The organism is Candidatus Hydrogenedentota bacterium (assembly GCA_035416745.1).
In the GTDB taxonomy this organism is placed as follows: Bacteria; Hydrogenedentota; Hydrogenedentia; order Hydrogenedentales; family SLHB01; genus UBA2224.
On the sequence record DAOLNV010000001.1, the window covers coordinates 1 to 115,343 of the forward strand.

Sequence of the window (115,343 nt, forward strand, 5' to 3'; positions counted from 1 at the left end):
AGATGAATCTCCTGAAACTCGCCGCGCTCGATAATGACAGCCAGACTTAAGGTTCTGTTCTCCGCGAGGGCGGTGCGCGCCGCACCGAGGAAATCCTTGAGCTGGCGCCGGTTCTCAATCGCTCTATCGTTCACGCGCAAGATGTGATCCCCAACGGCGATCCCGGCGGCTTCATATATGCGCGCTCCCTGTGGCCCGTTCTCCGGAGGCGCCCACAAACCGTTGAAGACCTCCCGCGAAGGAACCGGTTCGCCCAGGCGGGCATTCATGTCCTGGTTAACCTGAAGCAGTTGCTCGATGCCTACCAGCAACACCCCGGCAAGGTATTCGACGCCCTCGCGAGCCGTCTCGCGGGGCAGGGTCACGGTACGCTCCGCAACAATCCGCGGATGAAACGCGAAGCGCACCTGGATAGGACTGCCTTCCCGCACGATCTCAAACTCCAACTGTGGCGATATGGTTTGGTTCTCGAGATACTCAGCCAACACCGCGCGCGCGGAAGGCGGCCCGTCGATAGAGTTACCGTTGATGCTTGTCACCCGGTCGCCGGCCAATAGACACAGCCGTTTCATCGCGTCGGCCATCGGGCCCTCGGCAATTGCCAGGCCCGCCTGGGACGATGGAGCGGGTTCGGGCTGGCCGAGCAGGCCAACCAGGCGTTCAAGGCGCTCTCGCGCGCGTTCCCCGGTCGTATGCACGATCGCGGCCCGCATTGCCAGGCGCTCTTGCTGCGGCCATCGCTCCCCGAGCCGCGAGGCTTTCGCGGCGGCGTAACGTTCCCGCAGCGTGCTTCCCGGGGTTGCGTTCAACTGTTCCATGCGCCATGGTCCCGCGAAATGGGCGGTCACGCGGCCGTCCCAACCCGCGGCCAGCATGCTTCGCGAATCCTGCAGGAATTGCGCGTCAAGAAACGGATGATCGCCGCTCGCCAAGGTCACCAACTCATCGCCCGTGCCCGTTTCCCATATGCGTACCGTCTCATCATACGATGCGGTCAGAATGCGGGCGCCATCAGGGCTGAACCGTGCCGATATCACTTCGTCACCATGACCAACGAGTTGATACGACGGTTCGCCACTCTCGACATCCCAGCATACTACCGAGCCGTCGTTAGACGCGGACAGCAGATGCGAGCCATCCCCATCGAACGCCACGTCGTTTACGCAGCCCGCGTGTTTGGCCAGGACATGAAGCTCGGCGCCGGTTTTCGCGTCCCACAGACGAACCGTATTGTCGTTGGCTCCCGTGGCGAGCAAGGTTCCATCGGGCGAGAACGCCACGCAGAGCAGCCGGTCCGTGTGGCCACGAAGCACCCATTGCTCCTTGCCCGAGCGCGCTTCCCAAACGCGCGCTGTCCCATCTCGCCCTCCTGTAACGATGGTGTCGCCGGTGGGGCTGAATGCGATTGCCAGAACGCGTCCGCGGTGCCCGAAATAATGCGAGACTGTTTCGCCGGCGCCTGTATCAAGCACGAATACGCTGAATTCGTCCAAGGGAGCGGCGAGGAGAGAGCCGTCAGCGTTGAAGGCCGCCGATGCCGGCCCGAAGTGCGAAAAACATCGATGGGAAATCTGCGGGACCAGCTCGCGGCCATCATACAGGGCGAGGCCGCAGTCTTGGGTCGCAATAGCGATACGATTTCCGTCTCCGCTGACGACAACCTTGTGGACTGGCCCCGTTTGCTCGAGCAGAATACGCTGCGTGAGCGATCTCCGGGCATCCCATACTCGAGCGGTATTGTCTCTCGCGGCCGTGATTATGCGCTGGCTATCCGGGCTGAACGCCGCGGCCGCCACCCCCGCTTCATGCCCCGTAAAAGACGTGACCAGCGTAGCCCTGGCAATATCCCATACCGTCACCAGGCCCGCGTCGGATAGCAGAAGAACCATGCTTTGGTCCGGGCTGAATGCTCCGTTCTTGACTTCTTCCCCGTGGTTGAAAGAATTCACGAGACTTCCCGTTGCAACGTCATACAGGCGGCCGACGGCATCCGTTGCGGCTGCCAGCAGCAGCTGGTCATCGGGCGAAAAACACGTCCGCACAACATCGGCACTGCCCGGCTTGGTTCGGAATATCTCTTTGCCCGCCGAGATATCCCAAACGACCGCCGCGCCGTTGTCTACATAGCAGACACGAGACCCCGCCGCGCTGTAGACAGGAAATGCGCCCCGCATAATCTGCACCGGGGTGCGGCTGGCGGCGGGAGTCCACAGGTACAGTTGGCCCTTCTGGGTGGCGCTGATCAGCGTCGTGCCATCCGGGCTCGGGTGTACGCTCACGACTTCGCTGTCGTGACCTTCGAGGATGTCCAGTTGTGCTCCTGAACGGGCGTCCCAAATCCTCACGGTGCCGTCGTTCGAGCCCGTGACCAGGCGGTTGCCGCCAGCTTCGAACTGTGCCGACCTGACGGAAGCCGAGTGCCCTTTGAACACGACCTTCTCTTGCGCCGTGGCCGCGTCGAAAAGGCGCGCCGTCCCATCCCAGAGTTCCAGCACGATCGAGGATTCATCGGGGCTGAACCGGCCTCCATTTATGAGTGCGTAGGGCGTCTTGATCACCGTCAGGGGCGCGCCATCGGCAGCGTTCCAGATGCGCGCGGTTTTGTCTCCCGCGAGGGTCAGGATACGCGTTCCCGGTTTGTCGAACGTGGCCTGAAACACGATGCCCTCGTGTCCCCGGAGCGTGAACAGGTCCTGATTGCATTGTTCGAGAAGATTGCCCCACTCCCAGTCACGGCGCTGCTCCGAGATGGACCAGACAAGCTTGTTCGCGCCCGCGAAATTCCGCTGCCGCACGTAGGCCTGAAGAAGCCGTATCTGGGCCACATACGCGGTGTGTTCGGCTTCTTCTCTGGCTTTCTCTGCCCGGTCTTCCGCCACGATGGCCTTATCCCGTGCGTCCTCGGCGAGCATGCGTTGGATGCGTTCGCGGTTTCGCGCCTGGTAGATCTGGATGTAGGAGAACACGGCAAGAAAGAGAATGATGCCCGCCGCCGCTGCAACCACGTGCAGCACCGTCCGGTGTCTTGCGTAGTAGCGGCGCGCCAGTTCCCGGAGGCTGTACCGGTAAGTACGCACCAACGCCCCCGTCTGGAACCGTTTCACCTCCTCCGCAAGCGCCACCACGGATTCATAACGGTCGGAAGGCTTCTTTTGCAGGGCTTTCTCGCAGATGCTTACAAGCTCGGGGGGAGCATCGCGTTCTTTTTCGAGGACGGGCGGGACTTCTTGAAGGATAACCCTCCGCATGGTTTCGCTGGCGGTATCGGCTCGAAAAGGCGTGGTGCCCGTGAGAAGTTCATATAACACTACTCCCAGCGAGTACAGGTCGGACCGTTCGTCAATCTGCTCTACCAGTCCCTGAGCCTGCTCCGGAGGCATATACTCCGGCGTCCCCATGGCCTGCCCCGCCTTCGTCTCCGGAAGGGGAGTCTCCTTGCCCGCAAGCCGCTGGGGCATATCGCGAATCTGTTGTTCGAGGGGATCTTCCGGCTGCGACTTTACCTTGGCGAGTCCCCAGTCAAGCACCACCGTTTCGCCAAACTCACCGATCATGATATTCGACGGTTTGATGTCGCGATGCAGCACTCCCCGGCTGTGGGCATAGGCGACGGCTTCGCACAGGTCGACGAAATGGGGGAGAAGGGCCAGGCGTTCGTCCAGCGTACTGCATGCGCGTAAGGCCCGGGCAAGCGAGCGGCCCCGCACGAGCTTCATCGTGTAATACAAATTGCCATTCGGGCGCCGCCCGATTTCGTATACGGGCACGATCGAAGGGTGCTCGAGCCCGGCGGTAACGCGCCCCTCTTGCAGAAAGCGCGCCGCAACCGCGGCCATGTACCGCACGGGGGTCTTCTCGGGCAGTATCATGCTTGTCTCGCTCGTGGGCAGAAGCTCCTTGAGCGCAACATCCCGCCCCATTTTCAAATCGTGGGCCAGCAAGATACGCCCCATCCCTCCCCGGCCATACTCGGACGTCTTCGTATAACGCCCCGGGATTTCTTCTATGGGCTCCATTTCGCCCCACAGCGAGAACGAAAAAGGGGCATCCTTCATCGGGGTGGTGGTGCGGCCGCGCGGGGTAGAAAGCGTTCGGGCAGGGTCCAGGGACCTCCATAGGGCCTCCTCGCCCCCGAGCGAGTCGAGTGCGGCGCCAGCATCGCCGCCGTGGGCCTGCGCAGCCGCCTCGGCCATGCGCCGAATGAGTTCGGCCTCTTCCGCGGACACCGCGCCCGCATCAGCCAGTCTCGCGGGCAGCGAGACCGAACTGTCCTCCGAAGCGCCTCCCAATGCCTCAAGCAGGTCCGCCCGTGAAAGACGCTTGAGGTGCAAAGCGAGGAGGGCGCAAAGTGCATTCCAGGCCCCAGCCATGATACCCCTCCCTATCCGAGCCCCGCGCGCTGACCCTAATCTACCCTACTACCTCTACAAACGCAACAAGAAGTTGGCCTGTCTCCATGCGCGGCCGGCCCGCTCACCTTTAACTTATTGAAATAAAAGCACTTAGGCTACATCGCCCATGTTTCGCGCAGAAAAGTCTATTCATCTAGTTCGCGTTCGGCGTTCTCAGCGCTGCGCCGCTGGTGGCGTTGAAACAGGTTCGAGGCACAGCAGAAAAAGAGTGATGAGGGCATCTCCGGGCGCTGATACTCGACGGGCTGCAGAAATCCCGGTCGGGCAGCAGCGAGTAATCCGGAAACGGGATCGCGTTGGTGTTTTACAAAAGACCAAGCGCGATCGGGCTGGTTCTTATTTCACCGAAATCGTGAGACCCAATGACGGCGCTGTCCATCTCAACGGGCGCGTGAATCAGGATGACCGCTCGCTTCATCGTCAAAGCCTCCACGCCCTTAGCGGGTCCCGGCATCCTCAGTAAAAGAAGCTCAGTCGGCTCTCAAAGAACAGAAACCGTGTTGCCTCCGCCTTTTCACTCTATACCGCATCCCCTCTTTCGTACACAGCGGCACGGACAACGATCGAATGGGGCCATCCCTGCGCTGGTGCGTGGACGGCGCATGTTACCTGGCGGAATCCGCCCCATCCGCGTCGAGTCCCAGTGCCTGGGCAAGCTTGGGTAACGTCTCCCCGGCTCGCCCCTGCAGGAAGACGTCGGTAATGGTCTCTGTAAAACTGGTATGTTCGATATTCGCCTCGATGATACGGGCGCCGTGACGTTTCGCGATGTAGGGCAGGTCCGCCGCAGGATACACCTGGGCCGAAGTACCGACAATCAGCACTGCGTTGCACTTCTCGCCCCATTCCGCAGACGCGCGCAAGGCATCCCCGGGGATCAATTCGCCAAACATGACGATGTCGGGTTTCATGAGTCCGTAACACACATGGCAACGCGGGGGAGCTGCGCCCGCCGCCAGCATATCAAGAGGACGCGTGTTGCCGCAGTCCATGCAGAACAGGTTCCGGGCGCTCCCATGATACTCGATAACCGTCTTGCTGCCAGCCGCCTGGTGGAGAGCGTCGATGTTCTGGGTAACGATTGCCTTCAGAAACCCGTGCTGTTCGAGGGCCGCCAAGGCAAAATGCGCGCGGTTGGGCTTGCACCCCGCAAAATCGCGGGCGAGTTCCTGCCAGAAACGCCACACTTTGGCCGGATTCTTGAGGTACGCTTCGATCGTGGCGTATTGCTCGGGAGGGTACTTGGCCCAGATCCCCCCGGGACTGCGGAAGTCAGGGATCCCGCTCTCGACCGATATGCCCGCGCCTGTTACTGCAATGGAGCATTCGGATTCTGACAGAATGGCCGCGGCTTTTTCGTAAGGCACTTCCATGGCCGCCTCGCGTGTTGTGTTCTTGCGCAAATCAGGATATGGGAACGATGCGCTCCAGGCCGCCCATATAGCGGCGCAGAACCTCCGGCACAACCACCGTGCCGTCCGCCTGCTGGTAGTTCTCGAGAACCGCGATAAGGGTGCGTCCGACCGCCAGGCCCGAGCCGTTCAACGTGTGCACGAATTCGGGCTTCTTGCCGCGCCGTACGCGTATGTTCGCACGACGCGCCTGGAAATCGGTGCAGTTGGAGCACGAGCTGATCTCACGATAGCAGTTCTGCCCCGGCAGCCAGACCTCGAGATCGTAGGTTTTCGCCGAACAGAAGCCCATGTCGCCCGTGGACAGCGTCACCACCTGATACGGCAGGCCCAAACGCTGCAGGATGCTCTCCGCGTGGCCGGTCAGCTTTTCCAGTTCATCCCACGACGTCTCGGGCGCCGTGAACTTGTACAACTCGACCTTGTCGAACTGGTGCTGGCGCAACATCCCCCGCGTATCCTTGCCATAGGAACCCGCCTCGCTGCGAAAACAGGGCGTGTACGCAACACAGTTGACGGGCAGGACGGCCTCCTCGAGGATCTCGTCGCGGTACATGTTCGTCAGAGGCACTTCCGCCGTCGGGACGAGCCAGAGGTCGCGGCCCTCAACCGTAAAAGCCTCCTCCGCGAACTTCGGCAGTTGACCGGACCCTTCCATGGTCTCCCCGGATACGAGAAACGGCGGAAGGTATTCCGTATACCCATGCTCCTGCGTGTGGGTGTCCATCATGAAGTTGATGAGCGCTCGTTCGAGTTGCGACCCGGCCCCCCGCAAGAGCGAAAAGCGGGCGCCCGAGATCTTGCCGGCCCGCTCGAGATCGAGAATGCCGAGCGCCGTGCCCAGTTCGACATGATCTTTCGCCGCGAAACCGAATTGCGCCGGCTGGCCCCACCTCCGTTCGACGCGGTTCGCCGATTCGTCAGGCCCTGCCGGCACGCTCTCATGAGGCACGTTAGGAATCACCAGCAAGTGCCGGCGAACGGCCTCGTCCGCTTCGCGAGCCTTCTCCTGGAGGATCTTGGCCTTCCGGCTGACTTCGCGCATGGCCGCAATGGCTTCCGACGCATCTTCCTTCGTCTTTTTCTTCTTCGCGATTTCATCCGAGGCCCTGTTTTGCTCGGCCCGCAGCTGTTCGGCCTCGTAAATCAGTTCCCGGCGCGCCGCATCGGCCTCGAGCACAGCGTCCAGATCAATGCCCGCGTTGCGATTCGCCAACGCGGTCTTCAGCAGCGCCGTGTCCTCGCGTATGAACTTTATGTCAAGCATCTCGGAATCCTCTTTTCTGGAATACGTGTCTATACCGGAAAAATGCAGACGTGCACCACGGTTCGCCGCCTACCGGATACTTCGGATCAATCCCAGGAGCCGATCGAGTTCGTCCAGGTTGAAATACTCGATCTCGATCTTGCCCTTGGTATCGCCGCTGGCCCTCAGAGCGACCTTCGTGCCCAGTTTGCGGCGCAGCTCGTCTTCGATGGCCGCCACATTGGGGTCTTTCGGAGCCTTGGGCTTCGGAGCCGCCCCCTCATGCGACGCCATCTTCTCGACTTGGCGCACCGAAAGGCCCTGGCCCACGATCTTCCGGCAGGCTGCGATCTGTTTCTGCGGCGATTCAATCGCAAGCAGCGCCCGGGCATGGCCCATGGCGATACCGCCGTCGGCAACGCGCGCCTGCACCACCTCGGGAAGGTTAAGCAACCGCAGCGTATTCGTCACCGTTGCCCGTTTCTTGCCCACCTGGTCCGCCAGTTCTTCCTGCGTCCAGTGAAATTCCTCGATAAGCTGCTTGTATCCCCGCGCCAGCTCGATCGGATTGAGGTCCTCGCGCTGGATGTTCTCAATCAACCCCAGCTTGAGCATGTCGGCGTCCGACACCTCACGGCACACCGCGGGAATAGTCTCGAGATCCGCCATCACGGCCGCGCGCACGCGCCGCTCGCCGCTCACCAGCTCGTAGGCGTCTCCCGCCTTGCGGACGATTACCGGCTCTTGCATGCCGTCGCGCCGGAGCGAGACGCTCAACTCCTCCAAAGACTCCTCATCGAAACGCATGCGGGGTTGTTTCGGGTTGGGCTTCAGCTCTCGAGGGTCCAGCATAAGAAGCCGCGGACCGGCCCCGTCGTCCGGATGCATATCGAGCGCCGACGAGGGGAAGCCGCCTCCCGAATTGCTCGAAATCAGGGCGCCCAGCCCCCTGCCCAGGCCTTTCTTCTTTCTAGCCACGCGATACCACCTCTCGTGCCAGGGCCAGATAGGCCCGCGCGCCCACGGATTTCAAATCGTAAAAGATCACGGGTTTGCCGAAGCTCGGCGCCTCGCTCAACGTCACATTTCGCGGGATCACCGTCTGATATACCCGGTCGCCCAAATGCGCGCGCACGTCTTCGACCACCTGATTGGACAGATTCGTATGTTGGTACATGGTAAGCAACACGCCGTGCAGCTTCAATCGCGGGTTGAGATTGTCCCGGATGAGCTTTACGGTCTGAAGCAGTTCGCTCAGACCCTCGAGAGCGTAGTATTCGCACTGCAACGTAATGAGAACGCTGTCCGCTGCGCTGAGACCGTTCACCGTCAACAAGCTCAACGACGGCGGGCAGTCCACGAATACGTATTCGTATTCGTCTCGAATGGGCTGTAAAACGTTTCGCAGGCGATATTCGCGCTGCTCCGCGCCGACCAATTCCACTTCCGCCCCCACCAGTTCCTTGTTGGCGGGTATCAGGTGCAGATTGTCCATCAAGGTCTTCTGGCGAAGGTCCCGCACGAATTCGCCGTTGACCATCGCGTCATAGATAGTGCCGTTGAGCGTGCTCTTGTCAATGCCAAGGCCGCTGGTCGCGTTTCCCTGCGGATCGAGATCGATAAGGAGCACTTTCTTGCCTGCCGCGGCCATGCAGGCGGAGAGATTGATGGCCGTGGTGGTCTTGCCCACGCCGCCCTTTTGATTCGCAATGGCGATTATTCGAGCCATGCGGCCCTGCTCCACGTTACGGTCCTCTTATCCATCCAATCCCTGCCCGGGGTGCGTTCGTCGGCGGATGCCCGCGTCTGCAACCAAAGACCGCGGGCCAGTGCCACGCGCCAACATAGCGCCGCCTTCCCGCGCTATCTATTTGCACCCGAATGGCTTATGACAACGCAGCCGCGCCGGAACACGCCCCCCAAGGAACCGTATGATACGGGCGGGCCCTGCCGTAAGTCAATTTGGACCGCGATAGAACGCGAGTTTCACACGCCAAACTGGCGAAGGTGGTGTTCGAAATGGACTACGTGGAGGCGCGCCCAGTCGTCCACGCCCAATTCGCCAAAATAGGTGTCAGGATACGGTTCCAGTTCGTCAGCCTGTACCAGATTAAGATATTCTTCGAGCACGGCGTGGAGGGTCTCGAGGTCGCCGTTCGGCATCTCGCCACGTCCGGGTGCCGTGATGTTTTTGGGGATGCGCAACCATCCGTGCAGGATCAGCGGCCCAATGATATTGCGTGAAACCCACGTGCTCTGGTTCACGGGCGGGCCCCCCCGGCCCATCGAATAGCGCAGAGAATCGGTCAAATGCGCGAACAGCTGGTCCCGTGTCAGGCGCCCCCATCGGGGTTTGGCCTCGCGAGAAATACTTCCCAGACGCTCGAGAATCTCATCGGCGAAATCATGATCGAATGGACGCATACCATCCCTCGCCCCCTTTCAGGAGCTCATCGTCTTCCGCGGCCGGGTCTTGAGGCGCGCCGGCTCGATGCCTATCGCCCCGCGGCCTGCGGCGCGCCTGCGCGGCGCTGGGCCGGCGCCGCAAGTTTGATCACCAGAAGTTCAAGGGCCAACGCGCGATCCACATGGGTGCTGCGAAGCAGAATCTCGGCGTCCATGCACAGGTTGAAGGCATCCCGCACCTTTTCCGGGCCGAGCTTCCGTGCGAGAGGGCCGACTTTGCGCGCAACGTACGAGCTCATGCGGGCAAGACCCGGGGTTTGCGAGGCTACCGCATGTGCGCTCTTCAACAACCAGTTCAACGAACCCATGATCTGGAATTCGTTCATCCCCAGGTCAAGCAGTTCCCGCAACGCCCGCACGGCCTCATGGGTGTCCGACGCCGCAATCGCATCTGTCAACGTCCAGATTTGCTCTTCGGCTACGTCCGAACACGCGGTTTCCACGTCCCCGGCTTGAATGACAGGGTTCGCGCCGACGTAGTCGCAGACTACGTGAAGCGCGTTGTACACATCTCCCAGCCGTGTGCCTGCGCGGTCGATCAACGCATCGACCGCCTCCGGCGAAAGACGCTTCTGCCGGGTCCTGGCTTCTTCGTTGATCCAGATACCCACATCGTTCCTGCTCAGTTTCGGACACGACACAACACCCCCCGCCGCATCACAGGCCCTGTAGAACTTCGAACGCCTGTCCATCGTGTCCGCAACAAGCAACAGCAGCGTTGATGGGCACGGATTTCCAAGATATGCCAGAAGCGGGCCACTGGTGGATTCGGAAAGATGGTAACGTTCCGCACGGCGGACAACGACGATTCGGCGTTCTGACAGGAAGGGCAACGTTTCTGCCACCGAAACAATCTCGGCAGGGTCGGCCTCATCCGCGAAATACGCGTTATAGGCCATGTCTTTCAGGCTCGGATCAACATACAACGCAACCACGCGCTCGATGGCGCGCTCAGCCAGCAGCGGTTCGTAAGAGGCTTCACGGGCGCCTTGCGCCTTATGTGGGCAGAACAACGTCACTGGCCCCGGCGGCGCGCTCTCGATACGGCGAAGGAATTCCTGGACGTCCACGGCTCACCACGGCTCGATGGTGCGCAGGAAGATGTCGGAAGCCAGCTGTTCCAACGCTTCGGCCACACCGCGGTTCTCTTCTTCCGAAGGAAACGAACGCACCGTCGGGAGAAAAAACTCCGCATTGCCCCGGAGACGGTCCGAAGACTGTCCCGCCGCTCGAGTGTAAAACGTTGTTTCTCCGACCAGCTGGCCGTCTTCCCAAAGGACCTCGCCCGTCTTGGAGTCCGTCAGACGGGCGCCTGCCGTGACAAAACACAGGAACTGAGTCACTTCGTCGTCGCGGTCGTAGGTGAGCCCTTTCCGGCTGTAATCCAGAATGACGCCCTCGAGAATGAGGTCGGCCCTGTCGAGCGAGGTAACCTCGAGCCGCGAGTCCGCCATGAACTTGCGGATAACGGCATTCGTAAGCGGCGCCTGAAGGTCGTATTCCTTGCTGAGGTTCTTGAACGCGGGCACGGCGATCGTCTGATACCGCTCGTCAAGCGTGCTTCGGGTCGAGTAGCCGCATCCTGCCGCGCAGCCCGCCACAATAATGCATGCCAATACTCCCGTCTTGGCGCTCATTGCTGCGCTGCCGGTTCGCCTTGAACCGTCTTGTCAAGCCAATCCTTGGCATCAGTTGCTGCCGCCGTATCGGGAAACTGCTCGACGACAGCCTCGTAGTAGATGCGGGCCGCATCAAACCGGCGGCGTTTCTCATAGAACCGCGCGGTGAGGAGACGCTGCCGGGCTATCTTCTCGCGCATTTCCTCCCGCTTCTCATCCAGCCCCTGGGTACGTTCATCCTCGGGGAAGCGCGACTTGAATTCGTCAATCGCTTCGATAGCCAGGCGGCTGCGCGTTTGATCATAGGCAGGAGACAGGCTGGCCTCGTAGTAGCACATCGCCAGCCCGTAGCTGGCGTCGTCCACCCAATCGGAACCCGCATAGTCCTCGAGCACGCGCTGATATTCGTAAGCCGCTTCCACATATTCATCGCGGGTAAAATGGCACAGTCCAACCTTGTATTGCGCTTCTGCCGCGGCTTCCTGGAACGGCTGATTGTCGATCACCATCGAATAGATCTGAATGGCTTTCTTGAACGGGCGGCTTCGGAAGAGCGTCCATCGTTTACCCATTCGCTTCTCGCCCAATGCATAGAACTTGTCACCAATCTCGTACTGCTTCTTGATAACCGTATCGTACAGGTCGGTGTCCGGGTAATTCGTGATCACCTGCTGAAACTCGTTGGCGGCATCCAGATAATCGCCTTGCCGCATGTTGATCTCGCCCCGCAAGAACTGATTGTCGTCCGCCCATTCCGAATCCAGATAGTACTTGTCAAACTTGTTGGTTTCGCGAATGGCGCGCTTGTATTCGCCCTGTTCCATCAGCGAACGGGCCGCTTCGACCTGAAGCTGTGCCGTAGGTTGCGGGAGATTCTTCTCGTTGATCCACCGTCCTGTGGCCGGATTCCACACCCACGCATCCGAGGCGCCCGCCGCCAGGAATAGGGCGGCTGCAACAAGCACACCGCATCTCCGGATCAAAACATCGCTCACGTTAAGTCCTCCGCGACCGTCCGATCGTTCTCAAAACGAAAACTCAGCGCCCCAACATCTCAGGCCCGGCCGAATACCCATACCCTCACCCAAATATCTTACCAATCACTTGCAAATACTACCAATCGGGGTGCCCGAACGCAAGGAATCATATTGCCACAATATTCCTGTAATCCGGCGCGTTCCCTCCCCGAATAGCCGGGTGCGCACTGCCAAGACCGGTTATAGCGCCGCGCGGCTCGTGTGACCCGATGCCTGGTCTTCTTCAGCGCCAACGGCGCCCCACATGCCAGCCGCGCCCGAAGGGCCGGGAAGACGGCTGAAGGGAGGGCCGAAGGCTTGAACGGGCACGTTTCACGCCTTTGGCCCGGTAACGCATCACGTACGCGCCGGTCTTATCCCACCCGATGGGTGTCTCGAGATCCCGGCTTGAACCCCGAATGCCACCGCACTCAGGATGTTCATGCGTTTGCCGCGTGCCTGTGCCTCGTTGCGGCCCCGCTTTCCGCATGTTATAGTTCCCCCGTCTCCGTGATTTCGCAGGGCGCGCTAACGGGGCTTTTCGGTGCGGCGCCTCGCGCGAATGCCGCATTTTCAACGGTTCTTACGCTGCGGGCGGTCCGTCTCGAGTACTGGCGTGCCCGCATGGGAAACGCAATTGAGCGACCAGCCACAATCTGCAAACGATCCAATCGGTGCCGCATGGGATATCCAGATGCATGCTGCTCGCATGGGATTCGACTGGCCCGAAATCAGCCCGGTATTCGAGAAAATCCACGAGGAAATCGGAGAGATAAAGGCCGCCCTTTCCGAACAAAGACCAGACCATGCACGGCGCGAACTGGGCGATCTGCTCTTTGCCGTGGTGAATCTCTCGAGGTTCCTCAATGCCGACCCAGGCCGCGAACTGACTCACGCCAGCCAGCGGTTTCTCGAGCGCTTCGCAAAAATGAAAAAAGAACTCGAACGTGCTGGCCGTGCAATCGAGGACTGTTCTCTCGAAGAAATGGACCAAGCGTGGAATCGCGTGAAGGCCGCCGAATAAGGCGCTTTATTTCACGCTTGACTTTTGCCGCGATTTGTTGCAAACTCGGAGACTCATCGATCGCATTTTGGCCTTTATTTATGGGGCTGTGGAGCGATTGTGGAAAACTTGTGGATAACATCGAAATGAGTGGGTTGAGACTGCGTGTCGGCTAAACCAAACGCCTCGCCTAAGTCCGGCTGCGGACTCATTTTCGATGTTGAAGTTGTAGATCCTATACTCCGAAATTGGGGCAAGACCAACTGCGCGGGAGGAGCCTCTGGGGACGTCCGGCACAGACTGCCAGCAATGTCTTGTCCTGGGTGAAGCCGCGTGCACGCCAGTATCCCGTACGGGATGCGCAAGGGGGTAAAGGGAATGATTGTTTGTAATCCAGGAGGGGTAATGGCGCCGCAGGAATCGAATCCATGGGAACTCGCTCAGGAACGTCTCAAGAAAATCCTTGATGATCACAGCTACAAGAATTGGTTCTCACAGACACAATTCGAGTCCTGCGATGAGGGTTGCATTGTCGTGGGCGTCCCCAGCCAGTTCTTTGCAGACTGGTTGAAAGACCACTACATGGACGCCATCAGCAATACCCTGCGGGCGCTCATGCCTGACTTTGCGGAAGTGCGGTTCGTCTCCATGTCGGAGACGCCGCGAGACTCCGTCGAGCAATCCGCGTCTCCTCCCAAGCGAGAGGGCGGCGCGCGCCCGGATCCGGTTGAAACGCCTGGGCGGCCTGCTCCGCGCGCCGGAGCGTTCAATCCCCGCTACACCTTCGAACGGTTCGTCGTGGGAGCGGACAACCGATTTGCCCACGCCGCGGCCAAAGCGGTCGCCGAACGCCCGGCACGGGCCTATAACCCCCTGTTCCTGTATGGCGGCACCGGTTTGGGCAAGACCCATCTGATGCAAGCCATCGGGCACGAGCTTCTCAAGCGCGACCCGCGGACTTTAGTAACCTTCATTTCTTCCGAGGATTTTACGAACCAGCTTATCGAGAGTATCGCAAAGAAATCGACCGTTCGATTCAGGGCTAAATACCGCAAGGCCGATGTGCTCCTTATCGACGATATCCACTTCATCGCGCGCAAAGAAGCTACCCAGGAAGAGTTCTTCCACACGTTCAACGCTCTGTACGACATGCACAAGCAGATCGTCATATCGAGCGACCGCCCGCCCAAGGAAATCCCCGGACTCGAGGAACGCCTTGTCTCACGGTTTGAATGGGGCCTTGTCACCGATATCCAGCCGCCCGATCTCGAGACACGCGTGGCAATTCTTCAAAACAAGGCCGCGGAAGAAAAGTCCACGGTCGCCCCGGATGTGCTCCGCTATATCGCGACATGCGTTACCTCGAATATCCGGGAACTCGAAGGCGCACTCATTACCGTATTGGCGTATAGCCGTCTGACCGAACAGCCTATTTCACTTCCTATCACCGAAGAGGTCCTCCGCGATCTTATCGGGCGGGACAAGATCCAGCCCATTACCGTTGAAGCCGTTCAACGCGCCGTGGCCGAATACTTCGATGTGCGCATCGCGGATTTGCGCGGCCGCAGCCGGCAACGTAAGGTGGCGTATCCGCGGCAAGTCGCTATGTACATGTGCAAAGAACTCATACCCAGCCTTTCCCTGAACGAGGTGGGCGAGGATTTCGGAGGAAAAGACCACACCACAGTCCTGTACGCATGCCAGAAACTCGCGGAAGAGAAGAATACCAATAAAGACACACGGGACCTGCTCTTGAGGCTCGAAAAACGGGTCCGCTCAATGACCTCCTGATACACAACGCCTTACCGCATCCGCGTTTGACCGCCTGCTCGTTCGGAGAAGGCGGTTCTTTTCTGTCTCTCACCGCTGTTTCGCGTTCCTCATGACGCCCCACATGCGCAATGAATGTTCGCGCGCCAGGTCTTCGGAGATGTCCTGCGGTTCTGCCATGATTTGACGAGCGATGATGGCGCCCGATTCCTCAATCAGCGGCAACACATCGGCATTGATGGCATCATCCGTTTCGCCGGGCTGGCACTTGAAAAGGAACCAGCGCTCTGTATGGCACGCGGTGCCCCCGTTCGCCGCAAGCGCCACAAGCGGGCCCAGGCTCTCGATTTCCAACATGCCCTTAGCTGTGTACGCCTCAAAATTGCACCCGAAATCCGGGTACTCTTTGTCTGCATCCAGCGGGAACCGCTTCATGAATAGCTCACCGTTCAGGCTGTAGGCCGCCCATCCCGGCGCGTTCTTTACCCCGATCTTCTGCGAGCCTTCGACCGCATCGTCCTGCCGCAACTGGATATACCGCTTGCCCCAGGTCCAGCGCGGGTCGCTCATGTCCGTGTAATGCCACAGCACCACCGGCCGCGCAGGCAAGAGCTTTTCCTCGTGGGAAATGTAAGGCTCTTGCGGCACAATCAGCCGGCCGCCCGGCGCCATCACAGTCAGCGCCCACGGCGCAAACGTCACATCCCACGGATTCTCATTCTTCAGCGTGTGTACAATCGTCACGGCATTGGCATCCGGTTCCATGGAGATGGCAAGTGATTTCTGAATGCCCGTTGTCTCTTCCACGGGCTGCACCAGCGTCAGAATGCCTCCTGTCACAGCCGCTGCCACGGGACCATTGTCCGGGGCATATGTTCGAGGTTTCTCCTCGGGCGCATGCCACAAGCGGTGACCGCCGTAGATGCGCCATTCCTCGCCGCCGGTCTTCCCAAGCTGGTCCTCATATTCCTTCAACAGGTTCTGGCCTTCGACGAATCCAAAGCGCATGATTCGCGGGCCCACATCCGTTGTCACAACCGCTTCAATCTCACCATTGGTGATTCGGTAACAGTTCTGCCATCCACCGTAGACGGTCTTCTCGATAAACACTTCCGCCGCGTGCGACATCCCGCAGGCCAGCAGCGACAACCCTGACAGCACGAATAGCGCGCGATTCATGAGGCGTCTCCTTTCACGAAAATCCGGCCCCAAACCTTCAAGTTCCTCCGCATCCTGATTTTAGTTCCCTTCACACTCACTGTCGAATATACTCCTGCAACGGAAAACCATGGGGGAGAGGGATGACTGCCCGCGCTTCGGGATTCCAGACACGGCTCATGCCCATTGACGCGATACCCGACTGGGAGACGCGCATCGCCCGGCAGGACGCCTGCTGGGAACGCGAAATCCTTGACCGGCCTGTTGTTATCATGACTGTGCCGAAGAGCCCGGCGGAATGTTGTCCCCTTGCCGAACACAGCTACTCTTCGTTGCGCGACCGCTGGCTTGACACAGACCGGCTCGTGGAATCGGCCGTCGCAACTGTCCGAAATACCGAGTACCTGGGCGATGCGCTTCCCCTGGCATGGCCCAACCTGGGTCCGGAGGTCTTCAGCGCATTCTTCGGCTGCGAGATGGAATTTGGCGAGACCACAACGTGGGCCATTCCCTGCATTCACGACTGGGCAGAGGCCCCGACTTTCAGGTTCTCGCGAGAGAATGCATACTGGCGGAAACTCGAAGAGATGACCGGCGCGTTGCTTGATGCCGGCCAAGGGCTTTTCTATACCGGCCTTTCGGATATCCACACCGGCGGCGACGCCATCGCCGCTTTTCGCGACCCACAGCAACTCAATATCGATCTCCTTTTCCATCCGCAGGAAGTCCGCGAACTTCTGGCATACGTCAACCGCGTCTTTTTCGAGGTGCTCGACTCTTATTTCGCCAAGCTCACGGCCCGGTGCCAGCCCATTACCTCATGGCCGGGGATCGTATCATCAAAACGCTGGATGGTACCGTCGAACGATTTCTCGTGCATGATCTCGAAAGAGATGTTCGACGAATTCTTCCTTCCGGGCATCCGGGAAGAATGCCGTCACCTCGAAGCCTCTGTGTACCACCTCGACGGACCCGCTGCGCTCCGCCACCTTGACAGCTTGCTCGAAATCCCCGAACTCGACATGCTCCAATGGGTTTACGGGGCCGGCAACGGCCGGGCAAGCGACTGGGTCCCCGTGTACCAGCGATGCCAGGCGGCCAAGAAGGGCATCCAGCTGTTTATCGAGCCCGACGAGCTGCCCGTCATCATCGAGAACCTTCGCCCTTACGGTGTTTGGATGGGCGTGAGCGTCCCCGACCGCGATGCCGCCGAGGTCGTCCTCAAGACCGTCGAGAAATGGCGGTAACCCCGATTCCGGAGTTCAGGGACAAGCTTGCGGCGTGAATCAATGAAGCCAAAAACCGGGACTGGCCAGAATGGCGCCAACCCGGGCCATCAACGGAGGACAGGTCTTCTTGCCCGCCCATAAGAGCACCACGGACGGACACGCCCGCGCTCCCTTGCATTATTTGCCGCCAGGCTCGGTCTCCTGTGCATGCGCCCGCATGTACGCCTGCAATTCTTCCTTGTTCTCCCGCCCGTCGATGTAGTCGCCTTCCCAGAACAGAATCTGCCGTGCGCCCACCTGCTGTGCCACGCCGAAGTTCTGTTTGAAGTCCTCGACGTTGTCGGGGACCCATTCATACAGCCACACGTCCACCTTATTCCCGGTCTCCGCCTGCAGGGCCTTGTAGGCCAACTCCGCCGAGCCTCCCTCGAGGTAATAACCGGCCGCCACCGCTGCGTCGATCAGGCCTTCGCGCGCCCACGTTTCCACGTCCAGCAGCATCCCCCGCAGATTGCCGTCGATCTTATCCTGGAAACCCCGGTACCCCCACGGCTGCATCACCATGACGGCAATCGGGATGCTCGGCCGTTTGGCGGTCACGAGAGTCCTGACTCCGCGCATGAATTCGGTGTGCGGAAGAGCTCGATAACGCACCCAGCGTTCGTCGCTGTTAGGGATTTCGTGCGGGTCAATGCCGTACCGCTTCTTGAATCCCTCCACCAGCGGGGTTTCATATCCCCGGTCGGCCACGCCCTCCGCGTCATTCTGGGGGTTGTCGCGCACATCCCCCGTGCGGATCCAATCGAGGAAAACGCCGTCAACGCCGTAATTGGCGATAATCTCTTCCACGACGGCCAATTTGTATTGCATGACCTCGGGGTAGGCGAAGCTGTGCTGGCTGCGGTACAGCGTACCGTCCCGTTTGCGCCAGCGCGTGTCCGGGTGCTCTTTGCTGAAGCGGCTCTGAATCCCCCAGCCGTGGTCGTCCTCGTTGATCGATATCCAGGCATGGATCTCGAGGCCAATCTCGTGCCCGTAACGCACAGCTTCGGCCAGCGTGTCGAACGTGCCGTAGTCGTACCGTTCCAGCTTGGCCAGCAATGCTGCGCGGTCGGCTTCGCTCATTCCGCCCGTATACTTCGCATGCATTGCCTTGTCCTCTGCCGAAACGGGATGCCAGAAATTGTCTTCATCCCATTTGCCCTGCGCATTCAATAAAGCGCTCTTGTAAAGCGACCGGCCGCCATCCAACACCCGCCAGTAAACGCGATTCCACCCCGACGCTTTGCACATGTCGAGCATGTGGCGTACGCCGTCCGGTCCCCATGCAACTCCATCCCGCAACATCCAGTCGGAATGGGTCACCGGCGCGCTCAGGATGAGTTTTTCCGAGGGTTCGGCCGGCGATTCTCCGGCGCCCGCACCGGGCCAGGCAATTGCCGTGAGCAGAAGCAGTGCCACGATAGAACACACAGGCGATGTTTTCATCACGATCCCCCATTCTTGAATGTCGCGACCTGCTGGTTTCCAAACGAAACAGCCCTTTCCACCAACTGCACCAGCATAGCGTTGGTCCCCAGCCACGTCAAAACTCGAGATTTGTATGCAGGCTATCCATCCATTCGGCCGGCGTTCGGGGCGGCCGCATGCACACATGCCCACAGGGCGTTTTGAAATAGAAAAAGAACAGTGATATAAAATGATAAATAGTGTTATGTATAGAGATAGATATACTAAAATAGCAACACTTTTCTCTCTCCTGCCGGTCATGGTCTTGTCCGGGCTTTGGGTGGGCGCCTGTCTTGCATCACACCGCTGCGCCAGGCAGGAACAGGCCGAGATCGACGCCAAGCGCGCTGAAATGGAAAAGCGAATGCGGCTGCGGGATGAGGCCTACGCGGCGTATGGCCAACTGAAGACCCTTGACGAGATGACCACGGAGGATTGGGAGAACCTGCTGCGGACCCTGGCCCCCGCCGCAACCTGCGAGCAGCTCGACGCCATCGGTCATATGTGATTGGCAACTTCCTCCGTACGTAGCGGCGGATGCGTGCGCTTCTACCGTCTCTGCACCGCCCGAGGGCAGTATTTGGGAGTTCGCCAACGACCATCTTGCACCCCACTAGACGGCAACTACCTGTCAGGCAATGAGTTAAGACAAGACCCACCGCTTCCGTCCTGGTGGCAGGATGCCTGCGTATTCCGAACCTTCCGTGTAAGATAGTGTCATAATCAGCAGGAACAAGATCGGTAGGGTTTCTGTAACCGTGAATCCCAACAAAGGGGTACGAAGGAGGGTCCGATGAGGAAGTCACTGTTGCTCGCCGCCGCGCTTACTTTGGTTGCAAGCTCTTTCGCCCAGGAGCCGGCCATGCAGGCGGCACAAACCGACGTGAACCAGCAAACGGACATCGCGGTGACCGCCTACAACAGCGGGATCGCTCTTGTGCGCGACGTCCGCAAACTCGACCTGCCTCAAGGCGAGGTCGAACTCAAGTTCATGGATGTGGCCCAACAGATCCGGCCCGAGACCGTGGGCCTGCGTTCGCTTGCCCAGGCCGGCTCGGTCGTCATCCTCGAACAGAATTACGAATACGACCTGATCAGCCCCCAGAAGCTTATGGAAAAGTATGTCGGCAAAGAGGTCAAACTCATCAATTTCAGCACCGAAATCGGGTTCTACGAGAAGGCCGCTGAACTTCTGAGCATCAACGAGGGTCCGGTCTTCCGCATCGAGGACCAGATATTCCTCGGCCATCCCGGCAACGTCGTCGTGCCTGAGATCCCCGACAATCTCATCGCGAAGCCGTCCCTCATTTGGCAAGTCAGAAACAATCTCGGCGCGCAGGAGCTGGAAGCCACTTATATCACGGGCGGCATCTCCTGGAAGGCCGACTACGTGCTGACCCTCGCGAAAACCGACAAGTCCCTCGATATCTCGGGTTGGGTCACCATGGACAACCAGTCCGGCGCAACCTACGAGAACGCCCGCCTTAAGCTCGTCGCCGGCGACGTCAACATTGCCCCGCCGCGGGTCGCGGCGAAAGGAATGATTGTGGAAGCGGCCGTCATGTCGGCGCCAGCGCCCATGCCCCGGGAAGAGTCCTTTGCCGAGTACCACCTCTACACCATCCCCCGGCGCACCACCATCAAGCAGAACCAGTCCAAGCAGGTCGCCTTACTGAGCGGCTCGGGCGTGCAGTGCGAGAAAATATATGAGTTCCGCGGCATGGTTGACTTCTATAGCAACCGGTTCCCGCCCATGAAGGACCAGCACGTCGACGTCTTCCTCAAGTTCCAGAACAAGGAAGAGAACAGCCTCGGCATTCCCATCCCCGCGGGCATCATGCGGATTTACCAGGAGGACAGCGAAGGCATGCTCCAGTTCGCAGGCGAGGACCGCGTCGACCACACGCCCAAAGACGAAGAAATCCGCCTGCGCATGGGGAAGGCGTTCGACGTCGTCGCCGACCGTATCCAGAAGGATTACAGTGTTATTTCCGATAACGTCCACGAGGCCGAATTCGAGATCGTCGTCCGCAACCACAAAGAACAGGACGTGGTGGTCGATATCGTCGAGCCTATGCCCGCCGACTGGAATATCTTAAGCAAATCCCATGAGTTCGTGAAGAAAGACGCGCATACCGCCGTGTTCGGCGTTCCCGTGCCCAAAGACGGCGAGGCTACCGTGACCTATCGCGTACGGGTACGCTACTGAAAACCAGGGCGCCCTTGAAGGAGCACGATGATGAAGAAAACCCTTGTCAGCTTGGCGATCCTGCTCGCAGCGGCCGGCTCAGGCTACAGCGCTGGGATGCAGGCTGTCCAAACCGGCGTAAACCAGCAGACTGACATCGCGGTCACCGCGTACAACAACGGCATCGCACTGGTGCGCGACGTCCGCGAACTCGACCTGCCCCAGGGCGAAGTCGAACTCCGGTTCATGGACGTGGCCCAGCAGATTCGCCCTGAGACCGTGGGCCTGCGTTCGCTCGCGCAATCCGGCTCAGTGGTCATTCTCGAGCAGAACTATGAATATGACCTCATCAGCCCCCAGAAACTCATGGAAAAGTACGTCGGCAAAGAGGTCAAACTCATCAATTTCAGCAACGAGCTTGGATTTGACGAAAAGAGCGCCGAACTCCTCAGCATGAACGAGGGGCCGGTCTACCGAATCGAAGGCCAGATATTTCTGGGACACCCCGGCAACGTCGTCGTGCCGGAAATCCCTGACAATCTCATTGCGAAGCCGTCACTCATCTGGCAGTTGAAGAACGACCTCGGCGCGCAGCAGTTGGAGGCCACGTATATCACCAACGGCATCTCGTGGAGGGCCGATTACGTGCTTACCCTCGCGAAGAACGACAAGTCGCTCGATGTCTCCGGGTGGGTCACGATGGATAACCAGTCCGGCGCGGCATACAACAACGCCCGCCTGAAACTGGTCGCCGGCGACATTAACGTTGTGCAAGCACGGCTCAGCCGCAGGGAGAGAAGCGCCGGTGGCCGGGTCCTGGCCGAAGGCGCCGAAGAGATGCCCCGGGAAGAGGCCTTCGCGGAGTACCATCTCTACACTATCCCCCGGCGCACCACCATCAAGCAGAACCAGTCCAAACAGGTCGCCTTGCTCAGCGGCTCGGGAGTCGAATGCCAGAAAATCTACGAATTCCGCGGCATGGTCGAGTTCTACAGCAACCGGTTCCCTGCCATGAAGGACCAGCACGTCGACGTGTTCCTCAAGTTCAAGAACGAGGAGGCCAATGGGCTCGGAATCCCTATTCCGGCGGGTATCATGCGAATCTACCAGGAGGACAGCGAGGGCATGCTCCAGTTCGCGGGCGAGGATCGTATCGACCACACGCCCAAGGACGAAGAAATCCGCCTGCGCATGGGGAAAGCCTTTGATGTAGTCGCCGACCGCATCCAGAAGGATTACAAGAAGGTCTCCGATCGCGTTCACGAGGCCGAATTCGAGATCATCGTCCGCAACCACAAGGAACAGGACGTCGTAGTCGATATCGTCGAGCCTATGCCCGCCGACTGGAGCGTCTTGTCCAAATCCCACGATTTCGTGAAGAAAGACGCGCATACGGCCGTGTTCAGCGTTCCCGTGCCCAAAGACGGCGAGGCGACCGTGACCTATCGTGTCCGGGTGCAATACTGACGAGCAGAGAAACCGCGGCCGGGGCGCTCCGTGCAGTGCCCTTGCCGCGGTTTTACGTCCGAAAGCCTTACCATTTCTCCAAGGGCGCCACTACTGGCGCGCCGTCCGGGGCCTCGCCCGATTTCACAAAGACCGCCAGGGTTTCGGTTGAGGCCGCGCCAACTTCACACTTAAACCCGATCATTCGGGTATTCGGGTTCTTGGCGTCGTAGTCATGAGGCGGGTTTTCTGTCTCGTAAATCTCGAGTTTGGCGCTTTCCGGAGACAACACTCGCAGCGACAGGGTGCGTCCGTCCTGCTCGAGAATCGCCGTGGCGTTATCCGAAATCGTCGCTTTTGCTCCAGTGACCATGCCCCAGCGGATGGAAGCGCTCTTTTCGAGCGAACGCACTTCGTCTTGTACCAGGACCGATTTTCCGATGAGCCGCACGCCGCGCCTGGCTTCGGCAAGCTGCCCTTCGTACGCAGGAGTCATGTCGACGATGGTATGCGGCGCATTCCCGTCGTCCGAAAATGCGATGATGGGCGCATAGCTTTTGACCAACTGCGGCTGGCCGTCAACGACAAGCGTGTTGTGGCTGAGATTGTTCAGCCGGAACACCGTCCACCGCTCACTGTTCTGGTTCATGTTCCAGAGATTGATTCCTATGGATTCCAGGCCGTGATAGTCCTGGCCACCCAAATCGAGGGCCCACCGTACGCCGTCCATGTCCAGCACGAACGAACCGGTATCCATGTGCCCGTGGTTGGTGCTGGGCGAACCGCCTTTGATGGCTACGTACGTGGCGGTCTCTTCCCAGGCGTTGCGGTGCATGGCTACGGGTGTAGGACCATCGCCATGCCAATGAAGCTGCCGGGGTGCGTGCAGCTCTCCAATGGCCTGAGCCCATATCAACAGAAAAGGCAGCATCCTTTCTCCGGATCCATCGGCATGGGGCGTCATGTTCGAGAAATCCTGTAATTCTCTCTTTTCTCGCCACAACATGTCCGGCTCCCGCCGCCGTTGCGCGAGCCAATGCATTGCCGGGGCGATGCCGCCCCGTGGGCCGCAATCCGAGAAATTGAAAAAGAGCCCTGTGGGTCCGGTCGCGTGAAGATAGAACTCGGGCGTTTTCAGGAAACCGGAAGCCGATGCCAGACCGAAATCGGTGTCCAACACCGATTCCAGCGCCGAAATCAGAATGATGTTGTACGTGGTGCCGTATTCCCAGTAGCTCGGCCCTTCGGGATACACGCCGTCCGGTTCGTACTCGTGCATGGCGAACGGCACGTTGACCACCGCACGTGCGATCACCTGGCGCGCCAGGTCCGGCTCGTCCTTGAGCACGGCCAGTGCCCCCGTCACCAGCCCCCCGTGGCATACCTGGTTCCAGTTGTTGGTGGTCTTGATCCACCCCCCGCTGCCTTTCATCGACGTGTTTAGTCCTTTGTCGACAATAGCAGTCTTTATGGCTGTTCGCGCGCCGGGCGCCAGACCGTTGTACAGCCAGTCGTAGCCGATGGCCAACGCGGCGGTCATCTCGGCCACATCAAGGAAATGGCCCGGATTCCAGTCCTCGAACGCCGCGGCCGCCAGCATCTCCTCCTCGGCGCGCCGAAGATAGGCCTCGTTTTTTGTCATTCGATAGGCAAAGGCCAGGTATGAAACGCGCTGCAGGCATGTGCGGGACACACCCAGCAGACGCCGGCCGACTACCTCTCGTTTCACGGGTGGCGCCGCCAGAATTGCATCCGCGCTGCCCTGCAGATAGCCATACGCCGCGTCGAGCAACGGGTCGGACTCGATCTTGGCCCTCAACCCTGCTTCCTCGGCCTCGGTGAAGAACAACCGCGGGTGCCTTGGTGCGGCGATTTCTACGAGCTTGTGCAACTCCTCCTCCATGGATGCCGACGGCGCCTGCGCCGCCGCCACGGAGCACAGGACCGCCAGTCCAGTGGTCAAGCAGCTTGTACGGCCCCAGAGACTGTTCATGATGAAATCCACCTATGTCGCGATTACGATTGGTTTCGGCACGCCCGCGCCCATCTGATGCGCGTCATTCAGGATTCTATAGGGCATATGCCCGTGGGGCAAGCCCGCCCACCGGCGCGTGCCAGGAGCCACGCCGGTGTCGTGCAGCGCGCGTGCCCCGGCCGGTTCGGGAGAATCGGTCCGGCCTGCCGCCCTTGCCTCGCAGGCGCTGTCCCCGGATGGTCCGCGCCGCCTCCTCCCGCTATAATGCCGTTGCCAGAACGACAAGGGGGTACCATGAGCCAGGCGCCGGAGTACACGATTCAACGCGCATCCGCCAAACCTGCGTTCGACGGAGCGTGGGACGGTCCGCTATGGGGCGGCGTGCCGGCGGTATCCATTGCCCGGTTTCATCCCGTGAGCAGCGCTCATCGCCCGGTGACCCATGCCAAGGTGCTGTATGATGCCGCCGCGCTGTACGCCATGTTCCGCGTCGACGATCGCTACGTTCGGGCGACACGCGAGGACCTGAACGCGCGGGTGTGTAACGACGCCTGCGTCGAGTTCTTCTTTGAACCAAAGCCCGGCGCCGGCTATTTCAATTTCGAGATGAACTGTCTGGGCACGTTGTACGCCAGTTACGTCGAGGATCCCACGCGCACGCCCGAAGGCCTGGGAAAGGCAACGAAACTCCTCAACCGCCAAGCGGGCATGATGCAGGTCTATCACTCAGTGCCCGGGGTTATCTTTCCCGAACGCCGGGAACCGTTGACCTGGGCCGTCGAGTACTCCATTCCCCTGGCGGTACTCGAAGAGTTTGTCGGCGCCATCGGCGACCCGGCCGGCCAGACGTGGCGCGGGAACTTCTACAAGTGCGCCGAAGACAATTCGCATCCCCACTGGGCGTCATGGGCACCCATCGGCGAAAAGCTCAATTTTCACGTGCCCGAGTCCTTCGCGCTGCTTCACTTCGCGGGGCAGGCCTGATATCCCTCGCGCGTGGTCAGAAATGAAACGCCCGCGAATGCGGTCGCGGGCGTGTCGAAAGGGGGATTTATACTGAACCGCACCCTCCTTGGTGCGTCATGCCGCATCAGCACGAAGGGGTTGCCCCGAGCCTGTTGAAGAGGTCCAGCGCCGTGCACACACCATTGATACTGGCGCGCTCGTTGAACATCGCAACGTTCGTCTCGAGCAAGCATTCAGGACAATAGCCGTGAGTCACCGGACCCTTAACCGCGGCAGGTTGCGGCAGCCAACGCCCGCTCATTCGAACGCGGTTGCATTTACAGCATTGAACCGTCATGCTATGCCTCCTTGTATGCCGTCTATCGGCCGATTAAGCCGCAAACTTCATCAGGTATTTCGAGATTAAGGAAGGAATTCCAAGCGCTATGTATCCCCACTGGCGGAAAAGGCCCGAGACCGAGAACGACTGGTTTGAAGCCCTCGTCAATCTCGCCCGGCATTTGCGCGGTCCGGACGGGTGCCCCTGGGACCGCGAACATACGGCTGCCCAGTTTTCGGCGGACGCGACCGAGGAAGCGGGTGAGCTTCTTGATGCCTTTGCAAACGGCGAGAACGCCGAGGTCGAAGAGGAGTGGGGGGACGTATTCTTCGTGCTTCTCGCCGCTGCTGCCGCCGCCGAGGCCGAGGGACGCTTCACCTTGCGTGAGGCGATGGAAAAAGCACACAACAAGATGATCCGCCGTCATGAACACGTCTTTGGCGACACGAAGGCCTCCAGTCCCGAAGACGCCGTCAACCGCTGGAACCAGATAAAAGCCCGCGAGCGCAACGGCGAGTAGTGCTCGACGACGCAAGCCGGCGCTTCTTGCTGTCTCTCCCGTTGGGAATAACCCCCTGAGCGTTGTTGCGGAAGGCAATGGATTGGGATAGACTCAGCTGCACGCGGTCAGCAAACCAGCACACAGAGCAAGAACTGAAATCACAAAGGAGCATTTCATGTCACTGGAAAAAGCGACGCAAGGTCGAAATCGGGGTTTTGCTTCCTGGCACGGCATACCGCTGCTTATCGCCGCGCTCGCGCTTGCCGCCGCTTCGGGTGCGTGGGCAGGAGAAGCGGATTCCAGACCGTCCGACATGAGTCCCGCCGTCATTGCTCCGGACCTGCCGATGGGCGAGCCGCTGCGCGACGACCTCGACCAATACGGCGGCTGGCTGGGCCTCAAAGGAGAACGCACGGGGTTTTTTCATGTGCAGAAACTGGGGAACCGCTGGTGGTTCATCACCCCGGAAGGCAATGCCTACTTTATGCTCCAAATGGGATGGACCGGCATCGAGGACGTGCCGCGCATCAAATCCTGGGGGTTTAACGCCGCCGAAGAAGATAACGGCATGCCCTACGCCAAGAACCTCGACTTCTTCCGCATGGACACACCGCCGTATCCCGTGGCGAAGTTGCCCGGGCTTCCGCCGTGGGTGACCTTTCCCGACGTATTCCACCCCGACTGGCCAAAACAGTGCGCCGAACGGGCCGAGCAAGTGCTTGGTCCCATCAAAGACGATCCCTTGCTGCTCGGATACTACATGGTCAATGAAATGTGCCTGGACGGATGGTACGAGGCCGTCACGCACACCGAGAAAGACGCTCCCTCGCGCGCAGCGTTCATCGAAGTCGCGCGCGCATACTACGCGGATAAGCCCGATGACCTCGCGAAAGATTGGCAGGCCTACGGGGTCACCTCGATCGATGACCTCGCGAATGTCGAGGGAGAGCCCCCGTCCGTGCCGGGTCTCAAAGACGCATGGGTCGCCGCGCTTGCGGAGCGGGCCTTCTCGGTGGCGGCCAACGCGGCCCGCGCCGTCGACCCAAACCATCTCAACCTCGGCATCCGGATGATCAATGCGCCGTTGCCCGAGCCGGGTATTCTGGCGGCCATGAGCAAATACTGCGATGTGATCAGCATGAACCTGTACAGCATGTTCTCGGACCGGCTGCCTGTACAGTTGTTTACCCTCGTACCAGCGATTCACGCCTTCACGGGCCGTCCCACCATGACCACCGAATTCTCGTTTCGCGCGGGCGACACGCTCCACCCCAATACCATGGGGGCGCTGCCGGCCGTAAAGACCCAGGCCGACCGCGCTGTCGGGTATCTGTCCTACGTTGCGGCCACGGCATCGATCCCGAGCCATATTGGTGTGTCCTGGTACAAGTATCCGGATGACGGCCTCGAGAAACCCTGGAACCAATATGCCGAAGACTGCAATTTCGGCGTTATAGACCCGGCACGGCGGCCCTATGCGGTGCTTACCGAGACCATGCGCGCGGTCAATGCCGTAATTTACGAGCTTGCGGCGGACCCCGTGCGCAACGAAAAGCTCCCCCTGTTCTGGCGCACGGAACTGATGCGCTGGGACCTGGCGGTGGACGAAGTGGTGCTCGGCCGCCTCGCGCGCACCGGTAAGCCGTTCGAGGATCCCATGGCGCAGCAGCTTCTCGAACCGCGCCGCTATCACCAGGACTACTGGGTGCACCACGAGAGCCCCAGCCTGACCGTTAACGACGGCCGTTTCGTCGGCTGGTGCCAGGCGAACATGATTAGGAAAGACGATGAGGCAACGACGCTGACTTTGCTCAACGTGCTGGCCTACACGACCTTTCCGCGCGAATTGTGGCTCGGCGCCGCCTGCGCCAGCCCCGAGGAGGCCATCGTCCTCGAGTCGAACGCGCAGTTCCTGTCGCGCCGTGTCACGCCCGACGGACGGGTGCTGCGCCTCACCATGGCCGACGGGAGTTACATCCGCACCGACTACGATCGGTCTGAGCTGCGCGTAGACCGCCGCGTCCCGTATCTTGACCTTCGTTTCGATTACGCTGTCCGGGAGGTGACGATAACGGTACGCGGCAGCGCCACCCGCCTGGGCGTAGCCGGAGCGGAGGGCTGGAACGCCACCTGTAACGGCAAGTCCCTGGCGGCGGAAAACATATCCACCGACGGACCGCTGACCGTGTTCAGCCTGACGCCCTGACAACCCCGGGGCTTCCGGACTGTGTTCCGCGGACGTCAGGGATTCAGATCAGCCCCGCGGCTGCCAAGGCCTTGGCGAACTCGCGCTTCTCTTTCGGCGAGAGTTCGCGCTGGGGCATGCGCACATAGCCGGCGTCGAATCCGCGCAGGCGAACGCCCTCTTTATAGTAAGCGACCATTGCGCCGTACCGGAGGAGCTTTGCCGCAGCGCTCAGCTTCTGCTGGTGCTTCCACGCGCTTGCGAGGTCGCCCTTCTTCACGTTCTTGATAATCGCCAGGAACAGCTCAGGCACGACATTCGCCGCGCTGGCAACACACCCCTGGGCGCCGGTCACCAACGCCTGATAGCTGTAGTTATCAACGCCGTTGATCACCACGAAGCCTTTCGGGGCGTGGGCAAGCAGCTCGCCCATATGCACGAAATCGCCGCTGCTATCCTTGACACCGCGCAGGTTCTCGACCTTCTGGGCAAGGTCGACGATGAATCCCGCGGAAAGCGCGTTACGCGCGCAGGCAGGCAGGTTATAGAACATGATGGGGAACCCCTTGGCCGCCTGCGCCACCGCTTTGTAATGCATTGCCAGAGAAAGGTTGTCGTAGCCATAGAACCCCGGCGCGACAATGCCTGCGGCCTTCGCCCCCGCCTGCGCCGCATGGCAGGTCAGCTCGATGGTGCTCGCGGTATCCAGACAGCCGGTGTGCGCGATCACGTCCACCCGCTTGCCGACCGCCTTCACGACCAACTCGAGCAGTTTCTTGCGTTCATCGAGCGTCATCAGCATCCCTTCGCCCGTCGTTCCCGCGACGAAGAGCCCGTTTACGCCTCTGTCGGCCAAAAAACCGGCCAGGCCGGCCGCCTTGTCATAATCTACCTGCTTCCCGCCCTTCGTGAACGGGGTCAACAACGCGGGAATAACGCCACCTTGAATAAACGGCATAGCCGCCTCCTGTTTCCCGGCCGGGCTCAATCTACCAGCCGTATCGTTCGGGTCCCCAAGATTTCAATACATGTTCCTGTTTGGGCAGCAACAGCGTCCGCTCGGGCACGTCCTCGTACACGATGGCGCCAGCGCCCACACATGAGTAATACCCCACCTTCACGCCGGGCATGAACATCACGTTGACCCCCGTCCGCGAGTAGTCGCCGATGATGGTCATATCTCCGAATCGCGGGTCGGGCACTTCCTTGTGCCCCTTGTTTATCTGCTCTTTCGTGCCGTTGTCGAAGCGCAACGTGCCGCATACAGTGGCGGCGCCGATGTCGACGTTGTTGCCCAGAAGCGCCGTGATGCAGCAGTAGTGATAAAGATATACCACGTCAAACATCACGCCCTCGAACTCCGCATCGTGTTTCACCAGCGATTTCGAGCCGATCACGGCGTAATCGTTGACCACGCAATAGTCGCGAATAAACGTGCCATTGCCAACGCAGACCCCGCTGCCCACGATGGCGCCGTTGACGACCTGCGTGTTGTCGCCCAGAATCACCGAACCGCCGATGTGACAACCCTTTCCAATGCGCGACCCGTCACCGAGGATGAACTTCGCATCGTTCGGAATCTCCGCGCTGTCGTCGATATACGCGCCCTTGCCCAGAACCGTGTTCTCGATGGCATCCGTCGCATGCTTCGCCGCGGCGCGATTGGCCTGCGCAATCTGCCACGCGCGGTCAACGTCGATCACAAAGTCGCGCGCCTCGCACGCATGCACCTCGATGCCGTCTTGAACCATCAGGCCGAAACTGTGCGCCACGTCGCCCTCGGGAGGCGGCATCGCGCCGATCTCGACACTCGTCATCATGCCCGGGTTGCGCAGGAGATATGTCTTCAGCGTCTCCGTGCGCGCGGCCGCAATCCCGCCGAACCGGGGATGCGCGCGGTCGCCATGACCGGTCACTTCTTCCACAAGGCCGTCTTTGCCCGTGCGGACCGTTATCCAGTGCGGAACTTCCGGGGGACAGGGCGTAACCAGCAGCATCGCGCGGGCTTTCCGCTTCCGGTACTCGTCCAGGAACCGCTGCAGCGTTTCCCGCGTCGTCACAATGTCGCCGTAACAGACCAGCGTGTCCTCGCCCGTCAGGTTGTCGATGCCGCACAGGGCGGCATCCGCCGGACCTTTCTGGGCGCGCTGTTCCGCGAACCGCACCTGAGGCAGGTCGCCCAGGCATGCGCGAACGGCCTCTGCGCGGTTACCGATTACCACAACGACCTCCCGCAGGTCAAGAGCGAGCAGGTCAAGGACCAGCCGCCGCACCATCGGAACGTTGATAACCGGCACCGTGCACTTCTGCCGAATCCCGCAGAATGGCCACGCGCCCTTGCCCTCGCCCGCCGCCACGACCAGCGCAGATCTCATATCGGTTTCTCCTCCCTGGAAGGCTTGCGTTCCGAGCAGTATACTAGCCTGCGGCAGGGCTGGCAACGCAAGAACAGGAAGGAAGTTGTCATGAAACACAAAAAGACGACATTCGCGCTCTTTTTTGGGAATCGGGGCTTTTTCCCGGCCGAACTCATGAGACAGGCGCGCATGGAACTCCCGCGCGTACTCACCGGGCTGGGTTACGATTACCTCATGATGGACGAGAGCGCCACGCCGCACGGGGCGGTCACGACAGCCCGGGAAGGCGAGATCTACGCTGAGTTTCTCAACGAGAACCGCGGCAAGTACCAGGGAGTCATCCTGTCTCTGCCCAATTTCGGAGACGAAACCGGCGCCGTCGCATCGCTCCGCAAAGCCGATGTGCCGATCCTGATACAGGCGTATCCGGACGACCTCGATAAGATGGCCCCCGCCGTACGGAGGGATTCCTTCTGCGGAAAGTTCTCCGTCATGGACGTGTTTTACCAGTACGGCGTCAAATTCACGGCGCTGAAGCCGCACACAGTGAATCCCGCCAGCAAACGCTTCAAGCAAAACCTGGACTATTTCGCCGCCTTGTGCCGCGTGGTATCCGGCCTGCGCGGGATGACGGTCGGCGCCATCGGAGCGCGTACCACGGCGTTCAAGACCGTCCGCATCGACGAGGTGGCCCTCCAACGCTACGGCATTACCATGGAGACCATCGATCTCAGTCACGTCTTCTTCCGGATGAAGGGCATCAAGAAGGACGCCGCCTACAAGGAAACACTGAACCGCCTGGAAGGGTTGACCTCGTGGAAAGGGATTTCCGACGAGGTGAAAGACAACATCGTCCGGCTGGGACTTGTCATTGACCAGTTGGTCGAGGAGTACGCGCTGGACGCCTTCGCGTTGCGCTGCTGGATCGAGCTTCAGGAACAGCTTGGCATCTCTCCGTGCATCCTGATGGGCGACTTCAACCAGCGGGGCATCCCCGCGGCGTGCGAGGTCGACGTCGGCAACGCGGTCGCAATGTATGCGCTGCAATCAGCTTCACAAGCGCCGGCCATGTGTCTGGACTGGAACAACAACTACGGCGACGATGACGATAGATGCATCCTCTTTCACTGCGGGCCCGTTCCACCGTCGCTGATGAAAGGCAAGGGGAGAATCTGCGACCACGCCATCCTCGCCAATTCCGTCGGCAAAGGGCGCGGCTATGGCTGTAACGCGGGCCTGATCGCCCCCGGAAAGTTCACCTTCGCCAGCATGATGACCCACGAAGGGAAGCCGCGCTTCTACCTCGGGCAGGGTGAGTTTACCAAGGACCCCATTCCCAAGGATTACTTCGGATGCGCCGGTGTCGCCCGAATTGACAAGCTGCAGGACGTCTTGCTTCACGTGGGCAAGAACGGCCACCGCCACCACCTGAGCGCCACTCCCGGCCGGTTCGCCGCTCCCGTCGCCGAAGCCCTCGAATACTATCTGGGCATGAGCGCAGCCCTCCCGCAGGGAGCATGTGAATGAGCGATACCGCGGCAATCGTCCGGCGCGCCTTCGAACAGGGGCTGGTTGTCCCCGCCTTCAATGTTCCGTATTTGCCGATGGTCGAGCCGGTGGTGCGGGCCGTGGCCGACTGCGAGAGTTTCGGCCTCATCGAAACCGCCCGCCTCGAGTGGTACAAGTTCGAAGGGAAAGGCCTCGGGCCGGTCAAACACGAATACGACAAATGGGCCCGGCCCGAAGTGCGCCTCCACCTCGATCACGTCCCTGTTATCGATGAAGATGACCAACGCGTGGACTACCGCGCCATCATCGGGGAAGCCCTCTCGTTGGGATATGAGTCGGTCATGGTCGATGGTTCACGCCTCTCCCTCGACGAGAATATCGAGGTGACGCGTGAGGCCGCCCGGCTCGCGCACGCCGTGGCCGTGCCCTGCGAAGCCGAATTGGGCGCGGTGCTCGGGCACGAAGCCGGGCCGCCCCCGCCGTACGAGGAGGTCTTTGCCTCAGGACGCGGATTCACTGACGTGGAAGAGGCCCGGGGCTTCGTCCGCGAATCCGGCTGCGATTGGCTCTCGGTCGCCGTGGGCAACGTGCACGGCGCCATCTCGGGCGTGCTGCGCGACCGGAAAAAGGTCGAAGCCCGCCTGAACCTCGAACATCTGGACGCCCTGCGCGAGGCCACAAACGTTCCCCTGGTGTTGCACGGCGGGTCCGGCGTGCTCCGCGAATACGTCCTCGAGGGCATCAAACGCGGCATAGCCAAGGTCAATATCGGCACCGAGATTCGCCAGGCTTACGAACAGGCATGGCGCGAACACAACAGCATCCAGGCTGGTCAGGAAGCAACCTACAAGCGTACGTGCTGGATTATTCGCGACTATTTCGGCATTCAGGGAACACGCCACAAGCTCCTCTGACCGCCCCGCGAAACCAAGCTGAGACGAAGGGGGGAGAACCCGTGAGTTTTCTGGGTATCGACGTCGGTACGACCGGATGTAAGACCTGCGCTTTCAGCCAGGACGGGACGCTGCTCGCTTCGGCCTACCGCGAGTACGATTACAGCGTCCCCCGACCGGGATGGGCCGAGTTGGACGCACGGGCGGTCTGGCACGAGATCAAAGACTGCATCGCCCAGGTCAGCGCTGCCTGTGCCCGAGATCCGATCTCGGCGCTTGCTGTCTCTTCCCTGGGTGAGGCCACGGTGCCCGTGTCGCGCGAGCGCGAAATCCTGGGACCCTCCCTCCTGAATTTCGACGAGCGCGGCGCGGAATTCCTCGACGAACTCGCAGCCCGTCTGGACGACGGCCGCCTGTACCGTATCAACGGAAACACCCTCGGAAACCATTATGGCCTGACCAAGCTGTTGTGGCGCCAGGCGCATCAACCCGAGCTATGGAATCGCACCCACAAGTTTCTTCTTTGGGGCGGATTCGTTTCCTATATGCTTGGGGCCGAGGCCTTCACCGACTACTCGCTGGCAAACCGTACGCTCCTATTCGATGTGAACGCGCAGGCCTGGTCGGACGAACTCCTCGCGTGGGCAGGCATCGACCCATCGAAACTGCCCGATACCGTCCCCTCTGGCACAGTGATTGGCCGCGTATCGGCGTCTATTGGCCATGAGCTTGGGCTGTCCCCCAGCGTGGCAATCGTTACGGGCGCCCACGACCAATGCAGCAACGCGGTTGGGGCGGGCGTCCTCGGCCCGGGAGACGCCCTGTTGGGCATGGGCACGTTCTTGTGCGCGGCTCCCGTCTTCGAACGGCGCCGTGAACCGGAGGCTATGCTTCCCCACGGCCTGAATACGGAGCATCACGCCGTTCCCGGCCGTTTCATAACCTTTATTTACAACCAGGGCGGCAGCCTTTTGAAATGGTACCGCGACACCTTTGCTGCTCCCGAGCACCGCGCCGCCCAGGAAGCCGGCGAGAGCGTATATCCGCGCCTCCTGGCGGAGATGCCCGACGGTCCTGCCAACGTGACCGTGTTGCCCCACTTCACAACGACAGGCCCGCCCGAGTTCGTCTCCGGCTCGAGCGGCGTCATGGCCGGGCTGCGCCTCGAAACCAAACGCGGCGAGATCCTGCGGGGAATCCTCGAGGGAACCGTCTTCTATCTCCGGGAGTGTCTCGAACGCGCCCACAGTGCGGGCATCGATGTGACGCGGTTCTCCGCGGTCGGCGGCGGAAGCAAATCCGAGACATGGCTGCAGATGACGGCGGATATCCTCAAGACTCCGCTCGTGCGGCCCAAACAGACCGAAGCGGGAGCCCTTGGCGCGGCCATGCTCGCCGCTGTCGGCACAAGTGCTTTTGCGTCGCTCGAGGAGGCCGTCGAGGCCATGGTTACACCCGGCCGGGCCTTCGAACCTCTACCCGAAGTCTCGGAACGATACGAGAGCCATTTTGAACGGTACAAGATGCTGTGGCCGCTCATGAGGGAGTATCTCCAAGGACGGCCTTGAACCCCGCTATCCCTGCCGCCGTCGCGCACGGCGGGACGAGTGTTTACGGCGCCTCGTTTGCGCGTCGGACCTCGTCCGCCGCCTCCAGAAGAGGCGCCGCGGCTTCAGCGATGCGTTCTGCCATGACCGCGTAGCCCTGGTCGTTGGGGTGGATCTGGTCGGACATCAGACGCGGCTTTCCAAAGATACCCTTCAGGATCTCGGGCACAAACACCGCTCCGTGACGTTCCGCAACAGCCTCGAAGCCATCATAGTAAGGGTCCGAGAGCACTCCCGCTTTGAGATGTATCAGTATGACCATGGACCGTGCCGCAACGCACTGCGCCACAATGCGCTCCACGTTCTCGACCGTCTTTTCCCGGGGTATCTGTTGCAGGAAGTCGTTTCCGCCCACGAGAACGATGACCAGACGCGGGGACCGCGACAAGACATCCTCCTTCAACCGCGCCAAAGCATCCCCGCTCGTGTCGCCCTCGATGCCCGCATTCACTACGCGCTCTCCCAGGAGCCGGGACAAGTGTTCCGGATAGCTGTTTCCGGGCGTGGCCCCGTAACCGCTGGTAAGGCTGTCCCCCAGACATACAATACCCTGATTCGGGGTGTCCAGGTTCGCCGCGTGCTTGTAAGAACTCCCGCACCCGCAAACCAGCGCCGACACACCCAGTGCGATCGCCTTGACCAATCCAGATGTCCTGAACCTGCGCATGTCCCATATCCGACAGAGTTGTCTTTTGGGCAGTATATTACTAAGATGAAGGGTATGAGGGAATCATGCCCGAAGGCGCCGGCGCCGCCATGCAAGCCGCGGGCGTTTTCGGGGTACAAACGGACGGGCACGGGTTATGTCAAGAGTGACTCACGCCAAACAGGAACGTATCGTTGAGGCTGTGCGGCTCGGGCTCGAAGGGGATGCCGCCGTCGAATTTGTACGCGAAAGCGGTTTCGCCATGACATCCGCGGGGATAGCGCGCCATCTGCGCAGCATGGGAGGGCGCGGACACGTTCAGGAGCTCATCGAGAATGACCTGAGCAATATCGAGATCCTGCAGCACTGTTTTCCCCAGGAAGACTTGGGCCACCTTCATGAGGCGCCCCCCAGCCAGCCCGAACTGTTCGACGCCGACGAACACACCCCGGCAGTCCCGCCGCCCGATCTCATGACTCCGGCCGGCATGTTCGAAACGCGCAAGATCGCTCTCCGGCTGCCGTCCGACCTCTATGAAGCCATCCGGCTCGCGGCTCGCGCTGAAAACACCAGCAAGAATCAGCTCATCGTCGATATCCTGAGCTCGGCACTCGCGCAAATGCCGAAACTACCCCCCGAGACGGACGAACAACAGACTTCCTAGCCGTTATCCCGCTCGTTGCGGCGCGCGATGCGAGCGTTGCGCCTCAAGCCCGCGAGTTTCGCACGCATGATCGGAGTGCCCGCGAATTCCTCTCGAAACCCCTCCTCATCCATCTCCTCGAACAGTTCCAATGGCGGACAAGCATGGCCCTGCCGGGGATGAAAATCCGTCTCGCTCGTTGCCGGAACGCCTCCGTTCCAGGGGCAGGCCTCCTGGCAGATGTCGCATCCGAACACCCAATCGCCGAAATGACGCTGCAACTCCTTGGGGACCTCGCCGTGATTTTCGATCGTGTGATAGGAAATGCACCGGCGCGAGTCCACTACATGCGGCGCCACGATGGCGCCCGTGGGGCAGGCGTCGATACAGCGCGTGCACGTGCCGCACAAGTCTTGCGCCGGTGCGTCGGCCGCCGCTTCGAGCGTGGTCAGGATGACCCCCAGGAAGAACCACGACCCTAAATCCTGCCGCAACACGAGGCTGTTCTTGCCAAGCCAGCCCAGACCCGCCCGCGCCGCCCAGAATTTCTCGAGCACGGGGCCGCTGTCAATGCAACAGTACGTATCCACATGCTCGTCCAGGGATTCGATGTGGGCGGCCAGCGCGCGCAGGGGCCTTCTCAGCACGCGGTGGTAGTCGCGGCCCCAGGCGTAGCGCGATATCCGGCCCGTCCCGGGTTCCGCGAGGGGACGGGGCGAATTGTAGTTGCGCGCCACCACGACTACCGAACGCGACCCCGGGAGCCTCTTCAGCACGTCCTGGCGAATGGCCTTCGTGCGGACCATCCAATCCATGTCCGCGTGGAACCCTTGTGCGAGCCACCGGCCGAGCAGGTCCTCGGGATCGATAGTTGTCACGGCCGCTACCGCGCACGCATCAAAACCCAATTCAGCGGCGCGCGTCTTGATCGAGGCGCTGTGGCGTCTGGTGTTCAAGATGCCCCCCGTATACCTATCGAAGGTTGACGCGGTCGCCGTACTGTTCAATAAGCCTCGCGTTCCACTCGTCGCCCCCCGGAAGATTGGCCGTCTTGAAAACAGGCGGCTCTTTGCCCGCGTTCGCGTACGCGCAGCACACGAGGTAAACGATTTGTTCCATTATGGCGATGCCCACAAGACTCGATGTCGCCGCCGTCATCAGCTCCAAGCCGGGAACCTGCAACGCCGCGTCGCCCGCCGTGCCGCAATTGTCGATGACCACGTCGCAGACCTCGTACAGCTTCTTGCTCTGGCCCGCGCCCAGCTTTGCCGCCTTGGATTGGTTCAGCGACGTGATGGCCACGGTCTTCAATCCCTTCTCTCTGGCATAGAGCGCCATTTCTACCGGAACCGCGTTCTTACCGCTGTTGGACACGATGGCCAGCACTTCTCCGGAACGCGTATCCGCCTTGTCGAGCACGACCCGTGCGAGACCGGGCATGCGCTCGAGCCTGGTGCTGGTCGCCGGCCCTTCGTGCTGCATCAGCGCCGGAAACAGGATCGCGTTAACCGGCGCCAACCCTCCCGCGCGGTAATACACTTCTTCTCCGAGGAAATGAGAGTGCCCTGTCCCAAAAACGTGCCAGACCCCTCCATTCATAAGACTCTCAGCAACCATGCCCGCGGCCTTCCGGATGGATTCCGCTTGCGTCTGCTCCACTTTGTCGAGCAATTCGCGGCCTACCTGAAAAAACTCGAGCATAAGACCTCCTCCCTTCGCAGACGGCGCCTGTCCCGGGCTATTGTCCCACGTTGTCCGGCTCGAAAGGCACGGGCAACGCGGCAATGCGTTTCAGCCATGCCCGGTACTCCGATAACGTGAATGGGGGCGCCCCCGAAATATAGTGATTTCCAAACGCCTGGCCGCCGCTTTCCCAACGGATAAGATACAACCGCCGGTCGCTCGCGTACGTGCGCAGGCGGCCCACCTGCCAGTTCTGCGAAGCGGGCACCGTCATTTCGCCCGCGCACAGGGCCTCCCCCTCGGCGCTGGACACCTCAAACCGCACAACGGCGTCCTGCAAGGTGTCGTTTGCCGCAATGACGGGCAGGTACTTGTCGTTGCCGGGTTCGCCCATCATCACGCACACCGGCCGCTGCACCCGCCGGATATACCAGTACGCCAGCTTCCTTCCGAAATAATAGTCAACGACCGCGTCGGAGAACTGCGGCCATCCGTCAAGCACGTTCCACCACAGGATGCCGCTCGTCCGCCATTTGCGCTGTCGCGTGGACTCGATAAAATACTTCTTGGCCTCCGCCTGCACGATTTGGCTGGCGAGCACAAATTCCTCGAGTGTACCGGGTATTTCACCGAAATACTCGCGGATCTGGTTCGCCATGAGCTTAATGCGATTGCGGTCCGCGGCGTTGTGGCGCAGGTGCGAGACGTCATGGACGCGCCACTGAGGGTTGTTTTCCCAGGGCCACAGCGCATCTTCAAAGATAAAACGCCGAATCGAGCCGGCGTTCGGGCAGCCGTGGTATCCGATCTCCCCGATGAAACCGGCGGTGTGCTGCGTGTAATACGGACTCTTGAAATACCCGCGAGGCCCCCACAGGTGCTGCTCGGCAAGCTCGCGTCTGGCGTCCGGCGCGCGGTACGGAGAACTCGGCACGTAATGGCGGCCGGGATCGCACCCGTGCACCACCCTTGGGAGGACCTCTCGCGAAATCCGGTTGTGTTCCGGCGACAAGCCGTCCGACGCATAACACTCGTCGATCTCGTTGTCGCCGCACCACAAAGCCAGCGACGGATGGTTGCGCAACCGCCTGACAACGGTCTCCGCCTCATCGCGCACCCGTTCAAGAAAGGCGTCGTCCTGCGGATACCGGCAACACGCGAACACAAAGTCCTGCCAGACCAATATGCCTTTCTCGTCGCAGAGGTCGAAAAAGGCATGGTCTTCGTACACGTTGCCGCCCCAGCAGCGAATCATGTTGCATCCAAGATCTTCCGCCAGGGCGATGGCCTCGGGCAGGCGGCCGGCGTCCCGGCTGTGGAACGCGTCCAAGGGGACCCAATTCGTGCCGCGCACCATGATGGGCTCATTATTAACGCGAAACACGAAATGGCCGTCCGGATCGGGCGGCTCGTCGTACCGGCACACGGTCGGCCCCCTGGATCCCAGCGGGTGGGGGACCCCGGCGCTGGCAGTGCGGTCGACGGCAACGGTGCGGACGCCAACGCGCTCCGTTCTCTCAGCGAGCGTCTCGCCAGCGCACGTCAGGCGTGCCGTGACGCGGTACAGATTGGCGTCTCCATAGCCGTTGGGCCACCAGAGGCGCGCGCCGGGCACAGGGATACGGCAGGCGTCCGCCGCGAACTCCAGCGGCCATGAATACTCGAAACGATGGCCGCCACAAACTCCTTCAAAATGCACCGTGTAGCCCATGAGGTCCAGAGCCGGAGACCGAACCTCAAACATCGCCGCCAGCACCGCGCCCTGCTCATTTATCTCGAGGGTCCGGTAATAGATCTGCTCGAATCCATGAGCGGCACGGGGTTCAAGGCGCACGTCGCGCCAGATGCCGGCCGATACTGCCCGGGGCATGATGTCCCAGCCCCACATATGCGGTGCTTTGCGCACGTGCAGCCCTTCCATGCGGTGTTCCCAGCTCAGCATCGACGCCTCGTACCGGCGCCGGCGCGCGTGGACCATCGCCGGCTCGATACGCACGTGCAGCTGGTTCCGTCCCGGCCGCAGCGCCCCGCCGGTAGCGAAACGGTGGGGGATAAGCATGTTGTCGCTCCGGCCAACCTCCACTCCGTTCAACCAGACCGTGGCGTAGGTGTCGAGGCCGTCGAAGACAAGATCCCAATCGTCGCAGGCCGCAGTGCTCTCAAACTCGAACTCCCGCGCATACCACCATTCGCAGGTCTCCAACGGGCGCAACAACCGGATGTTCTCCCCAAAAAACGGGTCGAGCAGCTTGCCCGCACGGCGCAAGTCCAATTCAACGTTGCCAGGAACCGTCGCGGGCACGGTTGTCGCTGCGCATCCGGGCAACTCTCCGGGATGTTTCGGCGCATTGGCCGACGTCTTAAGACAGGTGAGCGTCCAAGGTCCGTTCAGTGACATACTTTTCATGAGTCTTGCCGCATCCTTCGAGGGCGAGGTTCACAATAGTCCCTAGCATAGTGTTTTGACCGGATGGCAGATCAAGTTTCTTGACTGGGGCGCCGATTTCGCCGAATATTCGTATGTCCCTGGTGTATTATCCTTAAGGCATACAAGGGTTGGGGGAGGACGGCCATGGCAGGATTCGATCCGTATGACAAGGGTCACGGCGCTGTCGACTGGGATAGTCTGCTGAAGGGTGCCCTGACTCTTCTGCAGATTGCCACGGCTCTTTTCGGGGCCGCGCTCCTCGTCGCCGCGTTCATGTGGGCCATGCGCGTCTTTGAGTTCGCCGGGAGTTTCGCCGAAAACCCCGGCCGAATGTCGGAATACATCCAAGTGGCCAAGCAGGGAGACGCGTTCCTGCCCCCGGTCGAGGAGTCCCCGCGTGAGCCCGCGGAGTCGCCGGCGCCAAATGGCGAGCCGCCCGCCCGGGCCATCGGGCAGCTCAAAAGAGCGACATCCCTGAATAGTGCCGACGTTTTCGAGCGCACCGCGGACCGCGTGCTCGTGATCCTGCTCATGGTCCTTTATGCCATCATTCCTCTCGGCACGGCCCTGGTGGGCCTGAAGATCCTGGTCGCCATGCTATCACGAAAGCCTTCCAGGAAGGAGCCTGCCCGGTTGGGAAAGCATGACGTGGGGGAGGACGGAGAAGCGCTGCCCGATGAACCGGACGCACAGCCCGATGACGCTGTATTGCCACGGCGGATCGGGTGAGCCCGGCGCGCGGCTGGACGCCCGAGCCTGAAAGAAGATGATCCCCGGGGGGCCTGCGGGGTATCCTGTCTCCCAAAGAGTCTCGACGCACACAAAGCCAGGAGAACCGTTGTGACTATGCACCGCCGCATTTCCAGAAGAACGTTCCTCGCATCGTCCCTCGCTGGCGCGGCCGCGATTGGATGGGGCGCCGCCTCGCGCGCGCAGGACCCCCAACCGGACCGTTGGGTGCTCCTCGCCGACATCCACATCCCCGGCGACCGCAACAAAGCTGATGGAACGCCGCCCGTCAAACCCGTCGAGAAATTCGCCGCCATGCGCGCCGAAGTCCTTGCTCTCGACTACAAGCCCGCCGGCATCCTCGTCGCGGGGGATTGCGTCTATCTTCATGGCCAGCGCGAAGACTACGTCACCCTCAAGGAGGAGTCGCAGCCATTTGTGGACGCCGGTATCCCGCTCCATTTTTCCATGGGCAACCATGACAACCGCGAACAAATGTGGGATGTTTTTCCCGGCCACAAGGCCTTGAGCGCGGACTCGGTTCAAGGCAAACACGCCTATGTTCTGGACGCTCCCCGCGCTTCATGGTTCATCCTCGATTCGAATCGCGAAACCGGCTTTGTCCCCGGTGAATTCGGCGCCGCCCAGTTGGAGTGGCTGGCAAAAGAGCTTGACCAGCGTCCGGCCAAGCCTGCCGTCCTCATTGCGCATCATTATCCGGAAGGGGAGAATGGACTGGTCGATTTCCCCGCGTTCTGGAGCGTCATTCAGCCTCGCAAGCAGGTAAAAGCCTACTTCTACGGACACAGCCACGCCTGGTCGCAGCATCAACGCGAGGGCATTCACTTCGTCAACCTCCCCGGGCTGGCATGGCTGTTCAGCGAGGAAAACGTCCCTCGGGCCTGGGTCGAGGCGGCGGTCAGCGACAACGGCGCCGATTTGGCCGTGAACGTCATGAATGGGGTGGCTCTGGCGGAAGGCGGGAAATACAGGCTGAACTGGAGAGCCTGAGCTGATAGGCAGGGACCCTTGCAGAAGAGGGGGCAGGACGATGCGCATTTGGGGCCTGAGCGCCCTTCTTTGTGTAAGCTTCACGGCTCATTCCCTTACGCTTGAGGACATTGCGGAAGTCTATGCCCGGAAAGAGGCCGCGCTCGGCGCGTACTCCGTACGATTCGAAGAGGAGGACACCTTCCAGAGAGAAAGCGGCGAGGAAGTGCCCACAAAGGACGTTTATTCCTTAACGGTGGACGGCCCCCGCTACCGCATTGAGGAGCGCACGTTTGAGCCAGCGGACTTGGCGGGATTTGAGACTGTTTCTGTCTGCAACGGTACAGAGTTCAAAATGATACTGAAAGGGCAAGATGGTGCGCCACACTCGGTGTACATTCTGGAGAAGCAGACCTACGAGCGGCCAAGCTATGTCATAGATCCCGTGCGGTTGTCCGGACTGTGGCGGGAACCCGCCCCGTTCGCCACGTATGGGTATGCAATCGATGTGCAGACTATCGTGCGGCCCCCAGAGGCCAGACTTGAGCCGGAGCCCGTTCTTGTAAACGGCGACCGAGCCTGGTGCGTGAGGGGAATGGTGAGCTTTGATGAGCCCAATTCTGGATATGGCCGGTTCTGCCATCTCTGGTTTTCGGAGGAGCGAGGTTTCGCGCTTCTGAAATGCGCCCTTTACGAGTCTGAACCTTCACATGAACAGGAACCCCATCTCGAAATCACGTTTTCGGATTTCTTCGAGGTTCAGAATGAACTCTGGTTTCCTGAACACATTCTCGCTGAGTGGGTCGGGCATGATGAAGAGCCTCTCAAGAGAGTAACCAACTTCAAGATAAGCGTGCTGGAACTCAAGACCGGGGCCCAGGTAACCGACGAAATGTTCCATCTCGCCGTGCCCGAACGCGTCGTGGTAATGGACGACGGCCGCTTTTATCGCGACACGGAGTCCTGGCGCAGGTCCAGGAAAATCGGCCACTTCGCCGAATGGTTTTCGGAAGCTTCCGGCATTAACCTCAGGCAGGTACGTAATGTCCTGATATTCGTCCTCGTCCTCGTGCTCGGGTACTGTATCTTCTTTCGGAAAAAGGAGAAACGCGCGAGCATCGAATAAGACGCCCCTCGCCTTGCCGGATTCATCTGCGCCACGGCCTATGCGTCCATACTGTCCATCAAGTCCATACAGACCATACTTATTCTCGCCATGGAAAGCCCCTTTGTCCGTATGCTAAAGTTGGCCATCGACATCACTCAGGGCTGTTTCCCAAGGGGGCTATCGATGAACGCAACGCTTTTCATCATTGCCTGTGCGGGCCTGTTCACGGCAGTGGAGGAGGCGCCTGCCCTGTATTTCGTGCGCGAGGGCGAGCCGGCGGCGGTGCGCTATGCCGCGCGCGAATGGACCCGGGGCGACGGCTACCTCGAGTTCAAAGGCGAAATGAAAGGCGATTTGCTGTTTGCGGACCGCTGGCTCGGCTCGGGCAATTTCCATCTCCACGCGCGCTTGGCTCTGATGAACGTCGAGGGTACCGCTGCAAGCTTCGTGATCAACGACCGCAGCCATTTCGGCTTCGACGGGGACGGAAAACAACTCTTCGTGGAAGGCCGCTTGTTTGGCGACAAAACCGCCCATATCGAAGGTACCGCCGGGCTCATACAGCCGGGCCAGCCATTCGATTTTGACGTTATCCGGGAAGGCGCCCAGCTCCGGTTCCAGATCGCCGGCAGGGACGTTCACACAATCGAATATTCCGGCAGGGATCTCGGAATCGTCGCGTTCCGCCCGTGGCGGAGCACCATGCGCATCTACGATTTCTGGGTTCGCGCCGCCGAAACCGCGCCGTTTCCGATGCGCACGCAGCCCACTTCGTATTCCATTCCCACGCTGGACATGGCCTTCGAGACTTGGCGGCAGGTTATCGTCGAGTCCATCCCCGGACAATACCTCGGCCATCCGACCACCGTCTTGATGCCCGACAACAAGACCATCTTCGTCACCTATCCCCTCGGACACGGGGGCCCCTCGGCGGTCCTCAAGAAAAGCACCGACGGCGGTCTCACGTGGAGCGAGCGCCTTCCCGTCCCGGACAATTGGGCAACGGCAACGAATTGCCCCTGCATCCACCGGCTGGTGGACCCCCACGGCGTGGCGCGACTGTTTGTGTTTGAAGGCAACGGCCAGATGCGGCAGGCCTGTTCCGAGGACGGCGGCGAGACCTGGACGCCCTTCGAGCCCAACGGTCTCCACTGCGTGGTCGCGCCCATTACCATCGTGCCAATCCGTGGCAATCGCCTGCTCATGCACTACCACCGTGGATTCAGCGAGCAAGACCGCTCGCCCCTCACAATCTGGCAGAGCATCTCGGAAGACGGCGGTCTCACGTGGGCTCCCGAGCGCAAAGTAGGGGAGAAGCTCGGCGCCGATCCCTGCGAACCCGCCATTATCCGGTCGCCCGACGGTACACAACTGGCGTCGATCATGCGCGAGAACTCCCGGCGCTACAATTCACTTCTCATGACCAGCAACGACGAAGGCGAAACCTGGACAGAACTGGTCGAGGCGCCCGCCAGCCTGACCGGCGATCGCCACATGCCCCGCTATGCTCCCGACGGCCGCCTGGTAATGACCTTCCGCGACACTGCCGCCGATAGCCCTACCCGGGGCGATTTCGTGGCTTGGGTGGGTACCTATGACGATATGGTCAATCTGCGCGAAGGGCAGTACCGCGTCCGGCTCCTGGCCCCGCCAAAGAAATTTGACCTCGGCTATCCCGGCCTTGAACTCCTCCCAGACGGGACCTTCGTAACTACCACCTACGCCGAACTGGTGGCCGGCCAGAAGAACTCGGTCATCAGCGTAAGGTTCACCATGGACGATATCGACAAGAAAGGCGCGGTTACCCTCGACGAGCAGGCGGTCTACGTTGGCGGACAGGAGGGCTACCACACCTACCGCATCCCCGCCGTTCTGGTCACGCAACAGGGCGCCGTGCTTGCCTTTTGCGAAGGGCGCAAGAACAGCGGGGCCGACGACGGCGACATCGACTTGATGCTCCGGCGCAGTACCGACAGCGGCAAGACGTGGGGGCCCATGCAGAAGATCTGGGACGATGGCGAGCACACCATCGGAAACCCCGCGCCCGTGCAGGACCGCGCCAACGGCGTCATCTGGCTACCCTTCTGTCGTGACAACGACCGCGTATTCGTCACCCACAGCGCCGACGACGGGCTGACCTGGGCTGAGCCCGCCGAAATCACCAAGCAGGTCAAACCCGTCGGATGGGCCTGGTACGCGACCGGACCCGTGCATGCCGTCCAGCTCAAGAGCGGCCGCCTGCTCATTCCCTGCAATCATTCCTTGGCCGGCGACGAGAATCAGTACTCGCATGTCATCGTTTCCGACGACCATGGGGAAACCTGGAAGCTCGGCGGCACGTTACTCGCCAAGACCGACGAATGCACCGCGGTGGAACTCCAGGACGGCCGCGTCTACCTCAATATGCGCAGCTATCATGGCAACTATCGCAGGGCCATCGCGTGGAGCGGCGACGGCGGCGAGACCTGGAGCGATGTTCAGTTCGACCAGACCCTCGTTGAACCCGTGTGCCAAGGAAGCGCGTGCCGCCTGTCCACCACCGGTAACGGCGGCAAAAACCGCATCCTTTTCTCAAATCCGGCGAGCCCTGACCGTGTCCAAATGACCGTGCGCGTCAGCTACGACGAGGCGCAGACCTGGGCCGCCGGCCAATGCGTCCACTGGGGCCCCTCGGCCTACTCCGACCTCTGTGTGCTGCCCGACGGGGCCATCGGCCTCTTGTACGAAAAAGGCCGCAAAGACGCCTACGAGACCATCACATTCGCCCGTATCCCTTTTGACTGGCTCACCGGCTGGACGGACCAGCGCACCGCCGCCGGAAAGTAGGGTGGCGGCGCCATGGCGTGTCTTCCCGTTGCCGCAGGGCACAAGTGCGGACTGACAAGGACCGGCGGTGGCGGCCGCCTCTACAACCGGTTTCCGCACGGCATAACCTCGCGCTGATGCATTTTCTCCTCTTTCTGCTACACTACAGCCTGTAAAGGGGCCGGGTTTTCCAGGCAGACGGAGAAGGCTGAAGCGGAAAACTCCCGTGCATCCGCGGCGGGGTCGCATGCACATCGGCCCGTGAACGTGTTCTCGAAGAACGCACCCGTCCCGGCACGCGGAATAGATTGCGCGTCGTGACATCCATATGAGATTAGGGAGACGAAAAGTGAGAAGAACAGCTCGAACGGTTCGATTGGGGTGGATGCTCGTCTTCTGCCTTGCCGCCCTTGCCGCCTTGGGGGCCGCGGTCAGCCAGGTTCGGCTGCCTCTCTTCCGGGGATACTGGTATCCCGCCACTGCCGAAGCGGTCCGCGCGGCGTGCGAACAGTACCTGAACGAAGCCCAGATGCCCATGCCGGTTCGCGGGAGGATTGTCGCCTGCGTTGCGCCCAACGCCGGCTACCCCAATTCTGGAGGAGTTGCCGCCTACGCGTTCAAACCGCTCAAGACCGGCCAGTATGACCGCGTGATGATGCTGACCGCTTCGCACACGGTCAGGTTTCAGGGATGCTCCATTCCCATCGTGCGGTATTACGCGACGCCGTTGGGTCTTGTGCAACTGGATGGTTCCGCCTGCAAAAGGGCAGCCTGGTCGTCTCTGATCGAGTCGCAAACCGTCCTCTATAAGGATATCGGGATGGGGAGGAACAAGCGCGTCGCCATTCACGAGACGGAACATGGCATCGAGCTGTTATTGCCGTTTCTACAGGTTCAGTTGGGCAACTTCGAACTCGTTCCCATCGTTGTAGGCGACTTGATGGACTCCAACGGCCGCCTGCGCACCACCGCCATCAAATCCATCGCCGACGTTCTGCAACGTATTGTAGACGACCGAACCCTCATTGTCATAAGCTCCAACTTGACGTACTACGGGGAGCGCTATGGATACACTCCGTTCAAGGAAAACGAAACGGAGGGCATAGAATGGCTAGACAAGCAGGCCCTGCACTTTATCCTCAATCGTGATCTTGAAGGTTTCGCGGATTACCTCGAAAAGACACGCAACCCCATCGACGGCGCAGCGCCGTTGGCGATACTCATCGCGCTTCTGCCCAATCAGGTCGAAGGCTATCTGCTCAATTACCAGACACATGCGCAGGAAATGGGAGAGAGCGGGTCCTCCGTGAGCTATGCCGCCCTGGTCTTTTCGGACCCGGCCGCGGCCCCCAATGAGTCCAAGAAGACCCTCGAGGTCACGCCGTGGGAACCGGCCGATGCCTCCGACATCTCCCTTTACGGCCCAACGAAGCCCATCACGGGAGATGATATGGCCGGCCGCCTGGCAAGTGGCCCCGAGAAAAGCGCCAACGAATAGACCGGCTGGCTCCTTGCCCACGGCGCCTTCACTCCGTTAGAAAAGCCTGTCTGTTTTCTGGTCGCCTTCCGCGAAGCCAGGCAGGACGCGGCGCAATAGTTCGCAGAGCCTCGCGGAATGGTGTTGTCCTATGTCGAGCACCTCGTCGTGGGTCAGGCGCTGTCGGCGGCAGCAAGTGTTCGTGATACAGGAAATCGCCCCGGCCCGCATTCCCAGACCTTGCGCAGCAACTATCTCCGGCGCCGTGCTCATGCCCACCGCCCATGCCCCCTGCCGTTGCAGCGCCGCTATCTCTGCCCGCGTCTCATAACTCGGCCCGTGGACCCATGCATATGTGCCGCTGGCCTCGCACTCCGGCACGCGCCAGTTCGGGACGGTTTCGCCGGGCGCATCCGGCCATCCGCGGTAAGGCCATGTCATGATGCATTCCGCCGCCATGAGTGCCCCCGGCTCCAACCCGGCCTTCAAGCCGCCTGCGGCATTGGTGAACACGATCCGGTCAACGCCGAACGAAGCCAGTACCCGCACGGTCGCGGTCACCTCCTCGAATTTCAATCCCTCGTAGAAGTGACGCCGCCCCTGCTGCACGATCACGCGCACGGCTCCGCACAGGCCCTCAGTGAAGGTCCCCGCATGGCCTGCCACACCCGCTGGAGATAGGCCCGGAAACACGGCAAAGGGTTTCTCCCAGCAAACTTCGTCGAGGATGTTTCTCAGGTCCAGGCCTGATCCCGCGACTACCGCCATACGGCAAACGGCGCTCATGTCTTCCACGCGGCGGGCAGTAGATAACGAGTGTACAGTTCCATCGCATACGGGTCCGTCATGCCTGCAATGAAATCCACAATCTTCCGCTCGAGGGAATCCGTGGGATCCCCCTCGCAGCGCACTTGTTCGGGCGGGTGGCTCAACAAATACGCATAGAGTTCGCGTAAGACCTTCTTGGCGTTCTCGATTTCCCGGTGAATGGTCTCACATGGGTACACGTAGTTGTAAAGGTAATCACGCAAAGTACGCATGCTCTCGCGGACATCCCGGGCGATGTCGATGGTCCCTTCCTTTGACCCCTCGATAATGCCAAGAACCATGCTGTCGATGCGCTCAGAAGACGTGTCACCGAGATGTTCAACCGCGGCCCCGGGAAGGTCAGAAGTCCGAATGATGCCGCCGCGCAAGGCATCGTCGATGTCGTGATTGATATAGGCCACCGCGTCGCATACGGCCACAATGTCGCCCTCGAGAGTGACCGCGCCGGGCTCCTTCATGCCAAGGATGATCCCTTTCCCTTTCGAATGGTTCGCTATTCCATCCCGCACCTCGAACGTCAGGTTCAAACCCGGGCCCCGGTGCGTCTTTTCCAGCTTCTCAACGATCCGCAGGCTTTGCGCGGTATGATTGAAACCCTCTGCATACAGTTCGTTGAGGACGAATTCGCCCGCGTGACCGAAGGGAGCGTGGCCCAGATCGTGCGCCAGCGCAATCGCCTCGGTCAGGTCTTCGTTCAGAAACAGCGCCCGCGCCACCGTTCGCCCAATCTGGGCAACCTCGAGGGTGTGGGTGAGGCGCGTACGGTAATGATCTCGCTCCGGAGCAAGAAATACCTGCGTCTTCCGCTTCAGACGGCGAAATGCTTTCGAGTGGATGATGCGGTCCCGATCCCGTTGATAGGCGGTTCGAAACGCGTGTTCCGGCTCCGGGTGGGCGCGCCCCCGGCTGTTCGCTACAAGCATCGCGTAGGGGCTGAGAGTCTCCCGTTCCCGCTGCTCGATCTGCTCACGGACGGTCACCGCTGGGAACTCACTTGCCTTTGGAGAGCCGCCGGGCCAGTTCGATCGGCAATCCGGCGTCGATTATCTTGCGCGAGCAGGCATCGATGTCATACTCGACCCGGCAGAACTCGAAGCTGCGGCTGTCGGTGTCAAAAAAACCGAACCCGGCCCGCGGATCACGGTCACGTGGTTGCCCGACGGCTCCCGGATTGATGAAATACCGGTTCATGGGGGTGAGTTGACACACGCCATCCGGGACCGTGCTGGTGCTGTTGCCCTTTTCGCTGAAGAAAGACGCCCGGTGGCTATGTCCGAAAAAACATATGCTGATGTCGCGGCCGTTCAGATATTCCAACTGCCGCACCGCGTCCAGCCAGTCGATAATGTAGTCGTCCCGGTTGCTCGGCGAACCGTGCACACCCAGGCAGTCGGAATTGAACACTATCTGCTCATGACAACTCGCCAGCCAACGGCGATTATCGTCGCGAATCTGCTCATACTGCCACTCGATGGCCTTCTTGGCGGCCGCCCGGAAGAACCAGGGATCTTCGAGACCGCACACCGCCGCGTCATGATTGCCCATAATCGTGGGAATCCCCCGCTCGCGAACGATGTCCACCACCTCATTGGGGTTGGCATTGTAACCCGTCAGATCGCCCAAACAGATGATGCGGTCAGGTTTCCGATCGTCTATCCGCTGAAAGACAGCCTGGGTCGCTTCGAGATTCGCGTGAAGATCCGATATTATCGCAATTAGCATCTACTCGTCCTTGAGGGGAAATACTTTCATTGTGGGCGCAGTAGCGTTACTCCGATGGTTGTTTGAACTTCTCTTTCTCGATGATCCGACGCAACTGCGCCACTTTCTTGCGTGCGTGCGGGTTCGAGGGGTCAGTCTCGAGTATCTTCTGCATGCCAGCCAGCGCCTTTTCGTAATCACGGCGCTTAATGAACTGGACGGCGATATTGTAGTCGGTGGCCAAGATCTTCTTCCGAAGCCGGGCCGAACGAGGCTGGGCTTTCGTCGCCGCCGTATATTGCTGAAGTGCAGCCGGATAATTGCGCGTCTCAAAATAGAAATCGCCCATTGACTCCTCGTGGGTAACGTCTCCCGTGGCGTCTTCCTTGCCGCGTTCTTCGATCTCCTTCAGGCGGTGTTGCTCATATTCTTCCGGCGTATACACGTGCTTCAGGGCAGAACGCTCAACGAGTATCGATATGTTGTTGCTCGAAGAATCCGTCGGAATCAAGAAAAAGCGTTGCTCATCGGGCTCGTAAGGATGCAAGGTAAATCCGCGTATGAATTCTCCATCTGCAAACTCGCAAATGCGTTCCCCGCCCTCCGGATGATACTCGGGGTATCTCTGGCGAGCGTCGAAATGACCGTCAAAACTCTTTACCTGAAACACGGCTTTCAATTCACTGAACCGAACCTGAATCGTCTCTCCGACTGTTGCGCCTTCGCGCGTCATGGTATCCAAATGAAATCCTGTGTCCTGCGGGTTCAACGCGAAACACACACCGTACTGTATCCTGCCATCCTTGTAACGGACGACGAGACGTTGCCTGGGATGCCTTTGCCGCGCCTGGACACGCTTCTGTTCCACGTACTTCCGGCGCAATTCCTTCTGTTCCGTCCACCGCTGACGCAGCAGAGTTCCGATATGCGCCTTATGAATAGACGTTACATACAATCCCTGCCGGCCGATCTGATTGAGAGCATCATTTTCCGTCTCGGCCTCAATAACTCCCGACGTTTCGTTGCCCTCTCCGTCGATTGCTTTGTAATCGAACTTCGCCACTACTCCCCTCCCCGGGCTTAGCCCAACGAGCCACCATAGTGTGCAATTCGAATCGAAACTTCTCGGATGAAGCCAACCGACCTCACATCTTGACTCTCAAACGAAACCTTAGCACGAAAGCACGATCCCGTCAAAAGGACACAGTACCTAACCCATTGATAGTGCTACGCTTCGTTCAGTCTCTCGTCATCATGTTATCGCGCGGCGCTTACCAACACTGATACGGTGGTCTTATGTCCGTCATCTACGCTATTTTATGCCATCCTACCCGGGAATACAAGCGCACTGCGGCAAATATGCTATATTCTCGCTGAACGCATTGTCGCGCCAGAGTTCGGGCCATCCGGCCGCCTGCCTCTTGCCCAGCGTAAGGAACCGAAACCGGGTTCTTGGTGTTCAACCCGGTGTAATGGGAGCCGCAAACAACAACCAATCGCCTTCTGACGGTTCCAATGTCGAGGTCACAAGCGCGGGAAGGCGGGCAAGGCAGGGAAAAAACCAAAAGACGCCGACCCTGCACAAGGAGCCAAACATGCGGAATAACATCTGGACAACCATCCTGGTATGCGCGGTTTTCACTGTGAGCTGCGCCCTTTGCGCCGTCGGAGCGCCCAACGCCGAAGAAATAGCGAAGCTTAAGAGTGCCGACACCAATGGAGACAACAAGCTCACCCCGGAAGAGTTCACTGCCGCTTTCCCTGAAGCTGGCAAGAGCGGTTTCAACAAGCGTGACCGAAACGGGGATGGCTTTATCAGCCGTGAAGACTTCGCATCGGCCGACAGTTCCGAAGCGCCTGCCAATCCTGCGAATCCCATAGCGCCAAGAATGCGCGTGAAAGCCTTGCTGCAGGAAGCGGACAAAGACGGCAATCGCGAGGTCACATTCGAAGAAATCGCCGCCGTGGCGCCCCAGGTCAGCCGCGAACGGTTCAAAACCCTTGATCGCAACAATGACGGGGTCATCTCTCAAGCAGATAGAAACGTTGGCGGCCCCGCCAAATTTGATTTGCCCAAGCTGTTCGCCAAGGCCGACACCAACAGCGACAAGCAAATCACGTTCGAGGAACTACAGGCGAAAATGCCGAAGCTCACCAAGGAGCGCTTCGCGCAATTGGATCAGAACGGCGATGGAATCCTCAACCAGGCCGACCGCGCTGCTTCGGCCCCGGCAGGCGCCGAAGGCCGCCGTCCGGACCGTGCCGCAATAGTCCCCAAAATGCTGCAGGCCGACACCAACGGCGACAAGCAAATCACGTTCGAGGAACTACAGGCGAAAATGCCCAAGCTCACCAAGGAGCGCTTCGCGCAACTGGATCAGAACGGTGACGGAATCCTCAGCCAGGCCGACCGCGCTGCTACGGCCCCGGCAGGCGCCGAAGGCCGCCGTCCGGACCGTGCCGCAATAGTCCACAAAATGCTGCAGGCTGATTCCAACGGCGACAAGAAGGTTACCTACGAAGAGGCTACGGCAATGAAACCCGGATTTCCTCGGGCGGCCTTTGACCGGTTCGATGCCAACGGCGACGGCGTTCTGTCCCAGGAAGACTGCGGCGAACGGTGTGAAAAGCAGGAATAGCCGGTCCGGTTTCCGCCGGTCCGTCTCAAAACACCCCCTTCCCAAACCCGGACGGGGGTGTTTCTGATTCGCGCAGCAGCTCTTACGGACGCTCACTCCGGGATTTGCGCCGCAGCATGTCCGCGAAATCACCGATCTCTTCCACCCGAAGCACGTAGCAGGCGCCCAGGTAAGCTGCAGAGGCCGACACCAGCAATGCGACGACTGCCGCCAAATGGGCCGGGGTCGAATCCGACGGCCAAATCTGGGCCGTTTTCGCATATGCGGCGTATCCCGCGGCCGTCATAACCGCGCCCGCCACGGTCATGCGGAGCAGTGACGTCAGGAACGCGCTGTCCCAGAGCGGGCCATGACGCCTCACCAGGAAGTAATACAGCGCCGCGAAATTCACCGTATACGATATGTCAGTCGCCAACGCCAGGCCGCGGTAGCCGAGGGGGCGCACCAGCGCGATGTTCAACAGGATGTTGAGTATCATGCTCGCGCTGGCAACGATCACGGGCGTTTTCGTGTCGGCCACACAGAAAAACCCCGTCACACCCACCTTAACCCATGCAAACGACAGCAATCCCAGCGCATAGACCGTCATCGCCCCGACGGTCAGTTCCGTCTGCTCGGGCGTCCAGTCGCCGTGCTCAAACAACAGCTGTATGAGCGGTTTCCCGAAGAAAACCAGACCCAGCATGCATGGAAGCACCAAGAAGAAGCTCTGGCGGAAACCGGTCATCAACGTGTCGCGAATTTCCTTTGCGCGGTTTCGTGCCGCCGCTTGCGACAGCAACGGAAGGATGGCTACCGCTACGGCAAATCCGAACATGCTCAGCGGCAACTGAATCAAACGGTTGGCATAATAAAACGCGCTCACAATGCCTTCGTCCAAAGACCGGGCGAACAGAACGTCGACAAGCTTATTCACTTCGCCCGCCGCCTGGCCCACAAGTACGGGCATCATCAGCCCATAGACTTTCCATACGCCGGCATGGCGGAGTTTGAAGTTCGGAAGCCACACCCCTGTCCTTCTGCCGAGCGCCGCATACAGGACCGCCAGTTGCGCCACGCCTCCCAGCCATACTCCGAGAACCAGGGCGTAGGCCGGGTCCGGAAACGCGTTCCGGAATGCCAGACAACACAGGATTAGAGCAACGTTCAACAACGCAGGGGACCACGAGGGCGTCGCATAGTGCCTTATCGTATATAGAGGCCCCATCGCAAACACCGCCATGCCGATGAAGAACAAGTAAGGGAAGGTCCAGCGCGTAAGCGTGCTGATAAGTTCCAGTTCCTGCGCCGAAAGCGTCACTCCGCCCGTTATCGGTTTCAGCGCGTTCAGGCCGCTCAATAACTGCGGGGCAAGGATCGAGCCTGCCGCGGTCAATACCAGCAACACGACCAGCATCGAAGACATTGCCGCCGAAACGAGTTCGTTGAACGCCTCCTTGCCCTCTCTCTCGAGCGATTTCGAGAACACCGGCACAAAGGCCGCATTCAGCGCGCCTTCTCCGAGCATGTCACGCAGCATATTGGGCAGTTTGAACGCGAGGATGAAGGCGTCTCGCGAACCTACGCCGACAAGGGCGCCCACCACCATGTCCCGCACCAGGCCGAGGACGCGGCTGAGCATCGTGCCCCCCGCAAAGATCGACGCAAACCGCGCGCTCAGACGCGTTGACTTGTTTCTATGGAGGCTCATGGTCCCCCAACCCTTCGCCGGGTGATCATTGGGGATTCGCTTCCGCACGCGGCTTGTTTATCAGTGCCAGGAGCAGCAGCAGCCCGCTTGCCAACACCGATGCCTGAGGGATGCGATGTGGCGCCCAAGGCGCTGGCCGTTCTCCCGGCTCGGCGAGAGGCATTGCACCCAGACACCGGTAACGCTTCGTCTCCCGAGGGGGCAAATCGCCGCTCAACCGGTGAAATGTACCATACGACGTTACAATCGCATTCATTCCGGTGAACCGGCCCCACGGATCAAATACCCCGGAAATGCCGGTGTTGGCGCTGTGCACAAGCGGCAGCCGGGTCTCAACCGCCCGCAAACGCGCCTGTTCGAGTTCTTGCTCCAGGGCGTTGCTGGCCCCGAACCACCCAAGATTCGTAATCACCACGAGGAAATCCGCTCCTTTGCGCCGCAACGTCTCGCTCATCTCGGGAAACAACACCTCGAAACAGATGAGCGGGCCAAGCGTGCGCTCCCTGACAGGGAATACCCGCACCTCATCTCCAGGTTCCACGTCGCTGATAATGGGCACCATCGTCTGAACAATCGGCAGGTACTCGCCAAAGGGCACATACTCGCCAAAGGGCGCCAGATGAATCTTGTCGTAATAGCCTTGTACCGTGCCATCGCCCGAAACCAGGAAACTCGAGTTCCGAAACCGGCCCGTTTCCGTATCGGTCCGTTGCGAACCCGTATACAGCGCGGCCCCCGTTGTCTGCGTCAGATTCTCCATGGGCTCGAAGAGCTCGGGAATGGTAAACTCGTCCATTACCAGCGTCTCTGGCCATACAAAGAGGTCCACCGGCTCGTTTTCGGCGAGTTTTCGCGATTTCTCGGCCGCATTGCGGACCATTTCTACCGTGTATTCGGGGTCCCATTTCATTTCAAGCGGGAAATTGGATTGAAACACACCCACGCGGAAGGGAGGAGAAGCATAGACTGCCGGCTCAAGCAGAAGCAGGCCCGCCCCGTGGGCGCCGACCAGCAAGGTCAACGCGACGGCTCCGCGCGCAACACGCAGACGGCTAAGATAGACCGTCTCCGCCAACAGCGCGTTAAACGCAACCAGAATCCCCGCAAGAAGGCTTGTTCCGCCAAGCGACGCCAACTGAAGAAAGGCAAGATCCTTGCCCTGCGAGTAGCCAAGGCTGCTCCAGCCAAATCCGGTGAACAGACGTCCTTGCGCGTACTCCATGCCCATCCAAAGCAGCATCAGCGACAACGCCGCCGGAAACCACGGCAGGCGCCGCCGCATCCATGCCCACAGCAGCCCCGTCACGGCCCAATACGCCGCCATAATCACGCAGACCGCTTGCTGTCCCCAGAAAGCCCAGCCCCCCGCCCAGAAGAAGTTCGTCAGCAGCCATTGGAACACTATGCTGTGAAAAAGCCAGCCGGCCAGGAAAAAACGGCATGCCGCCTCCTTGGGTGTTGCGTTCCTGCATGCAAAGAGAAGCGGCGTCAGCGCCGCCCACGCAAGAAAATACACATGCCAGGCGGGGAAGCACATTGCCAACATGGCGCCGCTTAACAACGGCAACCCGAATCTTGTGATGAATGCCTTCATGTAGACGGGATCATGCGCGGGCTGGACCGCAGAATTCAACCTTCAAGGCGCCGCGTTCCAGAGTTATGGGGTCTACAGACAAAACCGGCACGCCCATCCGAAAACGTGCCTGCCGGTGCCGTTTCAAAGGCCAGACAAATGCCTACAATTCGTCTTCCATGATCTCGATTTCCTGCTCGATGCGGTCGAGATTCTTCCATTTCTCCTCGCGCCAGAAGTTCAGTGCGCTGATAGCTTCCGGCCGGAGATTTCGAAGATCCACAATCGTCGGAGACAGGAAAATCAGCAAGTGTGAATTCTGTGCCTCGACCCGCCGGCCACGGAAAGAGGCGCCCAATACCGGCACTCGGCCAAGCAAAGGAACACGCCGTTCCGTCTTGAACACGTTGCGCGACGAAAGCCCGCCGACCACCAGCGTCTGGCCATTGGGCACCAGCACCTGGCCGGTCTGTTCGCGCGTCGCGAATACGGGAAGATCAATACCCCGGATCGGACTCGATGGCAGCTGGTCTACCACATTCAGTTTCGACAGGTTTATCTCGATCATGTCGTCGCCGAGCACCGTCGGCTGTATCCCGAGATTCACGCCCACTTGCCGCCACGTCACTTGCAGCTGCGCGCGGCCTTTCTGATAAATAAGCGACTGGTACGGCACCTCTTCACCCGCGTGAATGTCCGCCACGCCGTTCTCGACTACCAGCAGCTCCGGCTTCGAGATCAAGTCCCCATCCGATTTCTGCTCAATTCCGCGAACGATCCCGTCTATCGTCCCCGTGCCGCTGTCGATGATGCTGAAGGTGACTCCCGCGCCGCTTTGGGTCGTGATCCCGCCATTCTCCAACACGTTGCCCGTGGCAACACTGCTGGGATAATCCGGCGTTATGCGCACGTTGTCGCGGTAAGGATTCGTGTCGGGCACAGGAAGCGTCACCTGGTACGAAGTCGGGTCGAAAACGCGCGTCGAGATACGTTCAACTGTGCCATTGTTCTCGATGTCCCGGACAAACCGGGTGTAGTCGAGGTTAGTGCCGATATCCCGCAACCCGTCTTCCGTTGTCTCGCTGATCCATACCTGGATCTGCACCTGGCGTATCGGCTCCACTTGTTGCGGCGCTGGAGGCGGTTCAACCGGCGGCGGAGGGGTTTCCTCGCCTGCAAGCGCGATGCCTGCCAGGATACCGAAGAGTGCGAGCGCTGGCAGAACCCGTTGGATAGCCATTATTTGTCTTCCTCCATTTTCAGATCGGCCTCAATCCCCTTTTCCGTGGGGCCGCCGGTGATGGCTTCGCCGAGGCTCTGGGGGATCTCCGACACCCCCTCGAGAATGTCCGTCAACAATCCCGTTGGCGATACCTTGTTGCTCGTGTCTTCCTCAAGGCCCACAAACCCGTGCTCGTCGGCCACAAGGAAGGACGGTCGCCATACCTCGGACTTGATGAAAAACACGAGTTCGCGCCGGCCTTCATCGGTCTCTCGGTGTCCCACCGTGGCCGAAATAGGCGCTCCGATGAGATTACCGGGGACGAACGTCTCCGCCAACCCGACCGCGGCATCCTCAGCCTGCGTCAGCCAGGGAACCGTCTCGAGGCTCTTCTGACGGGTATTGCGATATAGCCCGCCCAAGACCAATACCTGGCCATGGCGCACCCAGACGCTCGTCATGATGCTGCGAGTGATGAACACTGGCGCTGTGATCTGAGTGCCACCCGATAGACTGTCATCCAGGGCGATGACGATGCGGTTGCCCAGCTCCTTCACTTCGGCTGCAACTTCGAGATTGATGTACGTGTCTTCCAAGGTGGCCCAGTTGCCGTCGTCGTCCGTCACCTTAGGGACTTTCAAGGTCAATGCCACTCCCGTGTCCCGGAATGACGTGGCTTGTACCACCGTGGCGCCTACAACCGTCGTATCCTCATACGGGATTTCCCGCACCGTTTTGATGACCGTGCCCGGCCGTTCCGCCCCAATCATGACCATAGCTTTGGGACGCGACAGAATGTACGCCCGGTTCTCATCCACCAACGCCTGCAACACCATCTCGATGTCGCCGTAGTTCGTGGAAATATTGTCCAGGAACACCGTCAACCCTTCCAAGCGCGTTCCCGAATCCGTTGGAAACGTCAAATCCGCGGTCCGAATGGCGCCGTTGCCGCTTGTGACCCGTCCATAGAGGCGCTCCTTGTTTCGGCGCGCAAAGAAAGCGCTGAAACCCGTCTCAACGCTCTTTGTCGTCTGGAATTCCACCACCTTGCAGGAGACATTCACCTGCTTGGGCGCCTCTATATCGGGCGGTGGCGGTGGCGGCGGCGCCGGGGCCGCTGGAGCTGCTTCTGGGGCCGGGGCCGCTGGGGCCGCTTCCGGGGCCGGGGGCGCCGCGGCCTCTTGCCCAACGGACACTGCCGGCGCGATCAGCCCCAACGCAAGAATGACAAAACCAAATAGATACCGTTTTCGCATTGCTGACCTACCGTTGAAATGTTCCGATAGCCTCGTACCGTGTTACATTCTCGATATCATCAAAGATGCTGAATCGCACCACAAACGCCCGTGCTTCGCCCGGGTTCAGCCGCCCGATATTGACTGTGCTGGTGTCGTAAATCATGTTGCCGAAGCCGAACACCGTCACATTCACCTGCACGCCATACAAGACGCTGTCGCCGCGGTTGTGTGCCTGTCCCGTAACCACGTAATAGTCTTGCCCCCGGTAATACGACCGTTCGCCGGCGCCAATATCCGTGCCCGCCCGGAAATCGTTCAAATTCGTAATGACCAGGGGTTCCTGCTCAACAGCCCGTTTCTCTCTCTCTTCCGGCGTCAATAGCGTATAGCTGCCATCCGGCTTGAACTCGATACGGTCTTTCAAGCGAACGTCCGTTGCATAGGTCGGATACTTCTCGATGATGTTGGCATACATCTCGCCTGCCATATCATAGTCACCGCGCTTCCAAAGCAAGTCCGCCAATTCCCACTTCGCCTTGTAGTTTGTGGGCTCTTCCTTGACCGTGTTCCACAGTCCCGTGATCGCCGTATCAAGCTGATCCGGTGAGCCGAACTCCTCCGTGTACTCCTTACGAAGCTCCGCGATGCGCTGGGCGCTTTCTTCAGCGTAACGCCCATGAGGCGATTCATGCAGGTATTCGTCAAACAGGTTGATGGCGTCTCGATAACTCTTAATGTTGTAATAAGACACCGCAAGCCAATACCGGGCGTCCATCGCAGCATCCGAATACGGGTACTTCTGAATCACCTGAAGCAGCCGGGGAATGACTATGTTGTAGTCGCCCGCCTCGATCATCCGGCGGGCTTCCTCTACCTGCTTGTCGGCCGACCCTTCTTCGAGGATGCGGTTCTTGGTCACCGGAGTGGCCGTCATCGGGACGTTGCTTGACGGGGTAGTGCACCCCGGAAGCTGTAAGAAGAATCCCGCAAGGCATACTAACACAAGGATTTTGGCGGTCATGCGTGCACGTTGCATAGCTGGCTTCTCGCAAGAGCCACCCCTGTCCCTTCAGCAAGCCGGTTGCCTGGACGGGAAGTGTCTCCCTCTAGCTCCTATCGGTTGCTGGCCTTCTTTTGGTTCTGTTCCATCGTCTTAATGACGAGTTCGGTAATGTCGTCCGCCGGAATTGCCGGCTCCAAGCTGCCAAGGTACCCCTCAGCTGCTATCAGGTCGTACTCGGACTCTGCCCCCACCTGGGCGATGGTCCGAACAGCCCGATCGCTTGCCTGGCTGATTAAAATCCAGTAACGCCCGGTGCCGCGCTCGATCTTCTTATCCTTAAGCTCTTTGTATTCAGGCGTTTCTGTCACAATGTCCTGATACCGAACTTCGCCCGGCTTCTCGAACCCACTTGGCAGTCCCCAGTATATCTTCTGAGGGTCCACTTGCTTCTCGTCGATCGAATAGGCAGCAACATATGCGGCACAAACAGCCACCAAGAACCCCGTTGCCACTACTCTACACGAAAACCTGCCCATGATTCTCCTACCTTTTCTTTTCTAGCACTTGGGTGATTCTATTGACCGAATACTCTTCCCCCAAAAGCGCTCGCTGCGGACGGAGTTGAGCTCGAAACCTCCCCAATACTAGCGGTGAGGCGCATTCTTGTCAAGAAATTACCCGGGCGCTGATTCCCGTCCCCACAATCATCGACCCGGAAATTCAACTTCTTTTACCGAAGACCGGCCTCATTCAACTGTGCGATGCCCCTGAACAGACACCGCCTCCACTTCTTTGTCTACAATACCCTCCAACCTGCAAAGGTTCCTGCAAATTCCCCCAAGATGCAGAAAGCGCTCCCCAAAAAGTGTACCACAGGACGCGAGATCCGTTACTTTATTGATTTATTTGCGGCGCGTACGGCTCATAAGTCTTTGTCCATCAGGCAATTCACCCTCCTTCCCAACGATTTTTCCCGCAGACCTTTGCTGCGTCAACGAAGCGCCTTGGCCATCCGTTATCCACTTTGACACGCTGACGCGTTAGCTCTAGAATGTGCAGACTCGATATCCGTTTGATTCTACTGTGCCCCGAGAGGACTAGCCAATGCCATGCTGCCGTCCAATACCGTTCCGGTATGTGATTTCCGTTTTGTGTTTATGTTCAGTTCTCACCTTGGCCTCGCTTGCGGCCGAGAACGAACCGGCCGCGGCTTCTTCGGGCGTGCGCGTCTGGGTACGTCCCTCGGCATACGAAGATGCGCCCCAGGCCCAGGCGCGTTTTCTGCTTGAAGACGTTGTATCACCCGGCGACGCCCTGACGATCCCCTGCCAAGTGAGCTTGACTGAAGGTCTCTCAGACCCGCGCATAGCGTTGTATGTTTTTGACGGTGCGAACGCGCTGCTCTTCGAAGGAACTACCCCGCTTGAAGGGGGAGAAGGAACCCACAATTCGTCGTTTACATGGCCTCTCGCGAATGTCAGCGACGGCGCCTATCGGGTTCGGCTCGTTGTCGTGCATGCCCGTGATGCGGACGTTGCCTGGCGCGAAGTCGTGCTCCAGAAATGCACCTATGGCCGGCTCGCGCAAGAGTGCGAGGACCTGTCCCGGACCATGACTGCGCTTGACGACAGCATGCAGCGCGCCCTCAACGCCGACGTTCCGACCTATAGCGTGGTTCGGGCCGCGATCGCGGCGGACGCCTTGCAACGCGCCGAAGAACTCTTGGAGCAAGGTGACTGGCCTCGGGCGTCAGCGCTGGCAGACTTTGCCCGGACGGCATCGGACTCGGCGCGAGCATTGATTACCTTTGCTCCTCTCCTGCCGGACGTCGAGGCGCCGGTCCGGCCCCCTTCACCTACCGCATTGGAAACACGCGACGGGACGTTCTATTCTTCGCAAGAGCCGGTCTTCTTGTTTGGCTTGCATGACTCTGCCATGGAGCCTCGTTCCCTTGCCGGGCTGAAGCGGTATGGCCTGAATTTCGCCGGTATCGACGCATCTCCTGCCGAACTCCTGCTGGATGCCCAAGTGAACCAGGAGTTGTTGTCACGGGTCGGAGAGTACCTTGCAACGGCAGACACGTCGGGGATCGGTGTTACCGTGGGATTGAGAACCGAAACGGCGCCTCCGTGGCTCAATGCCCATGCCGTCGATTCCGACAGTCCCTCGGGAAGCGGTGGACCGGCGCGCCCGCTTGACCCGGGCCAGGCGCGCGCCATTTGCGAGCGGCAGATCCAAGCGCTGGCCCCCGTCATCACAAAGCATCCTTCGGTGAATGGAATAAGCCTGGCTTACGAGCCGGGATTCCGTTGGGAGACCAAAGCCGTCCGGGAACAGTTTATCGAGGCCGTAGCGCGCAAGTATGAAGGGGACCGCCGCCTCGTCAATCGCGTGTGGCGGACCCGGCTGCGCTCCCTCGACGAGATCGAGATCATGTGGGATTACACCCGGGCGTCGTATCAATACGACTGGCAATCGTGGCACCAGCATATGGTCTCGAGCCACTTCGCGTGGCTCGCAGGATACGCGGACCAGTTTCTCCCGGGCATCCCCAAACAGGTAACGTTGCCAGACACCGTTTTCGAGCCCGGTGAGGCGCGAACCGGCATTGATCAGGAAATGCTGGCAGGTGTTGGCGCAGTTGCGGCATGTACCGCGGACTACGCGGCTGGCGCCCCGGCGTATGCGCTCCCGTTTCCCAGACCCGAGATCTTGTATCGTCTTCTTCGCTCGCTGGCTCCGGGGAAGCCGCTGGTTGTCCTCGATGCTGATTTCGACCTTGCTTCTATCCCCGATGAGGAAGGCGCCTCGCGCTACGTGCATTCGGCCATGTGGGAAGCCGCTATTGCGGGCGTGAATGGCTGCGCGGTGGCCCCGGGCAGCGTGTGGCAAAGCCCGGGAAGCCTGGAAGGGTTGGCCACCGCCTGCATCGACATCAACCGGCTGGGGGACATCGTAACGGCGTTTCAACGCGCGGACGCGCCCATAGCGGTGCTTTGGAGCATGTCCTCTAAAATCTACCGTGACGGTGACACGTTTCTGGATTCGGTGCAGCGCGTGTATGAAGGGTGCGCGTTCTTCGGTTTTCCCGTCCGGTTCATAACCGAAGACGAGTGTAATCCGGCCGGCCTTGAGAATGTGGTGGTGTTGGTCATGCCGGAGGTACCTGCTATCGCCGATGAAACCTTCCAGGCGCTCGACGCTTACGCACAGGCCGGCGGAACCGTCGTCCGCAGCGGCCGTCCCGCACCGTACACGCCCAACGGCGGTTCCCGGCACGAAGTCATTTCACAAACGGACCGCACCATCTTCATGAGAGCGTCCGACACGCCAACGGTCTACCTGCAGGCGCTGGATGCCGCCTACGAGTTCGGCATATTCCCGTCCATTCCCCGCACGACCAACAAGTACGGCTATCCCCTGGAAGGAGTCAAGAGCCGGTATACCGAGTGCGAGGGGCAGGAATACCTCTATGTGATCAATCTCAGAAAAGAACCGGTTCGAACATACCTCTTTGGGGGCTCGCGTCAGGGGCGCGACGTCATTCGAGGCCGCGATGTCCGGTTTCCAATAACCCTCGAGCCTCTCGACCCCATGCTGATCCGGCTCGAACCGCAGGCCTCCGCGCTGCCGGGTGGTGAAGGGAGCGCCGCCATGGCGGCCAGCGAGGCTTCTGAAACGCAAAACAACCCCCCGAGTGTGGAGCTGCAGCCGGCGGTCCCGCAAGCGCCTTGATATCCGTTCCGACGCGCGGCCTCGATGGTTTCGCAGGATTTATCTGAGCTCGCGAAGTGTTTACAGTGCGACAGTATTCGATGACGCCCTGACAGAGCACATGCCTTCACACACGGTTTGCCAGTCCAGTGCGGGATGTGATAACATTGTGTGCCGGAGGACGTTATAAAGCATGAACATCGTCCTATATCCAGACGAACCCCTGCAAGGAACAGCGGCTCTCGTCGAGGACTTCGGGCCGAAGCTCGAGATGCTCGCCGCCGACATGTTCAAGGCCATGTATGAAAACGAAGGCGTGGGTTTGGCTGCCCCCCAGGTGGGCATCCCCCAGCGCTTCTTCGTCTGCCATGACCCTGAATCCGAGCCCCTCTGCCTGGTGAATCCCGAAATCCTCGATATGGAAGGCAATGAGACCGTCGACGAGGGCTGCTTGAGTTTGCCGCAGATTTACGCCCCCGTGCAACGGGCCACCCGGATTCGTGTCCGGGCATCCGATCCTTCGGGCAACGCGCTCGATTTCGAGGCCCGCGACTTGCTGGCGCGAATCATCCAGCACGAAACAGACCACTTGTATGGGCGAATATTCCTGGACCGCGTAGATATTCTGACCCGGCAGGCCAAACTGAAGGAGTGGGAGGAACTGCGTCCTTCCTTGATATCCGCCGCGCCGCTTCAATAGGCGTGGTGAAGACGCATGCCGGTCATGCCCGGTGGGGCGGAAGTATATGCTGTCTGATACACCTGTCTTCGAGCAACTGATTGAAGCCTTCCGGCGCCTGCCCGGCATCGGAAAGAGGTCGGCCGAGCGGCTCGCGCTCCATATATTATCGGCGCCCGAGAACGAAGCGTTTATCTTGAGCGACGCCCTGCTGCAAGCCCGCAAACACATCGTGCGCTGTTCGATATGCTGCGATTTGTCCGACGGCGACCCCTGTGCCATATGTGCGAACGCCGGCCGCGACAACGGCGTGATTTGTGTGGTGGAACAGCCTTCGGGGGCAATGGCGATCGAGAAGGCCGGCACCTACAAGGGACTTTATCACGTGCTTCATGGCGCGCTCAATCCATTGGAAGGAATCGGCCCCGACGAACTCACGGTCGACAGGCTTCTGCGCCGCATCTCAAGCGGGGTTCGCGAAGTCATCGTCGCCACCAACGCCACCACCGAGGGCGAAGCGACAGCGCTGTACCTCTCCCGCATCATCGGGCAGCGTTTCGGCACGCCCGTAACGCGAATCGCGCACGGCGTCCCGATGGGAAGCGGCCTGGAATACGCGGATGACGCAACTCTCGCTCATGCTCTCGAGGGCCGCAAACGCGTATAACCCCTGCGGGGATGTGCTATTCCACAGTCTGTTCAGCTTGCGGAAGAGCCCGCTGACGAGCGGACCAGCTTGTCCAGACCCGAAATCGTGTATTCGCCAACGACTGACTTGCCCTCGAGGCGGCTGGCCCCGTTCAAGGCCGCGCCCTTGCTCTCCACCTCTTTCTTGCCTTGGGCTATGCCCATATCAAGGAAGAATTGCAGGCTTCCGGGAATGTCTTCTTCCACGTCGGGGCGGCAATCGATGCGGAGCGTCAAGGCCACATCCTGGGGACCGGTAAAATCCGCGAACACCCGCATTGAGGCCACGTTGGCGAACATGCCGACGAAGAACTCCGGGTTGTTCTTCCCGTCGGCCCCCACAAGCAATCTAAACGCCGACAACACAGCGAACGCGCCGCCGTCCCGGTTGTCCAGAACTGCCTCCACCGCATGGCCGCCCTCCAGTTCAAGCGGCCCGGCCACGGCGTATCCGGCCCACGTCTTCCCGGTGAGGTCCTGGGTCAGGCGATCGATACGCGTCTCGCCGCGTAACGTGAGCACTCCCCGTTTCTCGAGCACCATGCCTTCGTTGGCCCAGCGGACGGTCGGAACGGATTTCGAGATGTTCGCGCTGTTGACCGCATCGCGGATGACCGGTCCCAGACGCTGATCGTTCACAAATCCCGTTACGGCGGCAGAACCCTGGGGCACGTCAGGGGCGATCAGAATCGCCACCTCTTGTGGCAAAATCCGCCGCACAACCCAGCTGCTCGGGCGCTGGTCTTCCGGAAAGGCTGCTTCCAGCAGTGCCGTAAGGGTATCTTCCCCGCGACCCGGCCACGCCGCAATTTGGACGCGCGTATCTGGCGTCACATACGAAGAATGCGAAAACTCCGGACTCTTCAGGACGGCGAATTTTCTATCGGCAACAACGAAAGCGATTATGCCAACAACCACCAAAATGCCCAAAGCCGCAAACAACAGCACCCAGAGCTTCTTCAAGATTTGCCCCCTTCTAAGTGACATCCATTGGTTTCCGCGTCACGCAAGCCCAGATCGTAAGCCTATGAACTTGCCAAGTCAACACAGCTTTTCCTGGCGCTGGCTCATACCCGGTTTTCCGCGGTCACAAACTGGGGCGGTGGTTCATAACAGAAGATAAGGAGAAAGGCGTTTGCGGCCATTTTCTTGTTTCCCGGGGGAAAGGGCGGGAGCAGCGGGGCACAAAGCAGGGGCATAAGGAAAGGCCGGCGGTCGCGATGCCGCCGGCCCTGTTCCCAACCCAATGGTATTGCAGATACGTTAACGTACCGCTGCGCGTGGAATATCTATGTAAGTAGACCCCATCATCACCTTGGTTCGCTTCGGGGCCGTATGTGCATGCTTGAGACTTGCTATGGCGCGAAGATAGAAGGCGTGGTCGACCGCCAGGTCCCGCTCCTGGACTTTTGCTTTCATGCTTTCGAACGCCTGAAGGGCGATGTCTTTTCTACCGACCCGCTGCGCGGCCACGATCCACCAATACAGTTGGTCCGGGGACAATCCTGTCATGTTGGGGAATCGCCGGTACGTCGCAAGGACGGTGTCTCTCCGATCATGCCACTCTGAGGGGCCCAGGGCCACGACAAAGAGATTTGCCAACCCCGCCGGATAAAACTCGCCCGTGTCTTCCACGGTGACCGTTGCGTCCCCTGCTTTAGCCCATGCGTAAAGGCCGTCCTCGCCGCGAAGCTGGTCGAACGCTTTTTTCATATCGCGGCGTGTGTAATACACTTCGTGCACCCAGGCATAGTCACGGAGGAGCTGGGCGATTTGCCGCGAATGCCAAAGCGCTTCGAAAACCTCCGCATTGTCCATAACGTACTTGTACGGCGAGTCCGGCTTGGCGTAGGTCAACCCGTCCACGTCGAGGGTCGATAACATCGCCTTGTGCGCTCCAAAAATCTTACCCATTTCACGCAACACGAACCGGTGGTCTTGGGTCAGCATCCGGCGCATGTTCACGCACATCAGGAAGGTTGCGGCATACGAATCCGTCGCGTCGCATTCGCCGGTGGATTCGTAGTTGCTGACGGTTCCCTTGTAGTCATGAATGACGCCCCGGAGATCCATGTGTTTGAAATACCAATCCGTCCACTTGATTCCGCCTTCGAGGTATTTCTTATCGTCGGTAATCTGATAGGCTTCGAACAACCCGAGGGCGGCATAGTTGCCAAAGTACGGCGAAATCGTGATTTGGTCGCCCGATTGCTGGTGGATGATCGCACCGTCAGCGAGTTGCTTTGACAAGATAGCGTCCGCATGTTCGCAGATCTCGCCCTTCGGCGTCATCGCAACCAGAAAGATGAGTAGGGCTTGCATCATTTGCTCCTTCCCGGCGTCACAAAACATAAACTCCCACGCTGTTATTATGCCTCAACAACAGCAAAAGTTCCTGTAAACTCCGTACAACTCCCCTCAACACCCGTTTTCGGCCGGTTTGTTCCCCCTGGCCTCGCACCTGTTTGCAGGAAAAAGGCTTACGAGATCGACACCCCCGGTGCCTCGACTTCTGACGGAAACATGAAATCCTGCGGCTCGACCACAACGACGCCGCGGGGCGTCACCCGGAACCGCCGCATGTCCTCATCGGAATCATACCCGATAACCACGTCTTCCGGCACATGCACCCCCGTGTCTACGATGGCTCTGCGCACACGTGCCCGACGGCCTATGGAGACCTCGGGCATGAGGATGCATTCTTCCACGTACGAATAGCTGTTCACGCGGACCTCAGGCGAGAGCACGCTCCGCCGGACCATGCCGCCGCTGATGATGCACCCGGGGCTGACTATCGAGTCGATCGCGACCCCAAACCGGATGCCCTCGTCGGCAAACACAAATTTTGCCGGGGGGACCATGGGCAGTTTGGTGCGGACCGGCCATTCCCGGTCGTAGAGGTTGAACAGGGGGTCCACCGCCACGAAATCCATGTTGGCTTCCCAGAACGAGTCTAATGTGCCCACATCCCGCCAGTACTTGGCCTCTTTTCGGTTCTCGTCGACAAAGGGGTAGACATATACCGGGTCGGTTTCCACTAGCCGCGGGATGATGTCTTTGCCGAAATCGTGGGAGCTCATCCGTTCGGCATCGTCGTAACAGGCGCGAATAAGGGTGTCTTTATCGAATACGTAGACGCCCATCGAGGCCAGCGTTGTGCTGGGGTTGTGGGGCGACGGCCGCGGTTTTTCCGGTTTTTCCTGGAACCCGGTCACGCGGTCATCGCTATCGACCTCCAGTATCCCGAAGCGGTTTCCTTCGGCGAGAGGGACCTCGAGGGCCGCGAGCGTTACGGCAGCGCCTTTTGCCCTGTGGAACGTCACCATCTTCTGGTAGTCCATTTTGTAGATATGGTCGCCGGACAGGACCATCACCTCACGGCAGTCGATCGGGTCTATCGAGTACAGATTCTGGTAGATGGCGTCCGCGGTGCCCAAGTACCAGTTGTCGCCCGTGCGTTTCTGAGCAGGGATAACCTCGATGAACTCGCTCCATTCGGGGTACGACAAGTTCCACGCAGAGTGGATATGACGAATCAGGGACAGCGACTTGTATTGAACCAGAACCAGGATCTTGCGGATTTGCGAGTTGATGCAGTTTGAGAGCGTAAAATCAATGATGCGGTACATTCCGCCGAAATGCACTGCGGGCTTGGCTTCGTTGCGCGTCAGGGGGTACAGCCGTTCGCCCGCGCCGCCCGCCAATACCACGGCGAGCACGTCTTTCATGCTGTGCCGGTCATCCATGCTACGCCTCCAATCCGACAAACGCCCTGCATGGAGCGCCATCCCCGTTTCGGACCGCCAACGGCAGCACTATGAATTCACATTCTCCCGCCCCAACCGCTCCCAGTTCAAGGCCTTCCACCACGAGCACAGCGGCTTCCAGAAGGATGCGGTGTACCACTTCGCAGCCCTCTCCGACGGGGGCGATGGACAGATAATCAATCCCAACCAATTGTACACCTTCGGCCACAATGCGTGCAGCCGCTTCCTGTGACAACGAGGCGAAATTATGATGAAACGCGGTGTCTCCCGCAAACGCGCTGTTCCGTGTCTTTAACAACAACCGTTGAGGGAGGCCTTCTTTGCCCAAATCCCCGGCCAGAATCTCCGAACCGGCCGTCTTGACCTCGAGCACGCGCGCCGGGCCGAAAAAGAGCGTTGTATCCAGGGAGTCCACAGGCGCGCCGGACGGACAGAAGTGGTACGGCGCGTCCACATGGGTCCCGGTATGAGTGGTGAGTAGCAGCCGCGAAACGTTGCTGACGTCTCCGTCCGAAATACGCGATATGGCGGAAATCTCGACCGCTGGGTCGCCGGGCCAGCATGCCATACCCTCAAACAACGGCCTGGACACGTCCACCCACCGTCTCGAGGAAGTGACGCGGACTTCCCTTGGCAATAGATTTCCTCCTGCTGCAGGCCTTTGCGTAAGTGATTGGATTATACACTACTTCAACGGGAAAGGCCGAATCGGAATGCGCCAGGATTATCGGCCCCCGGGCTGCGAGGGCGGAAGGCAATAATGGTGCGCGGACGTGTCCACCCGCGGGGTGATTAAGGGGCCGGTATGAAAACCGGCCCTCCGTTGGGTACGGACAGCCCGGCGCTGTGGCGGGGTTTCCTGGCCATGCTGCAGGGGGCCGGGGAGTGGGGGCAGCCTTTATGGGACCGGCCCCTTCGCCGGTCGTGTCAATTTGGTTCCCGGTTCATTTCGGGGCAGGCGGGTTTTCAGATGTGAACCAGATTGGACTTGACCATGCGATTTCTCCGTCGTTGCGGGTGACGCGGACGTAATACCAGACGGGCACGGCGGGCAGGGAGTCTGAATCGGTCCATTCGATGGTTTGTTCGGGTCCGTTTCCGGGGGCGGTGTGGACGGGCTCGTTGTTGCGCAGGATCGTTGTCTCCTGGATCTGGCCCGGGGTGACAATCTCGGCGTGTATTGTGAGGGAGGACGGTTTGCCGCTTTCGACAACCTCTCCCATGACGTGGTCCCCGGCCGTTACGAAGAGGGAGAACTGTCCGTCCGTGGTCGCGAAGGTGCGGCGCGCCTTAATGCCTTCGAAAATGGCTTCACGGGTGAGGGCCTCGGCCCACACGCCGGTTTTGCCGTATCCGCCGCCGTGGTCCGGGCTGGCAACCACGCCTGCAACGATTCCGCGGCTCCAGGCGTCCTGCAGGAAGTGGCCGGGAGTGGTAAACGATTTGACGGCCTGGCGGGGGCATCCAACCGCCTCGTAAGAACCACGGTGCTGCCAGATCTCGGCTACGGGCTCGAGTTCGGGGTCGTGCCAGTTCCAATACACCGGGCAGTTCATCGTGTCCGCGAGTTGGTGGGGGATGACGATGCTGGACTTGGGGTCCAGGCGCCGCCAGAGCGATTCAACAGTGGCGTCTTTCGTGGCCGTGAAGAATTCGGGAAAACAGGGGTCGACATGGATGATGTTTCGGTGGCCGAGACCCGATTCGGGGGGGCCGATGTCTTTGGTCCACTCTTGGCCCAGAAACGTCACGAAAACCTCGGGGTCGTTGTAGGCGCGGACGAGTTCTGCCGTTGTGACCCAGCGAAAAGGGTCCAAGTTGAAATCGTGGTCGGTGATGGCGGCGAAGTCGAGGCCCTCCATATCTTTCTGCAGGGCCAGCAGGTCGGCTGTCCGGGGGCTCATCTTGCGCAGGCAGACAGAGAGGTCCGAATGTTCGTGCAGGTCGCCGAGGCAAAGCTTGAAGGCACGGTTGCCAACGGTTCTGGCTGGGCGGGAGGGCAAGGGAGCGTTTCTCGCGAGGCGGGCCGTCAGGGCGAAGCCGGTATCCGGAAGGGCAAGAGGCTCGGTCTCCAGTTGCACCGGGGAAACGGGGGTAGCGAGCGGGATGGTTACCACGCTCACGCAGGCGAAATGCGCATCCTCCTGCGGCGTTTCGGACCGGGTGAACGTCATGTCCTCACAGGCTATCGCCGCCCAACACTGGCCTTGTGCAAAGGCAAAAGGAACGGGCGTAGAGAACGACGCGGAATCATCGAGCAGCCGGGTACTTTCCCATTCGTTGCCCGCGTACTGAGCGAGAATGGGTTCCCATCCGTCCGACCACCGCCTGCAGCTCACCCAGAGGTTGTTGTGCCCGTCGATGGCAATGGCGGGGGCGCGCACGCTGCCCGTTGACGCAAGGACGCTTTGGTTCCAGCCCAGCGGCATCTCGAGGGTTCCGTTTGCGTACCTGGCGACCACAATCTGCTCGTTCTCGAGCCAGTGTACGCGGTATTCCTTGAACGTACATGCTTCCCAGGCAAGCCAGACGTCGTTGCCGTGCGCAAGCGCCTGCGCGTGGCGTTCGAGACGCGGATCGAAGGTGATGCGGATTTCTGGTCCCCATGCGCCATTCTGGAACCACGCGCCATAGAGATCCCAGCCCGGGCGGTCGATGTCTCGCCTGAAGGAGTCCCACACAGCGAACACGCGTCCATCGGACAGCGCGCAAACGCTTGGCGAGCGCGAATTGTGGGTGGGAGAGGATATCGAGACGGGGGGGGCGGCGCCGTCAGCGTCTACGCAGGATGCGCGTATCACCCGGCAGGAACCCTCGAGCCCTTCCCAGACGAGAAGCGCACCCTTCTCGACACTCACGATATTGGGCAGGATGCCCTCGCAGCCCAGGGGGGACTGGACCGCGACATCTTCGTGTCCCGTGAAGTCTTCGGGAAAGGATGCATAGTGAATTTGCCAGATGCCGTTGCGTTCGGCGGCGAACGTCAGGAACATCCCCCGTGCTGACGGGGCCATGGCGGGCCTTCCAAAGGCCGTGACGCCGGCCGGGCGATAGGACCACACCATGTCGGCGCCGGTTTCCGAGCATTTCCACAGGCGGATTTCCGAGCCGTCGCTCGAGCGCGCCAGGGTCGCAAGCCACAGCGCGCCGCGCGCATCGAAGGCCATTGCGGGCGCGGTCTCCATTGAATCACTCGAAAACGGAGGAAGCGTGTGGGCCTCTACCTCGATATCGTCAATCCATGCCGTGGACTCGGTGCCGCCGTTACCGTTCTGAAACCGAAGGACGAGCTCCGTTGCTTCCGCGCCATGCACGAGCACGCTTCTTTCAAGCAGAGACCATTCCCGGCTCAAATGCCCCATGGGCACATCCTCGCTGTATCCGTCCGCGAAACGGACCTTTGCCGAGGCGGCAACACTTCCGGCGCCGCGAGCCCGGAATGCAAAAGAGAGTCGCAGATTCGTCTTTGTGGCCAGTGAGAGCGGGAGCGCGATCGTCTCCTCCGGACCTTTGAAGGTTGCCTTTAGACAGCCTTGGCCGGTGAATGCTTCACCCGGAAACAGATACTTTTCCGCAAATGCGGGGAGTTTCTCGGCGGTCTCGAAGCCGCAGCGAAATACCGTCTTGGAAACGCTCTCCGGGGCGGATGGGAGGTCGGCAATACGGCGAACTCCCGAGCGTACCCCGTTTTCGCAGCATAAGCCGACCATGCACATGAGAAGCGCGGCAACAAGAACTGATGCCATGGACGGTTCAGGACCGCGCCTGCGGAAGGGTCGAGAGAACAGCATTGAGTACCTTCTGTTTGCCCGGAAGGGACCAATTACGAAGGCTGGAGCGATCTTGGTCCGCTGAATTACTGATTCCCCCTGCATCAGCCAGCGGCATGACCACAAACGGCCTTCTTCGCTACGGGCAACCACCAGTTGTGCTTATTGCTCAAGGAAACCTGCCAGGAGTTTACCTGAAACAGTTGTCATATGGCCATACCACAGATAGGCGCAATGGCAAGCGTAGGCACAAGGCTCACCTAGGGCAACTGGGCATGACTTATGGATTGGTTCGTGGGACAAGCGGCGGGGGCCTGGATTCCTTCTCGGCGCGATCATTCGCCTGAACGCAACCGTTGCCGACGCATCCGAGCGGCCGGCCACCCCGCACGCGGGCATTTACGCGTATAGTTTCACTCTATGACGTTCACCTGTTTGACATACATATGTGCAAATAAATAGACTTTTCTATCACGATATACAAACAGCTTTTCCCTTTAGTGATTACCCTATGCGTTGCTGCCGCCGCGGTTGTGTTGGCGGCTGCGCTCGGGGAAACGCTGCGGATGGAAACCGCGGGATACCGCACCGGCAAGTACATTGACTATATCGAAACGGATGGTTTGCGGCCTGCGATTCTCTTTATTCACGGTGGGGCATGGGTGTTTGGAGATCGTACGGCGTGCGCGGAACTGTGCGAGGCTTTTGCCGGTCAATACGACACGTATGCCTGCGATTATACTCTTGCCGCGAAAGGCGGGAGGCCGTGCTGGGAGCAGACGGTTCGTGATATTGCGGAGGCGGTGCGGTGGATCAGGGGCAGGAAGGGCCCGCGACAAGTGTTCCTGGTGGGGATCTCGGCTGGAGGGCACCTGGCGCTCTATCATGCCGCTCGTCACCGTGATGTTCATGGCGTTGCGGCGATCAGCGCTCCGACCGATTTGGGGGGCCGTTTCTGCGAATCGGTGGAGCGCTCGGTCCGTCTTTGGGCCGGTAGCGAGCTGGAGGCGGCATCCGTCCGTCCAACGCTGTCCATGCCGCCGGTATGCATCGTGCATGGCGATTTCGACGACGTTGTGCCGGTAGGTCATGCCGATACCTTTGTGCAAGAGTGTCTGGAGGCAGGCGTGCAGTTTGAATACCATCGGTTCCATAGCGGGGTACATTGCATGAGCGACCACAAGGAACTGACGTGGCGCATCGTGCAGGATTTTCTTTCAGCTCTCGTGCTCTGATGCGGCCGCCCGTTCAGGGCTGGGAAAGCCTGTTTTGTAGCTCGAATACGCTCGCGCCGTTCGCATCATACTGCTTTGTGATGAGCGAATCCGGGAGGGTTTCGAGGCGGGCGGTTTGCCCGGGCGAATGGCACACGATAAAGAGGGGGCGAGGCACGCTGGCGGCCTCGGTCAGCGCCGTCGTGAGCGCGCGCGTGTCGGCGCCGGATAGGATGGCGTTTACCTGAGCCCGGCGGCGCTGGATTTTTGCCGGCTCGTGGCCGTGTATTTCTTGCATGAACTGCTGGGGGGAATAGGTCCATCCGAGGAGCGATGCGGCATCTTTGGTTGGCATCGCGACATAAAGGGCACGGCGGCCGAAGACGCAGGCGTTCAAGTTCGTGTCCATGAGCAGCGCGTTCGTGGGGGTATTGTCCGCAATCCACGTGTACAGGGCGTCTTCCCGCGGGTCTATTGGATGCAGGTAGCGGCCCTTCTCACAGGCCGCCTCTTGGATGTCGCGGGGCCGGGTCAGTTTCCACGCGAGATCTCCCATGGCAAGCGAAAAGAACAGGCACAGAACCACTCCCGCGGCCAGGGGCGTGGCTTGAACCAGTTTATGCATTGGCGCCGCGGCGGCGATGGCAAGCATCAGAAACGCGAATGCCCGCCACTTGGCTTCGCTGGTGTCGGGGCCGCTGACCAGGAGATGCAGTAGCAGCAAGATGATGCATGCCGCCAGCACGAGGCGGCTTCGCGCGAGATTACGCCCGTACCATTCCCTGATATCCCCAAGCCGGGCGGCCATCAGGGCCAGAACCGGCCACAGCAGCAGCGAGTCCTGGATCGCCTTGTGCAAGAGGGCGTTCGCGCCAGTGGTCAACAGGAATGAGGTTTCGGCGGTGCGTCCCGACATGTATTCCAACAGTAGCGGGAGGCCGCAGACAGCGCCGAGGGCGCTCGCGGCGCCGGCGGCGATCAATGGCCGAAGCGCGCGTTTGCGGTTTGTCGCCAGGGCTGCCATGCCGGCGCCCGCCCCGAGTGCCGCGATGGCTACAAGGGCAAAGGGATACAGCGCCCCGCACAAAAACACTGTCCCAAACGCCGCCCCGTACCAGTGGAGGCCCGGACGGTCCGCTGTCATTGTGCGAATCATAACCAAGGCGTAGGCAACAAAGAGCATGACACCCACGGACATGGCGCTCATGTTCGAGAACCGCCGGATGATGGGAATCGCTCCGTGAATTCCTAATGGAATGCCCTGATCCTCCAGAAGAAGGGAGTACAGTCCCTCGGGCAGGAAGGTTACGCCGAAAAACGCCATTGCCGTGGCCAGGATTCGTTGCCCCGGTTCTTCGAAGAAATACCGGGTAAAGGCGTAGAAGAGCATGAGGGCTACGGCGAGGGCGGCCAGATTCAGGAACGCAAATGCCCACGAAACCGGCAGTCCCGTGGTCCAGACCAAGCCCGCTACAACGGCATGAGCGGCCCATGGATACGAGAGGGTGGCATCTCCCGCGAGGGGGTCTTGCGGGGGTATTTTCCCGTTCAACATCTGGTAGACAATGGAGGAGTGGTAAAACCCGTGCACCGAGGCGATCCGGTAAGTCGGGTTGACGGCGTAAACACTGGCGACCGCGAGCAGGGCGAGAATCAGAAACACCCATTTGCTTGTGCGGGCCCGCAGCAGGAGCATGAATGCCGCGGCGCAGGCCGCGCCCGCGGCCAGGCTCACCCCGAAAAAGATGACGGGATCATCCAAACACGTCCGTGACAAGCACATCCCTTTCCGTGCCGGCGCGGGTTCGACGCAGGTACTTCCGCCGCCGTTGGTCCGGTTTCCCCACAAAGTATCAGGGTTGGCGCACAACATCAACCCTTGCTCCGATGGCAGCACCCGCGGGGTACGGCGAGTTGATAGCGGCTGTCACACGCGCTATGCTGCGGCTCGGCTGCCGAAGGGGCGCCACGAATATCTTACAGAAAAAGCCAAACGGAGGACCGGCACCTTGGACAAAGAGCACCCCCGTTTTTCGCAAGAGATTACCGGTGTCGCGCTCGCGGCCGGCAAAGGCTCGCGGATGATGAGCCTGCAGACCCTGCTCCCCAAACCCGTCCTGCCCGTGCTGGACAAACCCATCGTGTACCATCAGTTGGAGGCGATGGCGCGTCTGGGCATACGCAAGGCGATCATCGTGGTGGGGCATCGCGGTTACGAAGTGGTACGCCAGATCGAGCGCCAGCCGCCGGTCGGCATCGAGATTGACTACGTGCCTCAGGAGAGCACCCTCGGCATCGCCCACTGCGTGGGATGTCTCGAGAGCGCCATCGAGGGGCCGTTCTTGTTGTTCCTGGGCGATATCTACTTCCATGCTCCAAAACTGGAGGGGATAATCACGGTATTTCGCGAGAGCAAGGCCGATGCGGTGCTGGGGGCCATCGAGGAAGAAGATACCAGCGCGATCTCGCGCAACTATTGCATTGTGACCGACGAACACGGCCTGGCCCGGCAGGTGATCGAGAAGCCGCGCTTCCCGAAGAGCAGACTCAAGGGCGTGGGCATTTACCTTTTTACCCCGGTGGTGTTCGACGCCATCCGCCGCACATCCCGCACCGCCATGCGCGACGAATACGAGATCACCGACAGCATCCAGATACTGATCGACCTGGGCTATGGCGTTCGGACTTGCACCGACATCATTCACGACCTCAACGTCACGTTTCCGCGCGACTTGCTGGACCTGAATCTGTGGGCTCTCAAGCACGAAGGCCGTGACAAGTACGTTGCCGAAACCGCCCATATTGGCCCCGGGGTTGTGATCGAGACATCCGTTGTCGGCGCGGGCGCGGTCATCGGGGCGGGTTCGGTGCTGAAGAATTCAGTTGTGTTCGCGGGGGCAACGGTCCCCCCGGACCGCCTTCTCGAAGACGTCATCGTCACGGAGTCCGATATCTGCCGCACGTGATGGGAGATCGTATGTGCGCATCGACGACACAACGCCGCGCGCTGGTTACGGGGGGCGCGGGATTCATCGGTTCCCACCTGTGCGAACTGCTGCTCGGGGCGGGCTGGGGCGTGCGCGTGCTGGACGACCTGACCTCGGGTTCCCGCGCGAACGTGGCGCCGGGCGTAGAGTTCGTGGAAGGCGATGTGCGGTCTTCGCGGGACGCGCTGGCGGCCTGCGCGGGCATTGACTGCGTGTTTCACCTCGCCGCCCGCGTGTCCATCCGGCATTCGGTTGAGACCTTCCGGGATGACGCCGACACGAATCTCATGGGCACGCTCACGATGTTGCAGGCGGCCGGCGAGTCGGGGGTGCGGCGGTTCGTCCACACGAGTTCCATGGCCGTGTACAGCGACGCCGGGGAAGGGTTGTTCGTGAGCGAGAGCCATCCCGCGTCGCCCCTGAGTCCTTACGGCATCAGCAAACTGGCGGGCGAGCACTATGTATTCATGATGGGTTCCCGGCTGGGACTCGAGCCGGTTGTGCTGCGGCTCTTCAATACCTACGGTACGCGCCAGGGATACACGCCCTACGTGGGTGTGATCACGATCTTTGTAACCAATATCCTTGCGGGAAAACCGTGCGTCATCTTCGGTGACGGGCGCCAGCGCCGGGATTTCGTGCATGTGGCGGATGTGGCGGAAGCCTTCCGGCTCGCCGCGGAATCCGACGCGGCGCCGGGACAGGCCTTCAACGTGGGCTCGGGGCGGGGCGCCACGGTCAGCGAGCTCGCGGACCTGCTCCAGTCCATGCTGGGCCGGGCCACGTTCACCCACGAACCGGCCCAGGCGACGGAGCTGCGCAATTCCGTGGCCGATATCTCGAAGGCCCGGCAATTGCTGGGCTACCGGCCGCGCGGGACTCTGGAAGAGCGCTTGCCCGAAGTCATCGGCTACTTGAAGTCACGCCCCGCGTGAGGGGGAGCTGCCGTCGCCGTTTGTGGATGGCGCGCATGCTCCTTACGGCGGTGTGTTAGGGGCCTGGCCGAGGCACGAAGCGGAACAGCCGGCCTCTCCCTGAATCCATCCGCATTATGCTAGTGGCCGCTCTTGACCCACGCCTCGGAGATGGCCGCGTACCGGATGCAGCTTCCCTGGCCGGAGGTGCACGAGTAGGTCATGTGAATGGCGCCGTTCCGCCCCTCGATGACGGATGGGTAGGCGAACGAGTTGCCCCCCATGGGACCGGGCTCGATGACGCGCCGCCATTTCCAGGTTGCGCCTTCGTCATCGGACAAGAACGCGCTCAGACGGTGGCGGCCGTCCTCGGTATCGTTCAGTATCATCAGCCAGTTGCCGCTATCGAGTTCGATGGCTTCGAGGCTCGAGCCCGGGTTCGGAATGTCGGTGTCGACGGCGGGAGACCAGGTCTCGCCGCCGTCTTCGGAAGAACTTGCCATTACACGGTTGGGGGCGTCTCCGCTATCGCGCAGATAAGCTATCAGGGTGCCGGCGCCTTTTTGGACGATGGTGGGTTGAATCGGTCCGCGGCCGACCATGGGAGCGCTTGCGCGCCACGAAGCCCCGTCGTCGTCCGAGATGGCCACCATCGAGACGTTGAACCCGTCGGAATAGACAGGCAGGAGGATTCGGCCGCTGTCGAGGGTGTAGGGATGGATGCGCGTCATCCAGCCGGTCTGGCGCTTGGCCGGATCGGCCGCGGCTTCGATCAACTGGAGGTGATAGGGTGGCGCGTATTCGGCCCACATGCCCTCCTCAAATCCCAGTGCGTCGAATCCCGCTTTCAGTTGCGCGGGGAACTCCTGGCCGGGTTCGAGAACGATGACATCCTGCCATTTCCAATCGGGGGCTTCCGCGCCATTCGGATTCTCCGCCCACCGGTACTTGAGAAGCGAGCATTCCCACCGGTTTGCCAGCACGGCAATCCAGAACAGCCAGACGCGCTCGTGTTTGTCAAGATACAGCACGGGATTGCAGTCGGGCAGGCCGGGTGTATCCGCCATCAGGAATACCGGGGACCATTGTGAGCTGCCTTCCCCCAGACGCGCCCCCAGAATGCGCACATCGTTGGCCGTACGTTCGCCTGAGCCCTGAAACCAGCAAGCCAGGAACGAGCCATCGGGACACTGGATAATGCTGCTTCCGTGGGTGTGCTGGCTTTGGGGCGGAAAAATGTCGAGGTACTGGGCAGCGTTTTCCGCGGCCATAGCTGCCGAGGAGAGACAAACCAGTATTCCAAGCGCAGGGATTCGCATGATGTGCTCCTTCTGGTGGCCATATCGGGATTCTACGACTGCGGGTCAGGGTTTCCCTCGCCGTTGAGCTTCTTCATGCATTCCGGGCACAGGCCGTGTCCGAAGTCCGCCTTCGGGTGCTGTTCTGCGTACATTTCGAGCGGTTTCCACTCGCCTTTTTCATCGCGAACACGACTGCATTCCGCGCAGAGTGGAATAAGATCCTGGATGGTCTTGAGCCGGGTCGAAGCGTCCTTCAATTCGGCAGTGAGCCGCTCGTGTTCGAGGTCGATGCGTTTCCGCGAACACAGACATCCGACCACGGTGCTGAAGAGCCGGAGCAGTTCGCACTGGTGTCGCGTCATGGCGGTGTTTCGTAGAAGGTTGTCCGCGCTGACGAGCCCGATGACCTGCTCCCCGTCCCACAAGGCCGAGAAGAACTGGGGGCCGGTGGTCTTGGAGCGGCGGTCCGGGCCGGGGAACGTTGCATGTTCGAGCAGAAGAAACGGTTCCCTGGCAAGAAGGATGCGCCCCTCGGGACCGTTCGGGTCAATGCGCGCGCGCAGATGGCGTTCGTCGCGAAGTCGGCCGCTTTCATCTACGCCCCACGAGCCGCGGATGACATTCGGTTCCTCGGTGCGGAGCCAGATGCCGAGGCGGTCGAATCCAAGGTTGGTGCGCCCCCATTCCACCGCGCGGCCGATGAGTTCGTCAACCGATTCTGCTGCCGACAATTCGTTCGTGATTGCCACGAGCGAGGAAAGCAGTTCCGTGAACCGCCGCTCATTTTCTTCCCTTGTGCGCAGTATGCGCTGGGCGTGTTCGAGTTCGCGCCTGGCTTTCTCGAGCTCGAGAACGCGCTGCCGCAATTCCGCGAGTTCCCGTGTTTCGGACGGTGCTGTCTTGACCTTTTCCATGGTTGGGTAATCTCCCCCCATCTACCATTAACCCCAAGATAAATTGTAGCACATCACCGGCCGTTTTGAGGCAGACAAAGAAAAAAAGACACGGTTTCCGCTCAAGAACGCGGTTCCACGGGTTGCGGGGAGGGCGAATGGGGCTTCTCGTTTACGACGGGAACGCCGGCTTCTCTCAAATGGTCGCACCACCGCGCCACGAGTGTTTCGTTGGCTCGCGCGGCTCCGGCGCGGCCGCGGGAGTCCAGTCCGAAGCGCTCTACTTTGCTTTCGCCCAGGGGGTTATACGTCATCAGCTCGACCCCAACCAGGTTTGGCAGGGATTTAGCCAGGTTCTCGATGCCGGCAAGGAAATCCTCGCGTTCGTTGCACCCGGGGATGACGGGGGAGCGCATGACCACCTTCGCTCCGCTGTCGTGAAGCATGCGGAGGTTTTGCTGGATGCGTTTGAGAGGCACCCCGGTGAACGCGATGTGCTTGTCCGGGTCTGTTTCCTTGATGTCGACCATGAACAGGTCGACGAGCGGCATCAGAGCCTCGACCGTTTCGGGTTCGGCGTACCCGCACGTCTGCACAGCGGTATGAAGGCCGTAGCTTCTCGCAGCCTTCAGCAGGCCCAGGGCGAAATCGAACTGAAACGTGGGTTCGCCGCCGGACAGGGTCATTCCGCCGCCCGATGTCTCGTAGAAGGGTCTGTCGCGGAGAACCTCCGCCATGACTTCCCCGACGGAGATTTCGCGCCCAACGAATTCCAGAGCATGGGCATAGCATTCCTCGGTGCACTTCCCGCACACCTCGCACCTGGCGCGCTCCAATTCATGCGAAACCCCCGCCATGCGGTGCGCGCCCCGCGGGCACACGCGAAAACAGTAGCCGCAACCGATGCACTTGCGCGGGTCGAACGCGAGACTGGGCCGCGATGAAATGGCCTCCGGATTGTGGCACCAGATGCACCGCAACGGACAACCCTTCATGAAGACGGTCGTGCGGATGCCGGGACCATCGTGAATTGAGAAACGCTGTATCTCGAAGATGCTTCCACGGATGTCCGGGGTATTGGTTTCAGGCATGGTTCTTTTCCGTAAACGCGATTGTTTGCCGTCTCGGGCCGGTTCCGTCTACTTTCACGCATCGCAGTGCCGAAATCAAGCGCGCCAATTCCAGGGACACAATACTCAATTCTGAATATGGATGCGCAGGACACTTATGGCAGGTAGCGCGCGCACGACCTCAATTGAGTATTGTGTCCCCGGAATTATCCCGGTATCCTTTCGGAAGAATGAGGGAGGTCATCAGGCAGGAGGTGTCATGATCCACGTGATTGCGACCATTGACTTGAAGCCCGGCAAACGGGATGAGTTTCTCGAGATATTCAAGGCGAACGTGCCGAATGTGCTTGCGGACGAGGGATGCCTTTTCTACGAGCCAACCATTGACATAGAAGCCGACGTCGGGGCCCAACCGCCGACGCGCGACAATGTTGCGGTCATCATCGAGCAGTGGGCCAGTCTCGCGTGCCTGCATGCTCATCTCAGGAAGCCTCATATGGCCGCCTACCGGGCACAGGTCCAGGATTTGGTAAGACATGTCGAAATGCGCGTGATGCGTTCGGCGTAACAGGGCGTGGGGGCCGCATGTGGGAGAGCCGTTTCCGCGTGATGTTCATCGGCGCTGCTGGGCTGAGCGCAGCGTGCGCGGCGGCCTGGGCGGCCGAGAAACGGCTCCCGAGCGAGGCGGTCTTTCAGGCCGGCGAAAGGCCGCCGTACGAGAGCATTCGATTCGTGCGGTTCTCGCTCGAACAAACCGGCAATGCAATCGGGCCATAAAAGCAGTACACAAGGCCATCGGAAAGGAACCACGGCACGTCATGACAGGCAGGGAACTTGGCGAAAGACTCCGGGCAGGGATGCGCGTCTATGGCACGTCGATCGTCTCCTCGTCGCCTCATTGGCCCGCGGCGGTACAGCAATCGGGCCTCGACTTCGTGTTTCTGGACACGGAGCACATCACGCAGGATCGCGTGGCCCTTTCGTGGATGTGCCGCACGTATCGCGCCCTTGGAATCGTGCCTGTCGTGCGCATTCCACGGGCCGATCCCTATCTTGCGTGCCAGGTGCTGGACGGGGGCGCCTGCGGCATTGTCGCCGCCTACATCGAGACGCCGGAGGAGGTCCGGGCGCTTGTCGGCGCGACAAAATACCGGCCGTTGAAAGGCGCGCGGCTGGAGCGCGTGCTTGACGACCCCGGGTCGCTTGCCCCCGAGATGCGGGCGTACGTGCGGGACCGTTGCGCCGACAATGTCCTCATTGTAAACATCGAGAGCGTGCCTGCCATGGAGAACCTCGATGCGATTCTCGCCGTGCCGGGACTGGACGCGGTGCTGGTTGGCCCTCATGACATGACGTGCAATTTCGGGGTGCCGGAACAGTACCGCCACCCGAGATTTGAGGGGGCCATTCGCGAACTGATTGCGAAAGCACGGGCGGCAAACATCGGCGTCGGGGTGCATTTTTTCTGGGATACGCTCGACCAGGAGATTGGATGGGCGAAGGCAGGCGAGAACTTGATGCTGCATAGCAGCGACATCACGCTCTTCAGCAAAGCGTTGAGCGCCGACATCGGTTTGTTGAAGAATGCCCTCGGGGACGCCGCCCCGGAAGCCGCCGGCGAGGAGGTTATTGTCTGAGCGGACAATATTATGTTCTTGGCGCTTTGAGAGGAACCTGAGATGGCACGAGAAGTAAACCGGCGAGACTTCATGGCGGCGGCGGGCGCAAGTGTGGCGGCCGTATCGGCGGCGGGACGGGGAAATGCCCAGCAGCCGTCCGCTGCTCGAAAACGAAATGTGCTGATCTACGTTACCGACGACCAGGGCCGTGCCGATGCCGGTTGCTACGGCAATTCTGTTATCAAGACGCCGGGCTTGGACCGCCTGGCCTCGGGGGGCGCGCGGTTCACGCACGCGTTCTGCACGACGGCGAGTTGCAGCCCGAGCCGCTCCGTGATTCTCTCCGGACTGTACAACCACGCGAACGGCCAATACGGGCTCGAGCACTCCTATCACCATTTTTCGTCGTTTCCGGATGTGGAAGGCCTGCCTGTGCGCCTGAGCAAGGCAGGCTACCGGACTGCGCAGATGGGCAAGTTCCACGTCGCGCCGGAACCGGCGTACCATTTCGACGAGTATTTGAAAGCCAAGGGCAATGTGCCCGCGGATATGGCCGTTGCCTGCCGCGAATTCATCGCGCAAGAGGGCGACAAGCCTTTCTTCCTCTATTTTTGCACCACCCAGCCGCACAGGCCGTTCCACCGTCAAGGCGCAGACCCCGTAGCGCCCGAGAACGTCATTGTGCCGCCGTACCTGCCCGATTCGCCCGAGTGCCGCGAGGAGCTGGCGCAATACTACGGGTCGGTTCAGACCGCGGACGCCGGATTGCTCCGCCTCATCGAGCTCCTGGAGGAAACCGGGCATTGGGAAGACACGCTGATCATCTATGTTTCGGACAACGGCATTGCGTTTCCTGGCGCAAAGACGACGTTGTATGAACCGGGTATGAACCTGCCCTGCGTCGTGCGGGAGCCTTTTGCCGGCAAGCCGGGCATCGTGACCGATGCCATGGTGAACTGGGCGGACATCGTGCCGACGGTTCTTGATTTCGCGGGCGTGGAGGTGGGCGAGAAGAACGTCCATGGGCGCTCGTTCCTGCCTGTCCTGCAGGGCGCGCCGTCTTCCGGGTGGGATGAGGTCTATGCCTCGCACACGTTCCACGAAGTCACCATGTATTATCCAATGCGGGTGGTGCGCGAGCGGCGCTACAAGCTGATCTGGAACATCGCGCACGGACTCGAATACCCGTTTGCGTCCGATCTATACGGATCGGCAACGTGGCAGGGCGTTCTGAAGCGCGGAGACGAATACTACGGCAAGCGAAAGGTCGACGCGTATCTGCACCGGCCCGCATTCGAGCTGTACGACCTCGAAGCGGACCCCCACGAAGTCAACAACCTCGCGGGGGAACACGCGCATGCCGAGACCCTGACGCGTCTGAAGAACAAGCTGCGGGCGTTTCAGGAGCGTACAAAGGATCCCTGGCTTCTGAAGTGGGAGCGCGAATAGTACGGGGAACTATCCTACGCACAGAAGCAGGCCGCAGGAGGCAGGACGAAGATGAACCGGCGCGCGTTTCTGCGATGTCTGGCGGCAGGGCCCGCCGCGGCCGCCCTGGGATTGCCCATACGAGCCGCGGGCGCCGCGCGGAGTGTGCCCAACATCATCCTGTGCATGGCTGATGATCTGGGCTGGGGCGATACCGGGTACAACGGGCATCCTGTGTTGCGCACGCCGACACTGGATGAGATGGCGCGCGCGGGCATTCGGTTTAACCGTTTCTACTCCGCGGCGCCGGTGTGCTCTCCGACGCGGGGGAGTTGTCTGACAGGAAGGCATCCTTATCGTTACGGCATATTCAGCGCGAACGTGGGGCACATGAGACCAGAGGAACTGACCTTGGCCGAGGTCCTGAAACAAAAGGGCTACGCCACCGGCCATTTCGGCAAATGGCATCTCGGCACGTTGACGAAGACAGTCAAAGACTCGAACCGTGGGGGCCCCGATGGCGCAGACCACTATAGTCCGCCCTGGGAAAATGGATTTGATGTCTGCTTCTCGACGGAGGCGAAGGTGCCCACGTGGGACCCCATGATTGATCCCGAGACCGGTAAGGCCTACGGCACACGGTACTGGCGGGAGGATGGCAGCATCGTTGACGACAATCTCGAAGGGGACGATTCGCGCATCATCATGGACCGGGTCATACCCTTTGTGCGCCGGGGAGCCGAGGCAAAAAGGCCGTTCCTGGCCGTGATCTGGTTTCACGCCTCGCACATGCCCTGTGTGGCAGGCGGCAAGTACCTGGCGATGTATGAAGGCCAATCCGAAGAATACGCGCATTACTACGGCTGCATTACCGCGATGGACGAGCAGGTCGGCCGTCTTCGGCAGGAACTGCGTGCCTTGGGCGTGGCGGAGAATACCATGCTATGGTTTTGCAGCGATAACGGTCCCGAGGGTCAGTCGGACGATTCCCCGGGCGCCACGGCGGGTCTGCGGGGGCGCAAGCGCGATCTTTTCGAGGGCGGTATCCGGGTTCCGGGACTCCTTGAATGGCCCGCGCAGGCGAGCCGGCCTTTCACAAGTGACGCGCCTTGCTGCACGTCCGACTTTTTCCCGACCATATGCAGCGCTGTTGGCATTGACGGCACAGGAGCTCCGAAACCTGTCGATGGTATCGACTTGATGCCGCTCATCAAAGGGCGCATGAAGAAACGGCCGCGTCCGATCGCCTTTGAATCGGGCCGGCAGATGGCCCTTATCGACAACCGCTACAAGATCATCTCTACTGACGAAGGCAAAACCTACATGCTCTTCGATATAGACGCGGATCCCGGGGAAAAAGAAGACCTGGCGGACAAGAAACCGGAAATGGTGCTGGCTATGCGCAAACAACTGGAAACATGGCAGGCCTCCTGCAAAGACAGCCGGAACGCAGGGACTGCCACGGACATGTCACAGGGTTAAGGAGCAGCCCGGCGCGGACGAGAAGCAATCGCCAGTCTCGTTGGCGTCCTCCCTGATTGGTTCACGGCGTTTCCGGCCATGTCGAGCGCACCTCCCAGATATCGAGCCGGTCGATATGCGCCGAGCCCTGTTCGCAGGTCAACGATAGCGTCTTATCGAGCAGGTCCGGGAGGAAACAAAACGACATTACAAGCCTGCCGCCGTTGGCGAAGATCTCGATGGAGGTGCGATCTATCAGGACGCGCAGCGCCAGCGAGGCATCTTCCAGGGGGAGTGCAGCCTCCTTGTCGAGGCACGACAGAGCCGCTTTCGCCGCATCGTATACGATGGGGGTTCCGCGAACGTTCAGCACGGTCCGGGACCCGTCCTGCGGACGTATGACGGCATCGATGTCCCAGAGTTCGCCTTGGAGATCTTTGAGGGGATTCGCGCCAGGCTCGAGCGTTTCGTCGGCCCAGTGGCCGCGCGCTTCGCGTATGGTCTCGATTTCGGCGATGGGATAGGCGTATAGCCGCGGCCCGTCGGGCGTACTGCGCAGTGTGAATACGCGGGGGAAGGCCATCTGCTGGTTGAACGGCATGCCCGGATAGCTTCCGCCGTTCATCCACGCGATGAAGATGCGGCGTCCGCCGGGCACGTTGTTGTAGGTCTGTCCGGCGTAGCAGTTCCGTCCCCATTCACTCGGGAGCACGCCGGTCTCGGGGGAGAACGTCACGCCGTCGAATTTACCGAGCATATGCCTTCCGCCGCCTTCCCAGAGGACCCAGCGCGTGTTGGCGGGGTCGCCGTCAACGGGCAGTTCGAACAGCTCGGGGCACTCGTGCCCGTCGGGGAAGGTGATCGTGCTGAGCCGCTCCCAGTTCTTCAGGTCCGGGGAGCCGAGGATGACGAAATCGCTTCGGGTTCCCACATAGAGCACCATCACCCACTTGTTTGTCGGGGCGTGCCAGAACACTTTGGGGTCGCGGTTGCCGGGTCCGAGGTTTTCGACGACCGGGTTGCCTTGGTACTTAGTGAATGTGCGCCCGCGGTCGGTGGAGTATGCGATGCCTTGCGTGAACGGACGCTTGGGTGTTCCGAAGTCTCCCGCGTACGTGAATATGCAGACCAGCGGCGGATGGGGGCCCGCCTGGAACCCGGAGGTGTTCCGGGTGTCGATGACCGCCGACCCGCTGAAGATGGTTCCGTGTTCGTCGGGAAGTATGGCGTTCTCGAGCTGGGTCCAGTGCATGAGGTCGGGGCTGACCGCGTGGCCCCATGTCATGTTGCCCCAGTCGATGCCCTCAGGGTTGTGCTGGAAGAAAAGATGGTATTCGCCGTCGTAATAAACGAGTCCGTTGGGGTCGTTGGTCCAGTTCTTCTTGGGTGTGAAGTGGAATTGCGGGCGGTAGGTTTCCTGGTACAACTTGTCGGTGACGTACAACACGCCGCGGACTTCGCCGTCGTGGTGCACGGTATCCGCGATGCGGTGGCCGCCCAGAGTGACCTCGATGATGCTCAGCGCCGCGGTCTTGCCTTTGAGCTGGGATACGTCCCAGGTGATCCAATAAGGTTCCTGGCGGTTCTGCCCGGCCGTATAGCGGACGACCTCGTTGTTCAGGCGAAGGCTCACCTGGGAACGGCCGCCTTGTTCGGCCCCGAACTGGAAGCTGAGGTAGTCCTCGACAATCGCGAGTTCGCGCGAAGTTTCCTGGGTGCCGACGCTGTGGTTTGCCTGGAGTATGTGGTCGATGTTGATGTGGCCCCATCCGCCCGTGTGGGCATCCACGACCTGGATGACCGCCGTTTTCTCGCGTAGGTCCGAGACGTCCCAGGAATACCAGTCGAGCCGCTCGGTACCGCCGGGCTTGTCGTTAGGCCCGGTGGCGGTGCGCACAACGCCGCCGTCAACTATGAGATTGATGCACGTTTCGCCGGGGTGCATCCCGCCTCCTATGAGAAACGAGATGTAATCACGCTGGATCTCGAAGGGGGGAGAAGTGAGCGTGCCTGTTGTAGCGTCGCCTTCGAAAAACGAATTGACGAGACCCTTGCCCTCGAATCCGGACACTTCCATCTGGTTTGGGAGCGTGCCGCGTGCCGGACCGGGGCCGAACGCCGTGCCCTCGGCCTTCCAGTCGCCGTAGGTGCTGTCCTCGAAATTGGCGATGAGAATTTCCGGCGGGTTTTCGGCAGTCCATGCCATCCCGGCCAAGAACGCCAATCCACAGAGGCATATGAGGCAGACGCGATTCATTCGGTTTTGCATGCTGTCAAATCCCTTATTGATGTTGGCTTTTGCGAGTCCCCCGCTTGGCGGCTATTGTAACAGACTCTCGGGCGGTGTGATTAAGGTTGAGCCAGCGCGTGCCCTCCCCCCAGGGAGAGGGAGAATAGACGGCCTCTGGCCGCAGGGTCTGACGCATCTGGCTTGTCTAACATTTCTGACGTTTCTGAGCGTCGCTGGGCTCTTCGCAGCGATGGCCTGCGCATTTGAGGCAGTATCATCGAGCCGCTCGTTTCTTCGAGGCCGCTTCGTTGCGTGGGGCACAATGGCGGCATTGTTGTTTAGTGCGCTCCGTTTGGGGGCGCAGGATAAGTCCACAAAATGCAGGTAGTTACAATTGGCGGCGAAACAAAGTAGAAATGTGAGCTCGTGAATGGTATACTCGCGCGTTATCTGGCCCAAAGGGGAAGTCTGCCTGGGCGGTTACAGGTTCTAACCATGGAAGGGAGGTGTTGCGGATGGCAGAGATTAATGTCGCGGAAACCGTCAAGAAGATCGTTGTGGAGAACCTCGAGCGCAAGCCCGAAGAGGTAACCGACGACGCTCGCTTCATCGAGGATCTGGGCGCGGATTCGCTCGATCTTACGGAATTGCTGATGGCGCTCGAGGAAGAGTACAATGTCGAGATCGATGACGAAGCGAATGACATCCAGACGGTCGGTGACGCGATAAAGTACATCGAGTCGAAGCTGAACAACAAATAAATGTTTCGCGCACACTTTCAGCGCTTGTTTATACGAGGAGGTTAAGTGACGCCCAGCCCGTGGCCGCAAGTCCACGGGTTGGGTGTTTGGTGTTAGGACATTGGGTTCATGCGCGTGGTGATTACAGGAGCGGGGGTGGTTACCCCCTTGGGCAACTCTGTTGCGGAATTCTGGAAGGGGTTGTGCGAGGGCCGGTCCGGCGTGCGGCGTATCGATCGTTTTGACCCCTCTGAGTATGCCTGTCAAATCGCCGGGCAGGCGGAAGACTGTGTGCCCGAAGGCATGTCAGGGAAGGATTTGCGCCGCAGGGACCGGTATACGCGTTTTGCGCTGTATGCGGCCGATCAGGCGTGGCGTCAGGCGGGATTGGCCGCGGATAAGGTCAATCCCGAGCGGTGTGGGGCAATCGTAGGCAGTGGAGTGGGCGGGTTTGATACCGTTCAGGAGCAGGTCACCGTGCTGGTGCAACAGGGACCGCGCCGCGTTTCGCCCCTCCTGGCGCCCATGGCGTTAGTCAACATGGCCTCGAGCGAGATTTGTATCCGGTTGGGCCTTGAGGGTCCGAACCGCGCCGTCGTGACAGCCTGCGCCACCGGCAACCATTGTATTGCAGACGCCGCGGACGCCCTTCGTATGGGGAAAGCCGACGTCATGCTGGCGGGGGGGGCTGAGGCGTCGATTGTGCCCATCTGTGTGGCGGGTTTTTCGTCGATGAAGGCGTTATCGCGCCGCAACGATGCCCCCGAACGTGCCAGCCGCCCCTTTGATGCGGAGCGGGACGGTTTTGTGATGGGCGAAGGGGCGGGCATCCTGGTGCTCGAGTCCGAGGCGCATGCCAGGGCGCGCGGCGCGGAAATCCTGGGTGAAATCGCCGGGTACGCCGAAAGCTGCGACGCGTTTCATGTAACGGCGCCTCGCGAGGACGGTTCGGGGGCCGCCCGGGCCATGCGCGGGGCGTTGAACGATGCCCAGGCAAATCCCGAAGATATTCACTATTTCAACGCGCACGGTACGAGCACCAAGTACAACGATATTGCGGAAAGCCGTGCGTTGCGGGCGGTTTTTGGAGAGGCGATGCCACCGGTGAGCTCGAACAAATCGATGATAGGGCACCTGCTTGGCGCGGCCGGCGCCGTCGAGGCTATCGCCACGCTCCTGACGATCCGGCGCGGGGTGATTCCGCCGTCTATCAATTACGAGACCCCGGACCCTGAATGTCCCGTGAATATCGTGGCGAACGAAGCGCGTGAAACCGACGTTGAATTTGCCATGTCAAACTCGTTAGGATTTGGGGGTCACAATTCGTCTCTGATTATCAAACGGTATGAATAGCATCTCCTTACGGTTCCGCGAACTGCAAGCGCTTGCCCTTCGATTGGGGATACGGTTCGAGAACATCGCTATCCTTGACCGGGCGCTCACCCATGCTTCCATCGCATGTGAACGGAAGGACTCGTGCAAGAACTATGAATCGCTGGAATTCGTGGGTGACGCGGCGCTGGGATTGGCGGCGGCACACCTGTTGTTTGAGCGAGTCCCGGAGCGCACGCCGGGAGAGTACAGCCGTATGCGGGCCGCGATCGTGAATCGCCGTTGCCTGGCGCGTATTGCGCGGGGCTTGGACATCGCGCCCGCAATCAGGTTGGGAAAAGGCGAAGAATTGGCCGGCGGAAGGGCTCGAGCGGCCCTGCTGGCGGATTGTCTTGAAGCCCTGTTGGGGGCGCTATATCTGGACCAGGGTTGGGAAGCCGCCCAGGCGTTTGCCGTGCGGTTGCTCGAACCCGAAGTCGCGGCGTTGCAGGCACGGCGCCGGATTTGGGATTTCAAGTCGCGCCTTCTGCACCACTGCCAGGCGCGTCACATCGGTCTGCCCGAATTTGTGGTGGTCCGGTCGGATGGGCCTGACCACCGCAAGGAATTCGAGGTTGAGGTTCTGCTGCGCGGGACATCCGCGGGGCAGGGTGTGGGCGCGAGCAAGAAAGAGGCCGAACAGAAAGCGGCGCACATGGCGCTGTTGCGCGAAGGGATAGTTTTCGACGACGAAGAAGAGTGAATCAGGCGTTGCAGGACTGCTGGAACCGTTCTCCGGCGAATGATGTAACGTGAAACATGCCCAGGGGCCGGCGGTTTGGCGGTCTGGGCAAAGGGAGTATCGAGACCTATGGGTGAAAGTGGATTTCTAGGCGTTGCCGGGTTCGCCAGTCTCTGCGCGCTGGCGTTTGTGGCTTACCTGGCCAGGTACGTGCTGTCAAAGCCGCAGGGTAACGAGACGATGGAACATCTCTCGAAACTGGTGCAGCAGGGCGCAGCGGCGTTCCTGAAGAGAGAATACACCTATGTGTCCGCGTTTGTCGCGGCGATCATGGTTTTCTTCATCGTAGTGGGAGGGGCCAAGCCCGAATTCGGCGTGAACTGGCAAACGGCCGTCGCGTTTCTGTTCGGCGCGTGCGCGAGCGCGGCGACCGGCATACTGGGCATGACCATCGCGACACGCTCGAACGCCCGCACCGCGGCGGCTGCCCAGTCGGGCGGCGTCAAGAGCGCTCTTGACGTGGCCGTGAGCGGCGGCGCGGTCATGGGTATGGGCGTGGTCGGCATCGGCGTGCTCGGCCTTATCATCGTCTACATCCTGTTCAAGGGAGAGCCGACCGTAGTGAACGGGTACGCCATGGGCGCTTCTCTGCTCGCCCTTTTCGCTCGGTCCGGCGGCGGCATCTTCACGAAGGGCGCCGATATGGGCGCCGACCTGGTCGGCAAGGTGGAAGCGGGCATCCCCGAGGATGATCCGCGCAATCCGGCCGTTATCGCGGACAACGTGGGCGATAACGTGGGCGACGTCGCGGGTCTTGGGGCGGACCTTCTCGAGTCCTACGTCGAGGCCATCATTGCCAGCCTTGCGGTCGCGGTGATTATTTCCCGGGCTGCCGATGCGGCGGCTTCCGGGGCAGCCTATGTCACGGCCTACCCGTTCGTGATTGCGGCGATCGGTATTTTCGCCTCGATCGTGGGCGTGATGTACGTCAAGATATTCGCGAGGAGCAATCCTCAGAAGGCCCTGATGTTCGGCACCTACATCGCGGCAATCCTCTCGATCGCCGGGGTATTCGTGTATTCCGCCGCGGCCGGGACGCCATTCGTGTTGGAAGGCGTTACCTATGGCAAATATGGTCCCGCCTGGGCATGCGTGATCGGGATCCTGTCGGGCATGATTGTCGGGTTCGTCAGCGAGTATTTCACGTCGGGCAGTTACGGCCCTGTACAGAAGCTGGCGGAACGCTGCCAGACCGGTCCGGCGATTGCGGTGACTGAAGGGACGGCGGTTGGCATGCAGAGCACATGTGTGCCGGTCATTGCGCTCGGCATCGCCGTGGTGATTTCGTACTACGTTGCCGGGACCTACGGCGTGGCCATCGCGTCTCTTGGCATGCTTGCCACGACGGGTATGGTGGTTGCCGTGGACGCGTACGGGCCTATCGCCGACAACTCGGGCGGCATCGCCGAGATGGCGGGGCTTGACCCGAGCGTGCGCAAGATCACCGACAATCTGGATGCTGTGGGCAACACCACGGCCGCCATCGGTAAAGGGTTCGCCATCGGGTCCGCGGCCTTTGCGGCCATCGGCCTCTTGAGCGCGTTCATGCTTACCGTAAACATGGTGCGGGTGAAGAACGGACAGGGGGCTCTGGTCACGACTTTGGATGAAGCGACCGTTCTCGGCGGGCTGCTCATCGGGGCGATGATGCCGTTCTTCTTCTCGTCGATGTTGTTCCGTGCCGTAGGGAAGTGCGCGGACACGATGATTATGGAAGTGCGGCGTCAGTTCCGCGAGATCCCCGGCCTCAAGGAAGGCAAGAAAGGCGTCCATCCCGACAGCACGAAGTGCGTGAGTATCGCCACCAAGGGCGCCATCAACGGCATGTTGTTCCCGGGCGGGATGGCCATCGTGGCCCCGGTCATCGTCGGGTTCGCATTGGGTGCGGAAGGCCTCGCGGGCTTCCTGGTAGGCGCGATTGCAACGGGCGTCATGTTGGGCATCCAGACCGCCAACAGCGGCGGCGCTATGGACAATGCCAAGAAGTACATTGAGGAAGGCAATTTCGGCGGCAAGGGTTCTGATGCTCACAAGGCGGCGGTCGTGGGCGACACCGTGGGCGATCCCCTGAAGGATACTGTCGGCCCCTCGATCAACATTCTGATCAAGCTCATGTGCGTGATTTCGCTTGTGCTGGCGCCGTTGTTCGCCTGAGAGCAAGAGCAAAAACGCAGCAATTGACAGGCTCCCGTCCAATCCGGGCGGGAGCCCGTTTTTTTGTGCGGGGTTGCTTTCTCATGCGGCGGCAAGAATAGGAAGACCCATCGGTCCCATTCGGGAAGTGAGAAGCCCGAGAGCGGGTTTCCCGGCTTTCTTGGGGAGAGCTTCTTGCGAGGCGTTGGCGGGCTTGGTAGTATCGCTTTAGCTTGGCGTTGAAGACTCTTTTGTGAAGGAGGGAAGAACGGTGCGTACTCTAGTCAGTCCGGGCGTGTGGATGTTTGGGGTTTTGGCCTTGGCGGTTCTGGCGGTTTCTTCGTTGGCGGACCTTGTTTCGGAACCGTACCGGCTCGATACGGGGCTCGAGACGCGGTCGATTTCGTTTGAGAATCCAACGGGGGCGCCGGGCCAGGGCGGTCAGGCCGCCAGTAAACTGGGCCCGACTCGAAAGGGCGCTCCGAACCGCGCTTTCAAGGCGGGCGAAACGGTCCAGTTGGCCGATATCGAAGGGCCGGGCACGATTCGGCACATCTGGATGACGATTTCGGACCGTAAACCGGAGACGTTTCGCAGTTTTGTGATGCGGGCGTATTGGGACGGACAGGAGCACCCGAGCATCGAGTGCCCTTTGGGCGATTTCTTCGGGTTTGCTCACGGTAAGGTGGAGTCGTATCAATCGGCAGCGCATTCGCTGGGCCAGAACGCGGGCATGAACATCTGGCTGCCGATGCCGTTCAAGAAGCGCGCCTACGTCACGCTGACCAACGAGACCGGCGGCGATGTCACTATCTACTACCAGATTGATTATACGATCGGCGATGTGCATCCCGATGATGTGGGCAGGTTGCACGTGCTTTTCCGCCGTGAGAATCCCACAACGCTGAAACAGGACTTCGAACTGCTGCCGAAACGCGTGGGGAAAGGGCGGTATATCGGGTCGCTTGTGGGGGTGCGCGCGCTTCACGACAACTGGTGGGGCGAAGGCGAGATCAAGGTGTACAAGGATGGCGATGAGGCGTTTCCGACCATATGCGGTACGGGGAGCGAGGACTGGGTCTGTTTATCATACGGTCTTCAGCAGACGCCGTTCCTGTATCACGGGGCCAACTTGTGCCAGGGCCGGTTCAATTCGTTTTACCGCTGGTACCTTCCCGATCCCGTCTACTGGGAAAAGGAGGCTCGCATCACCATCCAGCAGATCGCCTGGGACGAGGGTCTGGCGGAAGTCCAGGACGATTGGTGCGCGGCGACATTCTGGTACGAGCCCATGCCGAGCGCTCCGTTGCCGGCGATGCCCAGTCTCGAGGCGCGCACGGCGGAGTTGTGGAAAGAGTAGGCGGGAAACAGGGGACCCGGTGAGTCAGGCGTGACGCGTAAGGCGCGCGTGGAGGGTATTGTTTCTTTGGCCGCTTCTTGCGAGCCTGTGGTAGGATAGCTGGGGTGCCGCAAAGGAGAAAGACTGCCATGAACGTGGGCCGATTGCAGTATGGATGCTTGCTGTTGTGTATTGTGGGGGCGGCATGCCAGACCACCCCGAAGGCGCCGCCGGAAACCGGAGAGGCGCTCCCGGCCATGCCCCGCGGGTATCAACCCATGTCCTATGTGTCGTCGATTCAACTGGCGGAAGGGGAATACGCCGACCTGTTCAGCGCCGGCTCGTTTGCGGTATGGGTCGGGGACGATGTGGCCGATATGAAATATCAGAAGGAGGCGCAGGAAGGAGCCGCGCCTTCGGAACGCCTCGTGGCCCAGGCTCGGGAGATCAGAGGGGACTACTTTGTGTTCGAGTGTCATATCGAGTCGGTTTTCCGTGACACCAGCATCGCTTACGACGTTGCTGGATTCCGCGGCATAGACCTGTGCCTCGAGACTCCAGGCGGGAACCGAATACAGCCCGTCCAGGTCATTATAGGGACCCCGGTTGAGGAGGAACAGCGAGGCGCGTTGAAACTGTTCCGCCGGACCAATATCGTCGTGTTTCCGCGGCAGGACCTCTGGACGGGGGGCGAGACCTTAGCCGTTGGAAGCCGCTCGGTCCGGCTGGTGCTTTCTGGTCATAGCTCGGTGTTTAACTTCGAATGGCCGGAGCTGCCGCAGGCCACGATGGAGAGCGGCTGGAAATGGAAACCGTCGGAGAACGAGACGCTCCAGTCGCTCAAGGTGTCGTTCTCTGATCTGTATGGGCGTTTGCGGCGCTTGTCGCACACGTTCGACTGAGGCGAGTTCGCCGGAATTGCAGAGTGCCGCGCCATGCGCTCGTGTTTGAAGACACTGATGATCGGGACCGGGATTCTGCTCATTCTGGTGGCCGTTGCGGTGATTCTTGCCGTGACCCAGCTCAAGACGGTCGCACGCACGGGTATCGAGCGTTCTCTGGCCATTGCCTTCTTGACCGACGTCAGCCTGGAAGATGTCGACGTAGGCCTTCGTGACGGGCGCTTGGAGCTCCACAATCTGGTGGTGGGCAACCCCGCGAGTTTCCGAAGCGGGCCGGCCATGGAGTTCGAGACGGTTACCGTGGATATGGACCTGAAGACCGTTTTCTCGCAAACGCCGACTATCGACCGGATTGTGGTTAGACACGCCAACGTGAATCTGCGTCATGAACTGGCTGATGGCACGAATCTCGCCATGCTCGCACGGCACGCCTCCCGGTTCTCAAAAGGCGGCGGGAAGGGGGAAGCAGAATCTGCATTTGAGGAGGCCGGGGGTCTTGGCCGGGAGTTTATTATCAAAGAACTTCGCTGTGAGGACGTGACCGTTGCCATGAGCAGCAATCTCATTCCCAAATCGGGTCTCAAGGTTGAGGTGGCTCCGTTCACTCTGACGGAAATCAGCAAAGACCGGCCGGTCTCGACCGCGGAGGTCAGCGCGATCTTCATTCGGTCGCTCATCAAAGAGACTCTGTCGGCCAAGGGCCTTCTTCGCCCGATTGCCGACCTGTTGCGCGGGGCGGAAGATGAGAGCGAATCCACCGTGAAACTCATCGAGGAACCCGAACGGGCGGTGGCAGAATAGGCAGCACTGTTCTGGGCGGGTTGCTTGACTGGTCAGGGTCCGTGGGGTATCATCCAACATCGCTGAACAAGGGTGGTCTTGACCTGCCGTGAAGTTCTTGACACATGTAGACCCACTAGGGAGGCCGGTGCACCATGGCGAGGGTAGAGCTGAAGAACGTACGGAAAGTCTATCCGGGCAATGTTGAGGCGGTTAAGAACGCTGACCTCGTCATCAACGACAAGGAATTCGTCGTTTTGGTGGGCCCTTCTGGTTGCGGAAAGTCGACGACGCTGCGCATGATCGCCGGCCTGGAAGAGATTTCCGAGGGCGAGATCTATATTGGCGATACCCTGGTCAACGATGTGCCCCCGAAGAACCGCGATATCGCCATGGTGTTTCAGAATTACGCCTTGTATCCCCACATGACGGTGTACAAGAACATGGCGTTCGGGTTGATGCTGAGGAAGTATCCGAAAGCGGAGATCGAGCAGCGGGTGCGCGAGGCCGCGCAGATCCTCGGCATCGAGCATCTTCTGGACCGCAAACCGAAGGCGTTGTCGGGCGGCGAACGGCAACGTGTGGCGGTGGGCCGGGCGATTGTGCGCCAGCCGAAGGTATTCTTGTTTGACGAACCGTTGTCGAACCTCGACGCAAAGCTCCGCGTGCAGATGCGCGCGGAGATCAGCAAGCTGCACCACCGTCTGCGTTCGACCATGATTTACGTGACCCACGACCAGGTCGAAGCCATGACGATGGGCGATCGCATCGTGGTCATGTTGAACGGGGTGATTCAGCAGATTGCCTCGCCTCTGGAACTTTACCATCATCCGGTGAACAAATTTGTTGCGGGATTCATCGGCAGCCCGCCAATGAACTTCCTCGAGGGTGAACTTCTGGCGGAAAACGGCGCGCTGCGGTTCCGCGACAAGAGCGGGACCCTGCGCCTGGATGTGCATAAGTCGCAGCATGCCGCATTGGAATCCTATATCGGGAAGAAGATCGTTGCCGGCATCCGGCCGGAGAACTTTGTCGAGAATCCCTCTCAACAGGCTCAATCGGGTTTGAGCGTCACGGCGAACGTGGAAGTCGTGGAGCCCATGGGCCACGAGGTCTATCTGTATCTCGATGTTGGCGGCCAATCCGTTACGGCGCGGATCGCGGCGGGCGAAACGGAACCCGAGATCAATAAGCCTCACGTTCTCGACGTTGAGACCCAGGGGGTTCATTTCTTTGATATCGAGACAGAGGCGGCTATCACCTGACCGCCGCGCGCACGGAAACCGTTCGATCAAGGACAGCCACCCTTTTTTTCGAAGCGCAGATAAGCGGCCGTCCCCGTTTCAGCGTGTGGAGATATGGCTATGGCGGTATTGGTAACCGGCGGGGCCGGGTATGTTGGCAGCGTGGCTGCGGAGTTGTTGCTCGAGGCCGGCGAGCGCGTGGTGGTGCTGGACAACCTGTCTCGAGGCCACCGGAAGGCGGTCGCACGGGGCGCGGAATTCGTCGAGGGAGACACGCGCGACAGGGCGTTGCTCGACAAGCTCCTCAAACAACACGGCATCCAGGCGGTCATGCATTTCGCGGCATTCGCTCTGGTGGGCGAATCGGTCCAGAACCCGGCCATATATTTCGAGAACAACGTCAGCGGAAGCCATACCCTGCTGAACGCTGCCGTCGATAGCGGCGTGAAACAGTTTATCTTCAGCTCGACGTGCGCTACGTACGGTTTTCCGGAGCGCGTGCCCCTTACAGAAGACCTTCCCGCGAATCCCATCACGCCGTACGGCCTGTCGAAGCTCATGGTCGAGGAAATGCTCGACTGGTATGGAAAAGCCTATGGTTTGCGGTATGTGGCGCTGCGGTATTTCAACGCGTGCGGCGCTACGGAGGCGCACGGCGAGGATCACGAGCCCGAAACGCATCTGATCCCGAACATTTTCAAGGCCATCACGGGCCAGAGCGGGCCGCTGAAGGTGTTCGGCGGCGATTACGACACGCCGGACGGCACGTGCATCCGCGACTATGTCCATGTGGCCGATCTTATCGACGCGCACATGAAAGCCGCCGCATATTTGCGCAAAGGGGGGGCATCGGGCCATTTCAATCTCGGCACGGAGACGGGCAACTCCGTTCTCGAGGTGATTCGCGCGGTCGAACGCGTTACGGGCATATCGGTGCCTTTTGAGACCACCGCACGCCGCCCGGGCGATGCCGACGCGCTGGTCGCGTCTTCGGCAAAGGCTCGCGAGTTGCTTGGTTGGCGTCCTTTGAAGCGGGACATCGAGGTTGTGGTTGAAGACGCCTGGCGCTGGCGCCGGGCCCATCCCAACGGGTACGAAGGCTGAGACGACGTCACGGGGAGCATAGCCGGGGCGCGGTCTACAACGCCGCGGCCGGGGCGCGGTACACGGTGAACAGGACCGCCAGATAGGCAGCGTAGACCATCATCAGCACCATCCCCTCCCACCTGCTGAGTTTCTTGCCCGTGGCTCCGAAGACGAGCAGCAGCAGCGTGATGAAGAGCATCACCGGGATGTCGAAGTACAGGCTCTGGGCGTCGAAGGGTATGACCGCGATGATCGAGCTTACGCCGAGCACCCACGCCAGGTTGAGGATGTTCGCGCCGATGATGTTGCCGATCGATAGCCCGCGCTGTTTCTTGGCAATGGCCGTCAGGCTGACGACCAACTCCGGCATCGACGTCCCGAACGCCACCAGAGTCAGGGCAATGACCTGCTTCGAGATCCCGGCGGCCAGCGCCAGTTGCTCCGCGCAGAAAACCACCAGCGAGCTTCCCCAGACAACGCCCGCGCTCCCGAGCATGAAATACGCCGCGATTCGTGCGCCCGTCATTTCCGCGTCGGGTGCGGCGCCTTCCACGCCATCAGCCCTTGACTCGGCGGCTATCCTCTCGAGCATGGTCTGATACGCCGGTGCGCGGACGGTCCGGGCCCCGGCGGCGATGTTCGCGCGCTGAACGCTGGTCGAGCGCAGGGTCGTGACGAAGTAGATGACAAGGCACGCAAGGAGCACGGCACCCGTCCAGCGTGTTCCTTCGGGGAAAGCCCAGCCCATGAAAGCGAATAGCAGGCACAACACCAGCAGTCCCACACCGCTGCGCAGAAATCCCTTGCGCTCGACCCCCATGGGCGCGAGAACGGTGCACAGGCCAAGTATCAGCCCGATATTGCAGATGGTCGACCCGACGGCGTTGCCTACGGCCATCTCGACCTGGTGAGCCAGCGCCGCCGTGACCGACACGGAAAACTCGGGCAGTGTCGTCGCGAGGCTCACTAGTGTCGCTCCGATAATGATCTCCGGGACGTTTAACCGGCGGGCGATGCTGACTCCGGCGTCAGTGAACCAGTCGGCCGACTTGGCCAGAATCACGACGCCTACGGCGACGCCAAGGAAATAGAGCGGTAAGTGCATAATGGGCAAGAGTGTATCACGACCCAAAGCAAGGCGCGAGAATAATTGCCGAGATATCGCGTGAGACAAAGGATGTCTGCGGCGTTGGGAAACGAGAGCAATTGCTGGGACCTCAAAATCGGCCTTGACACGGCTGAGACGATATGATACTATACGATATGAAAAGAGTCATAGTGATACTTCCTTGAATCGGCGAGGGGACTGCGCGATGGACGATGCACTGAATCCCGCCCCGGAATGGTTCTCGATCCCTGAAGCGGCCGAGTATCTCGGCGTAAGCCGTCCGACCTTGTTCAGGTGGATGAAGAAGGGTCTGGTGTCGTTCTACAAGATCGGGGGTTCGACGCGGTTTTCGAAGGACGGGTTGGATGCCGTGATCGAGAAAACCACCGGCCAGAAGGAGGCGGAGGCGGCCGCGGGCCGTTGTGCCGCCTGCGGCCACTCGCTATTGGTCGAGGGACGCGTGCAGGGGACCGGGCGACTGTACTTCAAGCCCGATAAGACGAAGTTCTGGACGTTGGCCGAATCCATGGTTCCGGTGCGCGGGAAGGTGTGCCCTGCGTGCGGATTCATTCAGCTGTTTGCCGATGTCGGTACGTTGCGGAGGCTGAGTCCTGACCGGGTCGGATAACGCCCGGTCAGGGTGGGCGTGCGGAAATGCAAGCGTGGGAGGTAGTGGACATGAGCGAGAGTAACGAGGGTAGCGGTTCGTTGGGGGATGCGGCGCAGAACACGGCAGAGGAGGCGGAAGGGGGCGGACAAATTCCGGTACTTGAACGGCAGGCGCCATCCTTATGCAGCACGCTGATCGGAGAGCTGTCGCCTCAGGCAGTACGAGATTTCCTGCGGTTGAGCGGCACGGGGATCCTGTATGCGCTCAGCGCCTTGTCTATTCTCTACGGCATGGGACGAATCATCGGGCCTATCTTGGCGGCCAGCGGCAAGCTGGGGGAGACCCTTCCGTGTTTCGGGGCGCTCGAGGCGTACGAGCTGGCCGTGTTTGCCGTGCTGCTGCTCATTGTTCTGTGGCGAAAGGCGACACGGGACACAACGACCCTTATGGTCCTCGTAGCGCTGTTCATGGGGGCCAGCGGCATCACCCTGGCGACGATCGCGAACGATGGGCCGGCAATCGCAGCGGTCATCGGCGTGGCATGCCTGGCGGTGGCGTTCGCCAGAGTCTGGCTGCTTCGCGCCAAGCTGGGGGTAGTTCTTCCGAGGCTCTTTGCGGCCGGCGTGGCGGTCTTGCTGACCTGGAACTTCCTCATTTCCGCATCCATGGCTCTGACGCTTCACCGAGGGTGGCCGGGAAGCGCGCACCTGCGGCAGGTGTGGCTTGGCGGCTGGCACGTCATGCTTTTAGGGGCCGTGTTGTTGTTTCTGAGCGCGCTGGCGAGCGGTACGGGCAGCGCCCGCCGCGCGAGGCCGGATATTCCATTCCTGCGTTCGACGGGGATGGCCTGGGTTTTCGCGTTTGTGCTGGTTGGAGGCGCGATGGTGCATCAATATGCGCTGACGTACATCTTCGACGTGCGGTTTGGCTTGGGCGATTTCCTGCCCATCGCCGTGCTGGCGTGCGCGACCTTGCTGGAGGCCATGCGCGGATACGGGGTGCATGGGGGGAAGGTGGACAATGCAATCACGCTTGTGCCCATGACATTGGTTTATTTCCTTGTGCTGCAAGAGAAAATGCCGGGGAAGGCTGTTTTCCTGGCATTGCCGGAGTGGGGCCTGGGAACGCTGTTCCAGCCGTGGGCGGCGCTGGCCCTGTTCGGCGCGCTTCTATTCGTGGTTGGAGCACGCCGGCGGGATAAGGATTTGGCAGGCATTGCGCTGTTGTACGTGCCCTTCTCCGTGCTGTTCGCCGGCGCGTTGCCCGAATTGACGATTCGAACCGTGAACCCATTGGCTTTTGGCGCGTCGCTTGTGATGGTGTTGTTCGTGTTGGCGGCGTTGCACCGGTCGGTGAAGTTGGCGTTTCTGGCGCTGAGTGTTCTTGCCTTGGGCGCGGCGATTTCCGGGGGCGTGAATGAGACGGCTGCCCCGCTGTTCCCCACGTGGGTGGACGTTTTTCTGGCGGTGTTCGGTGCGGGTGCTTTGGGGCTCTATCTCGGATTTCCCCGCCATGTTCACGTGGCGGCAGGAATTCTGGGCGCGACAGGCTTGGCGTTCGCCGCCATACACGGGCAGCCAGCCGCGATTACCTTTCCTTCCCTTGCGCTGGCGGCTGCCTTGGCCATCCTGGGCGGGCTGGCATTTTGGCGGGCGCGGAATTCCGTGCTCGCCGGGGTCCTTGCCGTGCCGCTCTTGTGGCGTGCGGCGGCAAGTGTGGGCGATGTCACCGGCTGGCATTACATCGCGCTGAGCTTTGTGTTGCTCGGGGCCGCCGCCTTTTTCAGTCTGCGGGCCAGACGGTCCAACGGGCTGTGATGGCCCCTCAGGGCTCGGCCTCCTTGGCCTTGTTTTCGGCCGTTTTCGGGCCGTAGAGTTCGTCATAGGCGCGACAGAAGGGACAAGTGCGTTCGATTCGGCGCATAAGCCGGCCGTAGCTGGAATCGGGGAACTTGCGCCGGAGAATGCAGGCCGGGCATACACGGCAGACCTGGGCGAGTGCCTTTTTCATAACTCCTTCTCCTTAAGCCGTTTAGGGGCGTCGCGGTCGATTCTGTGCAGGGCCTGAACGAAGATGCTGGCTTCGTGCGCGGGAACGCGCGCGAAACCACGGGGATTAAGGGTACAACAGGTCTCAAGATGGCGCAAGGATGTGGGGCCCAACACTCACGCGTGTCGTATCGCCAGTGTCTGAAGTTGGCACAATAGCAGCCCTCTCGCCCTGCCGTTCTCATGGAGAGCGTGGAGATGCCCGAGCGCAGCTCGTGTCGAAACAGGCCCCTGAGCGGAGACTCGGGGTTTGGTCACAAAGATTGGCCCGTTGTTTGACGGGTTATGGCGGGATTTGATAAACTATTGCGCGCTTTTTACTTGGAGGCAAGCGCCGTGTCCGGCTTAACAATTTTACTGTCGGCACTGGAACGTGGCGAACATGAGGTAGCCATTACGGTCCCGGAGGAGGAGCTCCGCCCCGAAGGGGCCAAAGCACTCGATATTGGGCCGACCCGTATTCAGGGCAAAATGTCTATTGTCGAGCCCCGTTATGTGTTTATCGGAACACTGACGGGGGTTTACCTCAGGCAGTGCGACCGGTGCCTTACGGAAACGGAAGTCCCATTCAAAATTGACGTTGTCTGGTCGTTTGAACACGGGACCGGAAGTGACTTCGTGGAGACCGTTTCCGGGCATGGCGACGAAGATCTCGCCAAGGACGAGAGTGAGACAGTCTTCTTCGAGGGTTCAGAGATCGACTTGTCCCGCCAGACGTGGGAGGAGCTGGTCTTGTCGGCGCCCTCGAAGACACTGTGCAAAGAAAGCTGCGCGGGGTTGTGCCCGCACTGTGGCACAGACTTGAACACGTCATCGTGTACTTGTCAGGGCAAGGAGAGCCCGAAAGATTTTGGCAATAGCGGGTTCTCGGGATTGGCGAACCTGTTTCCCGATTTGGACCCTAAACGCTCGAAGGAGTAAGAACGTGCCAGTACCAAAGAGACGCACCGGAAAGACCCGCCGCAATACGCGGCGTTCGCATCATGCGTTGACGCCGCCGAACCTCATCGAGTGCCCGAGTTGCGGCGAGCGTATCCGGCCGCACCGGGTATGCCCGAAATGCGGGCACTATAAAGAGCGCTTGTCGGTCAAGACCGGAGCCGAATAGTCCATCTGGTGTCTGCACATGAGCGACGCCCGGGCCTTCGCGCCGGGCGCCGGTTTGCGCAGGCGCCATGTATCTATTGCGGCAGGGCAACAGGGATATTGCATGCGAATCGCTCTCGATGCCATGGGTTCCGACCACGCTCCGGGTCCTGAAGTGCGGGGGGCTGTCGATGCCAGTCTTCAGGACGATACGGAATACGTGCTTGTGGGCGACCGGGGTCGACTCGAGGAGGCGCTCGCTCCCTACAAGCGTCGCGGGCGGGTAAACATTGTACATGCGTCGCAGACCATCCGGATGGATGATCAGCCGGTGATGGCTGTGCGCCAGAAGAAGGATTCGTCGCTGCTTGTCGCGTTGCGTCTGGTGAAGAACGGCGAGGCCGACGCGTGCGTGAGCGCGGGAAACACGGGAGCGGTAATGGTGGCCGCCCGGACGATCCTGGGTCCCATCCGGGGGGTCACGCGTTCCGCCATCTGCCAAACGGTTCCCACCATCAAGAAGCCCGTTCTTCTGATTGACCTGGGCGCCAATGTTGATTGTACGGCGCGCCAGCTTTGCGATTTCGCCGAAATGGGCATGCTTTACATGGAGCACGTGCTGCGCCGCAAGAATCCCCGCGTGGGCCTGCTCAACATCGGCGAGGAACACGTCAAGGGCAATGACTTGGCGAAAGCCGTCCACCGGAATCTGAGCGCCTCGGGACATATCAACTTCATCGGCAACATCGAGCCCAGGGCCATCTACAACGGTGATGCCGACGTGGTCGTGTGCGACGGATTCGTGGGCAACGTGGTGCTGAAAACCACGGAAGCCACGGCTGCCCTGATCAAGAACCGGCTTTACCGCGAACTGATGTCCACGTGGCTGAGCAAGATTGGGGTGCTCTTCAGCATGGGGGCGTACCGGCGTCTCAGGCGTGAAACCGACCCCAACAACTATTCGGGAGCGCCTCTGTTGGGGGTGAAAGGCGTCGTTATCATTCTGCACGGTTCGTGTTCGTCGCAGGGGGTGAAGAACTCATTGCTGGGAGCGCGGCGGGCCGTGCGCGCGCGCATCAACGAGCATATCCGCAACGGGATCGAGATCCTGCGCAATACCGAAGCCCATCTGCATGCACAGGAGTCGAACCCATGACCGCCTTTCTTTTTCCTGGTCAGGGAAGTCAAATGCCCGGCATGGGCGCCGATTTCTATGAGTCGAGCGAGAGTGCCCGGGCCGTTTTTGACCGGGCGGCGGCGATGATGGGAGAAGGCTGGCTCGACACAGTGTTTCGCGGCACCGACGCGGAGCTGGCCGATACGCGCATGGCGCAGCCGGCGTTGTTGACGGCCGAAGCGGCCATCGCCGCCCATCTGAAAGCTCATGGCATAACGCCTTCTCTGTGCGCCGGCCACAGTCTGGGCGAGTATTCGGCGCTGGTTGCGGCGGACGCGCTGTCTTTCGAAGAGGCTTTCCGGCTGGTGCGGGAGCGCGCGCGGGTGATGTCGGAGAATGTGCCCGACGGGGCCATGGCGGCGGTGCTGGGTCTCGATGCGGGCGCCATCGAATCCCTCCTGCCCGAGGGCGCGCAGGTGGCCAATTATAACGGCCCCGGACAGACCATCATCTCAGGAACCGCAGCAGCCATGGAGGCGGCCGAACACGCCTTGAAAGATGCGGGAGCGAAACGCATCATGCGCCTGAATGTATCCGGCCCGTTTCACTCGAAGTACATGTGCGAGGCGCGGGACGCCTTCCGCGGCATCCTGGAGAGGGCCGTCCTGAACGCGCCGGCGACCCGGTTCGTATCGTCCGTAAGCGGGCATGAGGAGACCGAGCCGGAGCGTATACGAAAACTGTTGGGCGAGCAGCTCTGCGCGCCGGTGCGGTGGACGGACGTCATGGCCGCGATCGGTCCTGTCGAAGCGCTCGAGGTGGGGCCCGGGCGCGTACTGCAGGGTCTTGCCAAACGCACGGACAAGGCGCCGTCCGTCATGCCCGCCGGCACGCTCGAATCGGCCGAGGCTCTGAAAGGAACGCAATGAGCGAATTCGAGGGGAAAGTTGTTCTGGTGACCGGAGGCACGCGGGGCATTGGCCGGGCATGCGCCGAGTATTTTTCGAACAGGGGCGCCAAGGTGGCGTTGTGCGGACGCACTATCGACACGGCTACGGCCGCTGCCGAAGATATCGGGGGCGATACCCGCGCATTCCAGGCCGATATGGGGGACCCGGAGGCGCCCGCGGCGCTCGTGTCGGCGGTTGAGCAAGCGATCGGGCCCGTGGCGATTCTGGTTAACAACGCCGGTCTCGCTCGTGACACCCTGCTCATGCGCATGAAAGACGACGACTGGGCGCAGGTCATCGATGCGAACCTGACCGGGGTGTTCCGCTGCTGCCGGGCGGTGGTGCGCGGCATGATGAAACAGCGCTGGGGGCGTATCATCAACATCTCGAGCGTTATCGGACTCGCCGGGCAGGCCGGCCAGGCCAATTACGCCGCGTCGAAAGCGGGCCTTCTGGGCCTCACCAAATCGCTGGCCCGCGAACTCGGCTCGCGCAACATCACCGTCAACGCGGTTGCGCCGGGACTCATTGACACCGAGATGACCGCGGTGATTCAGGGCGAGCAGCGTGAAGCGGTGTTGGCACGGATTCCCCTCGGGCGCGCGGGTACGCCTCAGGAAGTCGCGGGCCTCGTCGGTTATCTCGCCTCGGATGCCGCCGCCTACATTACCGGCGCCACCATCACCATCGACGGCGGCCTGATAATGCATTAAAGGCCGGCCGGACCCGCCGGAGACAAGGGCTTCCTCTATTTCGCTTCGCCGTCGAAATCCATCTTGAACCGTTCGCCGAGGTAGGTGCGGCGGGCGATGGGGTTTTCGGCGATTTCGCGGGGCGTGCCGGCTACGCTGATGCTGCCTTCGCTGATGATGTAGGCGCGGTCGGTTATCTCGAGGGTTTCACGGACGTTGTGGTCGGTGATGAGGACGCCGATCCCGCTCTTCTTGAGCTGGGCGACGGTTTCCTGGAGGTCGGCCACGGCAATGGGGTCGATGCCGGCGAACGGCTCGTCGAGCAGGAAGACTTTGGGGCTGGTGACGAGTGCGCGACAGATCTCCGTGCGGCGCCGCTCTCCGCCCGACAGGGTATAGGCTGGGTTGTCGGCCACGTGGGTAATGCCCATTTCGTCGAGGAGAGCGTCGGCCCGGGCTCTACGCTCGCCGGAGGTCATCGGCAAGTACTCCATGATGGCGAGGAGGTTCTGGCGCACCGTGAGTTTGCGGAACACCGACGGTTCCTGGGGAAGGTAGGCCATGCCTTCGCGGGCCCGGCGGTACATAGGGAGCCTGGTTACATCCCGCTCCTGGAAATAGATGCGTCCGGCGTTGGGCCGCAAGAGTCCCACGATCATACGGAAGGTGGTGGTCTTTCCGGCGCCGTTGGGACCCAGCAATCCCACGATTTCGCCGGGATTCAATTCGATGCAGACATCCCGCACGACCACGCGGCGCTTGAACTGTTTAACAAGCCCGTCGGTTCGCAACAAGACGTGATTGGTGGTTTCGGACACGCAACGTTCCTCGTGACTGGGACTACTGGGCGGCCTTCTGAGCGACGAACTTCGGGAAGGCCGCTTCGAACAGGCCGCGGTTCAGCTTGATGAGCTCGGGGCCGGATTCCGGTTTCGCATTGACCAGAGCCTGGACAGGTTCGGGCAGCGCCACGCCTTGCCATGCGGCCGCATCGTAGAAGTCTTTTCTCTGAAGCGCCTTGTTGAGCTGCCCGACGAAGTCTTTTTTCATGTCGGGGGTCAACTGGGCGTCGGGCGCGAGCGCGTTAAACTGGGCCCGGGCGTCTTCCGGCAACAGGGAGATCAGACGCTTGCCGGGAGAGGGGGCGTCGGCGGCAGCCTGTGCTTTGATGGCGGGAATGATTCCCTGCCAATCTTTCACGTCGGCAACCGTGAGGAGCATGGGGTCGGCGGGTTCTGCTTCTCCCCCCACGCCTTCGAGCGACATGTTGGTCATGGTCATGTCGTCCATTTCGATGCCGCCGTCTTCCAGGTTATAGGTGAACCTCGACGCGGAGACCCCTTGGAACTGTTCGGAATCGATGTTTACCTGGTCCGTGAAGACCAGCGTATCGGCTGCCAAGTCCAGCACGGCTGTTTGCGAGGAGATGGCGCCGATTTCTCCTTCGACATTTACGTTGCCCGTCAGATCGACTTTCTGGGGCTGTTCGCCCGGCTGCCATTCGAATACGATCTCGTTAGCCTTGATGTCGAGGGGTTTTTCTCCGGTGTTCCTGGGGAACAGCGTCAGGGCGACGCCCCCCTGCATATGCCAGCGTCCCTCGGCGATCTTGACCTTTGGCGCTTTGGTGATGCTCATACGGTCGAACTTCATCTCGCCTGCCTGGGCCATGGCCGCCAAGGTTATCGCGAGCGCGAATACCAGCATCCGCTTCTTCATGATTCACTTCTCCCTGCCAGTGTCACGTCGCCCGTCAGGTTGTCGAGCAACAATGCGTCTTCGTCCGCGTGAAACTCGAGATTGTCTGCGCTCAATTGGGTTCCTTCGTCGGTGATATGCACGGGTTTTTCCGTCTTTGCCATTCGTTCCTCGTCGCGCCAGACCAGGTCCTGCATGTCGATCCGCATCGTTCCGCGCTCAAGAACCACGTTTCCTTCCATAGTAGCGGTTTTTGTTTCCTGGTCAAAGCGGCCGCGTTCCGCCCCTATTGTGGTCAGCAGGTTATCGCGGCCGTAAATCTCGGCTTCCACCTGTTCGAGGACGGCCATCCCCTCGATAGTGATCGACACTCTGGGCGTGCGCATCACGAAGGACGGCCGTGGCTCGACCCCGCCCGGAGCGGCCCGGTAAAAGAAGAACTCGGTCATCTGGGCATTGGCGGCGGGCGGCAGCGCGGCATCATCCGAGGCGGCTGCAACAGGCGGCTGGGGCGGTTGGGGCGGCGGCTGTTTCGAGCCGCAAGACGTCAACGCGGCGCCCGCGGCACATACCATGATGATAAGCAGGTGCGGCTTCATGCGGCGCCTTTTCGGTTTTTCAGAAACACGGCCCGGAGTCCCTTCAAGGTGAGGTGGGGGTCGACATAGTCAATGCGGGTGGCGATGCCGGCCACCAGTTCCGCGAATCCGCCGGTGGCCAGAACGAGGGGCTTGTCGCCCATCTCGGCGGTCATGCGCAGGATGAGGCCGTCGACCAAATCGGCATAGCCATAGGTCAGGCCCGAGCGAATGTGGTCGATGGTGTTTTTCCCGATAACATGGGGCGGGCGGATGATCTCGACGCTGGGGAGTTTCGCGCATTTCTCGAAGAGAGCGTCGGCCCCCGTCTTGATGCCGGGGACAATGATGCCGCCCCGGTACTCGCTCTGAGCGGTGATCGCGTCGAACGTGGTCGCCGTGCCGAAATCGATAACGATGAGGGGTCCCTTGTGTTCTTCAAGCGCCCCGACGGCGTTGACGATGCGGTCGGCCCCGACTTCCTTCGGGTTGTCGACCTGAATCACGAGTCCGGTCTTGATGCCCGGCTCGACGAAGACCAGCTCGGCGCCGAAATGACCGGCGCACAGGTCCATAAGCGCGGCGTTCAAAGAGGGTACCACGCTTGATACGCAGCACCCGTTGACGGCCTCTGGCTCAAGGCCTTCCGCTTGCAGCAACATGGTGAGGAACACGCGCAATTCGTCGCTGGTCTGGTAATTGCCCGAGATGCTGCGCCAATGGGCGCGCAGCTCGGGTCCTTCGTACAGGCCAATGGCGGTGACCGTGTTTCCGACATCCATCACGAGCAGCATGGTTCATCCTCCATCCACTCGAGGGGTTCTCCAAACAACACGCGGCGCACTCCGGCGGGGGTGTCGAGGACTAGCCCGCCGCGGGCGTCGACGGCGGTCACAAAGCCCTCAATACCTTGGTAGCGCACCCGGCGGCCCTCGATATCACATGCCGTTGCCCATTCCCGGCGGGCCTTCTCGGCCCCGCCTTCCCGCAATGAGCAGACGCGGTCATCCAGAGCGGTCAGCACCCGCCGAAGGAGTTCACCGCGGTCCACCTCCGCGCCGGTGGCCAGAAAGAGGGATGTAGCCGTGTCGCGCACGCCGGGCGGAAAATCTTCGGTGCGGTGGCGCACGTTGATTCCGATTCCTGCGACCGTCGTGCCGCTGCGGTTTTCGACCAAAATACCACAAATTTTTCGTTTATCAATAAGCAGATCATTGGGCCACTTGATATGCGGCGTGCAAATGCATCGCAGCCCGTCGCGCACCGCGAGAGGGGCGGCGAACTCGAGTCCGTCCACGTTGCCTCGGAACGCCACGCTGAACCACAGCCCGAGGCCGGGCGCGCTGTGCCAGGGCCGGCCGTGCCGTCCGCGTCCCTCCGTCTGGTGTTCGGCCACGACCACCGTGCCATCGCTGCCGCTGTTGAGGGCGCGCGTGCTGGTGGAATCGACGGAATCAAATACGAGAATGCGGGAACCCACGACGCGCGTGTGCAGCGGCTGCACGAAGAGAGAATCCTCTGAAGCAGGGTTACGCATTTTCGATGAGCAACGACAGGTCCACCGAGGGGGCGGAATGTGTGAGTTCCCCGACGGAAATGTAGTGGACGCCCGTCTCGGCAATGGCGCGGACCCGGGCAAGGGTCACATTTCCGCTGGCCTCGAGCACGACGTTGCGTTTTTTCGCGAGTTTGACGGCCTTGGCCATCATTTCGAGGCTCATGTTGTCGAGCAGTATTGAGTCGGCGCCCGCATCGAGGGCCTCTTTCAGCTCTGTCAGATTGGTGACCTCAACGCCCACTTTCATAAGGTGATGGGTGCCCCGGATGGTCTTGTGGACCGCGTTGCCTACGCCGCCCGCGGCCACAATGTGGTTCTCCTTTATCAGAACGCCGTCAAACAGGCCGAAGCGGTGATTGGCGCCGCCGCCGTGCATGACGGCTTGCTTCTCGAGGCTTCGCATCAGGGGCGTCGTCTTGCGAGTGTCGCAGATCCGCGTATCGAGGCCGTCCACCGCGTCGGCGTATTGGCGGGTGATCGTTGCGATCCCCGAGAGTCGCTGCACGAAATTGAGCGCCACCCGCTCGCCGGTCAATACTGCCGCGGTGTTTCCCTCGAAGCGGGCCAGCACGTCTCCCGAGACAAACCGGGCGCCATCTTCCACGGCCTCCCAGTGCTGCACACGCGCTTTGAGCATGTCGAAGACCGAGCGGAAGACGGCGATGCCGCTCAAGACGCCGTCCTGCTTTGCGGTCAAGCGTACCCGGCACCGCGCGTCCGCGGGCACGGTCAACTTCGTGGTGACGTCGCCCTGCCCGACATCTTCCCCAAGCGCCTCGCGCACCAATCTGCGTAATCCGAGCATTCTGCGTCCTTTCCGGTGGATCGGGCGGCGATCCTACCACGAAAACCGTTCCGAAAGCGATGCAATGAGGGGGACTCAAGTCCTCAAGTGTTTTTTGACGGTCTTACGAGCGTTGGAACAGGGCCACCCCTCACCGGTCGGCGTCGAAACCTCCGGCGGCTGGCTTTTGTGGCCTTCCACGTGGCCAGATTTCAGCCTCCGCGGATACCTTCGACGGCCGGGCGGCGCCGGAACGGGCGGTTTTCGAGCCTCATGGGCGGCATCATACGCCTACCGCTCGTCCACGGGAATCCATTTGCGTTCTTTTTCACCCGTATAGATTTGGCGGGGGCGGTGAATTCGCCCGGTTCGCTCGAGGCGCATTTCGCGCCACTGGGCTATCCAGCCCGGGATCCGCCCCAGCGCGAACATCACCGTGAACATATTCGTGGGAATGCCGATGGCCCGGTAGATGATGCCGCTGTAGAAGTCGACGTTCGGGTACAGTTTGCGCTCGATGAAGAAATCGTCTTTCAACGCGACTTCTTCGAGATGTTTCGCGACGTCCAGCAGCGGGTCCGTGGCGCCCAATTCGTCGAGCACATCGTCGCAGGCCTCCTTGAGGATTCGGGCCCGCGGATCGAGGTTTTTGTAGACCCGGTGGCCGAATCCCATCAGGCGGAAGCTCGAATTCTTGTCTTTGGCCATCTTGATATACTTCTGATGATCACCGCCGTCATTCACGATTCGCTCGAGCATTTCGATTACGGCCTGATTTGCGCCGCCATGCAGGGGTCCCCAGAGCGCGGAAATGCCCGCCGACACCGACGCGAACAGATTTGCCTGGCTGCTGCCGACCATGCGTACCGTCGAGGTGCTGCAGTTCTGCTCGTGGTCGGCGTGGAGGATCAGCAGGAGGTCGAGAGCACGCTCGATCACGGGCGACACTTCGTACGGCTCCGCGGGATGGCCAAACATCATGCGCAGGAAGTTGGCGGCGTAACTCAATTCGGCCAGCGGATACATAATGGGCTCGCCGCGGAACTTCTTGTAAGAGTAAGCGGCGAGGGTCTTTGCCTTTGCCAGCAGATACATGATTGCTTTGTCGACCGTCTCGGGCGTATTGGCCTCGGGGTAAAACGCCGACATACTCGATACCATCGCGGACAGGATGGCCATCGGGTGTGAATGAGGGGGATAGTGGTCGAACACGTTGATCATGCTCTCGTGCGCATAGCTGTTCAGAGTGAGCTGTCTGCGCCACTCGATCAATTCTTGACGGTCGGGAAGATGGCCATAGATAAGGAGGTGGCAGACCTCGGGGAACCGCGCGCCGCCGGCCAGCTCTTCGATCGGATAGCCGCGGTACCGCAAGATGCCTTTTTCGCCGTCAATGAACGTGATGGCGCTTTCGCACGAGCCCGTGTTGGCATAGCCGGGATCCAGGGTGATGTACCCCGTGGCCGAACGCAGCGACGTGATGTCGAGGGCCTTTTCCCCCTCGGTGCCTTCAACTACACGGAGTTCAAACTCTTTTTCGTCGATCACCAGTTTCGCTGAACTCATATGTTCTATCTCCCCCCGGTGGGTGACCTGGTTGAACAGCGCGAATGGGTACACTCCCTTGGGCGGCACCCCATATAAACGCACCTTTCTATGCGCAATCGATGAATGGGTAATCATGAAGCCGACAATGCCGCCCCAGCGGGGCGAACTCTAACGAAACAGCCCCCGTAATGTCAACTCTCTGGCGCGCAATGCGATAGCGCGATACGGGCATATGCACACGGGAACCCGTCGCATGGGTGTCCCGTTGCCCGGGATGAAAGTGGGCACCGCTCTGACGCGGCGTTCGCGCGTTATGCCGGGGCCTCCACTCCGAGAAGACTTGTCAACTTGCGCCTGACCTCGCCTTCGTCAAACGTGCCAAGGTAATGGACCACGCCGTCACGACCTATTAGGACAAACCACGGCGTCCGTTGGCCTTTGTACCGTTCCAAGGTCGAGCGCCCCTGTCCATCAATCGCCACGGGGCAGGTAAGGCTGTTTTCTTCTATCCACGTTCGCACGTTGGCGGCATCCGCCGCCTGGGCGCCGTCCAACGATGAGACAATGGCCACGGTCTCGAGTCCTTCGCCGCCGTGTTCTTGTTTCAGAGCCTGAAGCTTCTGGGCGATTTCGACGCTCTGGCCGCCTTCGGGCTCGACAAAGGCGAGCGCAACAACCTTGCCTTTCAGAGTCTGAGGCGAGGGGGACTGCTCGCCCACCCACGTCACATCCCAATCAGGCGCCGGCTTGCCCAAGACCTCGAGTTGCGCCAGCATGTTCTCCGCAAACCGCGTGATCTGCGGTTCAGTGGACGTTTTCGTGAGCTGGGTCAGGATCTTCGCGGCCTGGTCGTATTCACCCTTGTCTACTCGCGCCATAGCATCGAATACCTTGCCGCGCGGAATGAGGTCCTTGGCGCGCTCGCTCTCGGCATGAGCGGGTTGCGCTTCGACGAACTGCTCGAGCGTCTGCACGCCTTTGTCGTATGCGCGGTCGAGCAAGTATGCCAGGCCCAGCGCGAACATGAAGTCGCCTTTCGTGGACTGTGAGACGCTTTCGATCTTTGGCTGGGTACTCTCGAGCAACGTAACGGCATCCGCGGCCCTGCCGGTATCCGTGTACATCCGCGCAAGTTCCACGGCCTTGCTTACATTGTCCGGGGCCATGTGTACTTCTTTCTCGAGCGCAGTGATCTTCTCCAGGCGGACCTTGGCGGTCTCAAGAAGGGCCAGGATACCTTCCGGCGGCAGAGAACCGGACTCTTGGTGAAGGGGGGCCCCGTCGGCGGTGAGCACGAACAACGTGGGTACCCCCAGGATACGGTATTGCCGCGTGATCTCAGGCGCTTTGTCCGCATCGATCTTGACGGAAACGTAGTTTTCGAGTGCCTTGATAACCGTGGGGTCGGGAAATGTGTCTCTCGCCATAATCTTGCAGGGCCCGCACCACTCCGCGTATACGTCCATGAAGATGAGCTTGTTCTCGGCTTTGGCTTGCGTTTTGGCCGCCTCCAGACTGTGTACCCACTGAATACCGTCTGACTCGGCCGTGAAACCGGGCGCGGCCGTTGTCAGCAGGGCCAGACTTAAACCAATGGCAATGATAGGCTTAGGGAACAGGGCGGTTCTCGTCATGCAACTACCTCCAGTCTTTAATGGGCGTTTGAAAAGAGCCAGTATAACCTCTGTCTTCCGCCAACACGTCAACGGTTCCGGCTGCCTTGTATTCCTGTAAACAGGCATGCTGTGTATTGGGAAATCCAGCCGGGCCCGGATGCTGCCTGGTTTTCCCGGGTCCGGGCAGTATGACAGACGGGCGGGGCGCTTTGCGACATTTGGGCCGGGCTCCGGCCGGATACGGCCGCATTACAGGAGCGGGCCCGTGATTTGCTGCCCGCGTTGCGCGCACCGGGCTTAATCCAGCAGCAGGAGTCCCAATGCGCCGTAGGCCAGGAGGCGGAGAGGTCCCACAAGGAAGCCGAAAACCATGCGGAGGCCGGCAAACGTGAGGATGGTGCTGAACCCCGGGTCGTAAACGACCCATATGAAGAACATCGCGACGAGGTACGCGAGCGCCGTGCCGATAATGCCGAGAAACGTCCCAATGACAAACGAAACCAGGTAGAGCACGAATCCCACGCCCAGGGAGACGAATCCGACGTGGACCGCGCTCGTCAGCCAGTGGTATCCGGGGAGCCGATCGGCGAAGACCAAGGCGATAAAAAGCGCGGCAAACGTGGGTGCAAACATAAATACCGCTTCGAGGATGAACATCACCACTCGAACGCCGGCCTTCTGTGAACCGGACCACGCCTTGGGCGGGCCAAACATGCCGAGGCCGCCCGCGCTCCTGGTTTCAGTCTGGGCTTCCATGCCGCCGGGCGTGGGCGCCGAATCGATGAAGGTCGCCAGAACTGCGAGGACAATCACGCTGATGGCGGCGACCCACAGCCCCGTCCGAAACGCGCGAGTCTCCCGGAAATCTTCGAACCGTTTCGTGAACGAGGGTTTCTCTTCGCCCGCCTGGTCTGCGTCGTGGTCGATAACGTCGAGCTTCTGCGCGTCCGGGGCTGCGGGGCCCGGGACGGTGATTGCGGCCGCCGCGGCGGTCTCGGTGGTCGAGAGTTCCTCGCTCTGGTTGGCGCAAATGTGGCATAGAACGCCTTGGTTGGTGGCCTTCTTGTCCCAGTCGCCGCGAAAGGCGCGTCCGCACCGGGCACACTGCTCGACGCTGGGCTTCTTCACGGTTTGCCCGGGCGAAACATCGTCGTCGAGCGGACGGGTATTATCCCGGGTAACCTTGATGTTCAGCCCACACTTGCCGCAGACGCTTTCCATCCCCCACGCACTGTCGGATAGGTAAAGGCGGTGTCCGCATTCACATGTGCACAGCAATCGTCCCATACGGGAGATGATACACGTTTGGGACGGCATTTATTCAATCCTGCCAACGGGTTTGACGGTGCGCGAAGGATCTTGGCGTTTCGCGGCAATATAATGGGTGAAAAGTGAACCAGAACAGGTGGGGGATGGAGCCGGAAAGCCGCCAGTGGGAAGAACGGGCGTTGCGGGCCGCGGTGCTCTCTGGAGACGAGGCCGCGTGGCGTGTGCTCTATGAAAGGCATTTTGATGCCCTGTTCGCTCACGTTCACGCGCGAGTGGGCAGCGATCCAGACCGCGCGCAGGAAGCGGTCCAGGAGTGTTGGATGACGGCGGTGCGGCGGATCCGGTCCTTCGAACCCTCGCGGGGCAGTTTTGGCAACTGGCTTCGAGGCATCGCGGACCGGGTGCTGCTTGGACAGCGCAGACGGTGGGCGCGGAGGCAGCGTCTGGCGGAAGCAGGCCCGCGCTTGTACCGGGATTCGGCGGCGGATGCGCCTTCGGAAGCTGCCGAGCGGGTGGCCTGGATATTGGCGGGTTTGCCCGAAGATTACGCGGCCGTGCTCCGCGCCAAGTATGAGGAACAGCGTCCCGTAGCCGCAATCGCGGAATCCTGGGGCCGGAGCGTGAAAGCGGTTGAATCGCTCCTGTCCCGCGCGCGTGCGGCTTTCCGGAAAAGTTGGGCGGACCTGGACGCGGAGAACGCCTCAGACAAAGGACAATACCATGAGCATACGTGAGCGCTTCGACGAAGACGAACCCCTTCTGGAAGAGGGCGGCCTTTCGCCCGAGGCATGGCGTACGCTGCTGGCGCCCGCGGGGTTGCGGGAAGCCCTGCTGGCGCGAACGTCTGCGGAACTGCGAGCCCGCGCCAGACGGCGCCGAACACTGTTCGCGGGCGCTGTTGCGGCAGCCTATGCGGCGGGGCTGGCCACCGCGTTCGTGATTCTCGGCGGATTGCCGGAAAGCGAAGGTCCTGTCCCCGCGGTATCCGAAACGGCGCATGAGGAATCCGTACCGGAAACAGCGCCTGCACACCCGGTGTTTTCGTCCGATATGTTGAACGATCCGGAGCAGTTTGCCTTGTTGTTGGCGCGGTCGCCCCGGGAAGAGCAGGTCGCGCTGCTCAAAACGGCGGGAGACACTTACCTGAACGAGTTTGGCGAAGTGGAACAGGCATTGCATTGTTACCGGCGGCTCTTGAGTATCGAGCCGCCGGTTGGCGATACCCAATCGAACCTTGACGACACGTGGCTGTTGCGGTCGTTGAAGCAGGCGCGCCTGCAGGAGGAGCATCATGAAAACGCGGATTCTTAAACCAATGCTGGGCGCATTCTTGTTGACCCTGCTCGCGCTTGGAGCGGCCGGCCAGCCGGCCGGGCCGCCACCCGCCGTGGCCGCTCCATCCGTACCCGCTGGCCCGGCG

Annotated in this window: 99 protein-coding genes (1 of these 99 running past the window's edge); 49 read left to right on the forward strand and 50 right to left on the reverse strand. The window is 60.6% G+C overall.

What is annotated here, in order from left to right:
* The 9 genes from PLJ71_00005 to bamD form a co-directional block, all read right to left on the reverse strand.
* The coding region (locus PLJ71_00005) for a protein kinase (GenBank protein HQM47031.1) at positions 1–4,370 on the reverse strand (4,370 nt) is incomplete at its 3' end.
* Positions 4,371–5,017: 647 nt separating this feature from the next.
* Positions 5,018–5,785 (reverse strand): NAD-dependent deacylase, encoded by a 768-nt coding sequence (locus PLJ71_00010; GenBank protein HQM47032.1) that lies wholly within the window; start codon positions 5,783–5,785, stop codon positions 5,018–5,020.
* 31 nt (positions 5,786–5,816) lie between these two features.
* The gene (serS, locus tag PLJ71_00015) at positions 5,817–7,091 is read right to left on the reverse strand and encodes a serine--tRNA ligase (GenBank protein HQM47033.1); all 1,275 of its coding nucleotides are present in this window, start codon (positions 7,089–7,091) and stop codon (positions 5,817–5,819) included.
* A gap of 69 nt (positions 7,092–7,160) precedes the next feature.
* Positions 7,161–8,048, reverse strand: coding sequence for a ParB/RepB/Spo0J family partition protein (locus PLJ71_00020; GenBank protein ID HQM47034.1), 888 nt, complete (start codon positions 8,046–8,048; stop codon positions 7,161–7,163).
* The gene (locus tag PLJ71_00025; GenBank protein HQM47035.1) at positions 8,041–8,799 is read right to left on the reverse strand and encodes an AAA family ATPase; all 759 of its coding nucleotides are present in this window, start codon (positions 8,797–8,799) and stop codon (positions 8,041–8,043) included. The genes PLJ71_00020 and PLJ71_00025 overlap by 8 nt, the downstream gene beginning before the upstream one ends.
* 257 nt (positions 8,800–9,056) lie before the next feature.
* The gene (locus tag PLJ71_00030) at positions 9,057–9,494 is read right to left on the reverse strand and encodes a DUF1569 domain-containing protein (GenBank protein HQM47036.1); all 438 of its coding nucleotides are present in this window, start codon (positions 9,492–9,494) and stop codon (positions 9,057–9,059) included.
* 71 nt (positions 9,495–9,565) lie between these two features.
* Entirely contained in the window at positions 9,566–10,606 is a 1,041-nt protein-coding gene (gene holA / locus PLJ71_00035; GenBank protein ID HQM47037.1) for a DNA polymerase III subunit delta, read from the reverse strand.
* A 3-nt stretch (positions 10,607–10,609) separates the two neighbouring features.
* The gene (locus PLJ71_00040) at positions 10,610–11,173 is read right to left on the reverse strand and encodes an LptE family protein (protein HQM47038.1); all 564 of its coding nucleotides are present in this window, start codon (positions 11,171–11,173) and stop codon (positions 10,610–10,612) included.
* On the reverse strand, positions 11,170–12,150 hold the full coding sequence (gene bamD / locus PLJ71_00045; GenBank protein HQM47039.1) for an outer membrane protein assembly factor BamD: 981 nt from the start codon (positions 12,148–12,150) through the stop codon (positions 11,170–11,172). The genes PLJ71_00040 and bamD overlap by 4 nt, the downstream gene beginning before the upstream one ends.
* 658 nt (positions 12,151–12,808) lie before the next feature.
* Between bamD and PLJ71_00050 the strand changes: the two genes are divergently transcribed.
* Both PLJ71_00050 and dnaA read left to right on the forward strand, forming a co-directional pair.
* A complete protein-coding gene (locus PLJ71_00050; protein ID HQM47040.1) occupies positions 12,809–13,195 on the forward strand; it encodes a MazG nucleotide pyrophosphohydrolase domain-containing protein in 387 nt (128 codons plus the stop codon).
* A gap of 384 nt (positions 13,196–13,579) precedes the next feature.
* A complete protein-coding gene (dnaA, locus tag PLJ71_00055) occupies positions 13,580–14,965 on the forward strand; it encodes a chromosomal replication initiator protein DnaA (GenBank protein ID HQM47041.1) in 1,386 nt (461 codons plus the stop codon).
* Positions 14,966–15,034: 69 nt separating this feature from the next.
* Here dnaA and PLJ71_00060 read toward each other — a convergent pair whose 3' ends face one another.
* On the reverse strand, positions 15,035–16,123 hold the full coding sequence (locus PLJ71_00060) for a hypothetical protein (GenBank protein HQM47042.1): 1,089 nt from the start codon (positions 16,121–16,123) through the stop codon (positions 15,035–15,037).
* A gap of 122 nt (positions 16,124–16,245) precedes the next feature.
* Here PLJ71_00060 and PLJ71_00065 point away from each other — a divergent pair, with 122 nt between their 5' ends.
* Complete coding sequence (locus PLJ71_00065; protein HQM47043.1) at positions 16,246–17,349, forward strand: hypothetical protein; 1,104 nt, start codon at positions 16,246–16,248, stop codon at positions 17,347–17,349.
* Positions 17,350–17,508: 159 nt separating this feature from the next.
* Here the strand turns inward: PLJ71_00065 and PLJ71_00070 are convergent, their stop codons facing one another.
* Positions 17,509–18,819, reverse strand: coding sequence for a family 10 glycosylhydrolase (locus PLJ71_00070; protein ID HQM47044.1), 1,311 nt, complete (start codon positions 18,817–18,819; stop codon positions 17,509–17,511).
* Between the two features lie 226 nt (positions 18,820–19,045).
* Between PLJ71_00070 and PLJ71_00075 the strand changes: the two genes are divergently transcribed.
* The 3 genes from PLJ71_00075 (at position 19,046) to PLJ71_00085 (ending at position 22,495) form a co-directional block, all read left to right on the forward strand.
* Positions 19,046–19,348: a hypothetical protein gene (locus PLJ71_00075; GenBank protein HQM47045.1), complete on the forward strand. Its 303-nt coding sequence runs from the start codon at positions 19,046–19,048 to the stop codon at positions 19,346–19,348.
* A 285-nt stretch (positions 19,349–19,633) separates the two neighbouring features.
* Positions 19,634–21,049 carry a DUF4139 domain-containing protein gene (locus tag PLJ71_00080; protein ID HQM47046.1) on the forward strand — a complete coding sequence of 472 codons (1,416 nt, stop codon included), beginning with the start codon at positions 19,634–19,636 and terminating at the stop codon, positions 21,047–21,049.
* Between the two features lie 27 nt (positions 21,050–21,076).
* Positions 21,077–22,495: a DUF4139 domain-containing protein gene (locus tag PLJ71_00085; protein ID HQM47047.1), complete on the forward strand. Its 1,419-nt coding sequence runs from the start codon at positions 21,077–21,079 to the stop codon at positions 22,493–22,495.
* A 67-nt stretch (positions 22,496–22,562) separates the two neighbouring features.
* On the opposite strand, the gene PLJ71_00090 is transcribed toward PLJ71_00085, so the two are convergent.
* Positions 22,563–24,467, reverse strand: a complete 1,905-nt coding sequence (locus PLJ71_00090) for a heparinase II/III family protein (GenBank protein HQM47048.1) — start codon at positions 24,465–24,467, stop codon at positions 22,563–22,565.
* Between the two features lie 276 nt (positions 24,468–24,743).
* Between PLJ71_00090 and PLJ71_00095 the strand changes: the two genes are divergently transcribed.
* A complete protein-coding gene (locus PLJ71_00095) occupies positions 24,744–25,433 on the forward strand; it encodes a carbohydrate-binding family 9-like protein (GenBank protein ID HQM47049.1) in 690 nt (229 codons plus the stop codon).
* Positions 25,434–25,539: 106 nt separating this feature from the next.
* On the opposite strand, the gene PLJ71_00100 is transcribed toward PLJ71_00095, so the two are convergent.
* Positions 25,540–25,752, reverse strand: a complete 213-nt coding sequence (locus PLJ71_00100) for a hypothetical protein (GenBank protein HQM47050.1) — start codon at positions 25,750–25,752, stop codon at positions 25,540–25,542.
* Positions 25,753–25,840: 88 nt separating this feature from the next.
* Between PLJ71_00100 and PLJ71_00105 the strand changes: the two genes are divergently transcribed.
* Together PLJ71_00105 and PLJ71_00110 are read left to right on the forward strand one after the other, a co-directional pair.
* Positions 25,841–26,254 carry a MazG nucleotide pyrophosphohydrolase domain-containing protein gene (locus PLJ71_00105; protein HQM47051.1) on the forward strand — a complete coding sequence of 138 codons (414 nt, stop codon included), beginning with the start codon at positions 25,841–25,843 and terminating at the stop codon, positions 26,252–26,254.
* A gap of 157 nt (positions 26,255–26,411) precedes the next feature.
* Positions 26,412–28,442, forward strand: coding sequence for a hypothetical protein (locus tag PLJ71_00110; GenBank protein ID HQM47052.1), 2,031 nt, complete (start codon positions 26,412–26,414; stop codon positions 28,440–28,442).
* 43 nt (positions 28,443–28,485) lie between these two features.
* Here PLJ71_00110 and PLJ71_00115 read toward each other — a convergent pair whose 3' ends face one another.
* Together PLJ71_00115 and PLJ71_00120 are read right to left on the reverse strand one after the other, a co-directional pair.
* Positions 28,486–29,379 carry a dihydrodipicolinate synthase family protein gene (locus PLJ71_00115; protein ID HQM47053.1) on the reverse strand — a complete coding sequence of 298 codons (894 nt, stop codon included), beginning with the start codon at positions 29,377–29,379 and terminating at the stop codon, positions 28,486–28,488.
* 31 nt (positions 29,380–29,410) lie between these two features.
* Positions 29,411–30,796, reverse strand: a complete 1,386-nt coding sequence (locus tag PLJ71_00120; GenBank protein ID HQM47054.1) for an NDP-sugar synthase — start codon at positions 30,794–30,796, stop codon at positions 29,411–29,413.
* A gap of 90 nt (positions 30,797–30,886) precedes the next feature.
* Here PLJ71_00120 and PLJ71_00125 point away from each other — a divergent pair, with 90 nt between their 5' ends.
* Genes PLJ71_00125 through PLJ71_00135 form a run of 3 tightly spaced genes read left to right on the forward strand, consistent with a single transcriptional unit; the run spans position 30,887 to position 34,748 of the window.
* Positions 30,887–32,305, forward strand: coding sequence for a hypothetical protein (locus PLJ71_00125; GenBank protein ID HQM47055.1), 1,419 nt, complete (start codon positions 30,887–30,889; stop codon positions 32,303–32,305).
* Complete coding sequence (locus PLJ71_00130; protein ID HQM47056.1) at positions 32,302–33,201, forward strand: class II fructose-bisphosphate aldolase; 900 nt, start codon at positions 32,302–32,304, stop codon at positions 33,199–33,201. The genes PLJ71_00125 and PLJ71_00130 overlap by 4 nt, the downstream gene beginning before the upstream one ends.
* 41 nt (positions 33,202–33,242) lie before the next feature.
* Positions 33,243–34,748, forward strand: a complete 1,506-nt coding sequence (locus PLJ71_00135; protein ID HQM47057.1) for an FGGY family carbohydrate kinase — start codon at positions 33,243–33,245, stop codon at positions 34,746–34,748.
* 43 nt (positions 34,749–34,791) lie between these two features.
* On the opposite strand, the gene PLJ71_00140 is transcribed toward PLJ71_00135, so the two are convergent.
* Complete coding sequence (locus PLJ71_00140; protein ID HQM47058.1) at positions 34,792–35,454, reverse strand: GDSL-type esterase/lipase family protein; 663 nt, start codon at positions 35,452–35,454, stop codon at positions 34,792–34,794.
* A gap of 136 nt (positions 35,455–35,590) precedes the next feature.
* Between PLJ71_00140 and PLJ71_00145 the strand changes: the two genes are divergently transcribed.
* Positions 35,591–36,097, forward strand: coding sequence for a hypothetical protein (locus tag PLJ71_00145; GenBank protein HQM47059.1), 507 nt, complete (start codon positions 35,591–35,593; stop codon positions 36,095–36,097).
* Here the strand turns inward: PLJ71_00145 and queG are convergent.
* Genes queG through PLJ71_00160 form a run of 3 tightly spaced genes read right to left on the reverse strand, consistent with a single transcriptional unit; the run spans position 36,094 to position 40,166 of the window.
* Complete coding sequence (gene queG / locus PLJ71_00150) at positions 36,094–37,032, reverse strand: tRNA epoxyqueuosine(34) reductase QueG (protein ID HQM47060.1); 939 nt, start codon at positions 37,030–37,032, stop codon at positions 36,094–36,096. The two genes, PLJ71_00145 and queG, sit on opposite strands and share 4 nt — an antisense overlap.
* 16 nt (positions 37,033–37,048) lie before the next feature.
* On the reverse strand, positions 37,049–37,777 hold the full coding sequence (locus PLJ71_00155) for an SIS domain-containing protein (protein ID HQM47061.1): 729 nt from the start codon (positions 37,775–37,777) through the stop codon (positions 37,049–37,051).
* 37 nt (positions 37,778–37,814) lie between these two features.
* Positions 37,815–40,166, reverse strand: a complete 2,352-nt coding sequence (locus tag PLJ71_00160; protein HQM47062.1) for a glycoside hydrolase family 2 — start codon at positions 40,164–40,166, stop codon at positions 37,815–37,817.
* Between the two features lie 165 nt (positions 40,167–40,331).
* Here PLJ71_00160 and PLJ71_00165 point away from each other — a divergent pair, with 165 nt between their 5' ends.
* The 5 genes from PLJ71_00165 to amrB all read left to right on the forward strand — a co-directional run bounded on the left by PLJ71_00165 (position 40,332) and on the right by amrB (position 47,317).
* Complete coding sequence (locus tag PLJ71_00165; protein ID HQM47063.1) at positions 40,332–40,916, forward strand: hypothetical protein; 585 nt, start codon at positions 40,332–40,334, stop codon at positions 40,914–40,916.
* Between the two features lie 117 nt (positions 40,917–41,033).
* Complete coding sequence (locus PLJ71_00170) at positions 41,034–41,927, forward strand: metallophosphoesterase (protein HQM47064.1); 894 nt, start codon at positions 41,034–41,036, stop codon at positions 41,925–41,927.
* Between the two features lie 40 nt (positions 41,928–41,967).
* Positions 41,968–43,032 carry a hypothetical protein gene (locus PLJ71_00175; protein ID HQM47065.1) on the forward strand — a complete coding sequence of 355 codons (1,065 nt, stop codon included), beginning with the start codon at positions 41,968–41,970 and terminating at the stop codon, positions 43,030–43,032.
* Between the two features lie 165 nt (positions 43,033–43,197).
* On the forward strand, positions 43,198–45,840 hold the full coding sequence (locus PLJ71_00180; protein ID HQM47066.1) for a sialidase family protein: 2,643 nt from the start codon (positions 43,198–43,200) through the stop codon (positions 45,838–45,840).
* Positions 45,841–46,168: 328 nt separating this feature from the next.
* Positions 46,169–47,317, forward strand: a complete 1,149-nt coding sequence (gene amrB, locus PLJ71_00185) for an AmmeMemoRadiSam system protein B (GenBank protein HQM47067.1) — start codon at positions 46,169–46,171, stop codon at positions 47,315–47,317.
* A 36-nt stretch (positions 47,318–47,353) separates the two neighbouring features.
* On the opposite strand, the gene PLJ71_00190 is transcribed toward amrB, so the two are convergent.
* The 4 genes from PLJ71_00190 to PLJ71_00205 are packed head-to-tail and all read right to left on the reverse strand — an operon-like array spanning position 47,354 to position 50,888.
* Positions 47,354–48,082 carry a purine-nucleoside phosphorylase gene (locus PLJ71_00190; protein ID HQM47068.1) on the reverse strand — a complete coding sequence of 243 codons (729 nt, stop codon included), beginning with the start codon at positions 48,080–48,082 and terminating at the stop codon, positions 47,354–47,356.
* On the reverse strand, positions 48,079–49,104 hold the full coding sequence (locus tag PLJ71_00195) for a deoxyguanosinetriphosphate triphosphohydrolase (protein ID HQM47069.1): 1,026 nt from the start codon (positions 49,102–49,104) through the stop codon (positions 48,079–48,081). Before PLJ71_00195 ends, PLJ71_00190 begins: the two co-directional genes overlap by 4 nt.
* Before the next feature lie 10 nt (positions 49,105–49,114).
* Positions 49,115–49,846: a metallophosphoesterase family protein gene (locus PLJ71_00200; protein HQM47070.1), complete on the reverse strand. Its 732-nt coding sequence runs from the start codon at positions 49,844–49,846 to the stop codon at positions 49,115–49,117.
* A gap of 46 nt (positions 49,847–49,892) precedes the next feature.
* Positions 49,893–50,888 carry a hypothetical protein gene (locus PLJ71_00205; protein HQM47071.1) on the reverse strand — a complete coding sequence of 332 codons (996 nt, stop codon included), beginning with the start codon at positions 50,886–50,888 and terminating at the stop codon, positions 49,893–49,895.
* Between the two features lie 532 nt (positions 50,889–51,420).
* On the opposite strand from PLJ71_00205, the gene PLJ71_00210 reads away from it, so the two are divergent.
* Positions 51,421–52,464, forward strand: coding sequence for a hypothetical protein (locus PLJ71_00210; protein ID HQM47072.1), 1,044 nt, complete (start codon positions 51,421–51,423; stop codon positions 52,462–52,464).
* 82 nt (positions 52,465–52,546) lie between these two features.
* Here PLJ71_00210 and murJ read toward each other — a convergent pair whose 3' ends face one another.
* From murJ to PLJ71_00240, 6 genes are all read right to left on the reverse strand, one after another.
* The gene (gene murJ, locus PLJ71_00215; protein ID HQM47073.1) at positions 52,547–54,154 is read right to left on the reverse strand and encodes a murein biosynthesis integral membrane protein MurJ; all 1,608 of its coding nucleotides are present in this window, start codon (positions 54,152–54,154) and stop codon (positions 52,547–52,549) included.
* A 25-nt stretch (positions 54,155–54,179) separates the two neighbouring features.
* Positions 54,180–55,748, reverse strand: a complete 1,569-nt coding sequence (lnt, locus tag PLJ71_00220) for an apolipoprotein N-acyltransferase (GenBank protein ID HQM47074.1) — start codon at positions 55,746–55,748, stop codon at positions 54,180–54,182.
* 142 nt (positions 55,749–55,890) lie between these two features.
* Positions 55,891–56,967 (reverse strand): type II and III secretion system protein, encoded by a 1,077-nt coding sequence (locus PLJ71_00225; protein ID HQM47075.1) that lies wholly within the window; start codon positions 56,965–56,967, stop codon positions 55,891–55,893.
* Positions 56,967–58,013 carry a hypothetical protein gene (locus PLJ71_00230; GenBank protein HQM47076.1) on the reverse strand — a complete coding sequence of 349 codons (1,047 nt, stop codon included), beginning with the start codon at positions 58,011–58,013 and terminating at the stop codon, positions 56,967–56,969. Before PLJ71_00230 ends, PLJ71_00225 begins: the two co-directional genes overlap by 1 nt.
* A 199-nt stretch (positions 58,014–58,212) precedes the next feature.
* A complete protein-coding gene (locus PLJ71_00235) occupies positions 58,213–59,223 on the reverse strand; it encodes a tetratricopeptide repeat protein (protein HQM47077.1) in 1,011 nt (336 codons plus the stop codon).
* A gap of 77 nt (positions 59,224–59,300) precedes the next feature.
* Entirely contained in the window at positions 59,301–59,726 is a 426-nt protein-coding gene (locus PLJ71_00240; GenBank protein ID HQM47078.1) for a hypothetical protein, read from the reverse strand.
* Positions 59,727–60,411: 685 nt separating this feature from the next.
* Here PLJ71_00240 and PLJ71_00245 point away from each other — a divergent pair.
* From PLJ71_00245 to recR, 3 genes are all read left to right on the forward strand, one after another.
* The gene (locus PLJ71_00245) at positions 60,412–62,925 is read left to right on the forward strand and encodes a hypothetical protein (protein ID HQM47079.1); all 2,514 of its coding nucleotides are present in this window, start codon (positions 60,412–60,414) and stop codon (positions 62,923–62,925) included.
* A gap of 172 nt (positions 62,926–63,097) precedes the next feature.
* Positions 63,098–63,604: a peptide deformylase gene (def, locus tag PLJ71_00250; GenBank protein HQM47080.1), complete on the forward strand. Its 507-nt coding sequence runs from the start codon at positions 63,098–63,100 to the stop codon at positions 63,602–63,604.
* 49 nt (positions 63,605–63,653) lie between these two features.
* A complete protein-coding gene (gene recR / locus PLJ71_00255; protein HQM47081.1) occupies positions 63,654–64,250 on the forward strand; it encodes a recombination mediator RecR in 597 nt (198 codons plus the stop codon).
* Positions 64,251–64,282: 32 nt separating this feature from the next.
* Here recR and PLJ71_00260 read toward each other — a convergent pair whose 3' ends face one another.
* From PLJ71_00260 to PLJ71_00280, 5 genes are all read right to left on the reverse strand, one after another.
* A complete protein-coding gene (locus tag PLJ71_00260; protein ID HQM47082.1) occupies positions 64,283–65,233 on the reverse strand; it encodes a hypothetical protein in 951 nt (316 codons plus the stop codon).
* A 300-nt stretch (positions 65,234–65,533) separates the two neighbouring features.
* Positions 65,534–66,595 (reverse strand): hypothetical protein, encoded by a 1,062-nt coding sequence (locus PLJ71_00265; protein ID HQM47083.1) that lies wholly within the window; start codon positions 66,593–66,595, stop codon positions 65,534–65,536.
* A 155-nt stretch (positions 66,596–66,750) separates the two neighbouring features.
* The gene (gene glgC / locus PLJ71_00270; protein HQM47084.1) at positions 66,751–68,016 is read right to left on the reverse strand and encodes a glucose-1-phosphate adenylyltransferase; all 1,266 of its coding nucleotides are present in this window, start codon (positions 68,014–68,016) and stop codon (positions 66,751–66,753) included.
* A gap of 1 nt (position 68,017) precedes the next feature.
* Positions 68,018–68,629, reverse strand: a complete 612-nt coding sequence (locus PLJ71_00275; protein ID HQM47085.1) for a cyclase family protein — start codon at positions 68,627–68,629, stop codon at positions 68,018–68,020.
* 352 nt (positions 68,630–68,981) lie between these two features.
* Positions 68,982–71,783, reverse strand: coding sequence for a DUF3604 domain-containing protein (locus tag PLJ71_00280; protein HQM47086.1), 2,802 nt, complete (start codon positions 71,781–71,783; stop codon positions 68,982–68,984).
* A 590-nt stretch (positions 71,784–72,373) separates the two neighbouring features.
* Here PLJ71_00280 and PLJ71_00285 point away from each other — a divergent pair.
* Entirely contained in the window at positions 72,374–73,042 is a 669-nt protein-coding gene (locus tag PLJ71_00285) for an alpha/beta hydrolase (protein ID HQM47087.1), read from the forward strand.
* 13 nt (positions 73,043–73,055) lie between these two features.
* On the opposite strand, the gene PLJ71_00290 is transcribed toward PLJ71_00285, so the two are convergent.
* Positions 73,056–74,798, reverse strand: a complete 1,743-nt coding sequence (locus PLJ71_00290) for a hypothetical protein (GenBank protein ID HQM47088.1) — start codon at positions 74,796–74,798, stop codon at positions 73,056–73,058.
* A 232-nt stretch (positions 74,799–75,030) separates the two neighbouring features.
* Here PLJ71_00290 and PLJ71_00295 point away from each other — a divergent pair, with 232 nt between their 5' ends.
* Together PLJ71_00295 and PLJ71_00300 are read left to right on the forward strand one after the other, a co-directional pair.
* Positions 75,031–75,987 carry a sugar phosphate nucleotidyltransferase gene (locus tag PLJ71_00295; protein HQM47089.1) on the forward strand — a complete coding sequence of 319 codons (957 nt, stop codon included), beginning with the start codon at positions 75,031–75,033 and terminating at the stop codon, positions 75,985–75,987.
* A gap of 11 nt (positions 75,988–75,998) precedes the next feature.
* Complete coding sequence (locus tag PLJ71_00300) at positions 75,999–76,943, forward strand: NAD-dependent epimerase/dehydratase family protein (GenBank protein HQM47090.1); 945 nt, start codon at positions 75,999–76,001, stop codon at positions 76,941–76,943.
* Between the two features lie 119 nt (positions 76,944–77,062).
* On the opposite strand, the gene PLJ71_00305 is transcribed toward PLJ71_00300, so the two are convergent.
* The 3 genes from PLJ71_00305 to PLJ71_00315 form a co-directional block, all read right to left on the reverse strand.
* Positions 77,063–78,241 carry an exo-alpha-sialidase gene (locus PLJ71_00305; protein ID HQM47091.1) on the reverse strand — a complete coding sequence of 393 codons (1,179 nt, stop codon included), beginning with the start codon at positions 78,239–78,241 and terminating at the stop codon, positions 77,063–77,065.
* 32 nt (positions 78,242–78,273) lie between these two features.
* Positions 78,274–79,137 carry a GAF domain-containing protein gene (locus tag PLJ71_00310; GenBank protein HQM47092.1) on the reverse strand — a complete coding sequence of 288 codons (864 nt, stop codon included), beginning with the start codon at positions 79,135–79,137 and terminating at the stop codon, positions 78,274–78,276.
* A 101-nt stretch (positions 79,138–79,238) separates the two neighbouring features.
* Positions 79,239–80,207 (reverse strand): glycyl-radical enzyme activating protein, encoded by a 969-nt coding sequence (locus PLJ71_00315; GenBank protein HQM47093.1) that lies wholly within the window; start codon positions 80,205–80,207, stop codon positions 79,239–79,241.
* A gap of 238 nt (positions 80,208–80,445) precedes the next feature.
* On the opposite strand from PLJ71_00315, the gene PLJ71_00320 reads away from it, so the two are divergent.
* From PLJ71_00320 to PLJ71_00340, 5 genes are read left to right on the forward strand one after another with little or no spacing between them, the layout of a single operon-like run.
* A complete protein-coding gene (locus tag PLJ71_00320; protein HQM47094.1) occupies positions 80,446–80,754 on the forward strand; it encodes a putative quinol monooxygenase in 309 nt (102 codons plus the stop codon).
* A gap of 17 nt (positions 80,755–80,771) precedes the next feature.
* Complete coding sequence (locus PLJ71_00325; GenBank protein HQM47095.1) at positions 80,772–80,963, forward strand: hypothetical protein; 192 nt, start codon at positions 80,772–80,774, stop codon at positions 80,961–80,963.
* A gap of 41 nt (positions 80,964–81,004) precedes the next feature.
* On the forward strand, positions 81,005–81,823 hold the full coding sequence (locus tag PLJ71_00330) for an aldolase/citrate lyase family protein (GenBank protein ID HQM47096.1): 819 nt from the start codon (positions 81,005–81,007) through the stop codon (positions 81,821–81,823).
* A 42-nt stretch (positions 81,824–81,865) separates the two neighbouring features.
* On the forward strand, positions 81,866–83,254 hold the full coding sequence (locus tag PLJ71_00335) for a sulfatase (GenBank protein ID HQM47097.1): 1,389 nt from the start codon (positions 81,866–81,868) through the stop codon (positions 83,252–83,254).
* 51 nt (positions 83,255–83,305) lie between these two features.
* Positions 83,306–84,715, forward strand: a complete 1,410-nt coding sequence (locus PLJ71_00340; GenBank protein ID HQM47098.1) for a sulfatase-like hydrolase/transferase — start codon at positions 83,306–83,308, stop codon at positions 84,713–84,715.
* 61 nt (positions 84,716–84,776) lie between these two features.
* On the opposite strand, the gene PLJ71_00345 is transcribed toward PLJ71_00340, so the two are convergent.
* Positions 84,777–86,963 (reverse strand): glycoside hydrolase family 32 protein, encoded by a 2,187-nt coding sequence (locus PLJ71_00345; GenBank protein HQM47099.1) that lies wholly within the window; start codon positions 86,961–86,963, stop codon positions 84,777–84,779.
* 476 nt (positions 86,964–87,439) lie between these two features.
* Between PLJ71_00345 and PLJ71_00350 the strand changes: the two genes are divergently transcribed.
* The 9 genes from PLJ71_00350 (at position 87,440) to galE (ending at position 97,279) form a co-directional block, all read left to right on the forward strand.
* Complete coding sequence (locus PLJ71_00350; GenBank protein HQM47100.1) at positions 87,440–87,685, forward strand: acyl carrier protein; 246 nt, start codon at positions 87,440–87,442, stop codon at positions 87,683–87,685.
* Positions 87,686–87,793: 108 nt separating this feature from the next.
* Positions 87,794–89,017, forward strand: coding sequence for a beta-ketoacyl-ACP synthase II (gene fabF, locus PLJ71_00355; GenBank protein HQM47101.1), 1,224 nt, complete (start codon positions 87,794–87,796; stop codon positions 89,015–89,017).
* Entirely contained in the window at positions 89,010–89,738 is a 729-nt protein-coding gene (gene rnc / locus PLJ71_00360) for a ribonuclease III (GenBank protein HQM47102.1), read from the forward strand. The genes fabF and rnc overlap by 8 nt, the downstream gene beginning before the upstream one ends.
* A gap of 108 nt (positions 89,739–89,846) precedes the next feature.
* Positions 89,847–91,931 (forward strand): sodium-translocating pyrophosphatase, encoded by a 2,085-nt coding sequence (locus tag PLJ71_00365; protein ID HQM47103.1) that lies wholly within the window; start codon positions 89,847–89,849, stop codon positions 91,929–91,931.
* 250 nt (positions 91,932–92,181) lie between these two features.
* Positions 92,182–93,270 carry a DUF2961 domain-containing protein gene (locus PLJ71_00370; protein HQM47104.1) on the forward strand — a complete coding sequence of 363 codons (1,089 nt, stop codon included), beginning with the start codon at positions 92,182–92,184 and terminating at the stop codon, positions 93,268–93,270.
* Positions 93,271–93,398: 128 nt separating this feature from the next.
* A complete protein-coding gene (locus PLJ71_00375; protein ID HQM47105.1) occupies positions 93,399–94,151 on the forward strand; it encodes a hypothetical protein in 753 nt (250 codons plus the stop codon).
* A 33-nt stretch (positions 94,152–94,184) separates the two neighbouring features.
* Positions 94,185–94,952, forward strand: coding sequence for a hypothetical protein (locus PLJ71_00380; protein HQM47106.1), 768 nt, complete (start codon positions 94,185–94,187; stop codon positions 94,950–94,952).
* A 134-nt stretch (positions 94,953–95,086) separates the two neighbouring features.
* Positions 95,087–96,196 carry a sn-glycerol-3-phosphate ABC transporter ATP-binding protein UgpC gene (gene ugpC, locus PLJ71_00385; GenBank protein ID HQM47107.1) on the forward strand — a complete coding sequence of 370 codons (1,110 nt, stop codon included), beginning with the start codon at positions 95,087–95,089 and terminating at the stop codon, positions 96,194–96,196.
* Between the two features lie 99 nt (positions 96,197–96,295).
* Positions 96,296–97,279 carry a UDP-glucose 4-epimerase GalE gene (gene galE / locus PLJ71_00390; protein ID HQM47108.1) on the forward strand — a complete coding sequence of 328 codons (984 nt, stop codon included), beginning with the start codon at positions 96,296–96,298 and terminating at the stop codon, positions 97,277–97,279.
* A gap of 34 nt (positions 97,280–97,313) precedes the next feature.
* Here galE and PLJ71_00395 read toward each other — a convergent pair whose 3' ends face one another.
* A complete protein-coding gene (locus PLJ71_00395; GenBank protein ID HQM47109.1) occupies positions 97,314–98,366 on the reverse strand; it encodes a calcium/sodium antiporter in 1,053 nt (350 codons plus the stop codon).
* Positions 98,367–98,574: 208 nt separating this feature from the next.
* On the opposite strand from PLJ71_00395, the gene PLJ71_00400 reads away from it, so the two are divergent.
* Positions 98,575–98,997, forward strand: a complete 423-nt coding sequence (locus tag PLJ71_00400; GenBank protein ID HQM47110.1) for a helix-turn-helix domain-containing protein — start codon at positions 98,575–98,577, stop codon at positions 98,995–98,997.
* Between the two features lie 50 nt (positions 98,998–99,047).
* Positions 99,048–100,796, forward strand: a complete 1,749-nt coding sequence (locus PLJ71_00405; protein ID HQM47111.1) for a hypothetical protein — start codon at positions 99,048–99,050, stop codon at positions 100,794–100,796.
* A gap of 7 nt (positions 100,797–100,803) precedes the next feature.
* On the opposite strand, the gene PLJ71_00410 is transcribed toward PLJ71_00405, so the two are convergent.
* Positions 100,804–100,989 (reverse strand): hypothetical protein, encoded by a 186-nt coding sequence (locus PLJ71_00410; protein HQM47112.1) that lies wholly within the window; start codon positions 100,987–100,989, stop codon positions 100,804–100,806.
* A gap of 374 nt (positions 100,990–101,363) precedes the next feature.
* Between PLJ71_00410 and PLJ71_00415 the strand changes: the two genes are divergently transcribed.
* The 5 genes from PLJ71_00415 (at position 101,364) to fabG (ending at position 104,893) form a co-directional block, all read left to right on the forward strand.
* Positions 101,364–101,948: a DUF177 domain-containing protein gene (locus PLJ71_00415; protein HQM47113.1), complete on the forward strand. Its 585-nt coding sequence runs from the start codon at positions 101,364–101,366 to the stop codon at positions 101,946–101,948.
* A gap of 4 nt (positions 101,949–101,952) precedes the next feature.
* Positions 101,953–102,135 carry a 50S ribosomal protein L32 gene (gene rpmF / locus PLJ71_00420; protein HQM47114.1) on the forward strand — a complete coding sequence of 61 codons (183 nt, stop codon included), beginning with the start codon at positions 101,953–101,955 and terminating at the stop codon, positions 102,133–102,135.
* Between the two features lie 102 nt (positions 102,136–102,237).
* A complete protein-coding gene (gene plsX / locus PLJ71_00425) occupies positions 102,238–103,269 on the forward strand; it encodes a phosphate acyltransferase PlsX (protein ID HQM47115.1) in 1,032 nt (343 codons plus the stop codon).
* Entirely contained in the window at positions 103,266–104,159 is an 894-nt protein-coding gene (fabD, locus tag PLJ71_00430) for an ACP S-malonyltransferase (GenBank protein ID HQM47116.1), read from the forward strand. The genes plsX and fabD overlap by 4 nt, the downstream gene beginning before the upstream one ends.
* A complete protein-coding gene (gene fabG / locus PLJ71_00435; protein ID HQM47117.1) occupies positions 104,156–104,893 on the forward strand; it encodes a 3-oxoacyl-[acyl-carrier-protein] reductase in 738 nt (245 codons plus the stop codon). Before fabD ends, fabG begins: the two co-directional genes overlap by 4 nt.
* Positions 104,894–104,928: 35 nt before the next feature.
* Here fabG and lptB read toward each other — a convergent pair whose 3' ends face one another.
* The 9 genes from lptB to PLJ71_00480 all read right to left on the reverse strand — a co-directional run bounded on the left by lptB (position 104,929) and on the right by PLJ71_00480 (position 113,875).
* A complete protein-coding gene (gene lptB, locus PLJ71_00440; GenBank protein HQM47118.1) occupies positions 104,929–105,690 on the reverse strand; it encodes an LPS export ABC transporter ATP-binding protein in 762 nt (253 codons plus the stop codon).
* 22 nt (positions 105,691–105,712) lie between these two features.
* A complete protein-coding gene (locus PLJ71_00445) occupies positions 105,713–106,591 on the reverse strand; it encodes a hypothetical protein (protein ID HQM47119.1) in 879 nt (292 codons plus the stop codon).
* A complete protein-coding gene (gene lptC, locus PLJ71_00450; GenBank protein ID HQM47120.1) occupies positions 106,588–107,169 on the reverse strand; it encodes an LPS export ABC transporter periplasmic protein LptC in 582 nt (193 codons plus the stop codon). The genes PLJ71_00445 and lptC overlap by 4 nt, the downstream gene beginning before the upstream one ends.
* Positions 107,166–107,942, reverse strand: a complete 777-nt coding sequence (locus PLJ71_00455; GenBank protein ID HQM47121.1) for a type III pantothenate kinase — start codon at positions 107,940–107,942, stop codon at positions 107,166–107,168. The genes lptC and PLJ71_00455 overlap by 4 nt, the downstream gene beginning before the upstream one ends.
* Positions 107,930–108,652, reverse strand: coding sequence for a biotin--[acetyl-CoA-carboxylase] ligase (locus tag PLJ71_00460; protein HQM47122.1), 723 nt, complete (start codon positions 108,650–108,652; stop codon positions 107,930–107,932). The genes PLJ71_00455 and PLJ71_00460 overlap by 13 nt, the downstream gene beginning before the upstream one ends.
* Before the next feature lie 25 nt (positions 108,653–108,677).
* Positions 108,678–109,511: a carboxylating nicotinate-nucleotide diphosphorylase gene (gene nadC / locus PLJ71_00465; GenBank protein ID HQM47123.1), complete on the reverse strand. Its 834-nt coding sequence runs from the start codon at positions 109,509–109,511 to the stop codon at positions 108,678–108,680.
* A 270-nt stretch (positions 109,512–109,781) separates the two neighbouring features.
* On the reverse strand, positions 109,782–111,056 hold the full coding sequence (locus PLJ71_00470) for a citrate synthase (protein ID HQM47124.1): 1,275 nt from the start codon (positions 111,054–111,056) through the stop codon (positions 109,782–109,784).
* 293 nt (positions 111,057–111,349) lie between these two features.
* On the reverse strand, positions 111,350–112,672 hold the full coding sequence (locus PLJ71_00475; GenBank protein ID HQM47125.1) for a DUF255 domain-containing protein: 1,323 nt from the start codon (positions 112,670–112,672) through the stop codon (positions 111,350–111,352).
* A gap of 279 nt (positions 112,673–112,951) precedes the next feature.
* Positions 112,952–113,875, reverse strand: coding sequence for a hypothetical protein (locus tag PLJ71_00480; GenBank protein ID HQM47126.1), 924 nt, complete (start codon positions 113,873–113,875; stop codon positions 112,952–112,954).
* A gap of 170 nt (positions 113,876–114,045) precedes the next feature.
* Between PLJ71_00480 and PLJ71_00485 the strand changes: the two genes are divergently transcribed.
* The 3 genes in view from PLJ71_00485 to PLJ71_00495 are tightly spaced (each overlapping or abutting the next) and all read left to right on the forward strand, a layout consistent with a single transcriptional unit that may run on beyond the window.
* Positions 114,046–114,657 (forward strand): RNA polymerase sigma factor, encoded by a 612-nt coding sequence (locus PLJ71_00485; GenBank protein ID HQM47127.1) that lies wholly within the window; start codon positions 114,046–114,048, stop codon positions 114,655–114,657.
* Positions 114,644–115,234: a hypothetical protein gene (locus PLJ71_00490; protein ID HQM47128.1), complete on the forward strand. Its 591-nt coding sequence runs from the start codon at positions 114,644–114,646 to the stop codon at positions 115,232–115,234. Before PLJ71_00485 ends, PLJ71_00490 begins: the two co-directional genes overlap by 14 nt.
* Positions 115,215–115,343, forward strand: the 5' portion of a protein-coding gene (locus PLJ71_00495) for a hypothetical protein (protein ID HQM47129.1). 1,041 nt of this gene lie beyond the right edge of the window; the window shows 129 of its 1,170 coding nt (coding positions 1–129); the start codon lies at positions 115,215–115,217; its stop codon lies off the right edge, out of view. The genes PLJ71_00490 and PLJ71_00495 overlap by 20 nt, the downstream gene beginning before the upstream one ends.

Coding starts and splice junctions, on each gene's coding strand:
- PLJ71_00010 (HQM47032.1), bottom strand. CDS start 5,785: ATGGAAGTGCCTTACGAAAAAGCCGCGGCCATTCTGTCAGAATCCGAA.
- serS (HQM47033.1), bottom strand. CDS start 7,091: ATGCTTGACATAAAGTTCATACGCGAGGACACGGCGCTGCTGAAGACC.
- PLJ71_00025 (HQM47035.1), bottom strand. CDS start 8,799: ATGGCTCGAATAATCGCCATTGCGAATCAAAAGGGCGGCGTGGGCAAG.
- PLJ71_00030 (HQM47036.1), bottom strand. CDS start 9,494: ATGCGTCCATTCGATCATGATTTCGCCGATGAGATTCTCGAGCGTCTG.
- PLJ71_00040 (HQM47038.1), bottom strand. CDS start 11,173: ATGAGCGCCAAGACGGGAGTATTGGCATGCATTATTGTGGCGGGCTGC.
- dnaA (HQM47041.1), top strand. CDS start 13,580: ATGGCGCCGCAGGAATCGAATCCATGGGAACTCGCTCAGGAACGTCTC.
- PLJ71_00060 (HQM47042.1), bottom strand. CDS start 16,123: ATGAATCGCGCGCTATTCGTGCTGTCAGGGTTGTCGCTGCTGGCCTGC.
- PLJ71_00065 (HQM47043.1), top strand. CDS start 16,246: ATGACTGCCCGCGCTTCGGGATTCCAGACACGGCTCATGCCCATTGAC.
- PLJ71_00070 (HQM47044.1), bottom strand. CDS start 18,819: ATGAAAACATCGCCTGTGTGTTCTATCGTGGCACTGCTTCTGCTCACG.
- PLJ71_00075 (HQM47045.1), top strand. CDS start 19,046: ATGTATAGAGATAGATATACTAAAATAGCAACACTTTTCTCTCTCCTG.
- PLJ71_00080 (HQM47046.1), top strand. CDS start 19,634: ATGAGGAAGTCACTGTTGCTCGCCGCCGCGCTTACTTTGGTTGCAAGC.
- PLJ71_00085 (HQM47047.1), top strand. CDS start 21,077: ATGATGAAGAAAACCCTTGTCAGCTTGGCGATCCTGCTCGCAGCGGCC.
- PLJ71_00090 (HQM47048.1), bottom strand. CDS start 24,467: ATGAACAGTCTCTGGGGCCGTACAAGCTGCTTGACCACTGGACTGGCG.
- PLJ71_00095 (HQM47049.1), top strand. CDS start 24,744: ATGAGCCAGGCGCCGGAGTACACGATTCAACGCGCATCCGCCAAACCT.
- PLJ71_00100 (HQM47050.1), bottom strand. CDS start 25,752: ATGACGGTTCAATGCTGTAAATGCAACCGCGTTCGAATGAGCGGGCGT.
- PLJ71_00105 (HQM47051.1), top strand. CDS start 25,841: ATGTATCCCCACTGGCGGAAAAGGCCCGAGACCGAGAACGACTGGTTT.
- PLJ71_00110 (HQM47052.1), top strand. CDS start 26,412: ATGTCACTGGAAAAAGCGACGCAAGGTCGAAATCGGGGTTTTGCTTCC.
- PLJ71_00115 (HQM47053.1), bottom strand. CDS start 29,379: ATGCCGTTTATTCAAGGTGGCGTTATTCCCGCGTTGTTGACCCCGTTC.
- PLJ71_00120 (HQM47054.1), bottom strand. CDS start 30,796: ATGAGATCTGCGCTGGTCGTGGCGGCGGGCGAGGGCAAGGGCGCGTGG.
- PLJ71_00125 (HQM47055.1), top strand. CDS start 30,887: ATGAAACACAAAAAGACGACATTCGCGCTCTTTTTTGGGAATCGGGGC.
- PLJ71_00130 (HQM47056.1), top strand. CDS start 32,302: ATGAGCGATACCGCGGCAATCGTCCGGCGCGCCTTCGAACAGGGGCTG.
- PLJ71_00140 (HQM47058.1), bottom strand. CDS start 35,454: ATGCGCAGGTTCAGGACATCTGGATTGGTCAAGGCGATCGCACTGGGT.
- PLJ71_00145 (HQM47059.1), top strand. CDS start 35,591: ATGTCAAGAGTGACTCACGCCAAACAGGAACGTATCGTTGAGGCTGTG.
- PLJ71_00155 (HQM47061.1), bottom strand. CDS start 37,777: ATGCTCGAGTTTTTTCAGGTAGGCCGCGAATTGCTCGACAAAGTGGAG.
- PLJ71_00160 (HQM47062.1), bottom strand. CDS start 40,166: ATGAAAAGTATGTCACTGAACGGACCTTGGACGCTCACCTGTCTTAAG.
- PLJ71_00165 (HQM47063.1), top strand. CDS start 40,332: ATGGCAGGATTCGATCCGTATGACAAGGGTCACGGCGCTGTCGACTGG.
- PLJ71_00170 (HQM47064.1), top strand. CDS start 41,034: ATGCACCGCCGCATTTCCAGAAGAACGTTCCTCGCATCGTCCCTCGCT.
- PLJ71_00175 (HQM47065.1), top strand. CDS start 41,968: ATGCGCATTTGGGGCCTGAGCGCCCTTCTTTGTGTAAGCTTCACGGCT.
- PLJ71_00180 (HQM47066.1), top strand. CDS start 43,198: ATGAACGCAACGCTTTTCATCATTGCCTGTGCGGGCCTGTTCACGGCA.
- PLJ71_00190 (HQM47068.1), bottom strand. CDS start 48,082: ATGAGCGCCGTTTGCCGTATGGCGGTAGTCGCGGGATCAGGCCTGGAC.
- PLJ71_00200 (HQM47070.1), bottom strand. CDS start 49,846: ATGCTAATTGCGATAATATCGGATCTTCACGCGAATCTCGAAGCGACC.
- PLJ71_00210 (HQM47072.1), top strand. CDS start 51,421: ATGCGGAATAACATCTGGACAACCATCCTGGTATGCGCGGTTTTCACT.
- murJ (HQM47073.1), bottom strand. CDS start 54,154: ATGAGCCTCCATAGAAACAAGTCAACGCGTCTGAGCGCGCGGTTTGCG.
- lnt (HQM47074.1), bottom strand. CDS start 55,748: ATGAAGGCATTCATCACAAGATTCGGGTTGCCGTTGTTAAGCGGCGCC.
- PLJ71_00225 (HQM47075.1), bottom strand. CDS start 56,967: ATGGCTATCCAACGGGTTCTGCCAGCGCTCGCACTCTTCGGTATCCTG.
- PLJ71_00235 (HQM47077.1), bottom strand. CDS start 59,223: ATGCAACGTGCACGCATGACCGCCAAAATCCTTGTGTTAGTATGCCTT.
- PLJ71_00240 (HQM47078.1), bottom strand. CDS start 59,726: ATGGGCAGGTTTTCGTGTAGAGTAGTGGCAACGGGGTTCTTGGTGGCT.
- def (HQM47080.1), top strand. CDS start 63,098: ATGAACATCGTCCTATATCCAGACGAACCCCTGCAAGGAACAGCGGCT.
- PLJ71_00265 (HQM47083.1), bottom strand. CDS start 66,595: ATGATGCAAGCCCTACTCATCTTTCTGGTTGCGATGACGCCGAAGGGC.
- glgC (HQM47084.1), bottom strand. CDS start 68,016: ATGGATGACCGGCACAGCATGAAAGACGTGCTCGCCGTGGTATTGGCG.
- PLJ71_00280 (HQM47086.1), bottom strand. CDS start 71,783: ATGGCATCAGTTCTTGTTGCCGCGCTTCTCATGTGCATGGTCGGCTTA.
- PLJ71_00285 (HQM47087.1), top strand. CDS start 72,374: ATGGAAACCGCGGGATACCGCACCGGCAAGTACATTGACTATATCGAA.
- PLJ71_00300 (HQM47090.1), top strand. CDS start 75,999: ATGTGCGCATCGACGACACAACGCCGCGCGCTGGTTACGGGGGGCGCG.
- PLJ71_00305 (HQM47091.1), bottom strand. CDS start 78,241: ATGCGAATCCCTGCGCTTGGAATACTGGTTTGTCTCTCCTCGGCAGCT.
- PLJ71_00310 (HQM47092.1), bottom strand. CDS start 79,137: ATGGAAAAGGTCAAGACAGCACCGTCCGAAACACGGGAACTCGCGGAA.
- PLJ71_00315 (HQM47093.1), bottom strand. CDS start 80,207: ATGCCTGAAACCAATACCCCGGACATCCGTGGAAGCATCTTCGAGATA.
- PLJ71_00320 (HQM47094.1), top strand. CDS start 80,446: ATGATCCACGTGATTGCGACCATTGACTTGAAGCCCGGCAAACGGGAT.
- PLJ71_00325 (HQM47095.1), top strand. CDS start 80,772: ATGTGGGAGAGCCGTTTCCGCGTGATGTTCATCGGCGCTGCTGGGCTG.
- PLJ71_00330 (HQM47096.1), top strand. CDS start 81,005: ATGACAGGCAGGGAACTTGGCGAAAGACTCCGGGCAGGGATGCGCGTC.
- PLJ71_00335 (HQM47097.1), top strand. CDS start 81,866: ATGGCACGAGAAGTAAACCGGCGAGACTTCATGGCGGCGGCGGGCGCA.
- PLJ71_00340 (HQM47098.1), top strand. CDS start 83,306: ATGAACCGGCGCGCGTTTCTGCGATGTCTGGCGGCAGGGCCCGCCGCG.
- PLJ71_00345 (HQM47099.1), bottom strand. CDS start 86,963: ATGCAAAACCGAATGAATCGCGTCTGCCTCATATGCCTCTGTGGATTG.
- PLJ71_00350 (HQM47100.1), top strand. CDS start 87,440: ATGGCAGAGATTAATGTCGCGGAAACCGTCAAGAAGATCGTTGTGGAG.
- fabF (HQM47101.1), top strand. CDS start 87,794: ATGCGCGTGGTGATTACAGGAGCGGGGGTGGTTACCCCCTTGGGCAAC.
- rnc (HQM47102.1), top strand. CDS start 89,010: ATGAATAGCATCTCCTTACGGTTCCGCGAACTGCAAGCGCTTGCCCTT.
- PLJ71_00365 (HQM47103.1), top strand. CDS start 89,847: ATGGGTGAAAGTGGATTTCTAGGCGTTGCCGGGTTCGCCAGTCTCTGC.
- PLJ71_00375 (HQM47105.1), top strand. CDS start 93,399: ATGAACGTGGGCCGATTGCAGTATGGATGCTTGCTGTTGTGTATTGTG.
- PLJ71_00380 (HQM47106.1), top strand. CDS start 94,185: ATGCGCTCGTGTTTGAAGACACTGATGATCGGGACCGGGATTCTGCTC.
- ugpC (HQM47107.1), top strand. CDS start 95,087: ATGGCGAGGGTAGAGCTGAAGAACGTACGGAAAGTCTATCCGGGCAAT.
- galE (HQM47108.1), top strand. CDS start 96,296: ATGGCGGTATTGGTAACCGGCGGGGCCGGGTATGTTGGCAGCGTGGCT.
- PLJ71_00395 (HQM47109.1), bottom strand. CDS start 98,366: ATGCACTTACCGCTCTATTTCCTTGGCGTCGCCGTAGGCGTCGTGATT.
- PLJ71_00400 (HQM47110.1), top strand. CDS start 98,575: ATGGACGATGCACTGAATCCCGCCCCGGAATGGTTCTCGATCCCTGAA.
- PLJ71_00405 (HQM47111.1), top strand. CDS start 99,048: ATGAGCGAGAGTAACGAGGGTAGCGGTTCGTTGGGGGATGCGGCGCAG.
- PLJ71_00410 (HQM47112.1), bottom strand. CDS start 100,989: ATGAAAAAGGCACTCGCCCAGGTCTGCCGTGTATGCCCGGCCTGCATT.
- plsX (HQM47115.1), top strand. CDS start 102,238: ATGCGAATCGCTCTCGATGCCATGGGTTCCGACCACGCTCCGGGTCCT.
- fabD (HQM47116.1), top strand. CDS start 103,266: ATGACCGCCTTTCTTTTTCCTGGTCAGGGAAGTCAAATGCCCGGCATG.
- fabG (HQM47117.1), top strand. CDS start 104,156: ATGAGCGAATTCGAGGGGAAAGTTGTTCTGGTGACCGGAGGCACGCGG.
- PLJ71_00445 (HQM47119.1), bottom strand. CDS start 106,591: ATGAAGAAGCGGATGCTGGTATTCGCGCTCGCGATAACCTTGGCGGCC.
- lptC (HQM47120.1), bottom strand. CDS start 107,169: ATGAAGCCGCACCTGCTTATCATCATGGTATGTGCCGCGGGCGCCGCG.
- PLJ71_00455 (HQM47121.1), bottom strand. CDS start 107,942: ATGCTGCTCGTGATGGATGTCGGAAACACGGTCACCGCCATTGGCCTG.
- nadC (HQM47123.1), bottom strand. CDS start 109,511: ATGCTCGGATTACGCAGATTGGTGCGCGAGGCGCTTGGGGAAGATGTC.
- PLJ71_00470 (HQM47124.1), bottom strand. CDS start 111,056: ATGAGTTCAGCGAAACTGGTGATCGACGAAAAAGAGTTTGAACTCCGT.
- PLJ71_00475 (HQM47125.1), bottom strand. CDS start 112,672: ATGACGAGAACCGCCCTGTTCCCTAAGCCTATCATTGCCATTGGTTTA.
- PLJ71_00480 (HQM47126.1), bottom strand. CDS start 113,875: ATGGAAAGCGTCTGCGGCAAGTGTGGGCTGAACATCAAGGTTACCCGG.
- PLJ71_00490 (HQM47128.1), top strand. CDS start 114,644: ATGAGCATACGTGAGCGCTTCGACGAAGACGAACCCCTTCTGGAAGAG.